This window comes from Pseudomonas imperatae, assembly GCF_057128625.1.
Window position 1 is genome coordinate 56,492 of the sequence record NZ_JBSKHP010000017.1, and the last position, 80,902, is coordinate 137,393.

Annotated in this window: 77 protein-coding genes, 1 tRNA gene and 1 riboswitch (1 of these 79 only partly in view); of the genes, 46 read left to right on the forward strand and 32 right to left on the reverse strand. The window is 66.6% G+C overall.

The window, feature by feature from the left end:
* From ACWKWX_RS21075 to ACWKWX_RS21085, 3 genes are all read left to right on the forward strand, one after another.
* On the forward strand, positions 1-1,774 hold the 3' portion of the coding sequence (locus tag ACWKWX_RS21075) for an ABC transporter ATP-binding protein (protein WP_416424453.1). It extends 29 nt beyond the left edge of the window; the window shows 1,774 of its 1,803 coding nt (coding positions 30-1,803); its start codon lies beyond the left edge, outside the window; its stop codon occupies positions 1,772-1,774.
* Positions 1,775-1,999: 225 nt separating this feature from the next.
* Entirely contained in the window at positions 2,000-2,215 is a 216-nt protein-coding gene (locus ACWKWX_RS21080) for a TOBE domain-containing protein (protein ID WP_008370939.1), read from the forward strand.
* 82 nt (positions 2,216-2,297) lie between these two features.
* The gene (locus ACWKWX_RS21085; RefSeq protein WP_416424452.1) at positions 2,298-3,005 is read left to right on the forward strand and encodes a metallophosphoesterase; all 708 of its coding nucleotides are present in this window, start codon (positions 2,298-2,300) and stop codon (positions 3,003-3,005) included.
* Positions 3,006-3,008: 3 nt separating this feature from the next.
* Here the strand turns inward: ACWKWX_RS21085 and ACWKWX_RS21090 are convergent, their stop codons facing one another.
* The 6 genes from ACWKWX_RS21090 to dkgB all read right to left on the reverse strand — a co-directional run bounded on the left by ACWKWX_RS21090 (position 3,009) and on the right by dkgB (position 9,928).
* On the reverse strand, positions 3,009-4,568 hold the full coding sequence (locus ACWKWX_RS21090; RefSeq protein ID WP_483828807.1) for a sensor domain-containing diguanylate cyclase: 1,560 nt from the start codon (positions 4,566-4,568) through the stop codon (positions 3,009-3,011).
* 227 nt (positions 4,569-4,795) lie between these two features.
* Positions 4,796-5,647 (reverse strand): 3-hydroxybutyryl-CoA dehydrogenase, encoded by an 852-nt coding sequence (locus ACWKWX_RS21095; protein WP_483828808.1) that lies wholly within the window; start codon positions 5,645-5,647, stop codon positions 4,796-4,798.
* A 15-nt stretch (positions 5,648-5,662) separates the two neighbouring features.
* The gene (locus ACWKWX_RS21100; protein ID WP_416424449.1) at positions 5,663-6,844 is read right to left on the reverse strand and encodes an acetyl-CoA C-acyltransferase family protein; all 1,182 of its coding nucleotides are present in this window, start codon (positions 6,842-6,844) and stop codon (positions 5,663-5,665) included.
* Between the two features lie 103 nt (positions 6,845-6,947).
* Positions 6,948-7,388, reverse strand: a complete 441-nt coding sequence (locus tag ACWKWX_RS21105) for a carboxymuconolactone decarboxylase family protein (protein WP_416424448.1) — start codon at positions 7,386-7,388, stop codon at positions 6,948-6,950.
* 80 nt (positions 7,389-7,468) lie between these two features.
* Positions 7,469-8,908 (reverse strand): MocR-like pyridoxine biosynthesis transcription factor PdxR, encoded by a 1,440-nt coding sequence (gene pdxR, locus ACWKWX_RS21110; RefSeq protein ID WP_483828809.1) that lies wholly within the window; start codon positions 8,906-8,908, stop codon positions 7,469-7,471.
* A gap of 216 nt (positions 8,909-9,124) precedes the next feature.
* Positions 9,125-9,928, reverse strand: a complete 804-nt coding sequence (gene dkgB / locus ACWKWX_RS21115) for a 2,5-didehydrogluconate reductase DkgB (protein ID WP_483828810.1) — start codon at positions 9,926-9,928, stop codon at positions 9,125-9,127.
* Between the two features lie 297 nt (positions 9,929-10,225).
* On the opposite strand from dkgB, the gene ACWKWX_RS21120 reads away from it, so the two are divergent.
* From ACWKWX_RS21120 to ACWKWX_RS21130, 3 genes are all read left to right on the forward strand, one after another.
* Positions 10,226-11,710 (forward strand): NCS1 family nucleobase:cation symporter-1, encoded by a 1,485-nt coding sequence (locus tag ACWKWX_RS21120; protein ID WP_473002295.1) that lies wholly within the window; start codon positions 10,226-10,228, stop codon positions 11,708-11,710.
* 132 nt (positions 11,711-11,842) lie between these two features.
* Positions 11,843-13,144: a cation:dicarboxylate symporter family transporter gene (locus tag ACWKWX_RS21125; protein WP_416424444.1), complete on the forward strand. Its 1,302-nt coding sequence runs from the start codon at positions 11,843-11,845 to the stop codon at positions 13,142-13,144.
* Complete coding sequence (locus tag ACWKWX_RS21130; protein WP_483828811.1) at positions 13,141-14,016, forward strand: NAD(P)-dependent oxidoreductase; 876 nt, start codon at positions 13,141-13,143, stop codon at positions 14,014-14,016. The genes ACWKWX_RS21125 and ACWKWX_RS21130 overlap by 4 nt, the downstream gene beginning before the upstream one ends.
* A 6-nt stretch (positions 14,017-14,022) precedes the next feature.
* Here ACWKWX_RS21130 and ACWKWX_RS21135 read toward each other — a convergent pair whose 3' ends face one another.
* Complete coding sequence (locus ACWKWX_RS21135; RefSeq protein WP_483828812.1) at positions 14,023-15,882, reverse strand: alkaline phosphatase family protein; 1,860 nt, start codon at positions 15,880-15,882, stop codon at positions 14,023-14,025.
* 278 nt (positions 15,883-16,160) lie between these two features.
* Between ACWKWX_RS21135 and ACWKWX_RS21140 the strand changes: the two genes are divergently transcribed.
* Positions 16,161-16,433 (forward strand): hypothetical protein, encoded by a 273-nt coding sequence (locus ACWKWX_RS21140; protein ID WP_416424441.1) that lies wholly within the window; start codon positions 16,161-16,163, stop codon positions 16,431-16,433.
* Here ACWKWX_RS21140 and ACWKWX_RS21145 read toward each other — a convergent pair.
* Together ACWKWX_RS21145 and ddlA are read right to left on the reverse strand one after the other, a co-directional pair.
* On the reverse strand, positions 16,411-16,893 hold the full coding sequence (locus ACWKWX_RS21145) for an REP-associated tyrosine transposase (RefSeq protein ID WP_483828813.1): 483 nt from the start codon (positions 16,891-16,893) through the stop codon (positions 16,411-16,413). The two genes, ACWKWX_RS21140 and ACWKWX_RS21145, sit on opposite strands and share 23 nt — an antisense overlap.
* A gap of 605 nt (positions 16,894-17,498) precedes the next feature.
* On the reverse strand, positions 17,499-18,590 hold the full coding sequence (gene ddlA, locus ACWKWX_RS21150; protein WP_483828814.1) for a D-alanine--D-alanine ligase: 1,092 nt from the start codon (positions 18,588-18,590) through the stop codon (positions 17,499-17,501).
* Between the two features lie 142 nt (positions 18,591-18,732).
* Between ddlA and hemB the strand changes: the two genes are divergently transcribed.
* Complete coding sequence (hemB, locus tag ACWKWX_RS21155; protein ID WP_416424438.1) at positions 18,733-19,704, forward strand: porphobilinogen synthase; 972 nt, start codon at positions 18,733-18,735, stop codon at positions 19,702-19,704.
* A 176-nt stretch (positions 19,705-19,880) separates the two neighbouring features.
* On the forward strand, positions 19,881-20,792 hold the full coding sequence (locus ACWKWX_RS21160) for a LysR family transcriptional regulator (RefSeq protein ID WP_416424437.1): 912 nt from the start codon (positions 19,881-19,883) through the stop codon (positions 20,790-20,792).
* 3 nt (positions 20,793-20,795) lie between these two features.
* Here ACWKWX_RS21160 and ACWKWX_RS21165 read toward each other — a convergent pair whose 3' ends face one another.
* Positions 20,796-20,933: a hypothetical protein gene (locus tag ACWKWX_RS21165; protein ID WP_416424436.1), complete on the reverse strand. Its 138-nt coding sequence runs from the start codon at positions 20,931-20,933 to the stop codon at positions 20,796-20,798.
* 368 nt (positions 20,934-21,301) lie between these two features.
* Here ACWKWX_RS21165 and ACWKWX_RS21170 point away from each other — a divergent pair, with 368 nt between their 5' ends.
* The gene (locus ACWKWX_RS21170) at positions 21,302-22,582 is read left to right on the forward strand and encodes a chloride channel protein (protein ID WP_483828815.1); all 1,281 of its coding nucleotides are present in this window, start codon (positions 21,302-21,304) and stop codon (positions 22,580-22,582) included.
* Here ACWKWX_RS21170 and ACWKWX_RS21175 read toward each other — a convergent pair whose 3' ends face one another.
* The 3 genes from ACWKWX_RS21175 to ACWKWX_RS21185 all read right to left on the reverse strand — a co-directional run bounded on the left by ACWKWX_RS21175 (position 22,583) and on the right by ACWKWX_RS21185 (position 24,254).
* Positions 22,583-22,861: a DUF2790 domain-containing protein gene (locus tag ACWKWX_RS21175; RefSeq protein WP_416424434.1), complete on the reverse strand. Its 279-nt coding sequence runs from the start codon at positions 22,859-22,861 to the stop codon at positions 22,583-22,585. It lies immediately after the preceding gene.
* 104 nt (positions 22,862-22,965) lie between these two features.
* Positions 22,966-23,274 carry a cupredoxin domain-containing protein gene (locus ACWKWX_RS21180; RefSeq protein WP_483828816.1) on the reverse strand — a complete coding sequence of 103 codons (309 nt, stop codon included), beginning with the start codon at positions 23,272-23,274 and terminating at the stop codon, positions 22,966-22,968.
* Positions 23,271-24,254: a metallophosphoesterase family protein gene (locus tag ACWKWX_RS21185; protein WP_483828817.1), complete on the reverse strand. Its 984-nt coding sequence runs from the start codon at positions 24,252-24,254 to the stop codon at positions 23,271-23,273. The genes ACWKWX_RS21180 and ACWKWX_RS21185 overlap by 4 nt, the downstream gene beginning before the upstream one ends.
* Positions 24,255-24,405: 151 nt before the next feature.
* On the opposite strand from ACWKWX_RS21185, the gene ACWKWX_RS21190 reads away from it, so the two are divergent.
* From ACWKWX_RS21190 to fdhE, 7 genes are all read left to right on the forward strand, one after another.
* Entirely contained in the window at positions 24,406-24,897 is a 492-nt protein-coding gene (locus tag ACWKWX_RS21190) for a sigma-70 family RNA polymerase sigma factor (RefSeq protein WP_483828818.1), read from the forward strand.
* Positions 24,894-25,619 (forward strand): anti-sigma factor family protein, encoded by a 726-nt coding sequence (locus tag ACWKWX_RS21195; RefSeq protein WP_483828819.1) that lies wholly within the window; start codon positions 24,894-24,896, stop codon positions 25,617-25,619. The genes ACWKWX_RS21190 and ACWKWX_RS21195 overlap by 4 nt, the downstream gene beginning before the upstream one ends.
* 275 nt (positions 25,620-25,894) lie before the next feature.
* Positions 25,895-29,281, forward strand: a complete 3,387-nt coding sequence (locus ACWKWX_RS21200; protein ID WP_483828820.1) for a hypothetical protein — start codon at positions 25,895-25,897, stop codon at positions 29,279-29,281.
* Between the two features lie 293 nt (positions 29,282-29,574).
* Complete coding sequence (fdnG, locus tag ACWKWX_RS21205; RefSeq protein ID WP_483828821.1) at positions 29,575-32,640, forward strand: formate dehydrogenase-N subunit alpha; 3,066 nt, start codon at positions 29,575-29,577, stop codon at positions 32,638-32,640.
* Positions 32,641-33,576 carry a formate dehydrogenase subunit beta gene (gene fdxH, locus ACWKWX_RS21210; RefSeq protein WP_416424428.1) on the forward strand — a complete coding sequence of 312 codons (936 nt, stop codon included), beginning with the start codon at positions 32,641-32,643 and terminating at the stop codon, positions 33,574-33,576.
* Positions 33,573-34,226, forward strand: coding sequence for a formate dehydrogenase subunit gamma (locus ACWKWX_RS21215; RefSeq protein WP_483828822.1), 654 nt, complete (start codon positions 33,573-33,575; stop codon positions 34,224-34,226). Before fdxH ends, ACWKWX_RS21215 begins: the two co-directional genes overlap by 4 nt.
* A complete protein-coding gene (fdhE, locus tag ACWKWX_RS21220) occupies positions 34,223-35,149 on the forward strand; it encodes a formate dehydrogenase accessory protein FdhE (protein ID WP_483828823.1) in 927 nt (308 codons plus the stop codon). The genes ACWKWX_RS21215 and fdhE overlap by 4 nt, the downstream gene beginning before the upstream one ends.
* A gap of 129 nt (positions 35,150-35,278) precedes the next feature.
* Here fdhE and ACWKWX_RS21225 read toward each other — a convergent pair whose 3' ends face one another.
* The 3 genes from ACWKWX_RS21225 to ACWKWX_RS21235 are packed head-to-tail and all read right to left on the reverse strand — an operon-like array spanning position 35,279 to position 37,647.
* A complete protein-coding gene (locus tag ACWKWX_RS21225; protein ID WP_483828824.1) occupies positions 35,279-36,094 on the reverse strand; it encodes a class I SAM-dependent methyltransferase in 816 nt (271 codons plus the stop codon).
* A 21-nt stretch (positions 36,095-36,115) separates the two neighbouring features.
* Positions 36,116-37,096, reverse strand: coding sequence for a crotonase/enoyl-CoA hydratase family protein (locus ACWKWX_RS21230; RefSeq protein WP_483828825.1), 981 nt, complete (start codon positions 37,094-37,096; stop codon positions 36,116-36,118).
* A 56-nt stretch (positions 37,097-37,152) separates the two neighbouring features.
* The gene (locus tag ACWKWX_RS21235) at positions 37,153-37,647 is read right to left on the reverse strand and encodes a hypothetical protein (protein WP_483828826.1); all 495 of its coding nucleotides are present in this window, start codon (positions 37,645-37,647) and stop codon (positions 37,153-37,155) included.
* A 126-nt stretch (positions 37,648-37,773) separates the two neighbouring features.
* Between ACWKWX_RS21235 and selA the strand changes: the two genes are divergently transcribed.
* The 3 genes from selA (at position 37,774) to ACWKWX_RS21250 (ending at position 41,178) form a co-directional block, all read left to right on the forward strand.
* Positions 37,774-39,162, forward strand: coding sequence for an L-seryl-tRNA(Sec) selenium transferase (selA, locus tag ACWKWX_RS21240; RefSeq protein WP_483828827.1), 1,389 nt, complete (start codon positions 37,774-37,776; stop codon positions 39,160-39,162).
* Positions 39,159-41,072, forward strand: coding sequence for a selenocysteine-specific translation elongation factor (gene selB, locus ACWKWX_RS21245; protein WP_483828828.1), 1,914 nt, complete (start codon positions 39,159-39,161; stop codon positions 41,070-41,072). The genes selA and selB overlap by 4 nt, the downstream gene beginning before the upstream one ends.
* 10 nt (positions 41,073-41,082) lie before the next feature.
* A tRNA-Sec gene (locus ACWKWX_RS21250) sits at positions 41,083-41,178 on the forward strand.
* A gap of 119 nt (positions 41,179-41,297) precedes the next feature.
* Here ACWKWX_RS21250 and ACWKWX_RS21255 read toward each other — a convergent pair.
* From ACWKWX_RS21255 to ACWKWX_RS21285, 7 genes are all read right to left on the reverse strand, one after another.
* Positions 41,298-42,257 carry a D-isomer specific 2-hydroxyacid dehydrogenase family protein gene (locus tag ACWKWX_RS21255; RefSeq protein WP_483828829.1) on the reverse strand — a complete coding sequence of 320 codons (960 nt, stop codon included), beginning with the start codon at positions 42,255-42,257 and terminating at the stop codon, positions 41,298-41,300.
* The gene (locus ACWKWX_RS21260; protein WP_483828830.1) at positions 42,254-43,399 is read right to left on the reverse strand and encodes an acyl-CoA dehydrogenase family protein; all 1,146 of its coding nucleotides are present in this window, start codon (positions 43,397-43,399) and stop codon (positions 42,254-42,256) included. The genes ACWKWX_RS21255 and ACWKWX_RS21260 overlap by 4 nt, the downstream gene beginning before the upstream one ends.
* Complete coding sequence (locus tag ACWKWX_RS21265) at positions 43,396-44,748, reverse strand: LLM class flavin-dependent oxidoreductase (RefSeq protein ID WP_483828831.1); 1,353 nt, start codon at positions 44,746-44,748, stop codon at positions 43,396-43,398. Before ACWKWX_RS21265 ends, ACWKWX_RS21260 begins: the two co-directional genes overlap by 4 nt.
* 20 nt (positions 44,749-44,768) lie before the next feature.
* Positions 44,769-45,725, reverse strand: coding sequence for an ABC transporter substrate-binding protein (locus tag ACWKWX_RS21270; protein WP_476298291.1), 957 nt, complete (start codon positions 45,723-45,725; stop codon positions 44,769-44,771).
* A 118-nt stretch (positions 45,726-45,843) separates the two neighbouring features.
* Positions 45,844-47,427: a rhodanese-related sulfurtransferase gene (locus ACWKWX_RS21275; RefSeq protein ID WP_483828832.1), complete on the reverse strand. Its 1,584-nt coding sequence runs from the start codon at positions 47,425-47,427 to the stop codon at positions 45,844-45,846.
* Positions 47,424-48,032, reverse strand: coding sequence for a cysteine dioxygenase family protein (locus tag ACWKWX_RS21280; RefSeq protein ID WP_473002270.1), 609 nt, complete (start codon positions 48,030-48,032; stop codon positions 47,424-47,426). The genes ACWKWX_RS21275 and ACWKWX_RS21280 overlap by 4 nt, the downstream gene beginning before the upstream one ends.
* A gap of 26 nt (positions 48,033-48,058) precedes the next feature.
* The gene (locus ACWKWX_RS21285; protein WP_483828833.1) at positions 48,059-49,129 is read right to left on the reverse strand and encodes an LLM class flavin-dependent oxidoreductase; all 1,071 of its coding nucleotides are present in this window, start codon (positions 49,127-49,129) and stop codon (positions 48,059-48,061) included.
* A 228-nt stretch (positions 49,130-49,357) separates the two neighbouring features.
* Between ACWKWX_RS21285 and ACWKWX_RS21290 the strand changes: the two genes are divergently transcribed.
* A complete protein-coding gene (locus tag ACWKWX_RS21290) occupies positions 49,358-50,284 on the forward strand; it encodes a site-specific integrase (RefSeq protein WP_483828834.1) in 927 nt (308 codons plus the stop codon).
* 139 nt (positions 50,285-50,423) lie between these two features.
* Here the strand turns inward: ACWKWX_RS21290 and ACWKWX_RS21295 are convergent, their stop codons facing one another.
* Entirely contained in the window at positions 50,424-52,532 is a 2,109-nt protein-coding gene (locus tag ACWKWX_RS21295) for a TonB-dependent receptor (protein ID WP_483828835.1), read from the reverse strand.
* A gap of 108 nt (positions 52,533-52,640) precedes the next feature.
* Positions 52,641-52,846, reverse strand: a riboswitch (cobalamin riboswitch).
* A gap of 119 nt (positions 52,847-52,965) precedes the next feature.
* Here ACWKWX_RS21295 and ACWKWX_RS21300 point away from each other — a divergent pair.
* A complete protein-coding gene (locus ACWKWX_RS21300; RefSeq protein WP_483828836.1) occupies positions 52,966-53,955 on the forward strand; it encodes a DNA-binding protein in 990 nt (329 codons plus the stop codon).
* 6 nt (positions 53,956-53,961) lie between these two features.
* On the opposite strand, the gene ACWKWX_RS21305 is transcribed toward ACWKWX_RS21300, so the two are convergent.
* Positions 53,962-54,393 carry a hypothetical protein gene (locus ACWKWX_RS21305; RefSeq protein ID WP_483828837.1) on the reverse strand — a complete coding sequence of 144 codons (432 nt, stop codon included), beginning with the start codon at positions 54,391-54,393 and terminating at the stop codon, positions 53,962-53,964.
* 140 nt (positions 54,394-54,533) lie between these two features.
* Between ACWKWX_RS21305 and ACWKWX_RS21310 the strand changes: the two genes are divergently transcribed.
* From ACWKWX_RS21310 to ACWKWX_RS21330, 5 genes are all read left to right on the forward strand, one after another.
* Complete coding sequence (locus ACWKWX_RS21310; RefSeq protein ID WP_483828838.1) at positions 54,534-55,229, forward strand: fumarylacetoacetate hydrolase family protein; 696 nt, start codon at positions 54,534-54,536, stop codon at positions 55,227-55,229.
* Positions 55,230-55,287: 58 nt separating this feature from the next.
* Complete coding sequence (locus tag ACWKWX_RS21315; RefSeq protein WP_483828839.1) at positions 55,288-56,205, forward strand: helix-turn-helix transcriptional regulator; 918 nt, start codon at positions 55,288-55,290, stop codon at positions 56,203-56,205.
* Positions 56,206-56,265: 60 nt separating this feature from the next.
* Entirely contained in the window at positions 56,266-57,225 is a 960-nt protein-coding gene (locus ACWKWX_RS21320; RefSeq protein ID WP_483828840.1) for an alpha/beta fold hydrolase, read from the forward strand.
* Positions 57,226-57,487: 262 nt separating this feature from the next.
* Positions 57,488-58,804: an OprD family porin gene (locus ACWKWX_RS21325; RefSeq protein WP_483828841.1), complete on the forward strand. Its 1,317-nt coding sequence runs from the start codon at positions 57,488-57,490 to the stop codon at positions 58,802-58,804.
* A gap of 135 nt (positions 58,805-58,939) precedes the next feature.
* Complete coding sequence (locus tag ACWKWX_RS21330; protein ID WP_473002262.1) at positions 58,940-59,845, forward strand: LysR family transcriptional regulator; 906 nt, start codon at positions 58,940-58,942, stop codon at positions 59,843-59,845.
* Here ACWKWX_RS21330 and ACWKWX_RS21335 read toward each other — a convergent pair.
* The 5 genes from ACWKWX_RS21335 to ACWKWX_RS21355 form a co-directional block, all read right to left on the reverse strand.
* Positions 59,817-61,232, reverse strand: a complete 1,416-nt coding sequence (locus ACWKWX_RS21335) for an efflux transporter outer membrane subunit (RefSeq protein WP_483828842.1) — start codon at positions 61,230-61,232, stop codon at positions 59,817-59,819. The two genes, ACWKWX_RS21330 and ACWKWX_RS21335, sit on opposite strands and share 29 nt — an antisense overlap.
* A complete protein-coding gene (locus tag ACWKWX_RS21340) occupies positions 61,229-62,284 on the reverse strand; it encodes an HlyD family secretion protein (RefSeq protein WP_483828843.1) in 1,056 nt (351 codons plus the stop codon). The genes ACWKWX_RS21335 and ACWKWX_RS21340 overlap by 4 nt, the downstream gene beginning before the upstream one ends.
* A 20-nt stretch (positions 62,285-62,304) precedes the next feature.
* The gene (locus tag ACWKWX_RS21345; protein WP_483828844.1) at positions 62,305-63,849 is read right to left on the reverse strand and encodes an MFS transporter; all 1,545 of its coding nucleotides are present in this window, start codon (positions 63,847-63,849) and stop codon (positions 62,305-62,307) included.
* 103 nt (positions 63,850-63,952) lie between these two features.
* Positions 63,953-64,366 (reverse strand): DoxX family protein, encoded by a 414-nt coding sequence (locus tag ACWKWX_RS21350; RefSeq protein ID WP_473002258.1) that lies wholly within the window; start codon positions 64,364-64,366, stop codon positions 63,953-63,955.
* Between the two features lie 195 nt (positions 64,367-64,561).
* A complete protein-coding gene (locus ACWKWX_RS21355) occupies positions 64,562-65,155 on the reverse strand; it encodes a HAMP domain-containing protein (protein WP_483828845.1) in 594 nt (197 codons plus the stop codon).
* Positions 65,156-65,303: 148 nt separating this feature from the next.
* Here ACWKWX_RS21355 and ACWKWX_RS21360 point away from each other — a divergent pair, with 148 nt between their 5' ends.
* From ACWKWX_RS21360 to ACWKWX_RS21375, 4 genes are all read left to right on the forward strand, one after another.
* Positions 65,304-66,344, forward strand: a complete 1,041-nt coding sequence (locus ACWKWX_RS21360; protein ID WP_416424399.1) for a hypothetical protein — start codon at positions 65,304-65,306, stop codon at positions 66,342-66,344.
* Positions 66,334-66,951, forward strand: coding sequence for a trimeric intracellular cation channel family protein (locus tag ACWKWX_RS21365; protein WP_473002255.1), 618 nt, complete (start codon positions 66,334-66,336; stop codon positions 66,949-66,951). Before ACWKWX_RS21360 ends, ACWKWX_RS21365 begins: the two co-directional genes overlap by 11 nt.
* A gap of 194 nt (positions 66,952-67,145) precedes the next feature.
* Positions 67,146-67,376 carry a type II toxin-antitoxin system VapB family antitoxin gene (gene vapB / locus ACWKWX_RS21370; protein ID WP_473002254.1) on the forward strand — a complete coding sequence of 77 codons (231 nt, stop codon included), beginning with the start codon at positions 67,146-67,148 and terminating at the stop codon, positions 67,374-67,376.
* The gene (locus ACWKWX_RS21375; protein ID WP_483828846.1) at positions 67,373-67,786 is read left to right on the forward strand and encodes a type II toxin-antitoxin system VapC family toxin; all 414 of its coding nucleotides are present in this window, start codon (positions 67,373-67,375) and stop codon (positions 67,784-67,786) included. Before vapB ends, ACWKWX_RS21375 begins: the two co-directional genes overlap by 4 nt.
* 3 nt (positions 67,787-67,789) lie before the next feature.
* Here the strand turns inward: ACWKWX_RS21375 and ACWKWX_RS21380 are convergent, their stop codons facing one another.
* Together ACWKWX_RS21380 and gspG are read right to left on the reverse strand one after the other, a co-directional pair.
* On the reverse strand, positions 67,790-68,977 hold the full coding sequence (locus ACWKWX_RS21380) for a type II secretion system F family protein (RefSeq protein WP_416424395.1): 1,188 nt from the start codon (positions 68,975-68,977) through the stop codon (positions 67,790-67,792).
* A 12-nt stretch (positions 68,978-68,989) separates the two neighbouring features.
* A complete protein-coding gene (gene gspG, locus ACWKWX_RS21385) occupies positions 68,990-69,424 on the reverse strand; it encodes a type II secretion system major pseudopilin GspG (RefSeq protein WP_416424394.1) in 435 nt (144 codons plus the stop codon).
* Between the two features lie 190 nt (positions 69,425-69,614).
* Between gspG and ACWKWX_RS21390 the strand changes: the two genes are divergently transcribed.
* The 15 genes from ACWKWX_RS21390 (at position 69,615) to ACWKWX_RS21460 (ending at position 80,808) form a co-directional block, all read left to right on the forward strand.
* Positions 69,615-70,226, forward strand: a complete 612-nt coding sequence (locus ACWKWX_RS21390) for a lytic transglycosylase domain-containing protein (RefSeq protein ID WP_416424393.1) — start codon at positions 69,615-69,617, stop codon at positions 70,224-70,226.
* Between the two features lie 136 nt (positions 70,227-70,362).
* Positions 70,363-71,037: an SCO family protein gene (locus ACWKWX_RS21395; RefSeq protein ID WP_416424392.1), complete on the forward strand. Its 675-nt coding sequence runs from the start codon at positions 70,363-70,365 to the stop codon at positions 71,035-71,037.
* Between the two features lie 195 nt (positions 71,038-71,232).
* Positions 71,233-71,766 (forward strand): response regulator, encoded by a 534-nt coding sequence (locus tag ACWKWX_RS21400; RefSeq protein ID WP_416424391.1) that lies wholly within the window; start codon positions 71,233-71,235, stop codon positions 71,764-71,766.
* Positions 71,767-71,849: 83 nt separating this feature from the next.
* Positions 71,850-73,556 (forward strand): GspE/PulE family protein, encoded by a 1,707-nt coding sequence (locus ACWKWX_RS21405; RefSeq protein ID WP_416424390.1) that lies wholly within the window; start codon positions 71,850-71,852, stop codon positions 73,554-73,556.
* Complete coding sequence (locus ACWKWX_RS21410; RefSeq protein WP_483828847.1) at positions 73,537-74,331, forward strand: hypothetical protein; 795 nt, start codon at positions 73,537-73,539, stop codon at positions 74,329-74,331. The genes ACWKWX_RS21405 and ACWKWX_RS21410 overlap by 20 nt, the downstream gene beginning before the upstream one ends.
* A gap of 1 nt (position 74,332) precedes the next feature.
* Positions 74,333-74,884, forward strand: a complete 552-nt coding sequence (locus ACWKWX_RS21415) for a PilN domain-containing protein (RefSeq protein ID WP_483828848.1) — start codon at positions 74,333-74,335, stop codon at positions 74,882-74,884.
* Complete coding sequence (locus tag ACWKWX_RS21420) at positions 74,871-75,419, forward strand: GspMb/PilO family protein (protein ID WP_483828849.1); 549 nt, start codon at positions 74,871-74,873, stop codon at positions 75,417-75,419. The genes ACWKWX_RS21415 and ACWKWX_RS21420 overlap by 14 nt, the downstream gene beginning before the upstream one ends.
* Positions 75,419-75,916: a hypothetical protein gene (locus ACWKWX_RS21425; RefSeq protein ID WP_483828850.1), complete on the forward strand. Its 498-nt coding sequence runs from the start codon at positions 75,419-75,421 to the stop codon at positions 75,914-75,916. The genes ACWKWX_RS21420 and ACWKWX_RS21425 overlap by 1 nt, the downstream gene beginning before the upstream one ends.
* Positions 75,913-77,766, forward strand: coding sequence for a secretin N-terminal domain-containing protein (locus ACWKWX_RS21430; protein ID WP_483828851.1), 1,854 nt, complete (start codon positions 75,913-75,915; stop codon positions 77,764-77,766). The genes ACWKWX_RS21425 and ACWKWX_RS21430 overlap by 4 nt, the downstream gene beginning before the upstream one ends.
* Positions 77,767-77,769: 3 nt before the next feature.
* Positions 77,770-78,243 (forward strand): type II secretion system protein, encoded by a 474-nt coding sequence (locus ACWKWX_RS21435; RefSeq protein ID WP_416424384.1) that lies wholly within the window; start codon positions 77,770-77,772, stop codon positions 78,241-78,243.
* 4 nt (positions 78,244-78,247) lie between these two features.
* Positions 78,248-78,622, forward strand: coding sequence for a type II secretion system protein (locus ACWKWX_RS21440; protein WP_416424383.1), 375 nt, complete (start codon positions 78,248-78,250; stop codon positions 78,620-78,622).
* Positions 78,597-79,130, forward strand: a complete 534-nt coding sequence (locus tag ACWKWX_RS21445; protein WP_483828852.1) for a type II secretion system protein — start codon at positions 78,597-78,599, stop codon at positions 79,128-79,130. The genes ACWKWX_RS21440 and ACWKWX_RS21445 overlap by 26 nt, the downstream gene beginning before the upstream one ends.
* Complete coding sequence (csgE, locus tag ACWKWX_RS21450; RefSeq protein ID WP_483828853.1) at positions 79,127-79,516, forward strand: curli production assembly/transport protein CsgE; 390 nt, start codon at positions 79,127-79,129, stop codon at positions 79,514-79,516. The genes ACWKWX_RS21445 and csgE overlap by 4 nt, the downstream gene beginning before the upstream one ends.
* Positions 79,513-79,920: a curli assembly protein CsgF gene (locus tag ACWKWX_RS21455; protein WP_416424380.1), complete on the forward strand. Its 408-nt coding sequence runs from the start codon at positions 79,513-79,515 to the stop codon at positions 79,918-79,920. The genes csgE and ACWKWX_RS21455 overlap by 4 nt, the downstream gene beginning before the upstream one ends.
* 30 nt (positions 79,921-79,950) lie before the next feature.
* Entirely contained in the window at positions 79,951-80,808 is an 858-nt protein-coding gene (locus ACWKWX_RS21460; protein WP_476298234.1) for a CsgG/HfaB family protein, read from the forward strand.
* The last annotated feature ends 94 nt before the right edge of the window (positions 80,809-80,902 follow it).

Consider the following 80,902-nt stretch of genomic DNA (forward strand, 5'->3'; position numbering starts at 1 on the left):
ATGGAAGGTCGACCACCTTCCGGGCACCCCGTTGGGCTTCGTCCTATTGTTCCTGCGCCGTTTCAAGGGCTGGTACCTGGCCATCCTGCTGCTGCAGATTGGCGCAGCCGTGTGCACGATCCTGGTCCCCTGGGGCCTGGGGCGCCTGACCGGGCTGATCAGCCACCTGGCCGACATCCGCCAGGCCTTCGACGTTCTGCAAACGCCGCTGCTGCTGTTCGCCGGCCTGCTGGTGCTGGAAATGCTCATGCTGCGCATCGGCAACGGCTGCCACATCCACGTGGTGCCCATCCAGCGCCGCGCGGTTACCCAGACGCTGTTCGCCTACCTGCAGCAGCACTCCCACCGCTTCGTCAGCAGCGAGTTCGCCGGGGCACTGGCGCACAAGGTGTCGGAGGTGTCGATGGGGGTGAACATGACCATCGCCATCGTCCTGTTCGACCTGATTCCGGTGGTGGTCACCCTCAGCGTCTCGGTGCTGTTGCTGTACCTGGCCGCCCCGGCGCTGGGCCAGTTCATGCTGGTGTGGGCGCTGCTATTCACCGGCATCAGCTACTGGCTGGCGCGCCGCAGCCAACCGCTGGCGCAGCAGTTTTCATCGGCGCGCAGCCTCAGCAACGGCAAGGTGGTGGACGCGGTCAGCAACCTCACCAACATTCGCCTGTTCGCCCGCCACGCCTATGAATACGACTACCTCAACGGCTACCTGAACCGCGAGATGAAGGCCGCCTACCGGGCGTTCATCTACATGGAGAAAATCCGCTGGCTGCTGTCGGGGCTGGGCGTGGCGCTGAAGCTGGGCATGGTGCTGCTGGCCCTGTACCTGTGGCGCGCCCAGCGCCTGGACCTGGCCGGTTTCGTCATGGCCACCAGCTTGTCGCTGCTGATCGTCAACGACGTGGGCAACCTGGCGCGGCGGCTGCTGGATTTCTTCGAGGCCGCCGGCAACATCGCCAACGGCGTACGCACCCTGGTGCGCCCCCACGAGGTCACCGACCAGGCCACTGCCGGGCTGCTGCAAGTGAAGCGCGGCAACATCGAGTTTCGCGACGTGACCTTCGGCTACCGCCCCGGGCAGGCGATTTTCCAGGGCTTCAACCTGAGCATTCCGGCGGGCCAGCGCGTGGGCCTGGTGGGCTCGTCGGGCTCGGGCAAGTCGACCCTGCTGAGCCTGCTGTTGCGCCTGTACGACGTGCAGGGCGGCGCGGTGCTGATCGATGGCCAGGACGTGCGCCAGGTCACCCAGCATTCCTTGCACGGGCAGATCGGCCTGATTCCCCAGGAGCCGGGGCTGTTCCACCGCACCATCCGTGAAAATATCCATTACGGCCGGCTGGACGCCAGCCACGAGGAGCTGGACGCCGCCATCCACCGCGCCGGCGCCCAGGGCTTCATCGGCGAGATGGAGCACGGCTACGAGTCGCTGGTGGGCGAGCGCGGGGTGAAGCTGTCGGGCGGCCAGCGGCAGCGCATCGCCATCGCCCGGGTGATCCTCAAGGACGCGCCGATCCTGGTGATGGACGAGGCCACCTCGAGCCTGGACTCCATCACCGAGCGCTTCATCCAGGACAAGCTCGACGAGATCATGGACGACAAGACCGTGCTGGTGGTGGCCCACCGGCTGTCGACGGTGGCGCACCTGGACCGCATCCTGGTGCTGGACCACGGGCGGCTGGTGGAGGATGGCAGCCATGAGCAGCTGTTGGCCCAGCGCGGGCACTACTACCGGTTGTGGAGCCGCCAGGCCCAGGCCGAGGTAGAACTCACCTCTTGAGAATTGCGTTGCCTGCATCGCGACCAAGGTTGGCTCCTACCGCGTGCGTGGTAGGAGCCGGCCTTGGCCGCGATGACGCCGGATCGTTCCACGCGCAAGCACATCGACATATTCTTTGCAGGAATATCAAAAGCACAATCAATTCCTTTTGATTTTAACCGGGCTGGGGCACAGTAAACCCATCGCGGCACTGGGCCGCAGCTTCCATCACAAGGGAATCGTGCCATGACCATCAAAGCCATCAACGTACGCAACCAGTTCAAAGGCGTGATCAAGGAAATCATCGAAGGCCCGGTGGTGTCGGAAATCGACGTGCAGACCGCTTCGGGCATCGTTACCTCGGTGATCACCACGCGCTCCATCCATGAGCTGGAACTGAAAGTGGGCAGCGAAGTGATCGCGTTCGTGAAGTCCACCGAAGTGTCCATCGCCAAGCTCTGACCCTGTACCGGGCAGCTATCCATTGACCGCGCGGCGCCACGAGACGAAGATCGTGGTGCAGCGAGGCACAAGGAGGCTGGCCATGAACAAATTCGCCCATTACGCGCGCAACCCCAGTGGTCGCGACTTTGCCGTGGGCGATATCCATGGCCACTTCGGCCGCCTGCAAGCCACCCTCGACCGCGTGGGCTTCGACCCGGCCACCGACCGCCTGTTCAGCGTCGGCGACCTGGTGGACCGCGGCCCGCAAAGCGAAGCGTGCCTGGAGTGGCTGGACCGCCCCTGGTTCTTTGCCGTGCAGGGCAACCACGAGGCCCTGGCCATCCAGCACCAGGCCAATATCAGCGTCGACGAGCGCATGTACCGCGCCAGCGGCGGCGCCTGGTTCATTGACGCCAGCGCGGAAAAACAGCAGCTCTACGCCCAGCGCTTCAGCCAGCTGCCGGTGGCCCTGGAAGTGGAGACCAGCCGCGGCCTGGTGGGCCTGGTGCACGCCGATTGCCCGTTTCCCACCTGGCGCCAGTTGCGCGACTTCCTCCAGCACCGCTGGCCCGGCGAAACCTACACCGACGAGGGTTGCCAGTGGTCGCGCGCGCGCATCAAGCGCGGTGACGGCAGCGGCATTCGTGACGTGCGCGCGGTGATCGTCGGCCACACGCCGCTGCGCCGGCCGCGGCGCCTGGGCAACGTCTGGCACATCGACACGGCGGGCTGGAGCGAAGGCTATTTCACCTTGATGGAGCTGGGCGCCCTGGAGCCTTTGAACGTGCCTGCCCCCGTGGCGCGCTAAGCGTCAGACCTGCTGCGGCTCCGGCTGCACCTGGCGCTGGGGTTGCGGTGGGTAGAGGCGGTTGCGGCCGTGGTGCTTGGCCTGGTACAGGGCCTGGTCGGCCGCCTGGATCAGCAGGTGCGGCTGGGTGTCCTCGCCCTCTGGCACCCACACATGCACGCCGGCGCTCAGGGTCACCAGGCCACCGTCGTTGCCGGCATGGTGGATGGTCAGTTCACGCACCCGTTCAAGGATGTTGTTGGCCACCAACCAGGTGCCGGCCCAGTCGCTTTCCGGCAACACCACCAGCAGTTCCTCGCCGCCGTAGCGCACCACCAGGTCGCTGCTGCGGCCCACGCAGTCCAGCACCGCGCGGCCCACGGCGCGCAGGCACTGGTCGCCGGCGGGGTGGCCGTACAGGTCGTTGAAGCGCTTGAAGTGGTCAACGTCGAGCATGATCAGCCCCAGCGGCTTGCCGTTGCGCCGCGCGCGGCCGATCTCGTGGGGCAGGGCGGCGTCCAGCTGGCGGCGGTTGGCCAGGCCCGTGAGGGCGTCCTGCATGGCCAGGATCTCCAGCGCCGCGTGGGCGTTGCGCAGTTGCGCTTCGGTGCGCTGGCCGTGGCGCAGCTGGCGAATCAACGCCACGCCGAACACCGACAGCGCCGCGCCCACCACCAGGATGAACGCCGCCGAGCGCAGCAGGTTGGCGTGCCAGGTGGCGTAGATGGCGTCCTTGGACTGGGCGGCTTCCACCACCAGCGGGTATTTGTCCAGGGACTTGTAGCTGAACAGCCGCGACACGCCGTCGATCAGCGACGGCATCATGCTGCTGCCCGAGGGCTGGTTGGGCAGCAGCTCGCTGAACACCCGGCCCTTGGCCAGGCTGGTGCCGATCACGTGCTCGTCGAAGGGCCGCCGGGCCAGCACCGTGCCGTTGGCCAGGGCCAGCACGATCACGCCCTGGCGGTCGAGGTCGAAGGACTGGTAGAAGCGGTTGAAGAACTCTAGGTCCAGGGTCGCCAGGGCCACGCCGGCAAAGGCGCCGTCCGGGCCTTCGATGCGCCGTGACACGGGGATGATCAGCTGGTTGTTGGTGCGGCTGCGAATCACCGGGCCGATGTGCACGGCGTTGCCGCGGTTGAAGCGGTGGAACTGGAAGTACTCGCGGTCGGCGTTGTTGACCCCGGCCGGGTCGACGTCGTTGGAGGTCACCAGCCAGCGGCCGTCCTTGTCGTAGATGAACAGGCCGTGCAGTTGGGTGAGTTCGTGGGTGCGGGCCTGCATCAGCCGGTGCAGCCGGGCCAGCTGCGCCGGGCCGGTGCCGTCGGCCTGGACCCGTTCAGTGAGGTCAGCCAGCACCGTGTCGGCTTCCTGCACGGTGCTTTCGGCGTGCTGGGCCAGGGAACGGGCGAGGTTGGCGGTGTGGGTCTGCGCCACGCGCAGCGCCTGGGTGCGGGCGGTCCAGCTTTGCCAGGTGTCCAGGCCCAGCAACGACAGCAGCACCAGCGCCATGAAGCCGATGGCCAGGCGCTGGGCCGAGGGCCGAGCCTTGAGGATGATGCGCTGCTGCAGATTGTCCAGCATCGGCGGCCATATGAGCGAATGGGCGTCTGCCCAGTGTAGCAGCGGCCGCGAGGCGCGGTATGCCTGGGAATATGCGGCGCCTGCGGACGCGGCCTGCGGCCGCCGCTACGGGGCGTGGTTATCCGCGTAGCAGCTGCCGAAGGCTGCGTCCGGTCATGGCGCGGTATGCCTGGGAATACGTGGCGCCTGCGGACGCGGCCTGGTGGCCGCTGCTACGGGGTGCAGTGTTACGGGTAGTGGTGGAAACCGCGGCCGGCCTTGCGGCCCAGGTAACCGGCAGCGACCATTTCGCGTAGCAGGGGGGCTGCGCGGTATTTGCTGTCGCCGAAGCCTTCCAGGAACGCGTCCATGATCGCCAGCAAGGTGTCCAGGCCGATCAGGTCGGCCAGGGCCAGCGGGCCGATGGGCTGGTTGCAGCCCAGGCGCATGCCGGTGTCGATGTCCTCGGCGCTGGCCAGGCCTTCGCTGAGCACCAGGATGGCCTCGTTGATCATCGGCACCAGGATGCGGTTGACCACGAAGCCCGGACGGTTGCCGGCGCTGATGGCGGTCTTGCCCAGGCGCCCGCTCACGTCCAGGGCCAGCGCATGGGTGGCGTCGCTGGTCTGCAGGCCACGGATCACCTCAACCAGGGCCATCATCGGCACCGGATTGAAGAAGTGCAGGCCGATGAAGCGGTCCGGCGCGTTGACGCTGGCCGCCAGTTGGGTCACCGACAGCGACGAGGTGTTGGTGGCGATGATGCACTGCTCGCTGACCTGCTCGGCGATCTGCTTGAGAATCTTCACCTTCAGCCCGAGGTTCTCGGTGGCCGCCTCGATCACCAGCTGGGCCTCGGCCAGCCGCGCATAGTCGGTGCTGGTGGCGATGCGCGCCAGGGCCTGGTCGGCCTGTGTCGGGGTCAGCGTCTGCTTGCTGACCTGGCGTTGCAGGTTCTTGCCCAGGGTGGCCAGGCCCTTTTCCAGGGCGGCGTCGCTGATGTCCAGCAGGGTGACGCGGTAGCCGGAGAGGGCGCACACCTGGGCGATGCCGTTGCCCATGGTGCCGGCGCCGATGACGGCGATGTGTTGCACGGTCATGTCATGTTCCTTCAATTAAACGCGTTCGAACAATACGGCGATACCCTGGCCGCCACCGATGCACATGGTCGCCAGGCCATAGCGGCCCTGGATGCGGTGCAGTTCGTGGATGGCCTTGGTGGCGATGATCGCGCCGGTGGCGCCCACCGGGTGGCCCAGGGAGATGCCCGAGCCGTTGGGGTTGACCTTGGCCGGGTCGAAGTCCAGTTCCCGGGCCACGGCGCAGGCCTGGGCGGCGAAGGCTTCGTTGGACTCGATCACGTCCAGGTCCTGCACCCGCAGGCCGGCCTTGAGCAGCACCTGGCGGGTGGCGGGAATCGGCCCCAGGCCCATCAGCGCCGGCTCCACGCCGGCGTGGCCGTAACCCACCAGCCGCGCCAGCGGCACAAGGTTGTGGGCGCGCACGGTCTCGGCGGTGGCCAGCACCAGGGCGGCGGCGCCGTCGTTGAGGCTGGAGGCGTTGCCCGGGGTCACCGTGCCGTCCTTCTTGAACGCCGGCTTCATCTTCGCCAACTGCTCGGCGTCCACGGCGCGCACGTTCTCATCCTCGGCGAAGGTCACCGGGCCTTTGCGCGTGGCAATCTCGATGGGCACGATCTGCGAGGCAAACCGCCCCTCGGCAATGGCGCGGGCGGCGCGCTGCTGGCTGACCAACGCCAGTTCATCCTGCATCTGCCGGGTGATGCCGTACTTCTCGGCAATGTTCTCGGCGGTGATGCCCATGTGAATGCCAGCGAACGGGTCGTGGAGCACGCCGAGCATGTAGTCCAGCGCCTGGATATCGCCCATGCGCGCGCCCCAACGGGTCTGCTGCAGGAAGTACGGGCCACGGCTCATGGACTCGACGCCGCCGGCCAACACCGCGCCGGCGTCGCCCAGCAGCAGGCTCTGCGCCGCCGAAACGATGGCCTGCAGGCCTGAACCGCACAGGCGGTTGACGTTGAATGCAGGAGTTTCTTGAGGAATGCCGGCGTTGACCGCCGCCACCCGCGACACGTAGGCGTCGCGCGGCTCGGTGGGGATCACCGTGCCGAACACCACGTGGCCGATGTGTTCAGGGGCCAGCTTCGCCCGCTCGAGGGCGGCACGGGCCAGGTCGGTGGCCAGCTGGGTGGGCGGTACATCCTTGAGCGAACCGCCAAAACTGCCGATGGCCGAGCGCGCGGCGCTGACCACGAAGATTTCCGGGGTGGACATGGGGAGGGCTCCTGACTGGGCGTGTTGTTTTTTGCCCAGTCTAGAGCGCCCCGGGGGGATTTGTCTCTTGCGGGAACTCAACGGTCCCGGGGCGAACCGCGAGTCAGGCCTGGGGCACCATGGCGAAGCCCACGCCGAAGCGGTTCCAGGCGTTGATCGTGGCAATCGCCAGGGTCAGGTTAGCCACTTCCGCTTCGTCGAAGTGTTCAAGCAACGCCTCATATTGATGCTGTGGCGCGTGATGAATGGACAACTGCGTCAGGCTTTCCACCCACGCCAGCGCCGCACGCTCGCGCGGGGTAAAGAACGGCGTTTCTTCCCACACGGTCAGGGTCTGCAAGCGGGCTTCGGTTTCGCCGGCCTTGCGCGCATCGTTGGCGTGCATGTTCACGCAGTAGGCGCAGCCGTTGAGCTGCGAGGCGCGCAGGCGCACCAATTCCAGCAGCGAGTTCTCCAGGCCGGACTTGGCCAGGGCCATTTCCAGGCCAACCATGGCCTTGTAGGCGTCGGGTGCGGCTTTGGCCCATTCGATGCGCTTGTTCATTTCAGTGTCTCCGGGGTAGGTGTCGTGTGGGAGCTACCTTAACGCCGGGGCCAATCGCGCCGAATAGCCAATGCGGCGCTTTACCGGGGGGCCAATTGCTGGAAGATGTCGCGCACCCGGTCCAGGGCTGGGTCGATGTCCAGCAGGTCGATGGCGCCAAAGCCCAGCAACAGGCCTGGCACCGGTGTTTGCCGGCTGTAGAACGGGGTGATCGGGTACAGGCCTACCTCGGCCTGGCGCGCCACCTTGATCAGCACGCCCAGGTCGGCGTCCGACTGGCTCAGGGCAGTCAGGTGGTAGCCAGCGGTGGCGGGCACGGCGGCCAGCCAGGGCGCCAGGTCACCGGCCAGGCGCTGCAGAATGCGTTCGCGGCGGGCGCTGTACACCTCGAAGCAGCGGCGCACGTGCTTGAGCAGTTCGCCCTCGCTGATGAACTTGGCCAAGGCCCACTGGCTGAGGGTGGGGGTGTGCCAGTCGGTCAACTGCTTGGCCACTTTCACCGCTTGCAAAATGGCCGCTGGCAGCACCGCGTAGCCCAGGCGCAGCTCGGGCAGCAGGGTCTTGGAGAAGGTGCCGATGTAGGCCACCAGGCCGTACGGGTCGAGGCTCTGCAGGGAATCAGTCGGTGGCCCTTCGTAGCGGAACTCGCTGTCGTAGTCGTCTTCGATGATGATCGCCCCCAGCTCGGCAGCGCGGGCCAGCAGCGCCTGGCGGCGGGCCAGGCTCATGGGCATGCCCAGGGGGAACTGGTGCGAGGGGGTGACGTAGATCAGCCGGGTGCCCTCGGGGATCAGCTCCACGCACAGGCCTTCCTCATCCACCGGCACGTCCACCACGTCGGCGCGCTGGGCGGCGAACAATTGGCGGGCGAAGGGGTAGCCGGGGTCTTCCATGGCCACCTTGCAACCGGGCTCGATCAGCACCCGGGCGATCAAATCCAGCGCCTGCTGCGCACCGTTGGTGATCAGCACACTGTCGACGCTGGCGCGCACCCCGCGGGCAAAACCGATGTGGCGGGCTACGGCTTCGCGCAGTTCCGGCAGGCCCTGAGGGTCGCCGTGCAGGGCACGGGAGCGGTTGAACTGGCGCAGGGCGTAGAGGGTGCAGCGCCGCCATTGATCGAAAGGGAAGTGGGTTTTCAGCGACGCGCCGCCGATGAACTCATAGCGGGCCCGGCCCTGGGCGGCGGCGTGGCTGAGTGGCATGGGCATGTCGCGCCACAGCGCCAGCACGGCGGCGCTGGCCAGCGGCGAGGCCGGCTGTACTTCTGGCTGGGTGATGGGCCGGGCGTTGACGAAGGTGCCGCTGCCCACGCGGCCGCTGAGCAGGTTGTCGTAGGTCAGGCGTGAATAGGCGTCGGCCACGGTCTTGCGCGACACGCCCAGTTGCGTCGCCAGCAGGCGCGTGGGCGGCAGCTGCGTGCCGGCGGCCAGCAGGCCGCTGTCGATGGCGTCGTACAGCTGGCGGTAGAGTTGCTCGCCCAAATCCTTGCGGGTGGGGAAGGTGATGTGCAGTTCCATGGGGGCAGGCAGGCAGCGGATGATCCCGCCATCGTAGCAGCTGCCGAAGGCTGCGTCCGGTGGCAGTCCTGCGTTGCTCCAGGACGCGGCCTTTGGCCGCTGCTACCGGTGCGATGTGCGCAGGACTTCGCGTAGCAGCTGCCGCAGGCTGCGGCCTGCGGCGCTCCTGCGTGGCACCAGGACGCGGCCTGCGGCCGCTGCTACGGGGCAGCGGGGTCAATCCCAGTGGGGGGCGACGCTGGCGGGGCTGGTCAGGCGTTCGCCGCGGTCCAGGGCGGCGATCTCGGCCATGTCGGCGTCGCTCAGGCGCAGGTCAGCGGCGGCCAGGTTGCTGGCCAGGTTGTCGCGGCGGGTGGAGGAGGGGATCACCGCATAGCCCAGCTGCATGGCCCACGCCAGGGTGACCTGGGCGGTGGTGGCCTGGTGGCGTGCGGCGATGGCGGCGATTACCGGGTCATTGATGACCTTACCGTAGGCCAGGGTCATGTACGAGGTAACCTGGATGCCCTGGCTGCGGGCGAACTCGGCCACCTTGCGGTTCTGCAGGTAGGGGTGCAACTCGATCTGGTTGGTGGCGATCTCGCCGGCGCCGACCACGGCGATGGCTTGTTGCATCAGCTCGATGGTGAAGTTCGACACGCCGATCTGGCGGGTCAGGCCCAGCGCCTTGGCTTCGGCCAGGGCGGTCATGAACTCGCTCACGGCCACGGCGTTTTTCGGCGATGGCCAGTGGATCAGGGTCAGGTCGACATGGTCGGTGCGCAGATTGGCCAGGCTCTCGCGCAGGCTGGGAATCAGCTTGTCGGCGGCGAAATTGTCGACCCAGATCTTGGTGGTGATGAACAGTTCGTCGCGGGGCACCTGGCTGTCGGCGATGGCCTGGCCGATCTCGGCCTCGTTGCCGTAGATCTGCGCGGTGTCGACGGTGCGGTAGCCCAGTTCCAGCGCGGTGCGCACCACGTCGATGACAACCTGGTCCTTGAGGCGGAAGGTGCCGAGGCCGAAGGCGGGGATGCTCATGGGACGTTTCCTGTGACAGTGATAGAGGGTAGGCGCCCAGTATCGAATCCATCCCGGCAGGGAAACAGAGTGGCTGCGGCATTTGATATTTGCGTAGCGGTCACGAATACGTGCGCACGCCGGTGACGGCGCACCAATACGAGTCCTGACCGATCGGACAGCAACCGTGCCATGTCCAGCCTCTGAAAATAATGCCAGTGGCATCAGGAGCTTGCAGCGGGTGTGGGACAGGGTGCCTGTGCACGGCACGGTAATTGATAGCCCATGGCGTCACAACAACCCTTCAAGGACGCGGCCATGCACCCCACCCAATCCACCGTCACCGAGCGTGACGGCCTGTTTGAGCTGCACGCCGGCACCGATGTGCTGGACAGCCCCCGCTACAACGCCGATATCGCACCCACCAAGGTTCATGAGCGTACCTGGAACCAATGGCACATCACCGCGTTGTGGGTTGGCATGTCCATCTGCGTGCCGACCTATACCCTTGGCGGGGTCCTCACCGCCTATTTCGGCCTGACGGTAGGGGAGGCGCTGCTTGCCATACTGTTGGCCAACATCATTGTGCTGGTGCCCCTGACCCTCAATGCCTTCGCCGGCACTAAATATGGCATTCCCTTCCCGGTGTTGCTGCGCGCCTCGTTCGGGGTCATGGGTTCCAACGTGCCGTGCCTGATCCGCGCCCTAGTGGCCTGCGGCTGGTTCGGCATCCAGACGCTGTTCGGCGGCCTGGCCATTCACCTGTTCCTGGGCTCGGTGTTCGAAGGCTGGAAGGCCCTGGGCGGCACTGGCGAGGTGATCGGCTTCCTGCTGTTCTGGTGCCTCAACCTGTGGGTGGTCATCCGCGGCGCCGAGTCCATCAAGTGGTTGGAGACCCTGTCGGCGCCGCTATTGGTGTTGGTGGGCGTGGGCCTGCTGGTGTGGGCCTTGCCGAACATATCCCTCACCGAGCTATTGGCACAGCCGCCCAAGCGGCCGGAGGGCGCCAGCGTTGTCAGCTATTTCTGTGCCGGGCTCACCGCCATGGTCGGCTTCTGGGCAACGCTGTCACTGAATATTCCCGACTTCAGCCGCTACGCCAAGAGCCAGAAGGCGCAAGTTGTCGGCCAGATCCTCGGGTTACCGCTGACCATGTTCCTGTTCGCCTCCCTGGGCGTGGTCATGACCGCCGCCTCGGTGTCGCTGGTTGGCGAGATGGTGTCCGACCCGGTCACCCTGATTGGTCATATCAAGAGTCCCGCCTGGGTGGCGGTGGCCATGGCGCTGATCATCGTTGCCACGTTGTCTACCAACACGGCGGCCAACATCGTCTCGCCCACCAATGATTTCCAGAACCTGGCGCCCAAGCTAATCGGCCGTACCCGCGCGGTATTGCTGACCGGCGTGGTGGGGCTATTGCTGATGGGGCATGAGTTGCTGAAGAAACTTGGCTGGATTGTCTCGGACGTCAGCCTTGAGAAAGTGTTCTCGAACTGGCTGTTGGGCTATTCGAGCCTGCTGGGGCCGATTGCCGGGATCATGGTGGTGGACTATTTCCTGATCCGCAAACAGCAACTGGACCTGGCCGGGCTGTACAAGGATGGCGTATATCCGGCGTGGCATTGGCGCGGGTTCGTGGCGTTCGGGGTGCCTGCGGTGTTGACACTGCTGTCGCTGGGAAGCTCGGCGTTCAGCTGGTTTTATGACTATGGCTGGTTCACCGGTTCGGCGTTGGGTGGCGTGTTGTATTACGGCTTGTGCAAAATTCGTGAGCCGTCCGCCGTGGTAGTGGCGACCCCGTAAACTCCCGACAGAGGCGGCCAGGAGTCAAATGGCATAAACAAAACGCATGCCCCCCTCAAACGAACGCATTTCCCCAACAAAATCCATCCATGCAAACCTCGGGAGACATAAAAACAACAACGAGGTACACCCATGAAATGGCTTGGCAAGCTATATGTCCAGGTGCTCATTGCCATGGCCCTGGCCATCGCCCTGGGGCTGCTGGCACCTGACACCGCCGTGCAGATGAAGCCCCTGGGCACGGCGTTCATCGCCCTGTTGAAGATGCTGCTGGGGCCGATCATCTTCTTCACCGTGGTCCACGGCATCGCCCACATTGGCGACTTTCGCCGCCTGGGCCGTATTGGCATCAAGACCCTGGTGTATTTCGAAGTGGTCAGCACCCTGGCCATGCTCACCGGCTTCGTGGTGGTGTCGCTGGTGCGGCCCGGTGACGGCCTGCACCTGCACATGGCCGACACCCTGACCGGCGAGGCGGCCGGGCAGACCGCCGCCCTGGCGGCCGACAGTTTCAGCCTCAGCCACTTCATGCTGTCGATCATCCCGCGCACCCTGGGCGCGGCCTTCGTCGATGGCGAGATTCTGCCGGTGCTGTTCGTCTCGGTGCTGGTGGGCGTGGCCCTGGCCCAATGCGCCAAGCCCGACTGGGTGGGCCTGCGCCTGCTCAATGAAGGGCAGGTGGTGATCTTCAAGCTGCTGGGCTACATCATGCGCCTGTCGCCCTTGGGCGCGTTCGGCGCCATGGCGGCGGCCGTGGGCAGCTATGGGCATTCGACCCTGCTGTACCTGCTGCGCTACGTGCTGACCTACTACGCCAGCGTGCTGATATTCATCTTCCTGATTTTGGGCAGTGTCGCGGCACTGGCGGGGTTCTCGCTGCTGAAGATTCTGCGGGTGATCAAGGAAGAAGCGATCATCGCCATGGGCACCGCCTCCAGCGAAGCGGCGTTCCCGCGCTTGGTGGACAAGCTCAAGCAGGCCGGCTGCGACGAGGCAGTGGTGGGCTTCGTGCTGCCCGCCGGCTACAGCTTCAACATTGACGGCGCCTGCCTGTACATGGCTTGCGGCCTGGGCTTCCTGGCCCAGGCCACCGACACCTCGTTGTCCTGGGGCCAGCAGCTCAGCCTGCTGGCGGTGATGCTGCTGACCTCCAAGGGCGGCGCCGGCTCGGCGGGCGGCGCGGTGATCAAGCTGGCCGCCACCCTGCAGACCGTGCGCGTGCTGCCCATGGGCGCCGTGGGCTTGCTGTTCGGCATCGACCGGGTGCTGGCCATCGCCACCTCCACCACCAACGTCATCGGCAACAGCGTGGCGGTGTTCGTGATCTGCCGCTGGGAAAAACTCTTCGACCGCCAGCGCTTCGACGCCTACCTCGCTGCCCCTGAACGCGCCGCCACGGCGCCCGTTGCCACTTTGCCAGAGAGCTCAAAATGACAGACCACAGCCTTCGCATTGCCCTGATCGGTTTCGGTGAAGCCGGCGGTATTCTTGGCCACGACCTGGCGGCCCAGGGCCTGGCCGTTCGCGCCTGTGACCGCCTGGGCGAGGCCCTGCGCGCCAAGGCCACGGCCAGTGGCGTGGCCCTGTGTAATACGGCCGCCGAGGCCATTGCCGGTGCCGACCTGATCATCAGCGCCGTCACCGCCGGCTCCGCCCTGGGCGTGGCCGAGCAGGTGGCCACGCTGATCGCGCCGGGGCAGGTGTTCATGGACATCAACTCGGTGGCGCCCAACACCAAGCGCAGCGCCTGCGCGGCCATCACGGCTGCCGGCGGCAGCTACATTGACGCCGCCGTGATGGCGCCGGTGCCACCGCAACGGCTGCAGACGCCGATCCTGCTCGGCGGCGAGCGCGCCGAGGAAGTGGCCGGCTGGTTGGCGCCGTTGGATTTCAATGTGCGCGTGGTCGCCGAAGACGTCGGCGTGGCCTCCGCCATCAAGATGTGCCGCAGCGTGATGATCAAGGGCCTGGAGGCGCTGACCACCGAGTGCCTGTCCACCGCCCGCCAATATGGCGCCGAGGACGCGGTGCTGGCGTCGCTGCACAAGAGCTTTCCCAGCATGGGCTGGGACGCCGAGTTGCCGCACTACCTGATCAGCCGCGTGGCCGAGCATGGCCGCCGGCGTGCCGAGGAAATGGAAGAGGTGGCCAAGACTGCGGCCGATGTCGGCGTGGCGCCGAACATGAGCTTGGCCATTGTCGCTACCCAGCGTGGGTTGGTGGAGCGCATGGCGGAGCGGGGCATGACCTATACCGATACGGTGCCGTTTGATTGGACGCGCTTGGTGGATGCGCTGCTCGACTGACGCAGCTCACTGCTTGGGCAGGAACGGCGCCAAGGCCGGGTGCAGGCGCCGGGCATCCCCCAGGGTGCGCAACTGGGCCTTGGCCGCCTGCCAGTCCTGGGGCCGTGGCGCACGGCCGCTGGCCTCGATGTTGGCCATCATCAGCACCGCGCGTTGTTGATCGTGCAGCGGCGTGGCGTCGGGCATCGGCTGTGCTGCCAGGCCGGCCACGGCCGCTTGCAACTGAGCGATTTCTGCCTTCAGCGAGGGCCAGGGCCTGGGCTGGGTGAGCGGCAACACCGGCGCCAGGGTCGGCGCCGCGGCAATGCGCGGGCTGGGCAGCTGTTGTTTGAACGCGGTTTGCAGGCCCAGCCAGTCGCGCACCGTGGCCAGCACCGAGGTGTGGTCGAACGGCACTCCCGTGGCACTGCGGAACACGGCGCCCTGGGGCGTGTAGGAAGACATCACAATGGCTGGCACGCGCACGCCGAAGCGGTCGAAGGCGAACGGCTGGCCATCGGTTGGCGCCGTGGCATAGGGCAGCGGCGGCTGCGCACCGCAAGGTGGTTGCACGTGGTCGAACGTCCCGCCATGTTCGTCGAACAGCAGCACGAACAAGGTGCGATCCACCTTGGGGCTGCTGGCGATCATCTCGTAGACCTGGGCCAGCAGCAGTTCGGCCGGGCGCACGTCATAGGGCGGGTGGTAGCTGCGGTCATGCCCCAGGTTTTCCGAGAGGCCGAAGCTGGGTTCCAGGAAGGTCAGCGGCGGCAACGTGCCTTGGCTCACGGCGTGCTGGAACTCGTCCAGCTTGCCGAAGTTGTGCGTGTTGTCGAAGTAGTTCTCGGCGAACAACGTCTTGACCAGGGAGGGCAGGGTGCCGGCGTTATAGACCTTCCAGTCGATATTCTGGCTGCCCAGCACGTCGAACACCGTGGTCAGCTTCCACGGCCAATGGTCATTGTTGACCTGGCCGAACGACGAGCCGGTCAGCAGGAAACTGCGGTTGGGCCAGGTCTGGCTGGGCACCGAGGCGTGCCAGGCGTCACTGACCGCGAACGCCCTGGCCAGCTTCGACAGCACCGGCAACTGCGCAGGGCTATAGCTCTGCATGATCTGGCCGGTATCGGTGGGTGTGCTGGGCAGGCTGGCGTAATCCTTGAGGAACCCGCCCATGTTGTTCGCGACCTGGGCGCTGACGTGGTCGAACTCCTCGCCCGGGTCGGGCGTGGGCACCGTCCAGCCGCTGGCACCGCAGCACGCCGCCAGCGGCTTGCCGCCGTTGACACCCGGCGCGGTATTGCTGGCGGGGCTGTAGGCCAGCCCGCGGAAATCGGCGTTGGCCGCCGGTGGAATGTTAAGCGCAGGCGGGTGTGTGGGGCTGTAGAGGTAGCCCAGCACGTTATCGAACGAGCGGTTTTCCATCATCATCACGATCACGTGGTCGATTTGCGCCAGCGCCCGCTGGCCGATGGAGAATTGCACGTTGTCGTAGCCCAGGCCCTGGCCCTGGTAGGTGCCGGTGATGCTGTAGTGGCGGTTGTCCTGGCCTGGGAAGTCGAGGCTGACATTGGCGTCGCCGGACCATGGGGTGCTGTTCCCGCCAGCGCCGATGCGGATCAGGATCGTGCTGCCGGCAAAGGTGCCGGTCAATTGCGCCTGCAGTTGCACCGCTACGTTGCCCAGGGTCAGGGTGCTGGTGAAGAGCCAGGTGTGGCCGTCGGTGATCCCTTCGTCGCGGTTCATCCACCACACCGGCTGGTGCAGCAGGGGCGGCAGCTGGGTGTTGTTCACGCCCCAGTCGGCAGCGCTGAGCGCGGGGCTGACGGTGGTGGTCGTGGCCAGCGCCGAATCGAGGTTGTTGATCAGGTAGACTTGGGTCGTCATGACGGCTGCTCCGGGTGGAACAACCAGCATAGATCACGGGGGTTCAGGCTTGGTTGTACGATGACTGACCGTCTGTCGTGCACTGGCAGGCAGATGTGGAATTAACCAAATAGTACATGTAAAATCGCCAGCATTCGGCCAACAGAGCCGCAGGAGCACGCCTCCTTACTTCTTATAAAAAAGCCCGTCCATGCGACGGGCTTTTTCGTTTCCGCTTTTTGATTCACAGCCGCGCACGGACTGCGCACCCCTGTACCTTTTAGAGAGACTGAAAACCCATGCTGCGCCTGGTCCTGCTTTTCCTGTTGCAAACGTTCCGCCGCCTGTTCAGCGGCACCTCCGTCAGCCCGCGCGCCGAACTGCAGGGCGCCCACGAAGAACACGACGAAGGCCGCTGGACCGCCACCTCCATCGCCATTATCTGCGCCCTGGTGCTGTACATCATCGGCGGCCTGGGGCTGTACGGCAAAACTCACATCTGGGACACCCTGACCCCTGCGCAGAAAGACTTTATTGTGCAGTCGATGATTACTGACCAGCAGGTGCTTTAAGCGCGCCTCCGGTGCGCCAGCACGCGTCCCAGAACGGGTAGTCGGCAGGGCACGCCACGATCCCTGCGCGAATCGGATTGGCGACCACATAACGGGCCATGCGCATGAGATCCTCTTCCTGGCGCAGGGCATGGTCGTGATAGCCCCGTTGCCAGACCGGGCCCGAGGTGCCGCCAGCCCGATTGATACCAAGCGTTGATCGAGACTTAAGGCGCCCCATCAGCCCAGCCAGGGTGCCTTGGCGCAGCTCTGCCAGCCAATGTAGGTGATTAGGCATCAGTACCCAGCAGAGGGTGCGTACGGCTTGTTCCCGCTCGGCTGTTTTGATTGCATCGATCACCGGGCGTGCAAGGTGCGGGTGCGTGAAAAGCGTCTTGCGATCGAGAGTGACCGTGGTCAACAGGTAAACGCGATTCAATTCCGAGAAGCGACCGTTCCGCAGGTTGGGTGATTTGTGCATGAGGGAGTGCCTCCTTGGCAAAACCCAAACCTAGTGCATGCGGGCGCGTCGCGGGGCGTTGAATAGCTTCCGATTATTGCCGGCTCGGCGATTCGCGGTGGCTGCCCCCTACGCCGGTTGGCGACGACGCTGATTGCATGACCGATTGATTCGCGGTGCGTGCATCGCGACCAAGGTCGGCTCCTACCTCGGTTTGCGTAGGAGCCGGCCTTGGCCGCGATGGCCACGACGCTGATTGCATGGCAGGTTCATTTGCGGTGTGTGCATCGCGACCAAGGTCGGCTCCTACCCCGGTTTGCGTAGGAGCCGGCCTTGGCCGCGATGGCAGCGACGCCGGTCGCATGGCAGGTTCATTTGCGGTGGCTGTATCGCGACCAAGGTCGGCTCCTACCACGGTTGGCGTAGGAGCCGGCCTTGGCCGCGATGGCCGCGACGCCGGTCGCATGGCAGGTTCATTCGCGGTGGCTGTATCGCGACCAAGGTCGGCTCCTACCTCGGTTTGCGTAGGAGCCGGCCTTGGCCGCGATGGCCGCGACGCCGGTCGCATGGCAGGTTCATTCGCGGTGTATGCATCGCGACCAAGGCGGATGGCCGCCCCGTGGCTCCTACCGGCTCGACTTCAACCCACTGCGCTGCCCATGCCGCTCCAACGCCAATTCAATCAACCGGCTCACCAGCTCGGTATACGTCATACCCGCCGCCAGCCACAGCTGCGGGTACATGCTGATGCGGGTGAAGCCGGGCAGGGTGTTGAGCTCGTTGATGATCACCTCGCCGCTGTCGGTCAGGAACACGTCCACCCGCGCCAGGCCGCTGCAGCCCAGCACCTGAAACGCTTCCACGGCCAGCGCGCGAATGCGCTCGCTGGCCGCTGCGGGGATGTCCGCCGGCACCAGCACTTGTGCTGCGTCGCCGTCGATGTATTTGCTGTCGTAGGAATAGAAGCCGCCCTTGACCACGATCTCGCCGCAGCCGCTGGCCAGCGGCTCGTCGTTGCCCAGCACGGCGCATTCGATTTCGCGGCCCTTGACCGCGGCTTCCACCAGCACTTTCTCATCGAAGGCCAGGGCCAGTTCCACGGCCTGCCAGTAGCCGGCCTCGTCCTCGACCTTGCTCACGCCCACCGACGAGCCCAGGTTTGCCGGCTTGACGAACAGCGGCAGGCCCAGCTCGGCCTGCACCTGGGCAAAGTCGCGGCGGCGGGCGGTGGCGCGGTTGAGGCTGATGAAGGGGGTAATGGCCAGGCCCGCGTCGCGCAGCAGGCGCTTGCTGACGTCCTTGTCCATGCACACCGCCGAGCCCAGCACGTCCGAGCCCACGAAGGGCAGGTCGGCCATGCGCAGCAGGCCCTGCAGGCAGCCATCCTCGCCCTGGGTGCCGTGCACCACCGGGAAGATCACGTCGATGTGCGCCAAGGCCGAGGCACCGGTTTCCACCAGCTGGTGCTGGGCCTTGCCGGGCACCAGGGCCAGCTCGCGGTTGGAGCGGTTGAGGGCGATCAGCGCCGGGTCTTCCTGGTTCAGCAGGTAGTTGGAGGCATCGTTGAGGTGCCACTGGCCGTCCTTGTCGATGCCGATCAGCACTGGCTCGAAGCGCTCGCGGTCCAGCGCCTCGACGATGTTGCGCGCCGACTGCAGCGACACTTCATGTTCGGCCGAACGGCCCCCGAAAATTACCCCTACGCGCAGCTTGGCCATGATGGTTCCCTTGATGAATGCGAGGCCGTGGCAGGCACTGTTACAATAACTGCAAGAATGCATTGTCAAAGCCGATTTGTCCTCAACGCCGGACAGGCATAATCTGACGCACTGAATTGTCATCTTCAACACAGGATTTCCGATGTCCCAGTTCCCTATCGCTCGTCCACGGCGCCTGCGGCGTTCCGAGAACCTCCGTTCGCTGTTCCAGGAAACCGAGTTCAGCCTGGACGACCTGGTGCTGCCGATTTTCGTCGAGGAAGAGATCGATGACTTCGTGCCCATCACCAGCATGCCGGGCGTGATGCGTATTCCCGAATCGAAGCTGGCCGGCGAGATCGAGCGCTACGCCCGCGCCGGCATCAAGTCGGTGATGACCTTCGGCGTGTCGCACAAGCTGGATGCCGACGGCAGCGACACCTGGCAGGAAAACGGCCTGGTGTCGCGCATGGCGCGCATCTGCAAGGACGCCGTGCCGGAAATGATCGTGATGGCCGACACCTGCTTCTGCGAGTACACCTCCCACGGCCACTGCGGCGTGCTGTGCGACCACGGCGTGGACAACGACGCCACCTTGCGCAACCTGGGCAAGCAGGCCGTGGCCGCTGCCCGCGCCGGTGCCGACTTCATCTCGCCGTCGGCGGCCATGGACGGGCAAGTGCAGGCCATCCGCAGCGCCCTGGACGAGGCTGGCTTCATCGACACCTCGATCATGGCCTATTCCACCAAGTTCGCCTCGGCCCTGTATGGCCCGTTCCGCGAAGCCGGCGGCTCGGCGCTCAAGGGTGACCGCAAGGCCTACCAGATGAACCCGATGAACCGCCGCGAAGCCGTGCGCGAGTCGCTGATGGACGAGCAGGAAGGCGCTGACGCCATCATGGTCAAGCCGGCCGGTGCGTATCTGGACATCATCCGCGACATCCGCGAAGCCTCGCGGCTGCCGCTTACCGCCTACCAGGTGAGTGGCGAATACGCGATGATCAAGTTCGGTGCCCAGGCCGGTGCCATCGACGAAGCCCGCGTGGTGCGTGAAAGCCTGGGCGCCATCAAGCGCGCCGGTGCCGACCTGATCTTCACCTACTTCGCCATGGACATCGCCCGCGACGGCATCTGATCCGTTGAGGTCCCTGTGGGAGCTGGCTTGCCAGCGAGCTTTTCAGCCCTTGAAAGCTCGCTGGCAAGCCAGCTCCCACGCTTTTGCGTTCCGGGCGAATAGCCTTTTCATCCTGCGGAATAATCATTCCGCATCTGTGTGTGACAATTGCAGCTTCACCATCCAAGAGGCATTCGATGGACACTCTGCAAAACATGCGCACCTTCGTCTGCGTCGCCGAGGCTGGCAGTTTCAGCCATGCCGCCAAACAACTGAACGTGGCCGTGGCCACCGTCTCGCGCAGCGTCGCCGCGCTGGAGACGCACCTGCGCGCCCGGCTGCTGAACCGGAGCACCCGCCACGTCGCCCTCACCGAAGTGGGCCAGCGCTACCTGGCCCGCTGCGAACAGATCATCGCCCACGTCGACGAAGCCGAAGTCGAAGCCGGTGACACCCAGCTGCGCCCCAGCGGCCGCCTGCGGGTGCATTCGATGATGGGCGTGGGCCGCCACTACGTGGTGCCGGCCATTGCCGACTACCGCCAGCAATACCCCGACGTCAGCTTCGAGCTGACCATGGCCAACCGCATGCCGGACCTGATCGAGGAGGGCATCGACGTCGCCATCGTGCTGGCCCCGCAACTGCCCGACTCGGGCTACGTCAGCCAGCGCATCGGCCAGTCCTACAGCGTGCTGTGCGCCTCACCCGACTACATCGCCCGCCATGGCGCGCCGGCCACGCCCCAGGCGTTGCAGCGCCACGAGTGCCTGCGGCTGGTGAACCCCAGCAGTGCCAGCAACCAGTGGGAGTTTCATGGGGACGAGGACGTGCAGCGCATCACCCTGGGGCCGTCGGCGTTCCAGGTGAACATGGGCGATGCCATGATCGAGGCGATCGAATCAGGGATGGGGATAGGCTCGCTGCCGGTGTTCTCGGCCCAGAAGGGCATCGACAATGGCAGCCTGGTGCGGGTGTTGCCGCAGTATCGGTTGCAGTGCCTGAACGTCTATGCGGTGTACACCAACCGGCGCTACCTGGATGCCAAGATCAAAGTGCTGATCAGCCATCTGCGGGCGGTATTGCCGGGTGGGCAGGCGTCGTTGCAGTAGGCGTCAGTCTTGCGCGCGGGTGTGCTGCGAAGCCACCAGCGCCCGGCGACGGGCCTGACCACGGCGGTACTCGCGGCGATGATCGACGGCAATGCCGCACGAAATCAACAGCAGCAGTGCGTAGGCGACGAGACGAAGCATGGGCGTTCCTTACAGGTTCTTTCAATCCGGCGCTACTCTACCAACGGCTAGGGTGCGACGCTAGGTCGCAGGTCGTAAGTCTGTTTTCCAAATCAGGTAACAATCGCCCCTATCAGGCCCTCCACTGTCGCGTAGCCGCTGCCGCCAGGCTGCGCTGGCCCTGCACCTCGCTATAAATTTCCAGTGCACACAAGGGCCAGCGCAGCCTGCGGCAGCGGCTACGCGACGGTACTGCAGCGACAAAACAGCGTAAAACGGCGTGTAACGGACAACCCATACCGCCCAGCTCCCAATAACCGCCCCAGCCATAGGCGCCCACCCCCGCGCCCGCTACCATCAACGCCATCCCTACACGGCTGGAGCCCTGCATGTCGTTGCCTGAAACACCCCTGGCCACCCGTTCCCCGGTGCGTGCCACCGCCGCGCTGGTTTTCGTGGTACTGCTCACCGGCATTGGCGCCGGCCTGGGCGGCATGCTGCTGGCGTTGCTGCTGCACGGCATCCAGCACCTGGCCTACGGCTACAGCCAGGACCACCTGGTGGGCCATGAAAGCTTCCTGTTCGGCGTAACCGCCGCCGCGCCCGAGCGCCGCGTGGCTGCCCTGGCGCTGTGCGGCCTGGTCGCGGGGCTGGGCTGGTACCTGCTGTACCGCTTTGGCAAACCGCTGGTCAGCATCAAGCAAGCGGTCAGCAACGCCGAGGCGCGCATGCCCGGCAAGGCCACCTTGGTGCATGTGTTGCTGCAGATCATCACTGTAGCCCTGGGTTCGCCGCTCGGCCGCGAAGTGGCGCCGCGCGAACTGGGCTCGCTGATCGCCGACCGCCTTTCGCGCTGGAGCGGCCTGGACAGCGACACCCGCCGGCTGATGATCGCCTGCGGCGCCGGCGCTGGCCTGGCGGCGGTGTACAACGTGCCCTTGGGCGGGGCGGTGTTCGTGCTGGAAGTGTTGTTGGCAAAGTTCGCCTGGCGCGAAGCCATCATCGCCCTGGCCACCTCGGCCATCGGCGCATCAGTGGCCTGGCTGGGCTTGGGTGCGGAGGCGCAGTACACGGTGCCGGCGTTTGTCGTCAGCCCTGGCTTGATCACCTGGGCGCTGCTGTGCGGGCCGTTGTTCGGACTGGCGGCCTACGGTTTCACGCGCTTGACCGGCGCGGCCCGCGGGCGCGCCGCGCGGGGCTGGCAATTGCCGCTGCTGTCGCTGATTAACTTCACCCTGATTGGCTGCCTGGCCATCTACCTGCCGCAGGTGCTGGGCAACGGCAAGGGCCCGGCGCAGCTGGGCTTCGATGATCAATTGACCATTGGGTTGGCGGCGATATTGCTGCTGGCCAAGCTGGTGGTCACCAGCAGCAGCTTGCGTGCCGGTGCCGAAGGCGGGCTGCTGACCCCGGCGCTGGCCTGCGGTGCCTTGCTGGCAGTGATACTGGGCGGCGGCTGGAACCTGCTGTGGCCCGGCGTGCCGCTGGGTGCGTTCGCCATTGTCGGTGCGGCGGCGTTTCTATCGTCATCCATGAGCATGCCGCTCACGGCCATTGTGCTGGTGGTGGAATTCACCCGTATCGAGCACGACTTCCTGGTGCCGATCATCCTGGCGGTGGTGGGCTCGGTGTGCGTCAGCCGCTTGTGTGCACGGCTGGCGGCGCGCTGATCAGCCCTTGTCGCAGCTGTCGCCCAGGCGGGTGTAATTCAGCTCGTGCTGCACGCCCTTGCTGTCGATGTAAGTCATGTGGCCCTGCACCGGGCCACACTGGTTGCCGGGCGCGGTGTTCATGCGCACCACCTTGGCAATGTCCAGGTCCTGGGAGTAGTCATAGCCAGCGCTGGCCTGGGTTTGCACGGCGGCCTGCACCGGCGCCGCTTCAGCGGCGTGGGTGAAGGAGCTGAACGCGGCCAGTACGGACAGCGCGAGTGCGATCAGGTATTTCATATCAAGGCCCTCCATTCGGGTATGGCGCTATTCTACGAAGGCGCCATGCCGGGGTTGAAATGGAGGGTGTTGATAGCGGGCATCAGTGAAAGTGATGTCGACGCCTACGTACTGGGCACCACATGAATCGTGCCCACCATCTGCGGGTGCACCGTGCAGAAATACTGGAACGTACCCGCCGTGGTAAAGGTCCAGGAAAAGGTGTCATCGGTATCCAGCGCCCCCGACCTGAACAGATGCCCACTCTCTGCCACCGTATGCGGGATGGGGTCGTGGTTGACCCAGGTCACCGTGGTGCCGGTGGGTATCTGCAGCGGCTGCGGGTCGAACATGAAGCCCTTGATGTCGATGCGCACCTCGGCGGCCTGGGCGCTGCCGGCCAGCAGCAGCGCCATCAGCAGCCAGGTCTTCATGACGTCACCAGGGTGGCGTCGAGCAACGCCAGCGGGTGGTCGCCCTGGGTGGCGCGCACCTCGGTCAGGCCCAGGTAGTTGCGCAACTGGTCGGCGGCCACGGTCATGGGCCCGGGGTTGGGCGCCGCGCCCGGCGCCGGTTGCGGGTAGGCGGTGCCGCGCGCGGTGTGGAAGGTGATGTTGCCTTCCACCTTCTGGATCACCTGGTGGATGTGGCCGTTGAGCACGGTCACCGAACCGTAGTCGCGCAGCAGGGCGATGGCCTGGGCGCCGTCCTCGGTGCCCCAGCCCCAGGGCTGGTAGATGGTCCACAGCGGGATGTGCGTGTACACCACCACCGGCGTGCTCTTGCTCACGGCGCGCAGGTCGTCGGCCAGCCAGGCCAGCTGGTCGCTGCCCAGGGTGGCCTCGTGGCCGGCCTGGAAGTTGAACACGTTCACCAGCGCGATGAAGTGCACGCCGTGGTCGTCGAAGCTGTACCAGCCGTTGCCCTGGGTGCCTTTGCCGTAGCGCTGCAGGTACAACTTGCCGCCGCCTTCGTCCAGGGTGTCATGCTCGCCGGGCACGTAGTGCACCGTGGCGGGCAGGGCCTTGAAAGCCTGGTCGGCCAGATCGAACTCGTCCGGCCGCGACAGGTGGGTAATGTCGCCGGTGTGCAGAATCAACGCCGGGCGCACGGGCAGGGCGATGACCTTGTCGATGGCTATTTGCAGGGTTTTCAGCGGCTCGGGATTGGCCTCCTTGTTGAAGCCGATGTGCGAGTCGCTCAGTTGCACGAACTGAAAACCCGTGGCCAGCGCCGCCGGGTCGCTGGGCTGGCCGCTGCTGTCGAGGGCAAAGGCACGGGGGATGCCGCCGCTCAGTGCCCACACCACGCCGGCGCCGGCCCAGGCCGAGCATTTGAGCAACTCGCGGCGCGAGGGGGCGTAGGCGGCTAAGCTGTCGGTGCGGGGGGGGCGGGTAGGGTGTCGGGTGGTCATGGCAAGGCTCCGTCGCAGGCTGCAGCCGGGGTGGCTGACAGTCATCTAAACGGGGCAGGGGTGGGCTTTATTCCGCACATTTTTTTTATTTTTGCGGGAATAAAACCGTGCCCTTGGCGGTTACTTCACACAGGTCAGGTCAAAAGCCGCCATGAAGCGCTTCGAAGCCTTGTTCGCCCCGCACCTGCCAGCGGCCTACAACCTCGCGCGCTGGCTGACCGCCAGCGACGCAGCCGCCCACGACGTGGTGCAGGAAAGCGCCTACCGCGCCTTCAAGTACCTGGACAGCTTCGACGGCGTAAACCCGCGCGCCTGGTTCCTGAGCATCGTGCGCAACGAGAGCATGAGCTGGCTGCGCCTGGCCGCGCACACACCGTGGGTGGCCATGGACGACGACATCAGTGACGACGTGGCGCTGAACCCCGAGGGCATGGCCATGCAGGCCGAACACGCCCATTTGCTGCAACAAGCCCTGCAGGCGCTGGCGCCTGGGTACCGGGAGGTCATCGTGTTGAAAGACCTGGAAGGCCTGCCGTACAAGGACATCGCCCAGGTGACGGGCGTGCCCATCGGCACCGTGATGTCGCGGCTGGCCCGCGCGCGGGCAGCGTTGCGCGTGCACTTGCAGGGGCTGCAGCCATGATCGACCACAGGGCGTGCCAGGGGTTATTGAATGCCTACGTGGACGACGAACTGGCGCCGTTGGAGCGCGACAGCGTGCGGGCGCACTTGGCGCAATGCCCTGACTGCGCGCGGCAAATGGCCGAACTGACACGCTGGGTGGCCAGCGTGCAAACCACCGCGCCACGCTTTGCCGTGCCGGGGGACCTGAAAGTGTTGCTGCGCGACATGGACGCGCCAGTTGCCGCCAAACCCTGGCGGCAGTGGTTCGCGCCGCTGGCCTCGGCGGCCATGCTGGCCCTGGCACTGGTGCTGTACATCCACACGCCCAGCACCGCGCCCGACCTTGTCGACGAAGCCGTCTCCAGCCACGTGCGGTCGCTGATGGGCCAGCACCTCAACGACGTGGTGTCCTCCGACCGCCACACCGTCAAGCCCTGGTTCACCGGCAAGCTGGACTTCGCGCCGCCGGTGACGGACTTCGCCGGGCAAGGCTTCCCGCTGCTGGGCGGCCGGCTGGACTACCTGCAGCACCAGACGGCGGCCGCGCTCACCTATGGTCACGGGCAGCACACCATCAACCTGTTCGTGATGCCCAGCGCGCAGCCCGACAACGCGCGCCAGGCCCTGAGCAGCCGTGGCTTCAACCTGGTGACCTGGCGGCAAAACCACATGCAATTCATCGCCGTCTCCGACGTTGAACCCGCCGAACTGCAGCACCTGGCGCAACTGCTCTCCCCGTAGCAGCTGCCGCAGGCGGCGTCCGGGCCCACCGCGTTTCAACTGATATACCGCTGACGCCGCCTTCGGCAGCTGCTACGGGGCGCCGTGTTGGCGCGTATGGGCATGACCCCAGGCCGCGTCATCGGCACCGCGCAACGTGAGGGTGGCAACCACGAAGCCCTTCGGCGCAAGCCTTCCAACCGCACCTGTCAGTTCTGACAGGTGCGGTTCCAATAACCCCGGTGCTACGTTCCGCTGATCCGCCGACACCCCGCCGGCCCCCAGAGGAACCCGCCATGACTTCATTCATCCAGCTGCTGCGGCAGATGCGCGCCAAGCTCGCCAGTCATCCCCCCCACACTGGCCAGCCAACCCTGATCGCCCCACGCCTGCCCAGCCGCCCCGATGGGCTGAACTACCAGGACATGTTCGACCCCCTGCATTATCTTACCTTCCACATCCCCGTTTACGTGGGGGCGGCAATCGGCGATGGCATTGTTCTGTACTGGGACAACATCGAGATCGGCAGCGCCGTCTTCAACATCGACCACCAGGTCCTGGGCGTGGTGACCATCCAGGTTTTCCCCCTGAACATTCCCCTGGGCCAAGGCCGGCAAAGCTGGCTGGACACCGTGCAGACCTACCCGGTGCACTACCACGTGGAGCGCTCCAGCAGTAACCAGACCTTTTCTTTCGACGCCACTGTGCTGGTCAAGACCACCATCCCGGGCGGCGTGGACCCCGAACCCGCAACCCCTTACACCAATGAAAACCTGGCGCTGCCCCTGGGTATTCCCGCGTCCATTGACATCACGTCCCCGCCACAGCCGCTGGTGGTCACTATTCCCATGTGGCAGAACGCCCATGAGGGTGATGTGGCGACCCTGCACTGGAACGGCCATCGCATCGCGCATGCGCCATTGACGGCCGCCGAGGCCAGTGGCGCCTCCATCACCATCACCGTGCCTTGGTCCGTGATCGTGCAGGACCTGGGCGATAACCTTATCGTGCGCTACGACGTGCGTGACGTGGTCAACAACTGGTCGCTGTTCAGCCGCGACACCCGAGTCAATGTGGAGGACGGTTCGCTCCTGCTGTTTGCGCCGGAAATCGATGACGCAGTGGGTGGCGTCCTGGACCTGGACGTCTTGGCCGGCAAGCACCCGAAAGTGTACATTCCGGCTAACCGCGGCGTGATTGCCCTCGGCACGGAGGTGACGATTATCTGGACTGGCACAACGGCCCAGGGCAGCAGCCGCCCGCACACGCAGACCCATGTGGTAAGCGGCAACGAGGACAGTCGTGGGTTTGAAGTGGTGGTCCCCAACAGCGAGGCTGCGCCGTTGTCAGGCGGGCATGTGCGGGTGGTGTACGAGGCGCTGGTCAACGGCCAGCAGCGCCGCTCCCGCACCGCGGAGGCGAGCGTGGTTGGCAACCCGCTGGACCTGGCGCTGCCCGAGGTGGAGCATGTCACCGGCACCACCCTGCAGCTGGCGACGGTAGGCAGCGGCCCGGTGGGGATAACCGTGCGCGCATACAGCGCAATGGAGATTGGCGATACCCTCTATGTCTACTGGCGTGGTACCACCAGCAGGGGTTCCAACGTGGATCACAGCGTCCAGGTCAATATCGACAACACCCACGTGGGGCTGCCGGTGGTCGTCGCCGTGCCTAACGAGTATGCCGTGGTGCTGGCCGGCAGCAGCGACCTGCGGGTGTCGTACCGCGTAGTGACCAAGGAGCAGGTGCAGCACGACTCGCCGGTGCTCACCTTGAACGTCTCGATAGTGGGCGGCACGTTGCCGGCGCCCTGGTTCAAGGATTTCCCCAACGCCGTCATCGACCCCGGCCTGGTGGTTGGCTCCACCCACATCATGGTGGGCAACTACCCTGGCAAGCGTATCGACGACGACATCTGCGTGTCCGTGGTCGGCGACCAAAAATGGGTAACCCTTTGTTACCCAGTGCACGACGGCAACCTCAACGACGACATTGCCTTCACCCTTGCAAAGGACCCGTACATCGACGCCAACACACGCCTTGAGGTGAGCTACCAGGTAACGCATGCCGATGGCAGCCGGGGCGGCTCCGAGACGCTTGCGGCCCGCATCGAGGCAGGCAGCACGCTGCCTTGGCCGGCGCCCAAGGTCAAGGATGCGACGGGCAATGAGGTCACTACGCTGAACCCGATCAAGCCGGGTACGAGCAATGAGGAAAACACCGCCACGCTGACGGTGACCGATGCGCGCCTCAAGGTGGGCAATGTGCTGGCCGGCTTGTGGACGGTGGCCGGCGCCCAGGCCTCGTATGTGCCATGGGTGACGGTGAGCATCGATGGGCAGGTGCAGGCGCCGGTGCCGCGCGAGTTTGTTGCGGCGGCGTTGGGCAAGCAGGTGGTGGTGGAGTATGTGGTGTTTGGTGATAGCGGCGGGGAAGCGATTGGTATTTCCGTGCCCATGACGTTGACGGTATTGGCGATTGCGCAGGGTGCATTGCCGCAGCCCGATATCACGGAAGCGGGGGGGACGAATATATTGAATGTGTCGCGGCTGACGGGAGATGCCACTGCAACAGTGGCGGCCTGGCTGTTTATTGAGAGGGTGCAGCGGTATTGGCTGGAGGCGCAGGGGACGTTGGCTAACGGGAGCAGCGATATTATTCAATTGGCAAGTGATCTGCCCGTCGCCAGTTTGAGCGGGGTGGCAAGGCCCATTGCCCTTGCTCGGTTGCAGGCACTCAAGCACGCTAGCACCTTGAAGTTGGTGATGAAGGTCGCCTTCACGGGAAATAGCAGTAACGTGGTCACTTTTCCAATACGGGATTTCACGGTGCAGGTATTACCTGACCTTGTTTCGACGATACCTTATGTGTTGGAGGCTGATCCGATTTCAGCGACGCCGACCTCGGCTACCCTAAACCTGATGAAACCTTTGCAGAGTGCGGCGCTGATCATCCCGCATTATGGGGGGATGGGGGATGGTGATGAGGTGACTGTTCATTGGGAGGGGGCTGTTGGAGGCGGAAGTTTTGTTGAAGGTAGAACAGTTATTGAGGCGGTCGATATGCTGTTCGTCGTGCCGCGGGGCATTATTTATGCAAATGCAAATAGTGAGGTTTCAATTTATTACGTAGCGCGAAGAGCGTCCGGGCAATTCGTCAGGTCCGACATATACAAGTTGTCTGTTTTTAACCCGATTATCAATGGGGCATGCGATTGGTATGATTCGGCCAGAACCGCTAGCTTTGATTGTGCTTTACCGGTGCAGAGCGTTGTGGTGCCAGCTTCATTAGCTATCGGTGCACGAATTGCTATGACTAATACCGTTCCGGCTAATCATCGTTTGGTCATTGTAAACGATCCTAACACCAACGGTGTGCTTGAGAATAAGATAGGTAGTCAGCCACCTAACTTATTAGAAACAGTAATCGCTGCTACGCCTATTCCTGGCGTTGGGGTCGCATTTTATCAAACAGGTCATCGAGCTTCTTGGTCGTTAAATACTGAGTCGGGAACTGGGGGCAATGACGGCCAAACTGGCGCTCTGGAATTCGTAAAAACAGGAGTGATTACCCCTGGCACCATTTTGCCTGGTGCTGTTGTGAGTTGGTATTGGGGGGGGAATCGATTGCACTATATGGACTGGACGTTGCTAAATTCGCTCACAGTGCAAGTGGCCGACTAGTCTGCAGTAATGAAGCGCATATAACGCCAAAGGGTGAATAAGCAGTTCTTCCCTTGTTTTACAGCATCATCCAAAGCGCAGTGGCGGCGGGTGTGGAGCGAGCGGAAGGCCGCTCCACAAGCAACGGCCGCAAGTGCGAGTACGGGCGACGCGTATGTTCAGGAAACGGGCGGTGTAGCCGGACGCCGCCTTGCGGCAGCTGCTACGGGATTGGGGGATGACCGGCGGCAACGACGCCCGCCATTATCAGGTCTATCGTTAATCCTGACACCCCCAAAACCAGGAGTTGCACGATGGACCTCAACCGTCGTCAGTTCTTCAAGGTCGCCGGCATTGGCCTGGCCGGCGCCAGCATCGGCGCGCTGGGCATGGCGCCGGCGCCGGCGTTTGCCGAGCAGGTTCGGCATTTCAAACTGGCCCACACCAAAGAGACCCGCAACACCTGCCCGTACTGCTCGGTGGGCTGCGGGCTGATCATGTACAGCCAGGGCGACGCGGCGAAGAACGTTGCGCAGAACATCATTCACATCGAAGGCGACGCCGACCACCCGGTGAACCGTGGCACGCTGTGCCCCAAGGGCGCCGGCCTGCTGGACTTCATTCATAGCCCCGACCGCCTGCAATACCCGCAGGTGCGCAAGCCGGGCAGCAATGAATGGACGCGGGTGAGCTGGGACGAGGCGCTGGACCGCGTGGCGGCGCTGATGAAGGCCGACCGCGACGCCAACTTCGTCGAGAGGAACGACAAGGGCCAGACGGTGAACCGCTGGGTCACCACCGGTTTCCTCGCCGCCTCGGCGGCCTCCAATGAAGCAGGCTACCTGACGCACAAGGTGGTGCGCAGCCTGGGCATGCTGGGGTTTGATAACCAGGCGCGTGTCTGACACGGCCCGACGGTGGCAAGTCTTGCCCCGACGTACGGCCGCGGTGCCATGACCAACACATGGACCGACATAGGCAACGCCAACCTGATTCTGGTGATGGGCGGCAACGCGGCCGAGGCGCACCCGTGCGGCTTCAAATGGGTGACCGAAGCCAAGGCGCACAACCAGGCGCGGTTGATCGTGGTGGACCCACGCTTTACCCGCACCGCCTCGGTGGCCGACTACTACGCGCCGATTCGCACCGGCAGTGATATCGCCTTCATGGGCGGGCTGATCAATTTCCTGCTCACCGAGGACAAGATCCAGCACGAATACGTGCGCAATTACACCGACGTGTCGTTTATCGTCAAGGCCGGCTTCGGCTTCGAGGACGGGCTGTTCACCGGCTACGACGCGGCCAAGCGCACCTACACCGACAAGTCCACCTGGGGCTACGAACTGGGTGACGACGGCTTCGCCAAGGTCGACCCGACGCTGCAGGACCCGCGCTGCGTGTACCAGCTGATGAAGCAGCATTACAGCCGCTACACCCTGGAACTGGCCAGCCAGACCTGCGGCATGCCCATGGACGCCATGCGCAAGGTCTGGGACGAGATCGCCACCTGCGCGGTGCCCGGCAAGACCATGACCATCCTCTACGCCCTGGGCTGGACCCAGCACTCCATCGGCTCCCAGATCATCCGCAGCGCGGCCATGGTGCAACTGCTGCTGGGCAACGTCGGCATGCCCGGTGGCGGCGTCAACGCCTTGCGCGGGCACTCCAATATCCAGGGGCTGACCGACCTGGGGCTGCTGTCCAACTCGCTGCCGGGCTACCTCACCCTGGGGCTGGACGCCGAGCAGGACTACGACGCTTTCATCACCAAGCGCACCCAGAAGCCGCTGCGGCCGGGGCAGTTGTCCTACTGGCAGAACTACAGCAAGTTCCACGTCAGCCTGATGAAGTCGTGGTACGGCGCCAACGCCACGGCCGACAACCACTGGGGCTACGACTGGCTGCCGAAGCTGGACATCCCCAACTACGACATCCTGAAAATGTTCGACCTGATGGGCCAGGGCAAGGTCAACGGCTACATCTGCCAGGGCTTCAACCCCATTGCCGCGTTGCCCGACAAGAACCGGGTGATGAAGGCCCTGGCCAAGCTGAAGTGGCTGGTGGTGATGGACCCACTGGCCACCGAGACCTCGCAGTTCTGGGAGAAGGTGGGGCCGTTCAACGATGTCGACACCGGCGCCATCCAGACCGAGGTCATCCGCCTGCCCACCACCTGTTTTGCCGAGGAAGACGGCTCGCTGGTCAACAGCAGCCGCTGGCTGCAATGGCACTGGAAGGGCGCCGACGGGCCGGGCGAGGTACGCACCGACGTGTCGATCATGAGCGCGCTGTACATGCGTTTGAAGGCGATGTACCAGGCCAAGGGCGGCGCGTATGCCGAGCCGCTGCTGAAGCTGTCGTGGCCGTACAAGATCCCCGACGAGCCGTCGCCCGAAGAGCTTGCCAAGGAACTCAATGGCGCGGCGGTGGTGGACTTCACCGACGCCACCGGCGCGGCCGTGAAGGGCGGCAGCCAGCTGGCCGGTTTCGCCCAGCTCAAGGACGACGGCAGCACCGCCTCGGGCTGCTGGATTTTCTGCGGCAGCTGGACCGAGCAGGGCAACCAGATGGCCCGGCGCGACAACAGCGACCCCTACGGCATGAAGCAACACCTGGGCTGGGCGTGGGCGTGGCCGATGAACCGGCGCATCCTTTACAACCGCGCCTCGGCCGACCCTGCGGGCAAGCCCTGGGATGAGAAAAAACGCTTGATCTGGTGGAACGGCAAGAGCTGGGGCGGCACCGACGTGCCCGACTACAAGGCCGACGTGCCGCCGGAGGCGGGCATGAACCCGTTCATCATGAACCCCGAGGGCGTGGCGCGTTTCTTCGCCGTGGACAAGATGAACGAGGGGCCATTCCCCGAGCATTATGAGCCGTTCGAGACGCCCATCGGCATCAACCCGCTGCACCCGGGCAACAAACAGGTGGTCAGCAACCCGGCGGCGCGCATCTTCGACTCGGTGTGGGACTCGCTGGGCCAGGCCAAGGACTTCCCGTACGCGGCCACCAGCTACCGGCTCACCGAGCACTTCCACTTCTGGAGCAAGCACTGCCGCCTCAACGCCATTGCCCAGCCCGAGCAGTTCGTGGAAATCGGCGAGGTGCTGGCGGGCGAGAAGGGCATTGCGGCCGGTGACCGTGTGCGCGTGAGTTGCAAACGCGGCTTCATCGAGGCGGTGGCGGTGGTGACCAAGCGCATCCGGCCGCTGCAGGTGAACGGCCAGGTGGTGCACCACATCGGCATCCCGCTGCACTGGGGCTTCACCGGGGTGACGCGCCACGGCTTCCTCACCAACACCCTGGTGCCGTTCCTGGGCGATGGCAATTCCCAGACCCCGGAATCCAAGTCGTTCCTGGTCAACGTGGAGAAAATCTAGATGGCCATTCAAGACATTCTCGCGCAGTCGGCCACCACCACGCCGCCTTCGTCGGTGCGCCAGCTGGAGGAGGTGGCCAAGCTCATCGACACCACCAAGTGCATCGGCTGCAAGGCCTGCCAGGTGGCGTGCTCGGAGTGGAACGAGCTGCGCGACGAGGTGGGGCACAACCACGGCACCTACGACAACCCCATGGACCTCACGGCTGAAAGCTGGACGGTGATGCGCTTCACCGAACACGAAAACACCGCCAGCGGCAACCTCGAGTGGCTGATCCGCAAGGACGGCTGCATGCACTGCGCCGACCCTGGCTGCCTGAAGGCCTGCCCCAGCCCGGGGGCCATCATCAAGCATGCCAACGGCATCGTCGATTTCAACCAGGACCACTGCATCGGCTGCGGCTATTGCATCACCGGTTGCCCGTTCAACATCCCGCGCATCTCGCAGAAGGACCACAAGGCCTACAAGTGCACGCTGTGTTCGGACCGGGTGGCGGTGGGCCTTGAGCCGGCCTGCGTGAAAACCTGCCCCACGGGCGCCATCGTCTTCGGCACCAAGGCCGACATGAAGGAGCATGCCGCCGAGCGTATCGTCGACCTGAAAAGCCGCGGGTTTGACCAGGCCGGCCTGTATGACCCGGACGGCGTCGGCGGCACCCACGTGATGTACGTGCTGCACCATGCCGACCAGCCCGCGCTGTACGCCGGCCTGCCCAACCAGCCCACCATCAGCCCGCTGGTGGGGCTGTGGAAGGGCGTGACCAAGCCCCTGGCGCTGCTGGCCATGGGCGCGGCGGTGCTGGCCGGGTTCTTCCACTACGTGCGCGTGGGCCCGCAACTCACCGAAGAGGATGAAGAACCGCATGCCGACCCAGCCGTGCACCAGGTCGACCCGGCGGTGCACACCTACGACCCCCGCGGGGAGGACCGGCCATGATGCCCAAGCAGATCCTGCGCTACACCGCCAACCAGCGCACCAACCACTGGCTGGTGGCGATCCTGTTCTTCATGGCCGGGCTGTCGGGCCTGGCGCTGTTCCACCCGGCGCTGTTCTGGCTCAGCAACCTGTTCGGCGGCGGGCCGTGGACGCGCATCCTGCACCCGTTCATGGGCGTGGCCATGTTCGTGCTGTTCATGGGCCTGGTGATTCGCTTCTGGCGCGCCAACTTTTTCATCCACAACGACAAGCTGTGGCTCAAGCGCATCGACCGGGTGATGCTCAACGAAGAGGAGGGCGTGCCGCCCATCGGCAAGTACAACCCGGGGCAAAAGCTGCTGTTCTGGACCTTGCTGGCCTGCATGCTGGTGCTACTGTTGAGTGGCGTGGTGATCTGGCGGGTGTATTTCAGCCAGTGGTTCGGCATCACCACCATTCGCCTGGCGGTACTGGCCCATGCCGCAGCCGCCTTCGTGCTGGTGACCAGCATCATTGTGCACATCTACGCCGGTATCTGGATCAAGGGTTCGGTGGACGCCATGCTGCATGGCTGGGTCAGCCGGGCGTGGGCGCGCAAGCACCACGCGTTGTGGTACCGCGAGGTGACCGGCGACAAGGTCGCCGATCATCCCCCCAGGAGCAAACCTTGAGCAGGATTCTCGAACCGCAACAAATCGCAGCGTCCAGCAGCTCGCCGCCGTTGTTCAGCCTGCCGCCGGCGGGGCTGTTCAGCCACCGCGCCGCGCGCTTGCACAGCCTGGCGGCCGGGCACGCGCTGGGCGAGTACCTGAACCTGGCGGGCGACCTGTGCCAGGTGCAGCAGAGCCTGCTCGACCACCCACCGGCAGCGCCGACGCCTGCGCCCGAGCGCCTGCAGATGTGCCACCAGCACGGCCTGCCGCCGCTGGTGTTCGACAGCCTGGTGCGCGAAGGGGCCTGGCAGCCGTGGCTGGACGCCTTGCTGCTGCGCTATTCGCCGCCGGCGCAACCGGCGGTGCAGCAGGCGTTGCTGCAATTGGAAGGGGCCAGCACTGACCAGCGCAAGGTCTGGGCCCTGGGCCTGCTGAGCGGGCAATACAGCGCGGTGCCTGCTGCCGTGGCGCCGTTCCTGGGCGCGGCCCTGCAGGCTGCGTGGACCCACTGGCTGCTGGACATGCCGGGCATGGCGCTCACGCCCGGCCCGCACCTGAACCAGTGCCCGGCCTGCGGCTCGCCGGCCATGGCCGGGGTCATCCGCCACCGCGGCGCGTACAACGGCTTGCGCTACCTGGTGTGCTCGCTGTGCGCCTGCGAATGGCACGCGGTGCGGGTCAAGTGCATCTACTGCGAGAAAAGCCAGGGCCTGCAATACACCAGCCTTGCCACCGACCGCCACGCCCCGGGCACGGCGCCGCTGCGCGCCGAAACCTGCCCCCATTGCGGCAGCTACCTCAAGCTGCTGTACCTGGAGCACGACGCCGACGCCGAAGCGTTGTCGGCGGACCTTGCCAGCCTGCCGCTGGACCTGCGCCTGGACGAAGAAGGCTACCAGCGCCAGGCGCCGAACCTGCTGCTGTCCCCCGGCGGGCCCTGACGCGGCCTGCGGCCGCTGCTACAGGTGCGGTGTACGCAGAATTTCGCGTAGCAGCTGCCGAAGGCTGCGTCTGGCCCCCCGGTGTTTCAAGGACTTTGCGGCGCTTTCGGACGCGGCCTGCGGCAGCTGCTACGGCACCTGGGTCCAGGCGCAGATTTGCGTGGGGCCCAGCAATTGCGCGTGGGCCTGCACGCAGGCCGTGCGCAAGCGGTGCTCCAGGCTCGCCACATCGGCCTCTGCTTCGCACGTCACCCCCAGGCGCACCAAGTGCGGCAACACGCCATGAATGGCCTCCGCTGCCCAACGATAAAAGGGTGACTGCGCTCCACCGCCCACCGGCCTTTCGCAGAGCAGCCCCGGTTGCGGCAACCCGGCTTGGGCAAAACACTCGATCATTCGCCCCGCCACCTCGCAATTTGGCGCCCCCGCGCGCAAGGCCGTGACGAACCACCGGCCCAGCTGGTCCCACAGTGCAACGCCGGGGTGGGATTCAACGATCGGTTCCATGATCAGCAGCTCATGCAAGCCCATCACGCCCCCCGGCCATAGAAACCCCGCCGCCTTGCGCAGGAACGCCACGGGGTTCGCCTGGTGCACCATCACGTAACGGCCAATCACTGCATCAAAAGGCTGGCGGCTGGTGAATGTGTCGATTTCGTCGACGACAAAGCTCGCCTGCGTCAACCCCGCCAGCCTGGCACGGTGGCGGGCCAGTGCCACGGCCTCGGCGCTGCGATCAATGCCCATGACCGCGCCCCCAGGCCCCACCCGTTCGCTGACCAGCAGGGTCACGTCGCCCGCGCCGCAGCCCAGGTCCAGGACGCGCATGCCGGGCTCGATGCCCATCTGCTCGATCAGGCGCGTAGTGAAGGGTTCCAGCACTTGGGCCTGAAACATCAGGCGCTCCAGCTCTTGGGGCGAATGGCCAAATACATAGTCCACCATGGTGATGCCTCCTCCGGTGTTTCAGGGCTGGGGCGCCAGGCGCGTGCGTTGCCGTTGCACCAGATGCTTCATGTGCACCAGGTTCGCTGGCGACAGACGCAACGCGGCGTCCACCCACTGGGCGGTGATGGTCAGCAATTCCTCATGGCTGATGGGCATGGCCACCTCTCGCGCCGCATGCATCGCCGCAAGGCCGTTGTGGCGTGCCTGGGTTTCGTCGACGAAGGCGTGTAGCGCGGCCACGCCCGTGCCGGTGGGCACCACCCGGTCGACAACCCCCATGGCCAGGCACGCCTGGGCCGAGTAGGTGGCGCCGCCACCCATCATCGCCTCGGTGGCACGCATGCCGATGCGCCGGCGCAGCAGGCTGTAGCCGCCCATGCCGGGGAACAGGTTGAACAGGATTTCCGGAAAGCCGAAGGTGGCGTGCTCCTCGGCTATCAGCACATCATTGGCCAGCGCCGCTTCCAGCCCACCGCCCAGCGCCGGGCCTTGCACCAGTGCCAGGGTAATCAGCGGCGAAGCCTGATAGTGCATTATCCGCCGGTGCAGGATATCCACGCACTGCGTCGCGTAGGCCAGCAAAACGCCGTGGTCGCGCCGTTCGATGCAGTCGACGAAATGTGCCAGGTCGCCACCCAGGCTGAAGTAGCCTGGTGTTCGCGAGGCCCAGGCATAGTAATTCACGGGCTGAAAGGCACTGGTACGAAGCGGGCCTTCGGCGGTGTCCAGCGATTGCTCGTGCGCCTGCACATCGTCCAGCAGCTGGGACGTGAAACTGGGCACCGCCAGCGGGGCAAAATACCCCCACAGCAAACGTCGGGCGGAGTCGTAGTGGGTGAGATATTGCATGGCGCGCCCTTGGTGTGGGGTTAGCCACACCGTAGCGAAGCGGCGCATAGGGCGATACTGGTAGGTTTGACAGGAGGCCACTGGCCAGCATCGACCTGCCCCCGTAGCAGCTGCCGCCAGGCTGCGTCCGGCAACCCCGCCGTCGCTCATATTGCGCAGGGCCTCGGACGCGGCCTGGTGGCCGCTGCTACGGGGGCTTGTGGGGTTTAGGCTTTCAAGTTTTTGGCGCGCAGTGCCTGCACTTTTTCCTCAGTGGCTGGAACGGTATGTGGAATGCCCGTGGCAGTTTGCGCCACGCTGAAGCTGACATTCAATTTCAGGTCCAGCCCGATCAATGCGGTGATCTGGCCGGTGCTGACGCCATCCGGTTTGATTTCGAACTGGACCTGGCCGGTGGGGGTGTAGGATTCAAAGTTTCCCTCTGCAACTTCCTCAAGGAAGTAGCAAAACGCGTCCCTGTTGGGGGCCAGGAACTCATCGAGGTTGAAAATTCCGTTCAGCGGCTGGCCGGCCGCGCCTCGGATAAACAGCCATACCGCATGGCTTTCACCGATCTGCCCGCGCTTGTAGTGAGCCCTGAGTGCCCAGTCGGTACCGTTATGGGAGAACTCGATGTCGTCGGCCTTGAAGGCGTTGCCGCCCTCGAACTCCCAGCGTACGAAGTCGTCGATGGCCTGTGGGTTGCGTGCTTGTGTGGACATGATGCTGCTCCTCATTGATGAAGGCCCATTTTCAGGATCGCGGCCGCGCACCGCCCCTTGCAGAACCAACAGGCAGGAAATCTGTCACCGGCTACGCTGTGGGGGTATTCACACCGGAGCCCCCTGATGCCACCGCGCCTGCCCTCGGTCGACAGCCTGTTGCGCCACGCTGCCTGCCTGCCTTTGCTCGACCGCTACGGCCGTCCGGCCACCCTTGAAGCGTTGCGTGGGCTGCTCGATGACCTGCGCCAGGGCGAGGCTTCGCACGCTGTGGAACACACGCCTGAGGTGCTGCTGGGCCGCGTTAGCGAGCGGCTGCATGTGCAGCACCAGAGCCGCGTGCGCCGGGTGTTCAACCTCACCGGCACGGTGCTGCACACCAACCTGGGGCGGGCGCTGTTGCCCGAAGTGGCGATCGAGGCGGTGCTGGCCGCGGCGCGCTACCCGTTGAACCTGGAATTCGACCTGGCCACCGGCAAGCGCGGCGACCGCGACGACCTGATCGAGGGCCTGATTCGCGAGCTGACCGGCGCCGAGGCGGTGACGGTGGTCAACAACAACGCCGCCGCGGTGCTGCTGGCCCTCAACAGCCTGGGCGCACGCAAAGAGGGCATTATCTCGCGCGGCGAGCTGATCGAGATCGGCGGCGCCTTTCGCATCCCCGACATCATGGCCCGCGCCGGGGTGAAGCTGCACGAGGTGGGCACCACCAACCGCACCCATGCTCGAGACTACGAGGCTGCCGTCAACCCGCGCAGCGGCCTGGTGATGCGTGTGCACAGCAGCAACTACAGCATCCAGGGCTTCACCGCCCAGGTGCCCACCGCCGAGCTGGCGCAGCTGGCCCACCAGCACGGCCTGCCGCTGCTGGAGGACCTGGGCAGCGGCAGCCTGCTGGACCTGACGCGTTGGGGCCTGCCCGCCGAGCCCACGGTGCGCCAGGCCCTGGCCGACGGCGCCGACATCGTCACCTTCAGCGGCGACAAACTGCTGGGCGGCCCGCAGGCGGGGCTGATCGTGGGCCGCAAGGAGCTGATCGCGAAGATCAAGAAGAACCCGCTCAAGCGCGCGCTGCGGGTCGACAAGCTGACCCTGGCGGCGCTGGAAGCGGTGCTGGGCCTGTACCGCGACCCCGACCGCCTGGCCGAACGCCTGCCCAGCCTGCACTTGTTGACCCGCCCACCGCAGCAACTGCAGGCCCAGGCCGAGCGCCTGCGCCCTGCCGTGGCGCAGGTGCTGGGGGAGGGCTGGACGGTGGCCGCCGAACCGGCGCTGGGCATGATCGGCAGCGGCAGCCAGCCGGTGGCGCGCTTGCCCGGCGCGGCGCTGTGCCTGCGCCCGCAGGTGTCCAAGCGCCTGCGCGGGCGCCAGTTGCTTGGCCTGGAGGCGCGCCTGCGCGGCCTGCCGATTCCGGTGCTGGGGCGCCTGGACGACGACGCCTTGTGGCTGGACGTGCGCCAGTTGGACGATGAACCGGCGTTCCTGGCGCAGTTGCCCGGGTGGGCCGCACCGTGATCATTGGCACCGCCGGCCACATCGACCACGGCAAGACCGCGCTGCTGGCGGCGCTCACCGGGCAGGCCGGCGACCGCCGCCGCGAGGAGCGCGAGCGCGGCATCACCATCGACCTGGGCTACCAGTACGCGGCGCTGGAACGTGACGCCCCGCTGACCGGCTTCATCGACGTGCCCGGCCACGAGCGCTTCGTCCACAACATGCTCGCCGGCGCCCAGGGCATCGACCTGGTGCTGCTGGTGGTGGCCGCCGACGACGGCATCATGCCGCAGACCCTGGAACACCTGGCCATCGTCCAACTGCTGGGCATTCCCCAGGCGCTGGTGGCCATCACCAAGTGCGACCGGGTGCCGCCGGAGCGCGTGCGCGAAGTGCAGGCCCAGGTCGATCGGCTGTTGGCCGACGGGCCCTACGCGGCGGCGCGGCGCATTCCTGTGTCCAGCGTCACCGGCGCCGGCATCGATACGCTGCTCAAGACCCTGGTGATGATGCAGCGCGAAATGCGCCAGGCCCGCGACAGCGGTGGCTTTCGCCTGGCCATCGACCGCGCGTTCACGGTGCCGGGCGCGGGCATCGTGGTGACCGGCACGGCCATCGCCGGCCAGGTGCAAGTGGGCGACGCGCTGCTGCTGGGCGCCGAAGGCCGCCCGGTGAAAGTGCGCGGCCTGCACGCCCAGAATCAGGCGGCCGGCCAGGCCCTGGCCGGGCAACGGGTGGCACTGAACCTTGCCGGCGAGCGCCTGGCCCTGGCGCACATCCACCGCGGCGACTGGCTGGTGCCCGAATGGTTGTTCGCGCCCAGCCAGCGCATCGACATCGAGCTGCAGCTGCTGGCCAGCGAAGCCAGGGCCTTCGAGCATTTCAGCCCGGTGCACGTGCACCTGGGCACCCAGGACGTCACCGCGCGGGTGGCACTGCTGGAGGGCAGCAGCCTGGCCCCCGGCGCCAGCATGCTCGCGCAACTGCTGGTGAACGCGCCCATGCAGGCGGTGCGCGGCGACCGCCTGGTGCTGCGCGACCAGAGCGCCCAGCGCACCCTGGGCGGCGGCCGCGTGCTGGACCCGTTCGCGCCGTCACGCCAGCGCCGCAGCCCGGCAAGGCTGGCGCAGTTGCAGGTTTTGGCCAGCGCCACCAGCCTTGAAGGCGCCTTGCCGATGCTGCTGGCCCACAACGGCAGCGGCCTCGACCCGCAGCGCCTGGAACGCCAGTTCAACCGCCCGCGCGAGACCTGGCGGCTGCCGCCCGGCGTGCGGGTGGTGGCCACGCGGCAGGGGCCGTTGCTGTTCAACGAACAGCGCTGGCAGTCGCTGAAGGTGGCGCTGCTGGCACACCTCGAGCGCTTTCATGAGCTGGAAGCCGACCAGATGGGCCCCGACCGCGACCGGCTACGACGCTTCGCCGCCTTGCCGGTGGAGCGCCCGGCCTACATCAGCCTGCTGGAGGAACTGCTGGGTGAAGGGGCGCTGCTGGCCAGCGGGCCGTGGTTGCACCTGCCCGGCCACCAGCCGCAATTGAACGCTGCCGACGATGCCTTGTGGCAGCAACTGCGGCCGTTGCTGGAGGCGGGCGGCATGGACCCGCCCTGGGTGCGCGAGCTGGCCAGCGCCACTGGCCACGACGACGCCAGCGTGCGCCTGCTGCTGCGCAAGCTGGCGAGGCTTGGGCAGGTGCACCAGGTGGTCAAGGATCTGTTTTACCCCGACGCTACGTTGCGGCAAATGGCGGCTATGCTGAGGCAACTGCACGGGCTGGGGCCGGATATTCAGGTCACCGCGTTTCGTGACCGGGTGGGCCTGGGCCGCAAGCGCAGCATCCAGGTGCTGGAATTCTTCGACCGCATCGGCCTGACCCGCAGGCTGGGCGAACACCGCCGCCTGCGCCTGGAAAACCCCTTGGCGCAGGACGGCTGAACCCTTTACAGGAAGGCAATCGCGCCCGGTGGCGCGGCCGGGCTTCAAACCCGGTTGGGGACGGCAGCCGTTCCCGGGCAGGTTCGACTCCGGCTGCCTTCCGCCATTTTCGTGTGGGCCCTGGGACGCAGCCTTCGGCAGCTGCTACGGGGGGATTTGGGTGGGGCTTGAACGCGGCCTTTGGCCGCTGCTACGGGGATTTTGGGGTCTTGGACGCGGTGTTGGTCAATACCCGCGTACGCGGTCAGCCAGGTTGTGCAGGGGCTGTTCGGTGAGGAAACGGTCGAGGTTATCCAGCAGGATATCGGCAATCGCCTCGGCGCCGCGGGTGGATATGGCCGAGGTGTGCGGCGACAGGCGCACCTTGGGGTGGCTGTACAGGCGGTGGCCGTCAGGCAGCGGTTCGGGTTCGGTGACGTCCAGGGTGGCGAAGCCCAGCGGCCCATGGTCCAGGGCGTGCAGCAGCGCGTCCTGGTCCAGTAGCCCGCCACGGGCGACGTTGATCAGGTGCAGCCCCGGCCTGGCGCTGGCCAGCACATCGGCATTGATCAGGTGGCGGGTGTCCGGCGTCAGCGGCGCGGCCACGACCAAATGATCTGATTCGGCGAACAGGTGGTGAATGTCACGCGCCGTCTCCACGCCAGCCACGCCCAGCGGCGCGTCGCTCTGGCGCAGGGCAATCACCCGCAGGCCCAGGGCCTGGGCCTTGTGCGCCAGGGCCGTGCCAATGGAGCCGAAACCAAGAATGCCCAGGGTCTGGCCCTTCACCGGCGTCAGTGCGGTGAACTGCCAGTCGGCGTTGTTCACCCAAATGTCGGGCAGGTGCTTGTTGCGGGCGAAAATCGCCGCCAGGGCGAACTCGGCGATGGGGTCGCTGGCACTGCCGCGCGCGGTGGTCACCGGCAGGCCGTCGAACAGCCACGCCGGGTAGAAATCGATGCCCGAGGACGCCAGCTGAATCCAGCGCAGGCCGTAGGGCCAGCCCGGCGGCGGGGTGTCCGGGGCCTGGTAGCCGCGCACGTTGATGGGCCGGCCCATGAGAATGCGCGCTTCGGGCGGCAGGTCGCTGGGCACGCCCACCGGCACCTCTATCACCTTCACGCCAGGGTGGGTCTTGGCCAGGCGCTCGCGCAAAGCCTGGTTGAACGGCGCGTCCAGCTGGCTGGCGATGACCAGGTCGCTCATGGCGTGACTCCTGTGCTGAATGCGGCGAAGGCGGCCTTGCCGACGCCGGTGAAAATGGCGTCGTTCTGCGGCGTGTGCACGCGGCTGCAGAGCACGTCGCGGTAGTGCCGTTGCAGCGGGTTGTGGCGCGACAGGCCGGGGTTGCCCGAGGCCTGGATGGCCAGCTCCACCGCGCGGATGGCGTTGTCGGTGACCAGGTACTTGATCTGCGCGGCGTGCTGCGGCGCGGTCAGGCCCTGGGCGGCGGCGTCCAGCAGGCTGCGGTTGTTGAACAGCAGGGTGTCGATCTGGCCGACGGTTTCCTGGAAGCGCGGCAGGCTTGACAGCGGCGCGCCGAGGTTGGAAGGCGTGCGCTCGGTGAGCCACTGCACCAGCCAGTCGCGGGCCGACTGCGCCACGCCGTCGTACACGGCAGACAACAGCACCGCCATCCACAGCAGGCCCTGGGCGTCCAGTTCAGCCGCCGGGGCGCTGGCCGGGCTGACGCTGACGGCGTGGTCCAGCGGCACCAGCACGTCATCGAAGGTGATCTCATGGCTGCAGGTGGCGCGCATGCCCAAGTGGTCCCAGGTGTCGACGATGGCGATGCCCGGGGTGTCGCGGTGCACCAGCCAGGCGCCCACCAGCGGGTCGGCGTCGTCGCTGCGCGCCCACACGCTGTACCAGCTCAGGCCGTGGCTGCCGGTGGAATAGATCTTGGTGCCGCTCAGGCGCCAGCCTTCCAGCGTGCGCCGGGCGATGGTGGCGGGCAGGCCGCCGCGCGCCGGGGTGCCCAGGTCGGGCTCCACGCGCAGGGCGTTGATCAACGCGCCGTTGCGCACCGCGTCCTCGCTGACCCGTTGGCGCAGCGCCTCGGGCCAGTTGCTGAACGGCAGCCGCGCGTGCTGCAGGTACTGCATCACCAGGATCAGCGCCGTGGACGGCTCGCCCCGGGCCACGGCGGCGATCACGTCGCGCGCCTGGGCCAGGGTGGCGCCGCCACCGCCGTAGGTCGTGGGCACCGTGTAGCCCAGCAGGCCGTGGCGGTGCAGCAGGGCGAAGTTGGCTGCCGGGAACTGCCCGGTGCGGTCGTGCAGCTCGGCGCTGGCGGCCAGTTGCGCGGTCAGCGTCGGCAGCAGGGTGCGGTAGCTGAATTCGCTCATGCCAGTTCTTCCTCGGCGGGCGCCCTGGCGGCGGCCGGCGCGGCGTTGCGGTTGGCCGGCACGGCCAGGCCCAGGTGCTCGCGCAGGGTGCTGCCGGTGTAGGCGCTGCGGAACAGGCCGCGCTGCACCAGCACCGGCACCACCAGTTCGGTGAAGTACTGCAGGCCGTCGGGCAGCACCGAGTTGATGATGAAGCCATCGGCGGCGCCCGCCTTGAACCAGTGCTCGATGTGGTCGGCGACCTGCGCAGGCGTGCCGACGAAGTCACGCTTGGGCCGCGAGAAATACAGCGCCACCTCGCGCAGTGTCCAGTCGTGCTCGCGCGCCAGTTCGATGATGCGCTCGCTGCTGCCCTTGTGGCTGTTGGCGCCCAGGTGGCCGACGTCGGGGAAGGGCGCGTCCAGCGGGTATTGGCTGAAGTCATGGTCGTTGAACGGCCGGCCGAGGGCGACGATGGCGTCCTCGATGCTGACCAGGTCCACGGCCTGCTGGTAGCGGCTTTCCACCTCGGCCTCGTCACGGCCGACGATGGGACGGATGCCAGGCAGGATGGCCAGTTTGTGCGGGTCGCGGCCGGCCTCGGCGGCGCGGCGCTTGAGGTCCTGGTAGTAGGCGCTGGCCTGTTCGAAGTTCTCGCCGTGAACGAAGATCGCGTCGGCGTTGCCGGCGGCGAAGTGGCGGCCGTCTTCCGAGGTGCCGGCCTGGAAGATCGGCGGCTGGCCCTGGGGCGAGCGGGCGATATTCAGCGGGCCCTTGACCGCGAAGAACTCACCCTTGTGGCCCAGGGTATGCAGCTTGGCCGGGTCGAAGAACTGGCCGGTCTGCTTGTCATAGGTGAAGGCGTCGTCTTCCCAGCTGTCCCACAGGCCCTTGACCACGTCCACGTGCTCGCGAGCGATGCGGTAGCGGGTGGCGTGGGCCGGGTGCTCGGGCTTGCCGAAGTTGTCGGCGGTGCCGCTCAGCCACGAGGTCACCACGTTCCAGCCGGCGCGGCCGCCGCTGAGCAGGTCCAGGGAGGCGAACTGGCGCGCCACCTGGAACGGTTCGGTGTAGCTGACGGTGACCGTGGCCACCAGGCCGATGTGCTCGGTGGTGGCCGCCAGCGCCGAAAGAATGGTCAACGGCTCGAAGCGGTTGAGGTAATGCGGGCTGGACTTTTCGTGAATGTGCAGGCTGTCAGCGATAAAGGCGAAGTCGAACTTGGCCGCTTCCGCCAGCTGCGCCTGCTGCTTGTAGAAGGCAAAACTGGTGCTGGCGTTGGGCAGCGCCTTGGGGTGGCGCCATTCGCCCCAGCCGTGGCCGACGCCGTGGATCATGGCTCCGAGTTTGAGTTGGCGTTGCTGGGTCATGGTCATACTCCTTTGATCAATCACTGGGCGCTGGCGGCGAGGGGGGTGCTGGCGTTGAAACTGGGGTCGAAGCCGTGGGACACGTCCACCGGTTTGGTGAGGATGCCTTCGCTGCGGTAAAGGTCGGCGGTCTGCTGCAGGCCCTTGATGACCTGGGCGTCGATGGGCACGCGTTCCATGTGGGTGTTCTGCGCGGCGGCCAGCTGGATCTCCAGCGGCAGGCCGGTGACCTTGGCCATGGCGGCGGCGTATTCACGCGGGTGGCCGTTGGCCCACTGCCAGGCACGGTCGACGCGGGCGACGAAGTCCTGCAGCTGCACGCGCTTGTCGGCGATGGCCTGGCTGGTGGCCGCCAGGTACAGGTGGTTGGTGAGCAGCGTGGCGCCGCTGACCAGCACCCGCTCCTGGCCGCTGGCGGTGGCCACGGTGGTGTACGGGTCCCAGGTGGACCAGGCGTCGACGCTGCCGTTTTCCAGCACCACCCGCGATTCGCTGGGCAGCAGGAAGGCGAAGGTCACGTCGCTGGTTTTAAGCCCCGCCTCGTGCAGGGCCTTGATCACCAGCAGGTGGCCGATGGAGCCCTTGGTGGTGACGATGCGCTTGCCCTTGAGGTCGCCCACCTGCTGGATGGGCGAGTCCTTGGGCACCAGCAGGGCGGTGGTGTAGCGGCCGTTCATGTGGGTGATGCTCACCACTTTCAGCGGCGCGCCGGCGCCCAGGGCGAACACGTAGGGCGCATCGCCCAGGGCGCCGACGTCAACGGCGCCGGCGTTCAGCGCCTCGCCCAAGGGGGCGGCGGCAGGGAATTCGGAAAAGTCGATGGTGTAGGGCACGTGTTCAAGCTCACCGGACACTTGCAGCAGCGCCTTGATGGTGGACTTCTGGTTGGCGACCTTCAGCGGTTGCAGGTCGGCGCCGTGGGCCAGGGTGGCGGCCAGGCATAGCAGGGCGGTGGACAGCAGGCGAGGCAAGGGCATGTAGGTGCTCCATAGGGCGTGTAGCAGCGGCCGCCAGTGTGGGAGCTGGCTTGCCAGCGAGCTGTTGAGGCCGAAAAGCTCGCTGGCAAGCCAGCTCCCACATTTATTTTCAGGGTTTTTAGATCACGTGGAAGCCGTGGGTGCCGTCGCGGGCCAGTTGCTCGACCAGGCCGAACTCCCAGTCCAGGTACGCCTGCATGGCTTCGCGCGGGGCGTCGGTGCCTTCGTATGGGCGGCGGTAGCGGTCGATGCGCGGCGAGGCCAGGTGGCTGTCGCCGCTCTCGGTGGGCAGGCCCGCCGCCAGCCAGCTGGCGGTGCCGTCGCGCAGCACGAACACCGGCTTGCCGGTCAGCGCCTGCACCTGGCCGACGGCAAAGCGCGCCAACAGGCTGCTGCCGCAGGTGAGCACGTAGCGCTCGGCGGCCGGGAGCTTCTCCAGCACGTTGGCGAGATCTGCACGCAGGGCCCACCAGGCGCCGGGGATGTGCTGCTTCACGTGGTTGGCGCTGGTGGTGAAGTCCAGCAGCTGGGTGTCGCCCTGGGTCAGCCAGTCGGCCAGGGTGTCCGGGCTGATCACCTCATAGGAAGGCACCGCCGGGATGGCCGGCTTCCAGGCACCGCGTTCGGTGAAGGCGCTGGCCTCGACGCCGTCCAGCACGTGCACGTCCCAGCCCAGCTGGGCCAGCCACGAGGCGCTCATGTTGGCGCGCACGCCGTCGTCGTCCACCAGCACCAGGCGCGCACCGCGCACGCTGGCGTAGTGGTCGGTTTCCTGCACCAGCTGGCCGCCGGGGGTAGAGCGGGCGCCAGGCAGGTGACCGGCCTCGAATTCCTGGGGCGTGCGCACGTCGAACAGGTAGTGGGTGCGGCCGGCCTCGGCCTGCCATTGCTGCCAGGCTTTGAGCGAGGCGCGCTTGACCCCGGCCTGGTCGGCCACGCGGCGGGCGTCGGCGCTGGCCAGCTGGCGGGTGGCTTCGCGGGTGGCGGCGAACTGGCGCGCCTGGCCGTGGTCCAGGGTTTGCCCGGCCAGCAGCCAGCCGATGGTGCCGTTGCGCAGGGCCGAAATGGGGTTGGGCAGGCCGGCGTTGACCAGCGACTGGGTGCCGATGATGCTGCGGGTGCGGCCGGCGCAGTTGACGATGATGCGGGTGGCCGGGTCCGGCGCCAGTTCACGGGCACGCAGCACCAGTTCGGCGCCTGGCACGCTGATGCCGGTGGGAATGCTCATGGTCTGGTATTCGTCGAAGCGCCGGGCGTCCAGCACCACCACGTCGGCGTTGCGGTCGAGCAGCGCCTTGACCTCTTCGGCGGTCAGCGACGGCGTGTGGCGCTGGTGCTCCACCAGCTCGCCAAAGGCCTTGCTGGGCACGTTGACGTCGATGAACAGCTCGCCGCCGGCGTCGCGCCAGCCCTGCAGGCCGCCTTCCAGCAGCGCCACGTCGCTGTAGCCCAGCTGCGCCAGGCGTTCCACGGCCCGTTGCGCCAGGCCTTCGCCGTCGTCGTAGACGGTGATGGCGGTGTCCAGCCGTGGAATGCGTGGGTAGACCTCCACCTCCAGTTTCGACAGCGGGATATTGGCCGCGAACAGCGGGTGCGCCTGGGCAAACGGCGCCTCTTCACGCACGTCCACCAGCGCCACTTCCTGGCGTTGCAGCAGGGCGTGGCGAATGTCGGCGAAGGAACGAGTCAGGGGGTGGCTCATAGGCTGTGGTTCTCTTTGGAAAGGTCCCAGATGTTGGGTAGCGTGGTGTTCGAATAGCCGGAGATGAACAGCTTTTCAGTGCCGTCGGGCTGGTACACCGCCCGGTGCACGGCGCCGATGTTGGCGCCGTACACGTGAATGCTGATGGACACCTGGTCGGCAAACGCGTTGCTGACCTGGTGGATGTCGCCACTGCGCGGCGACAGCGGCTCGACGTCGCCGGGCTGCAGGCGGATCGGCGCGCCGTCGGGCACCAGCGCGCCGCTGTCGGTGCGCCGGTAGTTCTGCGAGTCTTCGGCGCCGCGCAGCATGCCGATCAGGCCCCATACGCGGTGGTCATGAATCGGCGTGCGCTGGCCCGGGCCCCAGACGAAGCTGACCACCGAGAAGCGCTGGCGCGAATCGGCGTGCAGCAGGAACTGTTGGTAGCGTTCCGGCGATGGCTGCGCGTATTCCTCGGGCAGCCAGTCGTCGAAGCTCACCAGTTGCTGCAGCAGTTGGCCGCCGCGGTGCAGCTTGTCGCCTTCGCGCGGGTCGCTGTCGAGCAGCTCGGCCAGGGCGCCGATAAAGGCGCGCAGGCGTTCGGGGTGACGAACCTGGGACATCTTCACTCCTTGTTTCAGGCGGTTTTTCAGGCAACGCGGGCCTGACGTTGGGCCACCAGCTGGCGGGTCAGCGGGATCAGCTTCTTGCCGTAGTCGATGGCGTCTTCCAGCGGGTCGAAGCCACGGATCAGGAAGGTGGTGATGCCCAGGTCGTAGTAGTCCAGCAGGGCTTCGGCCACCTGTTCCGGGGTGCCCACCAGCGAGGTCGAGTTACCCTGGGCGCCCAGCAGGCCGGCGATGCCGGTCCACAGGCGCTTGTCCAGGCGCGAGCCCTTGGCGGCGGCGGCCAGCAGGCGGCGCGAGCCTTCGTTGGGCGGCTCGCGGCGCACGAAGCCGCGCTGCTCGGCCAGGGCGGTGGCCTTGGCCAGGATGCTCTCGGCGCGGGCCCAGGCCTTCTCTTCGGTTTCGGCCAGGATGGGCCGCAGCGACAGGCTGAAGCGCACGGTGCGGCCATGCTTGGCGGCTTCGGCACGCACCTGGGTCACCACTTCCTTCACCTGTTCGTAGGTCTCGCCCCACAGGGCGTAGACGTCGGCGTGCTTGCCGGCCACTTCGATGGCGGCTTTGGAAGAGCCACCGAAGTACAGCGGGATCGGCTGCGCGGTTTTCACCGCCGAATGCGCGCCTTCGAATTCATAGTAGTCACCCTTGAAGTCGAACGGCTGGTCGGCGCTCCATTCCTGGCGCAGCACGGTCAGGTATTCGTCGGTGCGCGCGTAGCGCTCGTCCTTGCCGATGAAGCTGCCGTCGGCGCGCAGCTCCTTGTCGTCACCGCCGGTGATGATGTGCACGGCGGTGCGGCCGCCGTTGAGCACGTCGAGGGTGGCGAACTGGCGGGCGGCGAGGGTAGGGGCGGCGAAGCCGGGGCGGTGGGCTATGAGGAATTGCAGCTTTTTGGTCACGCTGGCGGCGTGGCTGGCAATCAGGGTGCTGTCGGGGCTGTTGGAGTGGAACGCCACCAGGGCGCGGTCGAAGCCGGCTTCCTCGTGGGCGCGGGCGACTGTCTCGATGTAGTCGGCCTGCAGGACCGGGCCGCTGGCCGGGTGGATTTCGGAGCTGTGGTGACCGCCAATGTAGCCGATGAACTCGATGCTCATGGGTGCTTCCCTTATGAATGGAGCGTTATCAAGGGCCTCCGCCTGGCGTGGGGTCGGTCGTTGATGAAGAACATAAAGGTAGGATGTGGCGCTGTGAAATTCGATTTTGTTCTAAGGTAATTATTAATTTAAGGAATCTAAAGCTTTTTAGATATTACATAGTTGCATATTTACGTCCGCCATGGCGGCTACGGTATACTGCAGGCCCGCTTTGCTCACAGGCACCCCATGGTTTCCGAGGTAGACCGCTACATCGCCGCCGGCACCCGCGAGAACACCCGGCGCAGCTACCAGTCGGCCATCGAGCATTTCGAGGTGACCTGGGGCGGCTTCCTGCCCGCCACCAGTGACGCCATCGCCCGTTACCTGGCCGCCTTCGCCGGCAAGCTGTCGCTCAACACCTTGCGCCTGCGCCTGGCCGCGCTGGCCCAGTGGCACAGCAGCCAGGGCTTCCCCGACCCGACCAAGAGCCCCCAGGTGAAGCAGGTGATGAAGGGCATCCGCACCCTGCACCCGCAGCAGGAAAAGCAGGCCGAGCCGTTGCAACTGCTGGGCCTTGAGCGCTGCGTGCGTTGGCTGGACGGGCAGATCAAGGACGCGCTGGCCGCCACCGACGCCAAGCGCCTGCTGCGCTGCCGGCGCGACAAGGCGCTGATTTTGGTGGGCTTCTGGCGCGCGTTCCGCAGCGAGGAGCTGTGCCGGCTGGACGTGCAGTTCATTCAAGCCCGGCGTGGCGAGGGGCTGCAGTTGTTCCTGCCGTGGAGCAAGGGCGACCGCGACAACCGGGGCACCACCTACAGCGTGCCGGCCCTGGAACGCCTGTGCCCGGTGGACGCCTACTGCGACTGGCTCGAAACCGCGGGTATCGCCCACGGCCCGGTGTTTCGCGGCATCGACCGCTGGGGGCGGCTGGGCGACCGTGCGCTGCACCCTTACAGCGTGATGCACCTGCTGCGCGAGGCGCTGATGGGCGCCGGGCTGGACGGCGAGGCCTACAGCAGCCACTCCCTGCGCCGCGGCTTCGCCAACTGGGCCAGCCAGAGCGGCTGGGACCAGAAGTCGTTGATGAGTTACGTGGGCTGGAAAGACAGCAAGTCGGCGTTGCGCTACGTCGACGCGCGCGCCGATTTCCGCCTGCCGCCGGCGGGTATTTGAAGGATCGACGTGGCATCGGGACGTAGCCTGTGGGAGCCGGCTTGCCAGCGAGCTGTTGGGGCCATAAAAGCTCGCTGGCAAGCCAGCTCCCACAAGGACGGTTGTTGCTACGAGGCCGCGTCCCGCCTCCCCGCCACCGTCAAAACCGATAATCCGCCGTCACGAACAACGCCCGCGGCTGCCCCATCTGCCACTGCGCCCCGTCGTTCTGCTGCGACACCGCATAACGCCGATCCAGCAGGTTGTTGACCTGCAACCCCAGGCGCACGTCCGGCAGCACCTGCCACCCAAGGTTGGCATCCACCACCGTATACCCCGGCACCTGCGCGCTGTTGGCGGTGTTGGCGTAGCGCGCATCCACGTAGCGCAGGCCGGCACCGGCGTCGATACGCTCGGTGAGAGCCTTGCTCAGCCACAGGTTGGCGGTGCGCCGCGGCACATCGGTGGGGCGGTTGCCGGCGCGCGACAGCACCTGGCCATCCACCGCTTCATCGAAGTCATCGTAACGGGCGCGCACCACCGCGGCGTTCGCCGACAGCTGCCAATGGTCGGCCAACGCCAGTTCCAGGCTGGCCTCCAGGCCTTTCGAGGACTGCTGGCCCACCTGCAGGGTGTCGCGGGTGATGGGGTCGGTGGTCAACAGCTTGCGCTTGACGATGTGGTACGCCGCCAGGGTCCAGGCGCCGCGGCCGTCCCAGAACTGCTGCTTGAGGCCCAGCTCGGTCTGCCTGGCCCGGGCCAGGTCCAGCTGCTGCTGGGTGGGGTTGAGGGTGACCAGGTCGCTGACGCCGTCCTGGCTGGTGCTGTACTGGCCGTATAGGGACAGCTGGTCGGTGACCGCGAACACCAGCCCGGCGCGCCAGTTGCCGCCGTCCAGATTGACGTCGCTGCGGGTGCCGGTACGCGCGTCGTCACGCTGGATGTGGTTCTGGTCGCGGCGCACGCCGGTCACCAGCGCCCAGCGTTCCGACAGCTGCAGGCGGTTCTCGGCGAACAGCGCGAAGGTCTGAGTGGTGCTCTGGCTCAGCGCCTGGAACGGCGACTGGCTGTGGAACCAGCCCGGCGCTAGCGCCCAGGGGTCTACGTAGTCGCCACCGACGTCGGTGTAGGGCGAGTTGTTGGCCAGGCCGAAGCGGATGCGGTTGTACTCGGCGCCGACCACGGTCTTGCTGGCCAGCCCCAACAGGCTGTGGTCGAAGGTGAAGGTCTGGCGGTCGCCCAACTGTTCTTCGTGATGCTTGATTTCCAGGTAGCTGCCGCGCAGCAACTGGCCCTGGCTGCTGTCCCAGCTGTAGCTTTCGGCGTTGCGCCAGTGGCGGCGGCTCTTGATGTAGTACAGCTCGTTGCTGGCACTGACGGCGTCGCTCAGGGTCCAGTCGCTGGTCAGCCGGGTCCATTGGTCGTCGTAGTGCTGCACGGCGTTGCGCACGTTGTAGTTCTTGTCGCGCAGGCTGTCGTGGTAGTGGCCGTCGATCAGCGGCGTGCCCAGGTAGTTCATGGGGCGGCTGTCACCGCGCTCGTGGGCCAGGGTGAAACTCAGGTCGTCGCTGGCCTGCCAGCGCAGGGCGCCGCTGAAGGCCAGGCTGGACGACTGGCCACGGTCTACCCAGCCGTTGCTGCTTTGCTGGTCCAGGGTCAGCCGGTAGCTGAGGCGCTCGCCCAGCGAGCCGCCGCTGTCGAACGCGGCCTGCTGGCGGTCGTCGCTGCCGTAGCCCACGCGCAGGTGGTTGCTGATGGCGCCGTCGAAGGGCTTCTTGGGGATCACGTTGATCACCGCGCCGGTGGCACCTTCGCCGTACAGCACCGAGGCCGGGCCGCGGATCACGTCGATGCGCTCCACCATCCACGGGTCCACCGGGAAGGTCTGGGTGCCGGCACCGGTGTACAGGCGCGCGCCGTCGAACAGGGTCATCACCGACTCGTGGCCGCTGAAGCCGCGCGCCGACAGCGCCGTGTTGCCGTTGCCCGGCGCGGCGATGCTGGTGATGCCGGGGGCGCGGGTGACGGCTTCCTGCACCGTGAGGTTGTTGCGCTGGTCGATGGCGCCTTCGTCGAGGCTGCTGATACTGGCCGGGGTCTGCAGCGGCGTCAGGTTCAGGCGCGAGCCTGCCGTGCCAGGGGTGGCCAGCGCGGAGTCGGCGTGTTCGCTGATGGTGGTGGCCGGCAGCGCCAGCTCATCGGCGGCGTGCACGGGCAAGGACAAGGCCAGGCACGGGGCCAGGCTGTGAAGCAGGGAAGTGCGGGACATGCTGTTCCAACTACAGTCAGGAAAAGATGAACCCGGAGGGACACGCATGGCAAATCGCGGGCGCAAACGCCCACGGAAACCGGCCTGCGCCCGCCCACCGCGGGTTGCCAATTGAAGCGTTTGCAGGCCGGTCTCCGGGCTTGCGAGGGTCATGAACGCGTCGCCTTCCCATGCTCTATGCACAGTGGCCTGTTGACGCGTTCGCTCGCTTACCGTTGCGGGGGCAGCGCCGGACTGATCACCAAAGTGACGCACCGGCTTCCCGTTTCACCCTGAGCACGGCGGCTGAGGGCACCTGAAACTGGCGCGCATTCGACCACTGATGTGGATCCAGGTCAATGTTTCAAACCCGATACGGCGACTTTCCCAGGCACCGTGGTATATTGCGCGCCATTACAGAATACATACCGCAGTACACTTCATAGGAGCAGGCATGGCACGGGGTGGGATCAACAAGGCAGTGGTGCAAAAGGCGCGTGAGGCGCTGCTGGCCCGGGGCGAGAACCCCACCATCGACGCCGTGCGCGTGGCGTTGGGCAACACCGGTTCGAAGACCACCATCCACCGCTACCTCAAGGAGCTGGAAGAAACCGACCAGCGCCGCCAGGCCCCGCGCGAGCACCTGACCCAGGAGCTGGGCGAGCTGGTAGGCCGCCTGGCCTTGCGCCTGAAGGAGGAGGGCGACGAGTACGTGCAGCAGGCCCAGGCGCGTTTCGACCTGCAGAAAGCCGTGCTCGAAGCCGACCTGGCCGAAGCCGCCAAGGCCCACGCCGCGTTGCTGCAGCAGTTCGAGATCCAGGCCGAGGCCCTGGCCAGTGAGTCGGAGCAGCTGGCTACCTGCCGCACCTCGTTGCAGGCCGAGCACACCCGCAACGCGCGGTTGGGCCAGGAGTGCAGCGACCTGCAGCTGCGCGTGCAGGAAAAGGACGAACACATCCGCTCGCTGGAAGACAAGCACCAGCACGCCCGCGACGCCCTGGAGCACTACCGCCAGGCGGTGAAGGAGCAGCGCGACCAGGACCAGCGCCGCCACGAAAGCCAGGTGCAGCAGGTGCAGGTGGAAGTGCGGCAGTTGCAGCAGAGCCTGATCGTCAAGCAGGACGAGTTGATGCGCCTGAACCGCGACAACGAGCGCATGCTGGTGGAGGCACGCCAGGCGCGCAAGGATCAGGACACCGCCACCCAGGCCCTGGCCGACAAGGCCGCCGAGGCCACGGCCCTGGCCACGCAATTGGCCCAGGCGTTGGGCGCACGCGAGGCGCAAGCCCAGCAGATCGAGGGGCTGCGCCAGGAGCAGGCGGCCCAGGCCAAGGCCAGCAAGGCCCAGGTGCTGCGCGAGGCGCGCCTGGAGCAACAGCTGCAACAGGCCAACGCCACCTTGGCGCAGTGGCGCGCCGACCGCGCCGCGGCCAGCGCCGAGTAACGCCGCTCAGGGCTGGGAAGGGGTATCGTCCGGGCCCACCGGGTGCAGGCCGCTGCGCAGGATGCGCCGCACCCGCTGCATCTTCTCCACCGAGCCGGGCACGCCGTTGCCCATGTCCAGCAGGGCCTGGGCGCACAGCTTGGGGCCGTAGCCGTCGAGCTTGGCGAATTCCTCGCCGGACATGTGAATGGTTTTGAGGGCGAAGGCCAGCAGGTTGTCGCCCGGGTTGGGGCCGTTGAGGATGCCCTGGATCATGTACGCCAGGGCCTGGCGGTACTGGCCCTGGGTGTGGATGGCGGCGCAGTCGATGTCGGTGCCGGCGAAGGTCTGCACCATCAGGCGGCGCATGACCTCGTCGAGCAGTGCCGGTTCGCTGCCGTCGTCCTCGAACACCTTGGTGCGGCGCAGAGGAATGACGTTGTCGTCGTGATCGCTCATGGGTACTCCTTGTGGTGACGCTACAGGGAAAGTATGCGCCATTGCGTTGCGCTGTCCATAATCCGCGCGGCGCTGTCCAAGCCAGGCACCGTTGCGAGCGGGCACACTGCAGGCCTGCCTTTGCCATCAGGAGCCCCTCCATGACCGAGTACGTGATTGCCCCACCGCCCGCCGCCAGCGTCGCCATTGCCGGCGACAGCCGCCGTTTCCCCGTGCGCCGGGTGTTCTGCGTGGGCCGCAATTATTCCGAGCACGCGCGGGAAATGGGCCATGACCCGGACCGCGAGCCACCGTTCTTCTTCTGCAAGCCCGCCGACGCCGTGGTGCCGGCCGAGGGCGTGATCGCCTACCCGCCGCTGACCGCCGACCTGCACCATGAGGTGGAACTGGTGGTGGCTATCGCCGAGGGCGGCGTCGACATCGCCCCCGAGCAGGCCCTGGCGCATGTGTGGGGCTATGGCGTGGGCCTGGACCTGACCCGCCGCGACCTGCAGGCCCAGGCCAAGAAGCAGGGCCGGCCGTGGGACTGGGCCAAGGGCTTCGACGAGTCGGCGCCGTGCACCGCGTTGATCCCGGCCAGCACCCTGGGCCACCCGGCCAGCGGCGCCATCTGGCTCACGGTGAACGGCGAGGAGCGCCAGCGCGGCGACCTGGCGGACCAGATCTGGGCGGTGCCGGACGTGATCGCCTACCTGTCGCAATCGGTGGCGCTGCAGCCCGGCGACCTGATCTTCACCGGCACCCCGGCCGGCGTCGGCGCCTTGCAGCCCGGCGACCAGGTCAGCGCCGGCATCGACGGTGTCGCCCAGTTCGCCTTGCGCATCGGCCAGCGCTGACAGCCGCCGCGCCGCGCTTTAGACTGGCGGCGTCTTTCCGGCTTTCGAGGTTGCTGCCATGTCGTCCCTGTCCCGCGTGCCCACCTACGGCATGCAGCAGCGCAGCAACCGCGAGGATTTCTACATCCGCGACAAGCAGGAGCGCGAGGCGCTGACCTCGCCGCACCGCCACGAATACTTCCAGATCCAGGTCAACCTGGGCGGCGACACCGTGCAGCACATCGGCGGCGCGGTGCGGCCGTTCCCGCGCAACGCCCTGAGCTTTATCCTGCCGCACCGCCTGCACCTGATCCCGCACCCCGAGCACGGCAACTTCATGCTCATCAACTTCGCCCAGGGTTTCCTGCTGCCGCACCTGGCCTGCGACCCGCTGGACCTGGAGGACGTGCCCCTGGGCCAGGCCCCCGAGCTGGCGCCGTTCCAGTGCCAGGAACACCTGGATTTCATTCTCGACGACGGCGCCTTTGCCGAGGTCCAGGCCTTGCTGCTGCGCCTGCGCGAGCTGGACCGCACCCGTGACTTCGGCACCACCACCTTGCTGCGGGCCGGGCTGTTGCAACTGATTGGCCTGGTCAGCCAGCGCTTCGCCCCGGCGTTGCAGCAACTGGCCAGCGACAAGGCCGCACGGCGCGGCCGCCGCGACGCGCTGGCGCGGGTGACGGCCTATATTCGCGAGCACATCGCCAACCCGGAGCTGACCTTGAAGGACGCGGCCGCCGCGGCGTTCCTGTCGCCCAACTACCTCACCCACCTGCTGCGCAAGGACACCGGCAGCACCTTCAGCGAACTGGTGCTGGAGCGGCGCATGCGCCTGGCGCGCACCCATCTGCTCAACAGCGACGAGCCCATCAGCCACGTCGCCCAGCGCTGCGGTTTCAGCGACGAAGCGTACTTTTCGCGGCGCTTCCGCCAGACCCAGGGCCTGCCGCCCGGGCAATTTCGCCGACAGCAGCGCGAGCATAGCGTCCATCAATGATGGTTAGCGTTGTGGCCGGGCTTTGCTAGGGTAGGTGAAAGGTTCAGACGAGCATGGACGATGAAGGCCACACAACAACGCACCCTGGCGGTCAACGGCATCACCCTGAGCGTGCACGTCGCCGGGCCCGAACACGGCCGGCCGGTGTGGCTGCTGCACGGTTTCCCCGAGTGCTGGTACTCGTGGCGGGCGCAGATCGCGCCGCTGGTGGCCGCAGGTTACCAGGTGTGGGTGCCGGAGATGCGCGGCTACGGCGCCAGCTCCGCGCCCCAGGCGGTGGAGGCCTACGACCTGTTGACCCTGTGCGCCGACATCCAGGGCGCCATGGACCTGCTGGGCCAGCGCCAGGTGTGCGTGGTGGGCCACGACTGGGGCGCGCCGGTGGCTTGGCACCTGGCGCTGCTGGAACCTGAGCGGGTGCAGGCGGTGGTGGCCCTGTCGGTGCCCTACGCCGGGCGGCCAAAGCAGCCGGCGATAGAGCTGATACGCGCGCACTTCAAGGACCGTTTCAACTACATCCTGTATTTCCAGAACCCGGGGGTGGCCGAGGCCGAGCTGGACGCCGACATCGCCCACACCCTGCGCATGTTCATGCAGGGCGGCGCCAACGGCGACCTGATCCTCAAGCACAAGCCCGCCAGCGCCACGCTGTTCGACGGCATCAACCAGCCCGACCGGCTGCCGCCCTGGTGCAGCGCCGAGGCGTTCGAGGTGTACGTGCAAACCTTCGCCGGCCGCGGCTTCCATGGCGCGCTGAACTGGTACCGCAATTTCGAACGCAACTGGCAGCGCACCGAAGCCCTGGCCGAAGCCTGCGTCGAGCAGCCGGCGCTGTTCCTGCTGGGCGACCTGGATCCAGTCGGCGTGCTGGAGGCGCACACGTTGCTGCGCATGCCCAAACGGGTGCCACGCCTGGAGCAGCACATCGTCAAGGCCTGCGGGCACTGGATACAGAGCGAACAGCCCGACATCGTCAACGGGCATTTGCTGCGCTTTCTGGCAAGCCATTTTCCCGTGTGACGTGCACAGGTGGGAGCTGGCTTGCCAGCGAGCTTTTGAGCCTCAACAGCTCGCTGGCAAGCCAGCTCCCACAATGAAGATTAATTTAACCTTCCAACCTCTTGATCCATAAAGCTTTACCCAAAGCCACGCACCACCAGCATATGCCTTTTCCCTAGGCACTTATGACCCCGCCCGGCATATCCATAGGCCAACTCCGTATTTTTGAACCAAAACGTACATTCCTACACTCCGCCGTCCCTGACCCCACCAAGGACGTCCGATGTACCGTCAAGCCTTCCCCCTGGCCCTCAGCGCCGCTTTGTTCAGCCAGCCCCTGTGGGCCGATGGTTTCCTCGATGACAGCAAGGCCGACCTGACCCTGCGCAACTTCTTCATCAACAACGACAACCGCAGCGGCACGGCCACCCCGTCCAAGCAGCAGGAGTGGGGCCAGGGCTTCATCCTCAATTACACCTCGGGCTTCACCGACGGCCCGCTGGGCTTGGGCCTCGACGCCCTGGGCATGCTCGGCCTGCGCCTGGACTCGGGCAAGGGCCAGGCCTACAACAGCGGCAGCAGCGGCGGCGGCATTGTCTTCCCCAGTGAGAGCGACGGCCGCGCGGTGAACGACTTCGCCAGCCTGGGCCTGACCGCCAAGCTGCGCTTCTCGAAGACCGAGATTCGCCATGGCACCCTGCAGCCGCACCTGCCGGTGATCGGCATCAACGACGGGCGCCTGCTGCCGCAGACGTTCCAGGGCACCCAGGTAACCAGCCGCGAGTTCGACAACCTGACCCTCATTGGCGGCAAGATCACCTCGGTGAAGGGCCGCAACTCCAGCAACCAGGCGTCGCTGTCGATCGCCGGCGCCAACAGCCTTACCGGCCAGCGCAGCAACGCCTTCTACTACGCTGGCGCCGACTACCGGCTGGACCCGCACACCACCGCGCAGTACTACTTCGCCAACCTCGACGACTTCTACGACCAGCATTTCGTGGGCCTGACCCACAGCACCAAGCTGCCGCGCGGCACCTTGCAGACCGACCTGCGCGGCTTCATCAGCAGCAGCCAGGGCGAGAACGCCAGCGCGGCCGGGCGGTTGGCCGGCTACAAATCCAGTGGCGCGGTGGGCAGCAACGGCGAGGTCGACAACCGCACCTGGAGCGCGCTGTTCACCTACACCCTGGGCAGCCAGTCGCTGGCGGCGGGGTACCAGCGCGTCAACGGCAGCAGCGACTTCCCGTTCATCAACCAGGGCGACGGCAACGCCCCGTACCTGATCACCAGCCGCCAGATTGGCCGCTTTCAGCACGCCGGCGAGCGCACCTGGCTGGCCCAGTACAGCTACGACTTCGCCGGCCTGGGCCTGTCGGGGCTGAGCGCCTCGGTGGTCTACCTCAACGGCGACCACGTGCAGGCGGCCAGCACCGGCGGTGAGTGGGAGCGCGACGTTGCGCTGAACTACGTGGTCAACCAGGGCCGGTTCAAGGGCCTGGGCTTCAGCTGGCTGAACGCCGCGTTCCGCACCGAAGTGACCGGCCAGCGCAGCCAGGATGAGAACCGCCTGATCGTCAGCTACCGCTTCGCACTGCTGTAGCAGCGATTGCTTTTGTGGGAGCTGGCTTGCCAGCGAGTTTTGCTGGCCTCAACAGCTCGCTGGCAAGCCAGCTCCCACAGGACCGTTGCAGCCACGGATTGCCGGGAGGCTACTGGTGCTCTTATGCTTCGGGCCATGAAAAATCCTGACCTGAACCTGTTGTACGCGCTCGATATCCTGCTCGAAGAAGGCTCGGTAGCCGGCGCCGCGCGGCGCCTGAACCTCAGCGCACCCGCCACCAGCCGCATCCTTGGAAGGATTCGCGAGGCCTTCGACGACCCGATTTTCGTCCGCTCCCAGCGCGGCCTGGTGCCCACGCCCAAGGCCCTGGCCCTGCAGCAGCAGGTGCGCGGCGCGGTGGAACTGGCCCGCGGGGTGTTCCAGCAGAGCCAGGGCCTGGACCTGGCTACCCTGGAGCGCACCTTTAGCCTGCGTGCCAACGACGTGTACATCGGCGCTTACGGCAGCGCCTTGCGCGAGTTGCTGCGCGAACAATGCCCGCGCTGCGTGCTGCGCTTCGTGCCGGAAAGCGACCTGGACCACGACCCGCTCAACCAGGGCAGCATCGACCTGATGATCGGCTCGCGGCGCGCGTTCGGCCCCGACATCAAGGTACAGCGCCTGTTCGACACCGAGTTTGTCGGCCTGGCCCGGCGCGGCCACCCGATCTTCCAGCAGCGGCTGGACCTGCACAGCTTCGTCGCCCACGACCACGTCACCGTGTCGCGCCGCGGCCTGGCACGCGGGCCGCTGGACGACGCGTTGCAGGCCCACGGCCTGAGCAGGCGGGTGGCGTACATCACGCCCACCTTCCACAGCGCGCTGTTCGCGGTGGCCGAATCCGACCTGCTGTTGCCGATCATGCCGGTGAACATGCTACCTACACTGGAACGCCTGGGCCTGCCGTTGCAAGCCTTCGCGCTGCCGGTGGCGCTGCCCAGCGTGGAGATTGTCCAGGCCTGGCACCCGCGCCTGGACAACGACCCCGCGCACCGCTGGCTGCGGCGCGCGCTCAAGCACCTGGCCGAGCCGGCGCCGTAGCCTGCCAGCCACCGCCCAGGCTGCGGTACAGGTCCACCAGCGCCAATGACACTTGGGCGCTGCTGGCCACCTGGGCTGCCTGGTTGTCCAGCAGCGTGGCCTGCACGGTCAACACGTTGAGGAAATCGACACTGCCCTGGGCGTACTGCAGCTGGGCGCTGCGCAGGGCACGCTGGCTGGCGGCCACGGCTTGCCCAAGGCTTGCCTGGCGGCGTTGTTCGGCCTGGTAGGCGGACAGCGCGTCGGCCACCTCATGCCAGGCGCCGAGCACGGTCTTGCGGTATACGATGGCCGCTTCCTGTTGGCGACCTTCGCTCAGGCGCAGCGCCCCTTGCAACCGGCCGCCCTCGAACACCGGCAGGCTCACCCCCGGGCCTGCAGCAAAACTGCGCGAGGCCCAGTTGCCCAGGTTCGCCAGCTGCATGGCCTGCAGGCCGACGTCGGCGCCCAGGGTAATGCGCGGGTAAAAGTCGGCCTGGGCCACGCCGATGGCGGCGGTGGCGGCGTGCAGCTGCGCCTCGGCCTCGCGGATGTCCGGGCGCCGCTCGGCCAGTTCGCTGGGCAGCCCGGCCGGCACCTGGGCCGGGCCGTGGGGCACGGGCGCCGGTGCACCGAGTTGCGCCTTGAGGGTGTCCGGGGCCTGGCCGATCAACAGGCTCAGGGCGTTGATCAGCAGGCTTTCGCGTTGTTCCAGGGCCGGCAAGCGCGCCTCGATGGCCGCGGTCAGGGCCTGGGCCTGTGCCACCTGCAGGTCGGTGGCCACGCCTTGGGCGCGTTGGGCCTGGGTCAGGGCCAGGCTGTGGCGAGCAATGGCAAGGTTGTCGCGGGTGGCCTGCAGGGCGCTTTGGCTGCCGCGCAATTCAATGTAGTCGCGCGCGGTCAGGGCCACGATCGCCAGTTGCACGCCGTGCTGCTGTTCCTGCACCGCCTGCACGCTGGCGTCGGCAGCCTCGACGCTGCGGCGCACGCGGCCCCACAGGTCGGCCTCCCAGCTGATGGCAAGGCCTGCGTTCCAGACGCTGTAGGCGCGCGTGCCGTCGTAGCCGGAAATGTCCATCAGGCCATCCTGGCTGTTGCGCGCCCGCTGGTAACTGGCGCTGGCATCGACGCTGGGCAGGCGCCCGGCCGCCACCGTGGCGCGCAGGGCCTGGCTCTGGCGGACGTGGCTGGCGGCGATGGCGAGGTCCAGGTTGCCGGCCCGGGCCTGGGCGATCAGCGCCGACAGTTGCGGGTCGTTGAAGCTGTCCCACCAGTGCGGGTCGACTTCACCGCCAGCGGCGCGCCAGTGTTGCGGCAAATCCGCCGCCGGGCGCTTGAAGTCCGGGCCCTGGGTGCAGCCTTGCAGCACTGTCACCAGTACCAGCAGGGCAAGCGAACGGCGGCTCATCGGGCACCTACCTTGGCCTGGGTGTCGCCGGTGTCGATGCGTGCCTCCACTGACATGCCCACCCGCAGGCGCTGGGCCAGCGGCTGGTCGGCATCGAGGACGATTTTCACCGGGATGCGCTGCACTACCTTGGTGAAGTTGCCGGTGGCGTTGTCCGGGGCAATGGCGGCAAAGGTCACGCCCGTAGCCGGGGCGATACTGTCGACGTGGCCGTGCAGGGCGTGGCCGGGGAAGGTGTCCACGGCAATGTCGGCGCGCTGGCCGGGCACCACCTCGGTGAGCTGGTTTTCCTGGAAGTTGGCCACTACATAGGCCTGGCTGCGCGGCACCACGGCCAGCAGCGGGTCGCCGGGCTTGACGTAGCTGCCCACGCGCACGCTGCGCCGGCCCACTTCGCCGGCCTGGGGGGCGCGCAGGTCGGTGTAGCTGAGGTCCAGTTGCGCGCGCTCGACCTGGCTTTGCGCTTGTCGCACCAGGGCCTGGGCCGTGGCCTGCTGGGCCTGCAGCACGTCGGTCTGCTTGAGCACGGCGGCCACCGCCGCGCGGTGTTCGGCAGCCACGGCGCGCACGCTGCGCAGGCGCGCCTGGGCCTGCTGGAAGCGCTGCACGGTGCCCGCGCCCTGGCCGGCCAGGGCCTGGTAGCGCTGCTGTTCGTGCTCGGCAAAGGCTACCTGGGCGCTGTCGGCGTCGAGCACCGCGCGCGCCTGGTCAACCATGGCCTGCTGGCGCAGCAGCGTCGCCCGGGCGTCCTCGGCGCGGGCCTGGGCGGCGGTCAGGGCTGCCTGCGCAGCTTGCAGGGCGTTGCGGTAGTCGCGGTCGTCGATGTGCACCAGCGGCTGGCCGGCGCTGACGGCCTGGTTGTCGTCCACCAGGACGCGGTCGACGATGCCAGCCACCTTGGGCGCCACCAGCATCAGGTCGGCCTGCACGAAGGCGTCATCGGTGCGCTGCACCGGGCCTTGGGCGCACAGCAGGTAGCCGGCGCCGGCGGCCAGCACGGTGCCACTGGCCAGCAGGGCGGCCAGGCTTTTTCGGGAGGTTATTTCAGTCATGGGCAATGTCCACACAAGGTTCAGGAAGCGGCGCGTGGCGGGTAGACACGCGTCGGCAGGATCGGAATCAGCACAATAAGCAACAGCGCCAGCAGGCCCATGGCCCGGTACAGGTCGGCGGCGGTGAGCACTTCGGCCTGGCGGTGCAGGCGCGCGGCCAGCTCGCTGCCGGTGGCGCCCGGCCACAGGTTGCCCAGGCGGTCCACCAGCATCGTCGAGTGCAGGTGCAGGCGGTGCAGGCTCAGGGTTTCCAGCGTGCTGCCGGCGGCCACCGCGGCGAAGCCCTTGACCGTGTTGAACCAGGCCGAGGCGAACGGCCCATCCGCCGGTTGCAGGCCGCCGGTGGCCAGCATCAGCAGCGGGATCACCGCCATGGGCTGGGCGATGATCTGGATCATCTGCAAGGGATAGAAGTCGCCGCGGTGCCAGGCCACCGTGAGCTGCGAGCCGAGCAAACACACCAGCGCCATCAGCCCCAGGCCGGCGGCCAGCACCCAGCGGCAATCCACCACGCGGTTGTTGAGCAAGGCCACCACCAGCGGCAGCGAGACCAGTTGCGGCAGCGCCACCCACAGCAGCACCGGCGCGGTCTGCAGCGGCCGGTAGCCCTGCACGCCGGCCAGGTAGTTGGCCGGGATAATGATCACCGCCAGCAGCACGAACAGCACGCCGCCCAGGGTGACCAGCGCGTGGCTGAGGTTGCGCAGGCGCAGCATCTGCACCTTGAAGAAGGGCAGCGGGTGGAACCATTCATTGATGAAGAACAGCACCAGCAGGCCCAGGCCACCGCCCACCAGGGCGCGGATCAGGCTGGAGGCGAACCAGGCCAGGCGCTCGCCCTGTTCAAGGCCCAGCACCAGCAGGATCAGCCCGGGCAGGCCCAGCAGCAGGCCGCGCCAGTCCAGTTGGCGCAGGCGTTCCAGGCGCAGCGGGTCCTGGGGCAGGCCCCAGGCCACGGCGGCCATGGCCAGCAGGGTGGTGGGGATGACCTGCCAGAATGCCCAGCGCCAGCCCAGGTACTCCACCGCCCAGGCGGCCAACGGCAGGCCGAAGCTGGGCCCGAAAGTGGCGGTCAGGGCGTAGCCGCCCAGGCCGTAGAGCTTGATGCCCGGCGGCAGGAAGCGCAGGGCTACCGACATCAGCATGGGCGGCAGGGCCCCGCCGGCAAAACCCTGGAGCACGCGCAGCAGCAACAGGCTCGGGTAGTTGGGCGCCAGCGGGCACAGCAGGCCCAGCAGCACGAAGGCGCCCATGGCCCACAGGGTGAAGCGGCGCAAGGTGAAGGTGGCGGCGCACCAGGGTGCGAAGGCCATGGCGGCCACCGATGTCGCCGCGTAGCTGGCCAGCAACCAGCTGGCGTCATCCAGGCCGATGCCCATGGCGCCGCGAATGTCGGCCATGGCGAACTTGGTGACGCCGTCGTTGAAGCCTGACACCAGCACGGCCAGCAGCACGCCCACCAGCCCGGTGGCGATGCGCAGGCCGAAGGCCGCCGGGCCTGGCGCGGCGGCTGGCCGCACCGGTTCGGGCAGTAGGGTGTGAGGGGGCGCGAGGAGGGCGCTCATGAGGTGGCTCCGCAGTCAGTGACGATGCGGGCAGTCTAAGCAGCGCTTCCGATTACCAATATTGCTGTTTTGGCACTTTCAACCTGCGTTTTTTGCACGCTGGTCAGTGGCCGTCCACCGAGTAGCGGCCAGGGCCGGTGACCACCAGCAGCAACAGGCCGCCGATGATGGCGATGTTCTTGAAGAAGTTGATCTGGTTGGCCATGCGTTCGGCGCCTTCCATGTTCCAGAACGGGTGGCCGAGCAGCGCCGTGCCCAGCACGAACAGCGCCATCAGCGCGGCCAGCGGGCGGGTGTAGAAGCCCAGCACCAACAGGATGCCGACGAAGAACTCCATGAGCACCGCGATGGCTGCCGCCACCTCCGGCACGGGCGCGCCGAGCGAGGCCATGTAGCTGACCGTGCCGGCAAAGCCGGTGAGCTTGGCCCAGCCGGTCAGCAGGAACAGGATCATCAACAGAATTCTGGCGGTCAGGATGATTTCGTTGTGTTGGCGCGCGAAGAGGTTGTAACGCATGGCATTTTCCCCACAAGAGGTGTTGCCCTAACTGTAGCAGCTGCCGCCAGGCGGCGTCGGGGCCCGTGACGGTACGGTGTGCAAAGGATTTCGCGTAGCCGCTGCCGCCAGGCTGCGCTGGGCCCCGCGTGCGCTGAAGTTCTGCAGCGTGAAAAAGGGCCAGCGCAGCCTGCGGCAGCGGCTACGGAGACGGTGTCAGGACGGGGGCTTGTCGTGGAGGTAGTGCTGGGTGGCATCCAGCACTTTCACGATGGCGTCGATGTCCTGGGTGATGTCGGCCACAAGCTTAGGGTCGTCCACCAGGGTCAAGCGCAGCTTGAGCCGCGACAGCGGTGTGCGCAGGTCGTGGGACACGGCGCCGAGCATGCGCCGGCGCTCGTCGAACTTGTCGCGGATGGCCTGTTGCATGCGGTTCAGCAAACCCGCCACGTGGCGGGCCTCGACGCTGCCTGTTTCGGCCAGGGGCTGGCTGTCGAGGTCGTCGCCCAGGGGTTCGGCGGCCTGGCTGAAGCGCTTGAGCGGGCGGGTCAGTGAACGGCTGATGTACCAGGCGATGCCCACCAGCGCCAGGCCCTGGAACGCCAGCATCGCCTTGGGCCACACCAGCAGGTAGTGGGAGCTGGCCGCCAGCGCCAGGGCCGGCGTCTCGGTCTGCGGCGTGACCCCCAGGCGCGGCGGGGGCGGGATGCGGTAGTGCACGATCCAGATATAGGTCAGGGCGTGGGCAAGGAAGATCGCACCGAGGGAGACGGTGAACAGGCGGGCAAACAAGGTACGGGACTTGATCATTGCAGGGGCCAGGCAGGCACTTTTTCAAAACCATAACACTGTCTGGCCGCTTCGACGTATCCCGATGGTAACGGCGACCATGTTCGGCCGGGCGCCACCCTATACTGAACAGAACCCCTTGTACCCGAACCGATACGGAGCTGCGGTGGTGACCCTGCGTGCACTGGTCGTTGCCCTTGTCCTGCTGCTGACCGCCTGCGCCGGCGGGCGCCTGGCGTTGCAGGCGCCGCCGGTCAGCCCGGCCACCTGGCAGCAGGTGGACGCGCAAATCCTGCGCGGCTCCAGCGACGCCCGCGAGCAGGCCCGGGTGTTCGCCCGTGGCTCCATGGAGCACTGGCGCCAGCGCGTCTACGAGCAGACCGAGGAGGTATTCATTCCCTGGTTCGACAGCTACTGGACCCAGGAATGGCTGTCCATGCGCGTGAGCTGGTACACCCTCAGCGGCAGCAAGACCGACCCGGACGCCTCGGCCAAGCGCCTGGAAGCCTACCTGCAGGACCAGTACCACCGCCGGGTGCTGGCCCCGGTGGCGGTGGAGATCGAGCCCAACGCCATCGCCGTGCAGGCCACCGACTTCTATGTGCAGCTGATGACCACCCAGGTGCTGGCCATCGCCGAGCAGTACAAGCTGCCCAACCAGCAGTTCGCCCAGCACCTGGAGGGCATCGGCGTGCTCGAAGGCGCCAACCTGCAGCAGCTCACCCACGTGGTGCCCACCACCAAGGTCCCGGCCTACGCGGCGCTGTTGCAGCGCCTACGCGCAGGTGCCGAAGCGTCGCCCGAGGGACTGGCCGACGTGGCCAAGGCCACCAACACCAAGTTGCAAGGCCAGATGACCACCCGTGGCGCCGGCAGCTTCGCCGCCGCCGTGGCCGGCAAGATCGCCGGGCCGCTGATCTCCCTGGGCATGGCCGGCATTCGCGCCATCGCCCATGCCGGCGAGCGGCCCGACACCGAGGCGCAGTTGCGCAAGAACCTCGGCGCAGCCTTCGACCAGGCCTGGTTCAAGGTGCTCAACGACCCCAGTGGTGGTGTCATGGCCGGCGTCTACCGCCTGGCCGATGGCCTGGAAGTGCAGCTCGCGGCGCGCAGCGTTGCGCAACGGCTTGAGAATCGCTCAGGGGCAGCCGGCGGGTTTTCTGGCACCATGGCGCCCATCGCCGATTCAAGGAACGAGCATGGGCTTTGAAGCATTCTGGTACATCGATCTGCTGGGCACCTTCGTCTTCGCCCTGAGCGGCGCGCTGGCCGCCATCGACCGGCGCCTGGACCTGTTCGGCGTGGTGGTCATCGCCTTCGTCACCGCCTGTGGCGGCGGGGTGATCCGCGACCTGTGCCTGGGGGCGCTGCCACCGGCCGGCCTCACCAACCTGGCGTACCTGGCCGTGGTGGGCCTGGCCGTGGCCCTGGCCGGCTGCCTGCAGACCCAACTGCTGCGCCTGGCCCAGCCCACGCTGTTCTTCGACGCCATCGGCCTGGGTTTCTTCGCCGCCTTCGGCGTGCACAAGGCCTACACCCTGGTGCCGGACATCGAACTGGCGATTCTGCTCGGCGTGGTCAGCGCCGTCGGCGGCGGCATCCTGCGCGACGTGCTGCTGGGCCGCGTGCCAGTCATCCTCAGCAAGGACATCTACGCCTCGGCGGCGCTGCTCTGCGCGCTGGTGCAGCTGTGCGGCGAACTCACCTGGCTGGACCCGCAGCTCAGCGCCTGGCTGGGCATCGGCCTGTGCACGGCGCTGCGGATGCTGTCGCTGCGCTACGGCTGGAACTTGCCGGCGATCAGGAAGGTGCAATGATTTGCAGGTGTTTCTTGAGAATCGCAGCGCCTGCTGACGCGGCCTGGCGGCCGCTGCTACGGATACCGCGTACGCAAATCCCGTAGCAGCGGCCGTCAGGCCGCGTCCGGCCTCAACGCGGAAAGCCTATGCGTTGCATATGCCTGGGTTTGCGGCCATACTGCATAGGTCTGACATAGGTCGAGGCCACCTCCATGCGCACAGTGTCCATTTTCAAGAACGGCAAGAACCAGGCTATTCGCCTGCCCAATGACATGGCCTTCGACGGCGTGGGAGAGCTGGAAATCAGCCGTGAGGGCGACACCATCACCCTGCGGCCGGTGCGGCCTTCGTGGCAGTCATTTGCAGAACTGCCCCATGCCGATGATGACTTCCTGCAAGAGCGGCCCGACGTCATGGACGATGATGGCAGGTTCACCTTATGACGACCTACATGCTGGACACGTGCATTTGTTCGTTCATCATGCGTGAGCGTCCTGCTTGTGTGCTCCAGCGTCTCACCGAAGCCGCCACGCGTAACGATCGAATCGTTATTTCCGCCATCACCTATGCGGAAATGCGCTATGGCCAGATAGGCAAGAAGGCGTCGCCCCGGCATAAAGGCCTGGTGGACGAATTCGTCAGACGGCTGGATGCCATTTTGCCGTGGGGAGCCGCGGCTATTGATCGGACCATCGAAATCAAGGGGCACCTCGCGGAGGCCGGCACCCCAATTGGCCAGAATGATACGGCGATTGCCGGCCATGCCTTGGCGGAGCAGTGCACCCTGGTGACCAACAATACCCGCGAGTTTGCGCGCGTGCCGGGGCTGATCTACGAGGACTGGGTTCATTAACCCTTAGTGAATACTCGAAGCCAACTCGAAAATCGGGATATACATCAAGATCACGATCACCCCGATCAGCAGCCCGATGAAGGTCATCAGCAACGGCTCGAACAAGCGCACGAACCACTCGATCCAGCGGCCCACTTCTTCGTCGTAGAAGTCCGCGCTGCGTTCCATCATCTGCCCGACGTTGCCTGACTGTTCTCCCGCGCGCAGCAGCCGCAGTGACACTGGCGTCACCAACTGGTTGGCTTCCAGCGCGGTAGACAACGCCTGGCCTTCGCGCACCCGTGCGGCCGCCTGGTCCAGGCGCCGGGACGACTGCGCGGTCAGCAGGCCGCGGGCCATGTCCATGGCGGTGAGGATGGGGATGCCGCCCTGCAGCAGGATGCCCAGCGAGCGGTAGAAGCGCGCCAGTTCATACATGACGATGCGCTGGTGCACCGCCGGCAGCTGCTCCAGCAAGCGCCCCAGCGCCCGGCGCACGGCTGGCTGGCGCTGACCCAGGGCGACGACCACCACCAGCGCGGCCAGCGCCAGGCAAAACTCGCCCTGGTGGGCGTGCAGGAACATGCCGGTGTTCATCAGCACCTGGGACAGCCACGGCAGGTTGTCCCCCAGGCCTTCGAACACCAGGCTGAAGCGCGGCACCACGTAGCCCATCAGGAACAGCACCACGCCGCCGCCGACGATCAACAGCAGCAGCGGGTAGATCGAGGCGCTGACGATCTTCTGCCGCACCAGGTCCATGCGCTGCCGGTAGGACACATAGCGGGTGAGGGCATCGCTGACCGCGCCGGTCTTTTCGCTCGATTGCACCAGCGCCACGTACAGCGCGGGGAATACCGTCGGCAGTTGGCTCAAGGCCAGGGAGAAGGATTTGCCTTCATATAACAGGCGCACCACTTCCTCCAGGGTCTTGCGTGCCTGGGCGCCAGCTTCTTTTTCCGCCAGGCTTTCCAGGGCGTCAATCAGCGGCAGCCCGGCGTTGAGCAGGGTGCTCAGTTCCTGGCTGAACAGCACCAGGTTGAACGTCTCCCGGCCCTGGGGCCGCCAGCGCCGCCAGCCGTGCTCGGCGCGCACGCTGACCACGCGCAGGCCCTGGTCTTCGGCGATGCGCCGCGCGTCGGCGGCGGCGTTGGCTTCCACCGCCAGGGACACTACCGCGCCCTTGCTCAGGGCCTTGAGTTGAAAACGCATGGCAGGCCCTCGCTATTGCCAGTTGGTGACTTCGGCGTTTTCACCCTCGCCACCGGGTTGGCCGTCCTTGCCCAAGGACATCAGGTCGTATTCGCTGTTTTCGCCGGGGTAGCGGTAGATGTAGTTGCGGCCCCAGGGGTCTTGGGGCAGCTTTTTCTGCAGATAGGGCCCGGTCCAGTGGCTTTCCTCCGGGGGCGCCGTCACCAGCGCCTGCAGGCCCTGTTCGGTGGACGGGTAGTGGCCTACTTCCAGCCGGTACAGGTCCAGGGCCTTGCCCAGGCCCTCGATCTGCGCCTTGGCCACCTTGGTTTCCGAGCGCCCCAGTTGGGCGAAGTACTTGGGTGCGACGATGCCGGCCAGCAGGCCCAGCACCACCAGCACGACCAGCAGTTCCAGCAGGGTAAAGCCGCGGTGGCGTGCGCGGGCACGCAGGCTTGTCTGTTTCATGATGACCTCATGGGGATGGATACCGGTGCTGGGGTGATGCAATTGCCATGCAAACGCCCCTTGCCATGAGCAAACCCTTTGAATATCAGCTACTTGTAAAACGGGCACGGCCCTTGCGTACCCCCTCTGCAACCGCTGCCACTGGGGCATAACCCCCAACTTTCGGGGGGCGGAGCAGGGGAGAACGACCATGCGAACCACCATCACGCTGTTGCTGGCCGGCCTGGCCATGAGCGGCGCGGCCCAGGCCGATATGTACGTGTCCCGCGATGCCCAGGGCGGTTATGTGCTGTCCAACGTGCTGCGCCCCGGCCGCCATTACGAACGGGTGATCCACGAGCCCGCTGCCGTGGCGGGCGCCGCGCCCGTGGCTAGCAGTGCCTTGCCACAGATGATCGCCAGCCCGCCGTTCGCCGAAGCTGTGCAGGCGGCGGCGCTGGCCAACCAGTTGCCGGCGGCCTTGCTGCACGCGGTGATCGACACCGAGTCCCACTACAACCCCAACGCCCGCTCGCCCAAGGGCGCCGGCGGGCTGATGCAGCTGATGCCCCAGACCGCGCGGGAGATGGGCGTGGCGGACGTCTACGACCCGGCGGCGAACATCCGCGGCGGCGCCCGCTACCTCAAGCAATTGATGACGCTGTTCGACAACGACGTGGCCCTGGCCGTGGCCGCCTATAACGCCGGCCCCGAAGCGGTGCTCAGCCACGGCCGGGTGATACCGCCGTACGCCGAGACCCAGCGCTACGTGCCCAGCGTGCTGCGCCAGTACCGGCGGCTGCAGGGCCTGGCCCAGGACTGAAACTGGGGAAGCGGGTGGGGCATATGCCCCAACGCTTCAACATGTACTCGCAAGTGGTTGAAAATCAAACGCTGTTTGGCTGGCATGGCGATTGCGTAAACGATTGCGTCGGGTGCCATTGCAGATGAGGTGCGACATGTCCCGGGGGCCGGTGTCATGGTTGTTGAGTGTGTGCGTGCTGGCGGGCGCCTGCGCCCCCGGTCAGCGCCTGGAGAATACCCGGGTCAACTTCGCCGACGTACCCCTGGTGGACCAGGCCGGCCAGCGAGTGAACCTGGGGCGCGACCTGATGCCCCACAAGATCGTGGTGCTGGGTTTCGTCTACAGCCAATGCAGCGGCCCCTGCGCCCAGGTGCCTCAGGTGATGACGCAGTTGCAGCAGGCCCTGGGCGGGCGCGTGGGCCGCGACGTGCAACTGCTGTCCCTGAGCCTGGACCCCTGGCGCGATGACCCGCCGGCGCTGGCCGCCTACGCCCGGCAGTTCGGCGCCGGCCCCGGTTGGCGCTGGCTGACCGGCGAGCCGCGGGCCGTGCAGGCGACCGTGCAGGGCCTGGTGGGCCGGCCGTTGGGGATGGATGAGGCGTTGCCGCTGATCCTCGTCGGCGATGGCGACAAGCCCCAGTGGATCGGCTTCTACGGGCTCACCGAACCTGCGCCGCTGGTGCGCGAGGTCGAGACCCTGAGCAGCCTCAACCGCGAGCGCCGACGCAGCGTGATAGCGCGATCGAACGCCAGGGGCGGGCCTCTGGTCGAAGTTTTTCCGATGCCCTGCGCGGACAGGTCTATTTTGTCTGAGGATTGCCCCCACTAGTGGGGAATATCATATGGCCATCACTCAGGTCTTCCCCACATGTGGGGGAAGCACTCAGAGACGAAAATAAACGCTTGTTGAATCAACGGGTTAGCGCGGTAAAAAACGTCATCATGTCTGGCATGAAGTGTGCTCAAGCCTTATCAAGGGCGCGCTTCGACCGGTCACACGACCTGAAGTTTCACGGAGTCGACCTTGGTTAACAAAGTACTGGTTGTCGAAGATGAACAGATCCTTGCGCAGAACCTGGAAGTCTACCTCCAGGCGCAAGGCCTGGACGTCCGTGTAGCCCATGACGGGGCCAGGGCCATCAGCCTGGCTGCAACCTTCGCCCCCGATGTGATGGTGCTCGATTACCGCTTGCCCGACATGGAAGGCTTTCAGGTACTCGATGCCGTCCGCCAGGACAGGAAATGCCATTTCGTGCTGATCACCGCTCACCCGACCGCCGAGGTCTGCGAGCGGGCCCGCGACCTGGGGGTCAGCCACATCCTGTTCAAACCCTTCCCCCTGGCGGAACTGGCGCGAGCCGTGTGCGACCTGGTCGGTTTCAAGCGCGAGCCCAAAGCGGGGGTGACCATGTCCGAAGGGTTCGTCGAACGCCGCCAGAGCAAGAACGAGAGTTTCCCGCTGCAGTTGTATGACGGCAGTTGGGTGCTGGGGGACCGCCGCCGCCATGGCGCGCTGGACCTGGCATCGGACGACGGACAATTGCTCACCGGGGATTAGTGACGCGCTCGGACGTTCCGGCCTAGGCCGCATGCCCCGACGCGTTGAGCGGGCCATGGGCCCCGGGCGTTGGAGAGCAGGTCATGGAACGTTTGTCCCTTGCCGTGGAGCCGCCGTTGCCGGCGCCCGCACCGACTCGATTCAGCCGTGAACAACTGGCCCAGGCCAGGGCCGACGCCGCCCACTCCGGCGAGCGCATGCTGCACACCCTGCACGCCTTGAGCGAACTGCCCGGCGCCGCCTTCGTCGACTGCCTGGGGCAGACCCTGCATTACCCGGTGCTGGCCACCGACAGCCTGTTCGCCGCCACCCCGGCGTTCGAACGCATCAGCCTGGCCCAGGCCATCAAGCGCGAGTTCGTGCTGCTGCACCTGGGCGATCAACTGATCGGCGTGTTCGCCGACCCCTTCGACCCGGCGCGCCTGAGCTGGATCGACGAGGCCCTGCGCGGCGCGCCGCTGTACCTGGCCCAGGCCGATGATCTCAAGGCCTACCTGGCGCGGCACGAGGAAAGCTTCCACGCCGTGGATGCGCTGGACGCCCAGGCCGAGGCCGGCGCCAGCAACGACAGCCTGCACAGCTTGTCCCTGGCCAGCATCAGCGAAGACGCCAGCGTGGTGGTCAAGCTGGTCAACTCCACCCTGTACGACGCGCTGAAGATGCACGCCAGCGATATTCACCTGGGCACCACCGGCACGGGCCTTGCGATCAAGTACCGCATCGACGGCGTGCTCAACAACATCAGCAAGATCCAGGGCACCGAGTTCGCCGAGCAGGTGATCTCGCGGGTCAAGGTCATGGCCGAACTGGACATCGGCGAGAAACGCGTGCCCCAGGACGGCCGCTTCAAGGTCGGCATCAACGGCCGCCAGATCGACTTCCGCATCTCCATCATGCCCAGCATCTTCGGCGAGGACGCGGTGCTGCGGGTGCTGGACAAGCAGGACCTCAGCGACAAGGTCAGCGGCGTGCAGCTGCAGGCCCTGGGCTTTGCCGACCACACCCTGCACAGCCTGCGCCGGCTGGCCGCCGAACCCTACGGCATGGTGCTGGTGACCGGCCCCACCGGCAGCGGCAAGACCACCACCCTGTACGCCATGATCACCGAGATCAACCACGGCGTGGACAAGATCATCACCATCGAAGACCCGGTGGAATACCAGCTGCCCGGCGTGCTGCAGATCCCGGTCAACGAGAAGAAGGGCCTGACCTTCGCCCGCGGCCTGCGCTCGATCCTGCGCCACGACCCGGACAAGATCATGGTCGGCGAGATCCGCGACCCCGACACCGCGCAGATCGCCGTGCAGTCGGCGCTCACCGGCCACCTGGTGTTCACCACCATCCACGCCAACAACGTGTTCGACGTGATCGGCCGCTTCACCCAGATGGACATCGACCCCTACAGCCTGGTCTCGGCGCTCAACGCGGTGCTGGCCCAGCGCCTGATCCGCCTGGTGTGCAGCCACTGCAGTGCGCCAGTCAGCCCCGGCGACGAATTGTTGCAGGCCTCGGGCCTGGACCCGGCCCGGGTCGGCCATTACCACTTTGTCCACGGCAAGGGCTGCGGCCACTGCCGGGGCACCGGCTACCGCGGCCGTACCGCCATCGCCGAACTGCTGCACCTGGACGACGAGCTGCGGCAGATGATCGTCGAACGCCAACCCATCGCCCGCATCAAGGCCCTGGCCTGCAGCCGCGGCCTGCGCCTGCTGCGCGAATCGGCGCTGGAACTGGTCTGCGAAGGCCGCACCACGCTGGAGGAGATCAATCGTGTCACTTTTGTCGCGTGATCAAGTGATTGCCGTGCTCGGCGCCAGCAGCGTCGGCCTGGGCGTGCGCAGTGGCGGCCAGCTGCGCTGGCTGGGCAGCGTCGGCTGCATCGACGAAGGCCCGGGCGCCTGCGGCGTGGCCCTGGACACCCTGCAACGCCTGCTGGCCGAGCACGCCCCGGCGCACGCCAGGCTGCACGTGCTGCTGTCGGCCCAGGCGTGCCGATTCTGCCGGGTGCCCTGGAGCGACCAGATCCAGCACCCGGCAGAGCTGGCGGCCTTTACCCACGCGTGCCTGGAAGACCTGTACGGCGCCCCTGGCCAGCCCTGGAGCCTGGCCATTAACCCGGCGCCGGCAGGCCACGACCGCCTGGCCTGCGCCATGCCCCAGGCGCTGCTGGCGCAGCTGCGGCAGATGGCCAAGGCCCGGCGGCTGCGGCTGGTGGCCGTGCAGCCGTACCTGATGGCGGCGTTCAACCGCTTTGTGCGCCCGCAGGCCGGCGATGATTTCCTGTTCGTGCTGGCCGAGCCCCAGCGCAGCGTGCTGCTGACGGTGCGCCAGCGGCGCCTGGTCAGCGTGCGCTCGGTGGGCAGCGCCGACACCGACGCCGCCCTGGCGGCCCTGATTGGCCGGGAAACCCAGCTGCTGGCTGACGCCGCGCCGCAGCTGTTGCTGCATGCCCCCGGCCGCCTGGACACGCCGCCGCAACTGCCGGATGTACAGCTGTGCGGCCTGCTCGACAGTCCCGTGGACGCCCGTGACGGCTTGTACGTCATGGCGCGGGCGGTGGCCTGACATGCGCGCCCTGAACCTGGACTTCCAACCCCACCCACGCTTCGCCGGCCTGGGCTGGTGCCTGCTGGGCCTGGCCATCGCCCTGGGCCTGGGTTGCGGGCTGGCCAGCCATGCGCTCGACGGCCTGGCCCGCGAGCAGCAACAGCAGTTGCACCTGGCCCGCCAGCAACTGGGCGACGACACCGCCGCCAGCCTGAAAAGCAGCCTCACCCCGGCGCAGTTGCGCGAACAGGAACAGAACCTGGCCGAGATGCGCAAGGTGTCGCAGCAGCTGCGCCGGCCCTGGGAGCGCCTGTTCGCCATGCTCGAGGCGCTGCCCCGGGGCGACGTGGCGCTGTTGAGCCTGACCCCCGACGCGCGCAAGGGCCAACTGCGCATCACCGCCCAGGCCCGCAACCTGGAAGCGATGCTGGCGTTCCACCGCCAGCTGGAAGCCAGCGACGAGCTGCGCGACGTGTCGCTGCTCAACCACGAGATTGACACCGAGGCCCCCGAGCACCCGGTGCAGTTCAACCTCTCGGCCACCTGGGAGATCGGCGATGGCGCTCTCTAGACTGATTGTCCACGAGCACCTGCGCGGCATGGGCCTGGCGGGCCTGGGCGCGGTCGTGCTGTTGCTGGTGGTGGGCGCCTACGGGGCGCTGACCCTGGTGCCGGGCTGGCAGGCCCTGGCCCACCTGCGCGAGCAGACCCGCCAGGCCGATGACCTGCTGGCGCGGGTGGAGCAGGGCAGCGCCACCGTGCCCGTGGTGCCCCAGCGCCAGCTGGACGAGTTCCATCGCCGCCTGCCGGCGCAGCCCGAAGCCACGGTGGCGATCGACAAGCTGTACGCCCTGGCCGCCGAAGAACACATCACCCTGGCCCGCGGCGATTACGCCCTGGGCATCGACCCCAAGACCCACCTGGCGCGCTACCAGATCCTGCTGCCGGTGCGCGGCAGCTACCCGCAGCTGCGGCGCTTCCTGCACGCGCTGCTGGGCCAGTTGCCAGCGGTGGTGGTGGAAGACCTTGAGCTGCAGCGCAAGCGCATCGGCGAAACCGACCTGAGCGGAAGGATCCGCATGACCCTCTACCTGTCGAGGTCATGATGAATACCTCCCGCATCCTGGGCTGGGGCGCGTTCCTGGCCGTGGCCGCCGGCCTGGCTTGGTACCCCGAGCTGTTCCCGCGCCAGGACGACCTGGCGCCGGCGGCGCAACGGGCGCCGGCCACCGCCAGCCGTGCCGTCGCCACCGCAGCCGCGCCGCTGCGCGACCTGGCGCCGGGCGCCGACCTGTTCGCCGCCCAGACCTGGGCCGTGGTGCCGCCGGCGCCCACCGCCGAGCAACTGGCCGCGCTGCAACAACAGCAACAGGCGCCGCTGCCCCCCAGCGCGCCGCCGCTGCCGTTCCAATTCATCGGCCGGCTGGCCGATAGCCGTGACCTGCAGGTGTTCCTGCAGAACGGCGAAAAACTCTACGTCGTGCGCAAGGGAGATGTGATCGACGACACCTGGCGGATCGAGAGCATTAACGACAAGGCCCTGAGCCTGGTCTATCTGCCGTTGCATTTGACCCAGACCTTGTCTGTGGGGAGTAACCCATGAACGCACCTCGCTTGATGCTCAGCAGTCTCGCCCTGTGTGTGGCCCTGGCCGCCTGCAGCAGCGCCAAAGTGGCCAACCAGGAAGGCAACGACCTGATCGAGCACGGCCAATACGAAGCCGGCCTTGCCCGGATCGAGGAAGGCCTGCGCGCCAACCCGCGCGACACCCAGCTGCACCTGGCCCTGAGCAACGGCCGCGTGCGTTCGGTGAAGGAATTGATGCACCAGGGCGACGTCGCCCGCGCCGACCATGACGTGGCCAGCGCCCGCCAGGCCTACGGCCGGGTGCTGAACATCGAGCCGGCCAACGGTCGCGCCAAGGACGCCCTCAACCAGCTGGACTACCTGCGCACCCTGGATGAGAAGCTCGAGCTGGCCCGTGGCGACCTGCGCCGCGGCGACGTGTTCACCGCCGACCGCCAGGTGCGCCAGATCCTCGAGCTGGACCCGCGCAACGAAGGCGCGCTGGAGCTGCGCAGCCAGATCCAGCTGGTGCAGAGCCGCACCGAGATCACCTACCCGCAGCTGCGCACGCGCCTGGACCGGCCGGTGACCCTGGAGTTTCGCGACGCCAACATCAAGTCGATCTTCGAGGTGCTGTCCCAGGTGGCCGGCCTCAACTTCATCTTCGACAAGGACCTGCGCCCCGACCTGCGCGCCACCATCTTCGTGCGTGACGTGCGCATCGAGGACGCGGTGCAGATGCTGCTGTCGCAGAACCAGCTGCACCAGAAGGTGGTGAACGAGAACACCCTGCTGATCTACCCCGACTCGCCGCAGAAGGTCAAGGATTACCAGGAGCTGGTGATGCGCACCTTCTACCTCACCAACATCGACGCCAACACCGCGCTGAACATGGTCAAGACCATGCTCAAGACCCGCGACGTGTTCGTCGACGAGCGCCTCAACACCCTGACCATGCGCGATACCGAGGACGCCGTGCGCATGGCCGAGAAGCTACTGCAGGCCCAGGACCAGTCCAACCCCGAGGTGGTGCTGGAGGTGGAAGTGATGGAAGTGGCTCGCCAGCGCATTCTCGACCTGGGCCTGCAATGGCCCAGCACCTTCGGCGTGATCAACGGCGACGGCAGCGCGGTGAGCGTGCTGTCCCAGCTGCGTGGCATCAACGCCGGGCGCATCTCCATCGCGCCGTCGCCGCAGCTGAAAATCAACGCCCAGGACAACGGCGTCAACACCCTGGCAAGCCCCGTGATCCGCGTCAGCAACCGCGAGCAGGCGCGCATCCACATCGGCCAGCGCGTGCCGATCATCAGCGCCACCTCGGTGCCGTCCACCCAGGGCCCGGTGATCACCGAAAGCGTCACCTACCTGGATGTGGGCTTGAAGCTGGAGGTGCAACCCATCGTGCACCTGAACAACGAAGTGGCGATCAAGATCGCCCTGGAAGTCAGCAACGCCACGCCGCTGGAACCCACCCGCCAGGGCACCATCCCGGTCCAGGTGGACACCCGCAACGCCCAGACCACCCTGCGCCTGCACGACGGCGAGACCCAGGTGCTGGCCGGCCTGGTGCGCAATGACCACGCCGACACCGGCAACAAGATCCCGGGGCTTGGCGACATTCCCGGCATCGGCCGGCTGTTCGGCAGCAACAAGGACACTTTCGCCAAGTCCGAGCTGGTGCTGTCGATCACCCCGCGCATCGTGCGCAACCTGCCGTACCAGAGCCCGTCGGACATGGAGTTCTCCACTGGCACCGAGACCAGCATGCACGTCCAGTCCCCGGACCGTTCGATGCAGAGCGCCGAACAGCCACGGGCCTTGCCTGCGCCGAGCGCCGCCACCCCGGTGGCGGTGACCGTGCCGGCGCCCGCCAGCGAGAGGCCCTGAGCCATGAAGCGCGCAGCGGGCGGTTTCACCCTGATCGAGGTGGTGGTCACCCTGGCCCTGATCGGCCTGCTGGCCGGCATGGCCGCGCCACTCACCGAGACCCTGGTGCGCCGCGGCAAGGAACAGGACCTGAAAAACGCCCTGTACCAGATCCGCGACGGCATCGACGCCTACAAGCGCGCCTATGACGCCGGCTACCTGGAGAAGTCCCTGGACAGCAACGGCTACCCGCCCAACCTGGCGGTGCTGGTGGACGGCGTGCGCGACGTGCGCAGCGCCAAGGGCGGCAAGTTCTATTTCCTGCGGCGCATCCCCCGCGACCCGTTCGCCAGCAGCAAGCATGACGACAACGGCGGCTGGGGCCTGCGCAGCTACGACAGTTCGGCCGACAACCCGCGCGACGGCGAGGACGTCTTCGACGTCTACTCCCAGGCGCGCGGCACGGGCCTCAACGGCATCCCCTACCGGGAGTGGTGAACCTATGCGCCGGCAAACGGGTTTTACCCTGATTGAGCTGATGGTGGTGATGGCCATCATCGCCACCTTGATGACCATTGCGCTGCCGCGCTACTTCAACAGCCTGGAAGCCTCCAAGGAGACCACCCTGCGGCAGAGCCTGTCGGCCATGCGCGAGGCGCTGGACCACTACTACGGCGACACCGGACATTACCCCGACTCCCTGGACCAGTTGGTGGAACAGCGTTACCTGCGCAACGCGCCGGTGGACCCCATTACCGAGCGCAACGACCAGTGGGTGCTGGTGCCGCCGCCGGCCGGCGTGGCCGGTGGCGTGGCAGACGTGAAAAGCGGAGCAGACGGGAGGTCGCGCGATGGCAGCCCGTACGCTCAGTGGTAAGGCCGCCGCTGCCGGGTTCACCTACCTGGGGGTGCTGGTGTTGATCGCGATCATGGGCGCCAGCCTGGCCAGCACCTGCCAGCTGTGGTCGACCCTGGCGCGCCGCGCCCACGAACGCGAACTGTTGTGGGTGGGCACCCAGTACGCCGAGGCGCTGCGCAGCTACTACCGCGCCTCGCCGGGGCTGGCCCAGTACCCCAAGGAGCTCGATGAGCTGGTGCTGGACAAGCGCTTCCCCAGCCCGCGGCACCACCTGCGCCGGCTGTACCCGGACCCGATCACCAACAGCAGCGACTGGGGGCTGCTGCGGGGCCTGGACCAGCGCATTACCGGGGTCTACAGCCAGGCCCAGGAGCAACCGCTCAAGCAGACCGGCTTCGCCGCGCAATGGTCGGAGTTCGACGGCATGGAGCACTACAGCGACTGGCAGTTCGTGGCCGAGAAAGCCACCGCCGATGGCGCTACCCAGCCGGCAGCGGCCAGCCCGCTGAAGGGGCTGGCGCCATGAGGCGCCTGGCGATGGCGATGCTGCTGGTGGCGCTGGCCGGCGCGGCGCAGGGCAACGAGGAAGACGAAATGATGGGCTTTATTGTCGATGACGCCATTTCCCATGTGGGCCACGACTTCTACTACGCGTTCACCGAACGCTTGCGGGCCACCAGCCGCATGGATTTCAACCTGGTGGTGCGCGAGCGCCCCGACCCGCGCTGGGGCAGCCTGATTACCGTGGAATATCAGCAACGCGTGATCTATCGGCGCTTCCTGCCGCCGAACACCGTGGCATTACAGGACACCGCCGCCGAGGCGGCCGACCTGGTCAAGGCGCAGATCATCCAGCGCAAGCTGGAAACCTTGTTGCAGGACACAACCGACCTGGAGAAGGACGAACTATGAATAATAAAAAACGCTACGCCTGCGCCTTGTCCTGCCTGCTGGGGTTGGGCGCCGCCCACGCCACGGAGCTGGTGTATACGCCGGTCAACCCCTCGTTCGGCGGCAACCCGTTGAACGGCACCTGGCTGCTCAACAACGCCCAGGCCCAGAACGACTTCGACGACCCGGACCTGAAGAAGTCCACCCCTGCGGGCAGCACGGCCCTGGAGCGTTTCACCAGCCAGTTGCAGTCACGGTTGCTGGGGCAGGTGCTGGACAACATTTCCACGGGCAATTCGGGGAGCCTGTCCACCGATGCCTTCATCGTCAACGTGATCGACAACGACGGCGCGCTGAGCATCAACGTGACGGACCGCAGCACGGGCGAAGTGTCGGAAATCAAGGTCAATGGCCTCTCCCAGTAAGGGACTTGGGCTACCTGGGGAGTGTGTGTGATGAAAAAACTGATCCTGGCCATGACCATTATGGCCACCCTGCAGGGCTGCGGCCTGCGCGAACCCATGTCCGCCGAACAGGACACCGCCATCCCGACGCTGACACCTAGGGCGTCCACCTATTACGACCTGCTGAAGATGCCGCGGCCACGGGGCCGGCTGATGGCGGTGGTGTATGGCTTCCGGGATCAGACCGGGCAGTACAAACCCACCCCGGCCAGTTCGTTTTCCACCAGCGTGACCCAGGGCGCGGCGAGCATGCTGATGGACGCCATGCAGGCCAGCGGCTGGTTCGTGGTGCTGGAGCGCGAGGGGCTGCAGAACCTGCTGACCGAGCGCAAGATCATCCGCGCCTCACAGAAAAAGCCCAACGCCCCGGAGAACATCGCCGCCGAGCTGCCGGCCCTGCAGGCGGCCAACCTGATGCTCGAGGGCGGCATCATCGCCTACGACACCAACGTGCGCAGTGGCGGCGAGGGCGCGCGTTACCTGGGCATCGACCTGTCGCGTGAATACCGGGTGGACCAGGTGACCGTCAACCTGCGCGCGGTGGACGTGCGCAGCGGCCAGGTGCTGGCCAACGTCATGACCACCAAGACCATCTATTCGGTGAGCCGCAGCGCCGGGGTGTTCAAGTTCATCGAATTCAAGAAACTGCTGGAAGCCGAAGTCGGCTACACCACCAACGAACCGGCGCAGCTGTGCGTGCTGTCGGCGATCGAAGCGGCGGTGGGGCACCTGGTGGCCCAGGGCATCGAACGGCACATGTGGACCGTGGCCGGCGACAACAGCGGCGCCGGCAACGAGACCCTGGACCGCTACCTGAGCCAGAACCACCCGCAGGACCCCGAAGAATAATTCCTGGCGCCGTGCCCCCGGACGCGGCCTTTGGCCGCTGCTACATCCTGTGGGAGCTGGCTTGCCAGCGAGCTGTTGAGGCCCTGAAAACTCG

Bases quoted from the DNA above. Each gene is read 5' to 3' on its own strand.
- ACWKWX_RS21080 (WP_008370939.1), top strand. From the start codon at position 2,000: ATGACCATCAAAGCCATCAACGTACGCAACCAGTTCAAAGGCGTGATC.
- ACWKWX_RS21085 (WP_416424452.1), top strand. From the start codon at position 2,298: ATGAACAAATTCGCCCATTACGCGCGCAACCCCAGTGGTCGCGACTTT.
- ACWKWX_RS21090 (WP_483828807.1), bottom strand. From the start codon at position 4,568: ATGCTGGACAATCTGCAGCAGCGCATCATCCTCAAGGCTCGGCCCTCG.
- ACWKWX_RS21095 (WP_483828808.1), bottom strand. From the start codon at position 5,647: ATGACCGTGCAACACATCGCCGTCATCGGCGCCGGCACCATGGGCAAC.
- ACWKWX_RS21100 (WP_416424449.1), bottom strand. From the start codon at position 6,844: ATGTCCACCCCGGAAATCTTCGTGGTCAGCGCCGCGCGCTCGGCCATC.
- ACWKWX_RS21105 (WP_416424448.1), bottom strand. From the start codon at position 7,388: ATGAACAAGCGCATCGAATGGGCCAAAGCCGCACCCGACGCCTACAAG.
- pdxR (WP_483828809.1), bottom strand. From the start codon at position 8,908: ATGGAACTGCACATCACCTTCCCCACCCGCAAGGATTTGGGCGAGCAA.
- dkgB (WP_483828810.1), bottom strand. From the start codon at position 9,928: ATGAGCATCCCCGCCTTCGGCCTCGGCACCTTCCGCCTCAAGGACCAG.
- ACWKWX_RS21120 (WP_473002295.1), top strand. From the start codon at position 10,226: ATGCACCCCACCCAATCCACCGTCACCGAGCGTGACGGCCTGTTTGAG.
- ACWKWX_RS21125 (WP_416424444.1), top strand. From the start codon at position 11,843: ATGAAATGGCTTGGCAAGCTATATGTCCAGGTGCTCATTGCCATGGCC.
- ACWKWX_RS21130 (WP_483828811.1), top strand. From the start codon at position 13,141: ATGACAGACCACAGCCTTCGCATTGCCCTGATCGGTTTCGGTGAAGCC.
- ACWKWX_RS21135 (WP_483828812.1), bottom strand. From the start codon at position 15,882: ATGACGACCCAAGTCTACCTGATCAACAACCTCGATTCGGCGCTGGCC.
- ACWKWX_RS21140 (WP_416424441.1), top strand. From the start codon at position 16,161: ATGCTGCGCCTGGTCCTGCTTTTCCTGTTGCAAACGTTCCGCCGCCTG.
- ACWKWX_RS21145 (WP_483828813.1), bottom strand. From the start codon at position 16,893: ATGCACAAATCACCCAACCTGCGGAACGGTCGCTTCTCGGAATTGAAT.
- ddlA (WP_483828814.1), bottom strand. From the start codon at position 18,590: ATGGCCAAGCTGCGCGTAGGGGTAATTTTCGGGGGCCGTTCGGCCGAA.
- hemB (WP_416424438.1), top strand. From the start codon at position 18,733: ATGTCCCAGTTCCCTATCGCTCGTCCACGGCGCCTGCGGCGTTCCGAG.
- ACWKWX_RS21160 (WP_416424437.1), top strand. From the start codon at position 19,881: ATGGACACTCTGCAAAACATGCGCACCTTCGTCTGCGTCGCCGAGGCT.
- ACWKWX_RS21165 (WP_416424436.1), bottom strand. From the start codon at position 20,933: ATGCTTCGTCTCGTCGCCTACGCACTGCTGCTGTTGATTTCGTGCGGC.
- ACWKWX_RS21170 (WP_483828815.1), top strand. From the start codon at position 21,302: ATGTCGTTGCCTGAAACACCCCTGGCCACCCGTTCCCCGGTGCGTGCC.
- ACWKWX_RS21175 (WP_416424434.1), bottom strand. From the start codon at position 22,861: ATGAAATACCTGATCGCACTCGCGCTGTCCGTACTGGCCGCGTTCAGC.
- ACWKWX_RS21180 (WP_483828816.1), bottom strand. From the start codon at position 23,274: ATGAAGACCTGGCTGCTGATGGCGCTGCTGCTGGCCGGCAGCGCCCAG.
- ACWKWX_RS21185 (WP_483828817.1), bottom strand. From the start codon at position 24,254: ATGACCACCCGACACCCTACCCGCCCCCCCCGCACCGACAGCTTAGCC.
- ACWKWX_RS21190 (WP_483828818.1), top strand. From the start codon at position 24,406: ATGAAGCGCTTCGAAGCCTTGTTCGCCCCGCACCTGCCAGCGGCCTAC.
- ACWKWX_RS21195 (WP_483828819.1), top strand. From the start codon at position 24,894: ATGATCGACCACAGGGCGTGCCAGGGGTTATTGAATGCCTACGTGGAC.
- ACWKWX_RS21200 (WP_483828820.1), top strand. From the start codon at position 25,895: ATGACTTCATTCATCCAGCTGCTGCGGCAGATGCGCGCCAAGCTCGCC.
- fdxH (WP_416424428.1), top strand. From the start codon at position 32,641: ATGGCCATTCAAGACATTCTCGCGCAGTCGGCCACCACCACGCCGCCT.
- ACWKWX_RS21215 (WP_483828822.1), top strand. From the start codon at position 33,573: ATGATGCCCAAGCAGATCCTGCGCTACACCGCCAACCAGCGCACCAAC.
- ACWKWX_RS21225 (WP_483828824.1), bottom strand. From the start codon at position 36,094: ATGGTGGACTATGTATTTGGCCATTCGCCCCAAGAGCTGGAGCGCCTG.
- ACWKWX_RS21230 (WP_483828825.1), bottom strand. From the start codon at position 37,096: ATGAGCGACGGCGGGGTTGCCGGACGCAGCCTGGCGGCAGCTGCTACG.
- ACWKWX_RS21235 (WP_483828826.1), bottom strand. From the start codon at position 37,647: ATGTCCACACAAGCACGCAACCCACAGGCCATCGACGACTTCGTACGC.
- selA (WP_483828827.1), top strand. From the start codon at position 37,774: ATGCCACCGCGCCTGCCCTCGGTCGACAGCCTGTTGCGCCACGCTGCC.
- ACWKWX_RS21255 (WP_483828829.1), bottom strand. From the start codon at position 42,257: ATGAGCGACCTGGTCATCGCCAGCCAGCTGGACGCGCCGTTCAACCAG.
- ACWKWX_RS21260 (WP_483828830.1), bottom strand. From the start codon at position 43,399: ATGAGCGAATTCAGCTACCGCACCCTGCTGCCGACGCTGACCGCGCAA.
- ACWKWX_RS21265 (WP_483828831.1), bottom strand. From the start codon at position 44,748: ATGACCCAGCAACGCCAACTCAAACTCGGAGCCATGATCCACGGCGTC.
- ACWKWX_RS21270 (WP_476298291.1), bottom strand. From the start codon at position 45,725: ATGCCCTTGCCTCGCCTGCTGTCCACCGCCCTGCTATGCCTGGCCGCC.
- ACWKWX_RS21275 (WP_483828832.1), bottom strand. From the start codon at position 47,427: ATGAGCCACCCCCTGACTCGTTCCTTCGCCGACATTCGCCACGCCCTG.
- ACWKWX_RS21280 (WP_473002270.1), bottom strand. From the start codon at position 48,032: ATGTCCCAGGTTCGTCACCCCGAACGCCTGCGCGCCTTTATCGGCGCC.
- ACWKWX_RS21285 (WP_483828833.1), bottom strand. From the start codon at position 49,129: ATGAGCATCGAGTTCATCGGCTACATTGGCGGTCACCACAGCTCCGAA.
- ACWKWX_RS21290 (WP_483828834.1), top strand. From the start codon at position 49,358: ATGGTTTCCGAGGTAGACCGCTACATCGCCGCCGGCACCCGCGAGAAC.
- ACWKWX_RS21295 (WP_483828835.1), bottom strand. From the start codon at position 52,532: ATGTCCCGCACTTCCCTGCTTCACAGCCTGGCCCCGTGCCTGGCCTTG.
- ACWKWX_RS21300 (WP_483828836.1), top strand. From the start codon at position 52,966: ATGGCACGGGGTGGGATCAACAAGGCAGTGGTGCAAAAGGCGCGTGAG.
- ACWKWX_RS21305 (WP_483828837.1), bottom strand. From the start codon at position 54,393: ATGAGCGATCACGACGACAACGTCATTCCTCTGCGCCGCACCAAGGTG.
- ACWKWX_RS21310 (WP_483828838.1), top strand. From the start codon at position 54,534: ATGACCGAGTACGTGATTGCCCCACCGCCCGCCGCCAGCGTCGCCATT.
- ACWKWX_RS21315 (WP_483828839.1), top strand. From the start codon at position 55,288: ATGTCGTCCCTGTCCCGCGTGCCCACCTACGGCATGCAGCAGCGCAGC.
- ACWKWX_RS21320 (WP_483828840.1), top strand. From the start codon at position 56,266: ATGAAGGCCACACAACAACGCACCCTGGCGGTCAACGGCATCACCCTG.
- ACWKWX_RS21325 (WP_483828841.1), top strand. From the start codon at position 57,488: ATGTACCGTCAAGCCTTCCCCCTGGCCCTCAGCGCCGCTTTGTTCAGC.
- ACWKWX_RS21330 (WP_473002262.1), top strand. From the start codon at position 58,940: ATGAAAAATCCTGACCTGAACCTGTTGTACGCGCTCGATATCCTGCTC.
- ACWKWX_RS21335 (WP_483828842.1), bottom strand. From the start codon at position 61,232: ATGAGCCGCCGTTCGCTTGCCCTGCTGGTACTGGTGACAGTGCTGCAA.
- ACWKWX_RS21340 (WP_483828843.1), bottom strand. From the start codon at position 62,284: ATGACTGAAATAACCTCCCGAAAAAGCCTGGCCGCCCTGCTGGCCAGT.
- ACWKWX_RS21345 (WP_483828844.1), bottom strand. From the start codon at position 63,849: ATGAGCGCCCTCCTCGCGCCCCCTCACACCCTACTGCCCGAACCGGTG.
- ACWKWX_RS21350 (WP_473002258.1), bottom strand. From the start codon at position 64,366: ATGCGTTACAACCTCTTCGCGCGCCAACACAACGAAATCATCCTGACC.
- ACWKWX_RS21355 (WP_483828845.1), bottom strand. From the start codon at position 65,155: ATGATCAAGTCCCGTACCTTGTTTGCCCGCCTGTTCACCGTCTCCCTC.
- ACWKWX_RS21365 (WP_473002255.1), top strand. From the start codon at position 66,334: ATGGGCTTTGAAGCATTCTGGTACATCGATCTGCTGGGCACCTTCGTC.
- vapB (WP_473002254.1), top strand. From the start codon at position 67,146: ATGCGCACAGTGTCCATTTTCAAGAACGGCAAGAACCAGGCTATTCGC.
- ACWKWX_RS21375 (WP_483828846.1), top strand. From the start codon at position 67,373: ATGACGACCTACATGCTGGACACGTGCATTTGTTCGTTCATCATGCGT.
- ACWKWX_RS21380 (WP_416424395.1), bottom strand. From the start codon at position 68,977: ATGCGTTTTCAACTCAAGGCCCTGAGCAAGGGCGCGGTAGTGTCCCTG.
- gspG (WP_416424394.1), bottom strand. From the start codon at position 69,424: ATGAAACAGACAAGCCTGCGTGCCCGCGCACGCCACCGCGGCTTTACC.
- ACWKWX_RS21390 (WP_416424393.1), top strand. From the start codon at position 69,615: ATGCGAACCACCATCACGCTGTTGCTGGCCGGCCTGGCCATGAGCGGC.
- ACWKWX_RS21395 (WP_416424392.1), top strand. From the start codon at position 70,363: ATGTCCCGGGGGCCGGTGTCATGGTTGTTGAGTGTGTGCGTGCTGGCG.
- ACWKWX_RS21405 (WP_416424390.1), top strand. From the start codon at position 71,850: ATGGAACGTTTGTCCCTTGCCGTGGAGCCGCCGTTGCCGGCGCCCGCA.
- ACWKWX_RS21415 (WP_483828848.1), top strand. From the start codon at position 74,333: ATGCGCGCCCTGAACCTGGACTTCCAACCCCACCCACGCTTCGCCGGC.
- ACWKWX_RS21420 (WP_483828849.1), top strand. From the start codon at position 74,871: ATGGCGCTCTCTAGACTGATTGTCCACGAGCACCTGCGCGGCATGGGC.
- ACWKWX_RS21425 (WP_483828850.1), top strand. From the start codon at position 75,419: ATGAATACCTCCCGCATCCTGGGCTGGGGCGCGTTCCTGGCCGTGGCC.
- ACWKWX_RS21430 (WP_483828851.1), top strand. From the start codon at position 75,913: ATGAACGCACCTCGCTTGATGCTCAGCAGTCTCGCCCTGTGTGTGGCC.
- ACWKWX_RS21435 (WP_416424384.1), top strand. From the start codon at position 77,770: ATGAAGCGCGCAGCGGGCGGTTTCACCCTGATCGAGGTGGTGGTCACC.
- ACWKWX_RS21440 (WP_416424383.1), top strand. From the start codon at position 78,248: ATGCGCCGGCAAACGGGTTTTACCCTGATTGAGCTGATGGTGGTGATG.
- ACWKWX_RS21445 (WP_483828852.1), top strand. From the start codon at position 78,597: ATGGCAGCCCGTACGCTCAGTGGTAAGGCCGCCGCTGCCGGGTTCACC.
- csgE (WP_483828853.1), top strand. From the start codon at position 79,127: ATGAGGCGCCTGGCGATGGCGATGCTGCTGGTGGCGCTGGCCGGCGCG.
- ACWKWX_RS21455 (WP_416424380.1), top strand. From the start codon at position 79,513: ATGAATAATAAAAAACGCTACGCCTGCGCCTTGTCCTGCCTGCTGGGG.
- ACWKWX_RS21460 (WP_476298234.1), top strand. From the start codon at position 79,951: ATGAAAAAACTGATCCTGGCCATGACCATTATGGCCACCCTGCAGGGC.